Genomic DNA, 115,343 nt, shown 5'->3' on the forward strand with positions numbered 1-115,343 from the left:
TGGGGCAAGAGCGTTTTGCTTACTTTTGCGCTCTTCAAAAGTGAGCCGCTGTAAGAGCGGAACCATAGGCCGCCGTTACCTAAATAACGGATATACACACACAACCCAAAAAAAGCCCCCCATTGGCCAAACCAGTCAACCAAGTTGAAAGCTTTGACCATTGCCCACCCACCGCTCTAGAGCGACTATTTCACCGGTCTACGTACCCATCCTGAAAATAAAAAACACACAGGGATTTGAAGCGATGCGTGATTACTCGGCCACCACCACCCAGTTCAATTACCAACACACCGTTGACGCCGCCCTGTCGGGCACTCTGCAGGCCCTCAACGCCTGCGTCGAATGCTGCGACCGCCACGCCTTACCCGGCCGCATCGCGCTGTTCTGGGAGGGCAAGGACGGCCGCAGCGCCACGTCCACCTTCACCCAATTACAAGACCAGGCCGCCCGCTTCGCCAACTTCCTCCTGGCCCAGGGCGTAAAGCGCGGCGACAAGGTAGCAGGCCTCCTGCCACGCACCGCCGAGTTACTGATAGTAGTACTCGCCACCTGGCGCATCGGTGCGGTCTATCAGCCGCTGTTCACCGCCTTCGGCCCCAAGGCCATCGAACACCGCCTGAACAGCTCTGGCGCAGCATTGGTGGTCACTGACGCCGTGAACCGTCCCAAACTCAATGAAGTGGCCGACTGCCCAACCATCGTCACCGTCGCCGGCCCCAACGGCGAAGGCATCGTGCGCGGCGATTTCAGCTTCTGGGCCGAACTGCCCAACTACTCCAGCCTCTGCGAACCCGTATTGCTGGGCGCCGACGACCCGTTCCTGCTGATGTTCACCTCCGGTACCACCGGCCCGTCGAAATCCCTGGCAGTACCGCTCAAGGCAATCGTGGCATTCCAGAGCTACACCCGCGACGCCGTCGACCTGCGCCCCGAAGACGCATTCTGGAACGTCGCCGACCCGGGTTGGGCCTACGGCATCTATTTCGGCGTGACCGGCCCCTTGTCCATGGGCCATCCGATCACCTTCTACGACGGCCCGTTCACCCTCGAAAGCACCTGCCGCGTCATCAACAAATACGGGATCACCAACCTCACCGGATCGCCCACGGCCTATCGCCTGCTGATTGCCGGCGGCGAGCAGTTCGCCAAGTCGATCAAGGGCAAGCTACGCATTGTCAGCAGCGCCGGCGAGCCCTTGAACCCGGAAGTGATCCGCTGGTTCGCCGACAACCTCGGCGTGACCATCCACGACCATTATGGCCAGACTGAATTGGGCATGGTGCTGTGCAATCACCACGGCCTGGAACACCCGGTGCACGTGGGTTCCGCCGGTTTTGCCTCGCCAGGCCACCGCATCGTGGTACTGGACGACAACCACCAGGAACTGCCCGCCGGCCAGCCGGGCATCCTCGCCATCGACCGCGAACAATCGCCGATGTGCTGGTTCGCCGGCTACCACGGGGTCAAGACCAAAGCCTTCGTCGGCAAGTACTACCTCAGCGGCGATACGGTGGAGCTGAACCCCGACGGCAGCATCAGCTTTGTCGGGCGCAGCGACGATGTGATCACCACCTCCGGCTACCGAGTAGGGCCGTTCGATGTGGAAAGTGCATTGATCGAGCATCCGGCAGTGGTGGAGGCCGCGGTGGTGGGCAAGCCATGCCCGGAACGCACCGAGATCGTCAAAGCCTTTGTGGTGCTCAGCGAGCAATACCGCGCCGAGCCGGCCCTGGCCGAAGAGCTGCGCCAGCACGTGCGCAAGCGCCTGGCGGCGCACTCGTACCCACGGGAAATCGAATTTGTCAGCGAGCTGCCCAAGACCCCGAGCGGCAAGCTGCAACGCTTCATTTTGCGTAATCAGGAAATTGCCAAGGCCCAGGCGGCCACGGCGTGACCCATTCTTCAAGGAAACAGTGATGCAGATTGAGAACAAGGTTTTTCTGGTCAGCGGCGGCGCTTCAGGCCTCGGCGCGGCCACGGCCGAGATGCTCGTAGCGGCCGGTGCCAAGGTGATGCTGGTGGATTTGAACGCTGACGCAGTGGCGGCCCAGGCGCAAAAGCTCGGCGAGCAGGCCCGCAGCGTGGTCGCGGATATCAGTCAGGAAGCCGCTGCTGAAGCTGCGGTGCAGGCCACGGTGGCAGCCTTCGGTGGTCTGCACGGGTTGGTCAACTGCGCCGGTGTGGTTCGCGGCGAGAAGATCCTTGGCAAAAATGGCCCTCACGTTCTGGCCAACTTTGCCCAAGTGATCAACGTCAACCTGATCGGCAGTTTTAACCTGCTGCGCCTGGCCGCGGCGGCTATCGCCGAAACCGAAGCGAATGCCGATGGCGAGCGCGGTGTGATTATCAACACGGCGTCGGTGGCGGCGTTTGACGGCCAGATCGGCCAGGCGGCCTATGCCGCCTCCAAGGGTGCGATCGCCAGCCTGACCCTGCCTGCCGCCCGTGAGCTGGCGCGCTACGGGATTCGGGTGATGACCATTGCCCCCGGCATTTTCGAAACCCCGATGATGGCTGGCATGACCCCGGAAGTGCGTGAGTCCCTCGCCGCCGGTGTGCCATTCCCGCCACGCCTGGGCAAGCCAGGCGAGTACGCCGCGCTGGTGCGGCATATCATTGAAAACAGCATGCTCAACGGCGAGGTGATCCGTCTCGACGGTGCCTTGCGCATGGCGGCCAAATAAGGAGATTTTCATGACTGATCCCATCGTTATTGTCAGCGCAGTACGCACCCCAATGGGCGGGTTCCAGGGCGACCTCAAGGGCCTGACCGCCCCGCAACTGGGGGCTGCGGCGATTCGTGCAGCGGTCGAGCGTGCCGGTATTGCCACCGATGCCGTGGATGAAGTGCTGTTCGGTTGCGTGCTGCCCGCCGGCCTCGGCCAGGCACCTGCACGTCAGGCTGCTCTAGGCGCAGGTCTGGATAAATCGACCCGCTGCACTACCCTCAACAAGATGTGTGGTTCGGGTATGGAAGCCACGATCCTGGCCCATGACTCGTTACTGGCGGGCAGCGTGGAAGTGGTCATCGCCGGTGGCATGGAGAGCATGTCCAACGCGCCGTACCTGCTGGACCGCGCCCGCAGCGGCTACCGCATGGGCCACGGCCGGGTGCTCGACCATATGTTCCTCGACGGGCTTGAAGACGCCTACGACAAGGGTCGCCTGATGGGCACCTTTGCCGAAGACTGCGCCGAGCACAACGGCTTTTCCCGTGAGGCCCAGGACGCGTTTGCCATTGCTTCCCTGACCCGTGCGCAACAGGCGATCAGCGACGGTAACTTCATCGCCGAAATCGTCCCGGTGCAGGTCACCGTGGGCAAGGAACAGAAAACCATCACCCACGACGAACAGCCGCCAAAAGCCAAGCTGGACAAGATCGCCACCTTGAAACCAGCCTTCCGCGAAGGCGGTACGGTGACGGCGGCCAACTCCAGTTCGATTTCCGATGGTGCAGCGGCGTTGTTGCTGATGCGCGAGTCTGAAGCGCAGAAGCGCGGGCTCAAGCCGCTGGCGGTTATCCATGGCCATGCGGCATTTGCCGATGAGCCTGGCCTGTTCCCGGTCGCGCCGGTGGGGGCGATCCGGAAGCTGATGAGCAAGACTGGTTGGAACCTCGACGAAGTCGACCTGTTTGAAATCAACGAAGCCTTTGCCGTGGTCAGCCTGGTGACCATGAGCAAGCTGGAGATTCCCCACAGCAAGGTCAATATCCACGGCGGCGCCTGTGCCCTGGGCCATCCGATTGGCGCGTCCGGCGCGCGGATCCTGGTGACCCTGCTCTCGGCCCTGCGCCAGAAAGGCCTCAAGCGCGGCGTTGCGGCCATCTGCATCGGCGGCGGTGAGGCCACGGCCATGGCTGTTGAATGTCTGTACTAAGGAATTTCTATGCTCCCGAATGACGAACAACTGCAAATCAGCGAAGCCGCCCGGCAGTTCGCCCAGGAGCGGCTCAAACCGTTCGCCGCCGAATGGGACCGCGAGCATCGCTTTCCCAAGGAAGCCATTGGCGAAATGGCCGAGCTGGGCTTTTTCGGCATGCTGGTCCCGGAGCAATGGGGTGGTTGCGACACCGGCTACCTGGCCTACGCCATGGCCCTGGAAGAGATCGCCGCCGGCGACGGTGCCTGCTCGACCATCATGAGCGTGCACAACTCGGTGGGCTGTGTGCCGATCCTCAAGTTCGGCAACGACCCACAGCGAGAACAGTTCCTCAAGCCCCTGGCCAGCGGCGCGATGCTCGGCGCTTTTGCCTTGACCGAGCCCCAGGCGGGTTCCGACGCCAGCGGCCTGAAAACCCGCGCCCGGCTGGAGGGCGATCACTACGTGCTCAATGGCTGCAAGCAGTTCATCACCTCTGGGCAAAACGCCGGGATCGTGATTGTGTTTGCGGTCACTGATCCGGCTGCCGGCAAGCGCGGTATCAGCGCCTTTATCGTGCCTACCGACTCGCCGGGCTACAGCGTGGCGCGGGTCGAGGACAAGCTCGGCCAGCACGCCTCCGATACCTGCCAGATCCTGTTTGAGGACTTGAAGGTGCCGGTGGCCAACCGTTTGGGCGAGGAGGGTGAAGGCTATCGGATCGCCCTGGCCAACCTCGAAGGCGGGCGCGTCGGCATTGCGTCGCAAGCAGTGGGCATGGCCCGGGCGGCGTTTGAGGCGGCCCGGGACTACGCCCGCGAGCGGGAAAGCTTTGGCAAGGCGATCATCGAGCACCAGGCCGTGGCCTTCCGCCTGGCGGACATGGCGACGCAAATCGCCGTGGCGCGGCAGATGGTGCATTACGCCGCCGCCCTGCGTGACAGCGGCAAGCCGGCGCTGGTGGAGGCGTCCATGGCCAAGCTGTTTGCTTCGGAAATGGCCGAAAAGGTCTGTTCGGCAGCCTTGCAAACCCTCGGCGGTTACGGTTACCTGAGCGACTTTCCCCTGGAGCGGATCTACCGCGATGTGCGGGTCTGCCAGATTTACGAAGGCACCAGCGATATTCAACGCATGGTCATTTCACGCAATCTCTGAGGAGTATCTATGAGTTACGAAACCATTTTGCTGGACGTCCAGGGCCGTGTCGGGCTGATTACTCTCAATCGCCCGCAAGCGCTGAACGCTTTGAACGCACAGCTGGTCAGTGAGCTGAACCAAGCGTTGGACAGCCTGGAGGCCAATCCGGAAATCGGCTGTATCGTGCTCACCGGCTCGAAAAAGGCCTTTGCCGCCGGCGCCGACATCAAGGAAATGGCCGAGCTGACCTACCCGCAGATCTACCTCGACGACCTGTTCAGCGACAGCGACCGCGTGGCCAACCGCCGCAAGCCGATCATCGCCGCAGTCAACGGTTTCGCCCTGGGCGGCGGTTGTGAACTGGCCTTGATGTGCGACTTCATCCTGGCCGGTGACAACGCCAAGTTTGGCCAGCCGGAAATCAACCTCGGCGTACTGCCGGGCATGGGCGGCACCCAGCGCCTGACCCGCGCCGTAGGCAAGGCCAAGGCCATGGAAATGTGCCTGACCGGACGCTTTATCGATGCGGTGGAAGCGGAGCGCTGCGGGATTGTCGCGCGGATCGTGCCGGCGGATGAGCTGTTGGACGAAGCATTGAAAGTCGCGACCCTGATTGCCAGCAAATCGGTGCCCATCAGCATGATGGTCAAGGAAAGCGTCAACCGCGCGTTTGAAGTGAGTCTGTCGGAAGGTGTGCGCTTTGAGCGTCGGGTGTTCCATGCGGCGTTTGCCACACTGGATCAGAAGGAAGGCATGGCGGCGTTTGTGGCCAAGCGTGCGCCGGAGTTCAAGGACAAATAAACACCGTCCTGAAACGCTGAAGATCAAAAATGTGGGAGCGGGCTTGCTCGCGAAGACGGTATTACAGTCACCCGATGTATCGACTGATCCACCGCCTTCGCGAGCAAGCCCGCTCCCACATTGGTTCTGGGAATACCTGTTACAGCTGGTAGTTTTTCAACTCTCTGGCAATCACCATTCGCTGAATCTCGCTGGTGCCCTCGTAAATCTGGGTAATCCGCGCATCCCGGTAGTAACGCTCCACCGGGTAATCCTCCAGATACCCATAACCCCCATGGATCTGCATCGCCGACGAGCAGACCTTCTCGGCCATTTCCGATGCGAACAGTTTGGCCTGGGACGCTTCCGACAGGCACGGCTTGCCCGCACTGCGCAATCGGGCCGCGTGCAGGATCAGCAAGCGCGCCGCATTCAGGCGGGTTTGCATGTCGGCCAGCATATTCGCCACGCTCTGGTGTTCAATGATTGCCTTGTCGAACTGCACCCGGTCACGGGCGTAGGCCAGCGCTGCTTCAAAGGCGGCGCGGGCGATGCCCAGCGCCTGGGCGGCAATCCCGATGCGCCCACCTTCGAGGTTGGACAGGGCGATAGCCAGGCCTTTGCCGCGTTCGCCCAGCAGGTTGGCTTCCGGCACCGTGCATTGGTTGAGGGTGACGGCACAGGTGTCCGAGGCACGGATGCCCATTTTGTGTTCGGTACGGTCCACTACGAAGCCTGGGGTGCTGGTCGGTACGAGGAATGCCGAGATGCCTTTCTTGCCCAGGTCGGGGTCGGTCACCGCAAACACAATCGCCAGTTTGGCGCGCTTGCCGTTGCTGACAAACTGCTTGGCGCCGTTGATCACCCACTGACCGTCCCGCAGTTCGGCGCGGGTACGCAGGTTGTGAGCTTCGGAACCGGCCTGGGGTTCGGTCAGGCAGAAGCACCCGATGGCCTGGCCGCTGGCCAGTTCCGCCAGCCAGGTTTCCTTTTGTTCCTGTGAGCCGTAGTTGAGAATTGGCCCGCAACCGACTGAATTATGGATACTCATCAGCGCGCCGGTGGCGCCGTCGCCGGCGGAAATCTCTTCCACCGCCAGAGCGTAGGCCACGTAGTCGACGTAGGTGCCGCCCCATTCTTCGGGCACGACCATGCCCAGCAAGCCCAACTCGCCCATCTTGGCGACGAGGGCGTCGTCGATCCAGCCGGCCTTTTCCCAGGCTTGGGCGTGGGGCGCGATTTCGCCACGGGCAAAGTCCCTGGCCATGTCGCGGATCATTACCTGTTCTTCAGTAAATTCAATATCTTGCATGGCTTAGTTCCCGTTCTTGTCGAAGTCGCGGAAGAAGCTCTCGACATGATCAGCCTCCAACGCCTGGAGGGTGGGAGGGTTCCAGCGAGGGGTTTTGTCCTTGTCGATCAACAGCGCGCGCACGCCTTCGATCAAGTCGCCACGGGCGAACCATTGGCGATCCAGGTGCAACTCCAGGGCAAAGCACTGCTCCAGGGGCAGGTGGCGTCCGCGGCGCAGCATCTGCAGGGTCACAGCCATGGCCAGGGGCGAGCGGGTTTGCATCAGGCTGGCGGTGGTCAGAGCCCAGTCATGGCTGTCGGCGACGGTGACTTGCTGCAATTGCTCGACGATGCTCGGCACATCCGGCAAGGCAAAGAAGTGGTCGATGGCCGGGCGCAGCGCCGCCAGTGGCGCGTCGGGCAATTGTTGCACCGCCAGGCCGGCCAGCAGGCCTTGCAGGTCCTTGAGCGGTGAGTCGTGCCATTTCAGGCGGTCCAGGCGCTGGTCGAGGTCGGCAAGCCTGGCGCTGTCGAGGTACCAGTCTGCCAGCCCGCAATACAGGGCATCGGCGGCGCGAATCTGCACGCCGGTCACCCCGAGGTAGACCCCCAGTTCCCCGGGAATACGCGGCAGGAAATAGCTGCCGCCCACATCCGGGAAATAACCGATGGCGACTTCAGGCATTGCCAGGCGGCTGCGTTCGGTGACCACCCGCAGGTCGGCGCCTTGTACCAGGCCCATACCGCCGCCGAGGACGAAGCCGTCCATCAGCGCCAGGACCGGCTTGCGGTAGCGGTGAATAGCGAGGTCGAGGGCGTATTCCTCGACGAAGAAGTCTTCGTGCAGGGTGTTGCCGTTCTTGAAGCTGTCGTACAGCGAGCGAATGTCGCCCCCGGCGCAGAAGGCTTTTTCACCGGCACCGCGCAACACCACGGCGTACACCTCGGGGTCGTTGGCCCAGGCCTGCAGATGCCGGCTGAGGCTGCGGACCATGTCCAGGGTAATGGCGTTAAGACCGGCGGGGCGATTGAGGGTCAGGTGGCCTATGTGGTTGCGTACGTGCGCCAGGACCTCGTCGTGCACGACCCCGGCGCTGCTTGCTTCGGATGAAACCTGAGCAGTCATCTCTAACTCCCTGCTTTTATTGTTCTTTATCAAGATGTTCGTAAGCGAACCATCTCGCGATCGTACCAGTGCAAATTTGCCCAGTACAAGTCGGAATCATGCAGGTCGTTTTTGCATTTTTGCCCTAGGGAGGATGCCGGCCCTAGCGTTGGAAAACCGCGCCGATCGTCCGTCGCCGGGCATAGCGTTCGCTGGCCTGGATCAGTTCTTCCAGTTCCTGCGGTGTTACGTCCAGGAACTGCTCGCGCTCGGCCAGGGCCTGCTTGAGGTCTTCGGCGCTGATGCCTGGGTTTTCGATGGCCGTTGGCATGAAGTTCGGCGCAGCGGGCTCGCTGGCTCCCTTGGGATAACGCGTGCGGGTTGCGTTGTTATAGGCCAGTGCGCAGGCCAGCAAGGCAGCGGCGCCCAGCATCACTGCGCCCAGTTCGTGCCAGCCGATGGCAATGGACGCGGGATCAGCCAGCACCAGGCTCATCGCCAGCCCACCCGCCGGTGGGTGCAGGCAGCGCAGCCAGCAGATCAGGATGACGGTCATCCCGGCGGCCAGGCATGCGCTGCCCAATGTGCGTCCCAGCACCCGCGCCACCAGCAGCGCAACGACCCCGGCACACAGGTAGCTGCCAATGATCGACCAGGGCTGGGCCAACGCGCCGGAAGACACGGCAAACAGCAGCACCGCCGAGGCCCCCAGCGGACCTATAAGGTGCAAGGCGACCTCCATACCAAACACCTGGGCGCACACCCAGACACTGAACAGGGTGCCTAACGCCATGCCGATGGCGGCACGACTCCATTCGGCGGGGCGGGTATTGATGGCAGCGGGTAACCAGCGAGCGAGCATTGACGGGCGATCCATAAAAAACGGGCAAAAAAAAGGCTTGTCTGGTTTCCCGGAAAAGCCTTTCAAAACAGTTCCTGCATTTGGGGGAGGAACCTGCGCAGTGTGCCAATCGGACAAGGTTGCCGCCAATGCATATTAATGCAGGTCAAGTGCAGTATTTTTGCAGTAAAGCGTCTTAGCCAGCCGGTATCAGGCGGATTGGGGGCGGCAGGGGGCTGCCGATCTTGCCCAGTACCCGATCATTGGTTTCCTCATTGATCAGCAGGTTCTGTACGTTTTCCCGCAGTGAGGGATCGTTGGCCAGAGGCCCCTTGAGTACTACCAGTGCATCGCGCAGTTCCATGAGCCTATCCAGTTTTGGTTGGAGGATGTAACTCACATTTACCGTGTCGCGAGATAACGGCATAACAGTGTCAGAGAGGGAGGGGGCGGGCAATCGATGGTCGGACACAGAACATTCCTCTAAATGAAATAAACGGCAGCGCTAAGTGCTGTTTAAAACGTATTTATTGTTATCGCGGCTGTTTCTTTAATCGGGTACTTCACGATAGATGGCTTGCTATTACGGTCGCCGAATTTCGTACGACAGTAACAGGGCGGCCCTGCACCGCACCTTTGGCACTTCTGAGAATAGTTAGAAGGTATTAAATAAATAACTCACTTTGCAGACGAGTCTACAGTTGGTGACTTGGAGCGGGAAGGGGGCGTGCATCGGCGCATGCGGATAGATGCGTAGGATTTTTCCCGATAGTTACAAACCGAAAAGTTTCGAAGTTTTATGGGTAAAGAAGTTTCTTACATGCACTTGGATTTATAACTACGGATTGTACTGGCACGGGATAAGCAGCCTGTGCCGCTTATCCCGTTAGCAAGTATCAAGGTTGCGCGGGTTTGGTCAAATGCAGCAGCACATAGGGGTTCTTGTCGAACTGGCCGGTCAGCACCGGTTCCAGTGAGCGGATACGCGGATCGCTCAAGGCCTCGTAGTCCGCCTGGCTCATGATCAGCCAGGCAGGCGCCTGGATCGGCGCCAGTTCGGCGGGCAACTGGGTAAACAACGGCACCTGGTCGCAATCGAGGTTGACCATGAACTTGATGGCTTTCGCGTCCTTGCCCAGTGCGTGCAGCACCAGCGGTGCTCGTTCTTGCTGGATGAGCGTGTGGGCCTGGAGGGTAAAGGTGCGCGTGTCATACAGACGACGCTCCAGGGGTTCGACCATCACGATATAGGCGAGCCATACCGCGAGTACGGCAGAGAAAGCCGGCCCCAGGTAGCGAAGGCGTCGGTTGAACAGCAGTCCCAGCGCCAGAGTCTGGAGCGCGATCAGCAGCCCGAACACCGGATTGAGACTACCCATCTGCTCAGGGAAGCGATGACGCGCCACGAACAACCCTGCGATCAGCAGACCCGGAATGACCGCCCACAGCGCCAGCATCAGCCAGCGCAACCCGGCGAACAGTTTTCCGCGGGATACCTGGAATGGATACGCGGCAATGATCGCTGCCATGGGCAACATCGGCAGCACATAGCGGGCTTTTTTCGCCTGGGGCACCGAAAGGCCGATCATCACGATCAAGCCGGCGGCCAGGCAGTACAGCACCAGTTTCAGCGCCGGGCCCTTGTCTTCGCGGCCACCGGCAACAATCGCAATCAGCGCCAGTATGGCCAGTGGATAGGCAGGTGCGTAATTGCCCATCGAGCTGGTGAAGTAATACAGCACGCTACCGGAGCCTTCGGTACCGTCCATGCGGCCGAGGAACTGCATGCGGATCACGTCCTGCATGAAGGTTTCACCGCCACTGAGCTTGGCCAGCAACAACAACAGGCCGACACACGCCGCCAACAACGCCAGCGCCAACAGGCCAAAACTGAACAACTGCCGCCACTGACGATTGATCAGGTAATAGCTGCACAGCATGCCGGTGGGAATCACCAGGCCGATCGGCCCACGGATCGCAAACCCCAGGATCAGCAGCAGAAACAGCCAATGCAGACGCCGGCAGGCGCCGAAATGGTCGTGGGCATAACCCAGGTAAAACACCGCCAGGGCCACGGCGGCCAGCATCTGGTCGAGGGACACCGCGCGGGTTTCGCTGATGAAGGTACTGCTGAGCAGCATCACCGCGATGCTCAGGAGCGCCCAGCGCCGGGAGTAGGGTGCTGTCAGTCGGTACACCAGCACCACGATCAGCGCTGAAGCGATGGCCGTGGGCAACCAGGCCGTCAGGCTGGTGACCTGCCCCAGGGGCAAGGACAGCAGCCAGGTCAGCAGCGTCGAAGTGGCCAGGTAATCGGCGTAAGGCTGGCCATACGTCGTCGGGAAGAACCCCGGCCCATGGCGCAGCATCTCCTGGGCGAACAGCACGAAGCGCGAATCAAAACCGATGATGGCCTGGTTCCAGTTGCCTGCGATAAACAGGACCAGTGCCAGGAGCCCCAGCACCCAAGAGTGTCGGCGGATCGTCGGGCTGAGCAGGGGCGGATGGGCTTTGTCCACGTCTTAGGCTTCCTCGGCCTGAGGCACCCAGTTTTGCTGGGGGATCGGCAAGTTGCAGGAGTCGCCGCGGCCCATCGGGAAGTACTGGATGCCTTTACGCGCCAGGCGTTCACCGTCGTACAGGTTGCGACCGTCGAAGATCACCGGGGTTTTCAGGCGCTGCTGGATCAAGTCGAAGTCCGGTGCCTTGAACTGCTGCCATTCGGTGCAAATGATCAGGGCGTCGGAGCCGCTCAAGGTGGATTCCGGGGTGCCCATCAGCATCAGGCGCGGGTCATCGCCGTAGATGCGTTGGGTTTCCTGCATGGCTTCCGGGTCAAACGCGCGCACATTGGCGCCGGCGGCCCACAAGGCTTCCATCAGTACCCGGCTGGGGGCATCGCGCATGTCGTCGGTGTTGGGCTTGAACGCCAGGCCCCACAAGGCGAACGTTTTGCCCCGCAGGTCGCCCTTGAAGAACGCGTTGGCACGCTCGAACAGCTTGCTCTTCTGGCGCTGGTTGATGGCTTCCACGGCTTCCAGCAGGTCGCTGGAGCAGTTGGCAGCCTTGGCGCTGTGGATCAGGGCGCGCATGTCCTTGGGGAAGCACGAGCCGCCATAACCGCAGCCCGGGTAGATAAAGTGGTAGCCGATCCGCGAGTCGGCACCAATGCCCAGACGCACAGCTTCGATGTCGGCGCCCAAGTGTTCGGCCAGTTCGGCGATCTGGTTGATAAAGCTGATCTTGGTGGCCAGCATGCAGTTGGCGGCGTACTTGGTCAGTTCGGCGCTGCGCAGGTCCATGAAGATGATGCGGTCGTGGTTGCGGTTGAACGGTGCATACAGTTCGCGCATCACGTCGCGCACTTCTTCACGCTCGCAGCCGATGACGATGCGGTCCGGACGGCGGCAGTCGGCAACGGCCGAGCCTTCCTTGAGGAATTCCGGGTTGGAGACGATATCGAATTCCAGATGACGGCCGGCAAGGTGCAGGGCTTTTTCCATGTGCGCGCGCAAGGTGTCGCCGGTGCCGACGGGCACGGTGGATTTTTCCACCAGGATCACCGGGTCGATGCGGTGGCGCGCCACGGCATCGCCTACGGACAGCACGTATTTCAAGTCGGCCGAGCCGTCTTCGTCCGAAGGGGTGCCCACGGCGATAAACAGCACTTCACCGTGTTCAACGGCGAGTTTTTCGTCATAGGTAAACGTCAGGCGACCGCCTTCGAGGTTTTCCTTGACCATGGCCGCCAGGCCCGGCTCGAAGATGCTTACGTGGCCTTGTTGCAGCAACTTGACCTTTTTCTCGTCAACGTCCATGCAGATGACATCGTGGCCGACTTCGGCCAACACGGTGGCCTGTACCAGACCGACGTAACCGCTACCAAATACACTGATTTTCATGGGGCATTCCTGGGACTTGTGGTGCTAGCACGACGAGAGTTGATAGTCAGGACTCCGAGAATGACCAAGGCCACACCCGCAGTTTTTGAAACGGAAAAATGTTCGTTGAAGACCGGCAGGCTGGCAGCCAGCAGGTACACCAGCGCGTAGCTGATGCTGAGCAGCGAGTAGGCCCGCCCCAGCGGCAAATCTTTCAGTGCGCCGAGCCAGCAGAGCATCGACAGGGCATAGGCGATGATCGCCAGGATCACCACGCCCAGTGCGCCGAGGTCGATGGCGCCGGTGTTGAGTGCTGTCAGCCATTCAGTGGGCAGCGGCAGGCGCGTCATGCTCCAGCGCATGCCCAACTGGGCACCGCTGACCAGTGCAACGCTGCCCAGGGCCAGGGCAAAACCGCGAGCGCGACTCATACCTGGCGTCCCAGCAGCACTACACCGGCAATCACCAGCAGCACACCGAACCAGTGGCGGCCATCGATGTGTTCGTGGAACACAAAGCGCGCTACCAGGGTGACCAATACAAAGTTGAGGCTGAGCATCGGGTAGGCGATGCCGACTTCCAGGCGTTGCAGCACCAGCAGCCACACCAGCAAACCCAAACCCAGGCACACCAGCGCCGACCACAGCCACGGCGAACGCAGCTTCAAGGCCCAGCCATCCGGCTGGTCACGCCAGCCTTCAACTGCAAACTTCTGGGACACCTGGCCCATGCAGGTCAACAGGCAAGCGCCCAACAACAGCAGCAACGTGGTCATGGCGCACTCTGCGGGAAGATCAGGATCACGATATTGCCCTGCTCGTAGCGCTTGCCGTCTTTGGGCAGCAGGTCCACTTCCTGACGCTCGTCGTCACCCTTGACCCGCATCACCACGCCCACCGAACCTTGTTTGCGCGCATCGCTCATCCATTGCTGGACGCTGGCGGCATCGATCTTGCGGTAAGCGGTGTCCGGGAAGGCAATGCCGTATTTCACTTCGCCAACGGTGTTGTAAAGCATCACTTCAGGCCGCTGCAGACGCCACGACAAGGCCGATGCGGCACCGAGGTCGTTGCTCAGCAGGGCGGTGGTCGGCTGCAACTCCTGGAGGTGATCAATGATGAACTGGTCCGGGGTCTTGTTATAAACCACCGAATGCGGCAACGCGGCCGGCACCAGCGCCACCAGCAACCAACTGCCAATCACCGGTGCGGCCCACATCTGCAATGGGCGTGCGGCCTGCAGCAGGTTGGCGATGATCCAGCCGAACAGGAAGACGAACACCAGCACCAGGCTTAAGGTTTCCTGGCCGTGCTCATACACCGGCTTCTTCAATTGGAACCAGGTCAGGGCCAGTAGCCCCAGCACGCCAATAACCAGGTTCAGCCAGCCATTGATGCGCAGTACGCGGCCACGGGCCTGGGCCAGTTTGTCGGCCAGGGTGTGCCCCATCAGCAAAGCGAGAGGCAGCAGGCACGGCATGATGTAGGACGGCAGCTTGCCCTTGGCCAGGCTGAAGAACGCCAAAGGCATCAGCAACCACAGCAGCAGGAAGGCGATTTTGCCGCTGCGCTTTTCCAGCCAGGCCTGTTTGGCGGTGGAAGGCAGTAACGCCATCCATGGCAGGCTGAACGCCACCATCAGCGGCAGGTAGTACCAGAAGGGCTCGGAGTGCTGGGCGTCTTCGCCGGCAAAGCGCTGGATGTGCTCGTGCCAGAAGAAGAAGTTCCAGTAGTCCGGCTCCTGGGCATGCACCATCAGCGCCCAAGGCAGGCTTACGACAATCGCCACTGCCACGGCCACCAGGCCATAGGTGAGCAGTTCACGAAAGCGTTTTTGCCAGATCATGTAGGGCATGGCGATCAGTACTGGCAGCAGCCAGGCGAGGAAGCCCTTGGTCATGAAGCCCATGCCGCAGGCGAACCCGAGCAGGGCCCACGACCCCAAGCGGCCACGGGGGGTGCTGCTGTCGAAGCAGAACCACAGGGCAGCGCCGGTCAGGTTGACCCAGAAGGTGAACTGCGGGTCGAGGTTGGCGTAGCCCGCCAGGAAGGCGACGCTGACGAAACTCATGTACAGCACGGCGCTGACCAGGCTCTTGCCCGGGTCGTTCCACAACCGCCGGGCCACGCCGTACACCAGCAGGATGCTCAAGCCGGTGCTCAAGGCCGAGGCGAAACGCACGCCGAACAGGTTCTGCCCGAAAATCGCCTGGCCCAGCGCGATCATCCAGTAGCCGGCCGCCGGTTTTTCGAAGTAGCGAATCCCCATGAAGTGCGGCGAGGCCCATTTGCCGGTCAGCAGCATTTCCTGGCTGATCTGCGCATAACGGGTTTCGTCGGGGATCCACAGTCCATGGGTGGTCAACGGGATCAGGTAGAACACCCCGAAAGCCAGCAGGAGCAGGGGCAGGGCCCAGCGCCGGATCATGCCTTTTGCACTCCGAGCCAGCCTTCACGGCCGCTCAGCACGCCGCGCACCAGTTGTTGCCGGGGCAGGGTGGTCAGGTCGGCGGGCAACAGGTCGCCCAACGGTTTGAACTCGATGCCGCGCTGCCCTGCCTGGGCGAGCAACTGGCGAAAATCATTGGCCATCAGAATCCCTTCTACTTCTGCGTGGATCGTATAGACGTTGAGCTTCGACGGCTTGAAGCGGTCGAGGATGTAACTATTGAAATCCTTGGCGGCCACCACCGGGCCCACGACTTCGTCGAAGGTCGGCATGTCCACCGGAATTTGGGGCGTGCCGGCACTGCCATCCGCCAAAGTTGGCCGGAACAGGCTGGTACCACGGCAATCGCTGTTGTAGCGGAAGTTGAACTGTTGCTTGGCTTGCACCACGCGCTCATCGGCACGCCAACCGGCGGCGGCTGAGCAGTCGATGGGCTCACCGAGGATGTCGTTCAAGGTGTCGACGCCACGGCGAATCTGCTCGATCAGCTGTGCATCGCTCCAGCGCCCGGTGTTGGCTTGCCAACCATGGTGGTCCCAGGCGTGCAGCCCGACTTCATGCCCGGCAGCCTTGGCCTGGCGCATCAAGTGCCCCAGGTCGCGACCGATGGGTTTGCCCGGCCAGGCGGTGCCGGCCAGCAAAATGTCCCAGCCGTACAAGCCGGCAGCGTTGGAGCGCAGCATCTTCCACAGGAATTGCGGGCGGATCAGGCGCCACAAGTGGCGCCCCATGTTGTCCGGCCCGACGCTGAAGAAAAAGGTCGCCTTGACCCCGGCTTCATCCAGCGACTCCAATAACCGTGGCACCCCTTCACGGGTGCCTCGGTAGGTGTCGACGTCGATGCGTAGACCTGCCTGCATCAGCGCTTGTCCGCGATTTCGAGCATGGCTTCACGCAGGAAGAAATCCAGAGTGTTGCCGATGGTTTCGCTCATCTCGACGGTAGGCTCCCAGTTCAGCAGGCGCTTGGCGTTCTCGATGCTTGGCTTACGGTGAGCCACGTCCTGGTAACCGGTGCCGTAGAACGCCTTGCTCTCTACGTCGCGGAAACCGGCAAACGGAGGGAAGTTGCTGCGCAGTGGGTGAGCTTCGAACTGACGCAGCAGTTCTTCGCCCAACTGACGGATGCTGGCTTCGTTTTCCGGGTTGCCGATGTTGATGATCTGGCCGTTGCAGTTATCGTTGTCGTTATCGATGATGCGGGCCAGGGCTTCGATACCGTCAGCGATGTCAGTGAAGCAACGCTTCTGCTCGCCACCGTCGAACAGACGGATCGGCGTGCCTTCCACCAGGTTCAGGATCAGCTGGGTGATGGCGCGGGAGCTGCCGATGCGGGCCGAGTCCAGGCGGTCGAGGCGCGGGCCCATCCAGTTGAATGGACGGAACAGGGTGAACTTCAGGCCTTTGTCGCCGTAGGCCCAGATCACGCGGTCCAGCAGCTGCTTGGAGACCGAGTAGATCCAGCGTTGCTTATTGACCGGGCCCACCACCAGGTTGGAGGTGTCTTCGTCGAAGTACTGGTCCTGGCACATGCCATACACTTCGGATGTCGACGGGAAGATCACGCGCTTGTTGTACTTCACGCAGTAGCGAACCAGTTTCAGGTTCTCTTCGAAGTCCAGTTCAAAGACGCGCAGCGGGTTGCGGGTGTATTCGATCGGAGTGGCGATGGCCACCAGTGGCAGGACCACGTCGCACTTCTTGATGTGGTACTCGATCCACTCGGAGTGAATGCTGATGTCGCCTTCCACGTAGTGGAAGTTCGGGTGGCTGCGCAGGCGCTCGATGGCGTCGGAGCCGATGTCCAGGCCGTAGATTTCGTAGCGGTCGTCACGCAGCAGGCGCTCGGACAGGTGGTTACCGATGAAACCGTTCACACCCAGGATCAGTACGCGGGTACGGCGTGGCTTGCGGCCGGACTCGGCGCCGCGCAGTACGGAACCGTCCACCAGGCCCAGTTCATCAGCCAGGGACGGGCCGGCCAGGTACAGGCCGTTTTCGTTGCGCTGGCCGAACTTGACCACCAGGGAGTCTTCACCGCAGGCGATGCGCAGCGGGTTGACGCTGATCACGCGGCCTGGTGCCAGGCCTTCGTTGCCTTTGACGACTTCAGCGCTCCAGACGATCAGCTTGTGCTCGCCCACGGCGCAGAAGGCGCCCGGGTACGGTTGGGTAACGGCGCGAACCAGGTTGAACAGCTCTTCAGCCGGTTTTTTCCAGTCCAGCTTGCCGTCAGCTGCGGTGCGACGACCGAAGTAGGTGGCTTTGCTTTCGTCTTGTGCGGTTTCGGTCAGCTTGCCTTGAGCCAGCTGCGGCAGGGCGTCACGCAGCAGGCTGGTGGCCGCGTCACGCAGTTTGGCGTGCAGGGTCAGGCCGGTGTCGGTGCGGTCGATCACGACTTTCTGCTGGGCCAGGATCGCGCCGGCATCGGCACGCTTGACCATGCGGTGCAGGGTCACGCCGGTTTCGGTTTCGCCGTTGACCAGTACCCAGTTGGCCGGTGCGCGGCCACGGTATTGTGGCAGCAGGGAGCCGTGCAGGTTGAACGCGCCTTTCTTGGCGGTGGCCAGCAGGGCTTCGCTCAGCAGGTTGCGGTAGTAGAACGAGAAGATGTAGTCCGGGTTCAGCTTGGCGATGCGCTCGATCCACAGTGGGTGGTTGGCGTCTTCCGGGGCGTGCACCGGGATACCGTTGCGGGCGCACAGTTGGGCGACGGAACCGTAGAAATTGTTTTCCTTGGGATCATCGGCATGGGTGAACACGGCAGCAATTTCGTAACCCGCATTGAGCAGGGCTTCGATACCAGCACAGCCAATATCGTGGTAAGCGAAGACAACAGCTTTTGAATTCATGACGAAACCTGATCGGAAGGAGAAGTAGAAGTGTGGGAGGAGGTCAGGCCATCGACCGTAAAGGTCTCGGCCGGTGCTGCCGGTTGGTTGCGCAGCACTTTTTCAATAAAGAACCGTGGGCGGGCCCGGACGTCACTGTACATGCGGCCCAGGTATTCACCCAATAGGCCCATGCCGATGAACTGGCCGCCGGTAAATACAAACAGTACGGCGAACAGGACGAAGGTACCGTCGCCGGCCCAGCCTGCGCCAAAGGCCAGGCGCAGAATGATCAGCGCAAAGGCGAAGAGCATGCCCAGCGCCGCCATGCTGAAGCCGACGATGCTCAACAGGCGCAATGGCGTGGTGGTCATGCAGGTCAGCAGGTCGAACATCAGGCTGATCAGGCGCATCGGGCTGTATTTGGATTCGCCGTGTTCACGCTCGGCGTGATGCACCAGGATTTCCGTGGTGTGCCGCGCGAAGCTGTTGGCCAGGATCGGGATAAAAGTGCTGCGTTCGCGGCAGGCCAGCATCGCGTCGACGATGGTGCGACGGTAAGCGCGCAGCATGCAGCCGTAGTCGCTCATGGCCACGCCGGTGGAGCGCTGCACGGCGAGGTTGATCAGGCGCGACGGCCAGCGGCGGAAAGCCGAGTCCTGGCGATTGTTGCGCACGGTGGCAACTACGTCGTAGCCCAGGGCGGCTTGTTCGACTAGACGCGGGATTTCTTCCGGCGGGTTTTGCAGGTCGGCGTCCAGGGTGATCACGACGTCGCCCCGGCAATGCTCGAAGCCGGCCATGATCGCGGCGTGCTGGCCGTAGTTGCGGTTGAGGATCACCGCCACCACGTTGCTGCCTTCGAGGGCGGCGGCGTCTTCCAGCAATTGCGCAGAATTGTCGCGGCTGCCGTCATCCACCAGGATGATTTCGTATTCGTAAGCCAGCTGTTTGCAGGCGGCCATGGTGCGGCGCAGCAGCTCAGGCAGGCTTTCTTGTTCGTTGTAGACCGGGATAACGATCGACACGCAATGAATTGGATAGGGTTTCAAAGATTCATTACCTCGGGGGTTTAGAGCAACTTGGAGCGTAAAGACAGCAGTTATCGTCAGCCTTGGATGCCAGGCATCCGGTCAAAGATAGCGTTGATTTGTGGCATTCATTCGACAGTCCTGACAGGTCACAGTGGGTCTTCCATGGGTTATGTGAGTAAAGACCAAAACGCTCAAAGGTAAAGCGGAATCAACGAGTTAACCTGCAAAGTACGGTTCGTTCTCAAGTCGTGCCGCCAAGATTAAGCGCAAAAATGTTCAACGAATATGAAACGCAGATGAAAAAGTCGTTTTTTTGGCAGGTAGACAGCTAGGGTTCAGGTAAACAACAGAACCATGGACAACGCCGTCGTTGGCCCCTGCAGACTGGATAGTGGCCTTTTCCTGCGCGCGGGTTCATTCCTGAAGAATCTTCTCTGCAATGCCGTGCAAGTGCCGGTAAAGTAAGCCATCTCTTGCCAGGGCAGTCGGATGAATAGCGTGCAGCGTTTACGGCCAATGTTGATGGTGTTGTTGATGACGGTGGCCTGGGCCACGAGTGTGCGGGCCGATGACGGCGTGGCACTGACGGCCATCGACCAGGTGCCCGATGGCGTAGAAGTGCGGGGTAAACAGGTCGGCGCCTTCACCTGGAGCGATAAACAGGGCAAGAATCTGTTGGTGCTCGCTGAGCAAGTCAGCGAACGCGACGACGACGGCGCGCAGTCCGCCTTTGTCTATGCGGCCCAGTACCTGCTCGACGGTGACCGGCCCAAGCGCCTGTGGATGCTCTACGACGACGTGCAGCATTGCGAGTTCGACGCCGGGGCGCACTACAACACCGACGCCACCAAGGTCACCGACCTGCTGGGTGACGGCATCAGTCAGGTCACGGTGGGGTATAGCCGCACCTGCACCAGCGATGTCAGCCCCAATGATTTCAAGCTGATCATGCACATCGGCAAGTCGCAGAAGTACCGCCTGCGTGGCATCGACCGCTATGGTGCCAGCTGGTGGGATGAAGATGCCGGCGCCCTGCAAGGCATGCCGTTGCCCAAGGATTGCAGCATCGCCGCCCAGCAAGCGCTGGTCAGCCAGTACAAGGAGCAAGGCACCGAGCTGCCACTTCCGGGCTGTTATGGCGACGAGGAAGACTTTGCCAAGGCGCCCAAACCGTACCTGGAGTTCATGCGCCAGCACTGGTTTGCCTTGATGCAGAAGCAGGACACCGACTGGAGCCAGCAGCAGACACCCGCCCCGGCGGAAGACGATCAGGAATAGCCCCTGGGGATTGACCTGCGCTAGACTCGGTGCTCGCCAATTCACTAAATATGTCGATTAAACAAATGGTTAGTCGACATATTTAATCCAAAGGCTGATCTCCCTTGACTGAGTCTACCCGCAACCCGCTGACCCTTTACCTCACCCGCCTGGCACCCTCCAGCCAGCTGACCATGCGCTACGTGCTGCAAGACGCCGCCGACCGCCTGGGCTTTGAAGACATCAACCTCGAAGACATCGACTGGCACCTGCTGCAGCCTGAACACGTCATGGCCCTGGTGGCGGCGTTGCGGGAAGACGGTTATGCGCCGAACACCTCATCGCTGTACGTCAACGCCGTGCGTGGGGTGATGAACGAGGCCTGGCGCATGAGCCTGATCAGCCAGGATCACCTGTTGAAGATGCGTTCGGTCAAGGCCATGGCCGGCACGCGGCTGAGCCAGGGCCGCAACCTGCGGCGTACGCTGATTCGTGAGTTGATGGAGGTCTGCGCCGCCGACCCGCGTCCCCAGGGCCTGCGGGACGCAGCGGTGATCGGGATCCTGTATGGCTCGGGCATGCGCAAGTCGGAGTCGGTGAATATCGAGTTGGGCCAGGTCAATTTTGACGAGCGCAGCCTGCAGGTCACCGGCAAGGGCAACAAACAACTGATCAAGTACGCGCCGGCCTGGGCCTTCGCCAAGCTGGAGGCGTGGCTGGAGTTCCGTCGCAGCCAGTTGAAACCCGGTGAGCAGGACGACAGGTTCCTGTTCAACCGCATTCGCCGGGGCAGCCACATCACCCGCGAGCGCATCACCAAGCACGCGATTTACTACATCGCCCGTCAGCGCGGGGAACAAGTCGGCGTGAAAATCATGCCCCATGATTTCCGCCGTTCGTTCATCACCCGGGTGATCGAAGAGTACGACCTGTCCATCGCCCAGAAGCTGGCGCACCACACCAATATCCAGACCACCGCCAACTATGACGTGCGTGACGACAACGAACGCCGGCGGGCAGTGGATCGATTTGATTTGTAGCGTCCTCGCAAAAAAAGATTGAATATTCACACCTAATGTTATTTAAATAACAAAACAAGAGCGCCACGACCTGCCTGGCCGTGCCGTAACAAGGTGGAATAGCAATGGGCAAGATCGCAGTCATCGGCAGCAATATGGTGGATTTGATTACCTATATCGACCGCATGCCGGTCCAGGGCGAAACCCTGGAAGCGCCGGGCTTTGCCCTGGGTTGCGGCGGCAAAGGGGCCAACCAGGCGGTGGCGGCAGCCAAGCTTGGGGCGGATGTGTTGATGCTCAGCAAAGTCGGTGACGACATGTTTGCCGATAACACACTGGCCAACTTCCGGCGTTTTGGTATCGACACCCGTTACGTACAGCGGGTGCCCGGCGTGTCCAGCGGCGTGGCGCCGATTTTCGTGCGGGCCGACTCCCACAACAGCATTTTGATCGTCAAGGGCGCCAATGCGCATTTGCTACCGGCGGATATCGACGCGGCGGCCGCCGACCTGCGCGAGTGCACGCTGATCGTGCTGCAACTGGAGATCAATCTGCCGACGGTCTACTACGCCATCGAATTCGCTCACCGCCACGGCATCGCCGTGCTGCTCAACCCGGCGCCGGCGTTGGCCGGGTTGAGCGCTGAGCACTTGGCGCAGCTGGATTTCCTGGTCCCCAACGAATCCGAACTGGCGTTGATTACCGGCAAAACCGTGGACTCGCCGGACTCGGCCCGCGCTGCCGCACGAACCCTGGTGGCCAGCGGCATTCGCCACGTGATTGTCACCCTCGGCGAACACGGTGCGTTGTACGTGGGCGAGGAGGGTGAATTCGAGGTGCCGGGCCAGCGGGTCGACGCCCGTGACACCACCGGCGCTGGTGACGCTTTTATCGGTTGCTTCGTTCAGCACTGGAGCCGCGACGGCCAGATCCGTTATGCCATGGAGCAGGCGGTGGCGTATTCGGCGTGTTCGGTGACGGCGCTGGGTACCCAGACCTCTTATCCCGACAGCGAAGCATTCGCCCGCTTCCAGCATCAGCGCTAACACCCTCTACCCAGCCCGGAGAACAATAATGAACAAACCTGCGCTGCAACAGACGCCCGATGGTTTCTATCTGAACCGCACGCCCTGGTTCGCCTTTATCCTGCTGTGCAGCATCTTTGCCTTGTGGGCGGCTGCGGCGAGCATGAATGATGTGCTGATCGCCCACTTCAAGAAAGCGTTTTTGCTCAGTGATTTCCAGACTGCCTTTGTGCAGTCGGCGTTTTACCTGGGTTACTTCTTTGTTGCGATTCCGGCCGCAATGGTGGTTCGTCGGTTCAGCTACAAGACCACGATCCTGATTGGCCTGATGCTGTACATGTTCGGCTGCCTGCTGTTTTTCCCGGCGGCGTCCACGGCCAAGTACGGGATGTTTTTGCTGGCGCTGTTCGTGATTGCCGCCGGCCTGTCGTTCCTGGAGACGGCGTGCAACACCTACTCGACGCTGATGGGCCCACGGGAAACCGGGACCCGGCGCCTGAACATCTCCCAGACCTTTCACCCGTTCGGCGCGATGGCCGGTGTGTACGTGGGCAGCTTTGTGATGTTCAAGGACACCGACGCCACCACTCAACAACTGAAACAGATGAGCGTCTCCGAGGCGGCGGTGCAGCAGCTGCAGATGATTCAGTCCACCTTGTTGCCCTACAAGTGGATGATCGCTGTGTTGGTGCTGATGTTTATCCTGATCGCCATTACCAGGTTCCCGGCCTGCAAGGGCAATAAGCCGGCCGACAGCAAGCCCGGGAGCCTGCGTCAAAGCCTGGGACGGTTGTGGCGCAACCCGCGCTTTACCTTTGGCGTACTCGCGCAGTTTCTCTATGTGGGCGCGCAGGTAGGTGTGTGGAGCTTCACCATCCGCCTGGCCATGCAAATGGGTGGCATGAATGAACGCAGTGCTTCATGGTTTCTGCTGACCACTTTTGCCGCGTACTTTGTCGGCAAGATGATCGCCAACTTGCTGATGCGCCGACTACACCCGGCCAGGGTCCTGGCGATTTACGGCGTGCTGTGCATCGTGCTGCTGGCCTACACCATTCTGGTGCCGAATATTTCGGCAGTGTACGCAGCGGTGGGCGTGAGCATTTTCCTCGGCCCTTGCTGGCCGACCATTTACGGGCTGACCATCGATGGCCTGGGTGAAGACACCGGCGTCGGTGGTTCCTTGCTGGTGATGAGTATTGTCGGCGGCGGGGTGATTCCGATCTTCCAGGGCCTGTTGTCCGACGCCAGCGGGGGCAACATGCAGTTGGCCTACAGCGTGCCGTTGCTGTGCTTTATCGTGATCGTTATCTATGCGGTCAAATGCCTGCGCCAGTCAGACACAGCCCCGTTGGGCGCGGCAGCGGTGGTGGCCTCATGAACACGCATATCCCGCTGTATCGCGTGATATTTACCGAGCAGGAAAAGATCCTGTTGCAGTCCGGGGATTTCAAGGTCAGCGCCTGGACCTATCCGTCCGGCGTGCTGGCGGTGAGCCTGGAGAACAGCCGTGGGCGACTGGTGGTCCTGCCTTATCAGGGGCAGATGATCTGGTCGGCCGTGTTCGACGGCTGCGACCTGACCATGAGCAACCTGTTCGAACAGCCCCGTCCCAGCCCGACGATCATCGATACCTACGGCTGCTTCATGTTTCACAGTGGCCTGCTGCGTAATGGTTGCCCGGCGCCGGATGATACCCATGCCTTGCACGGCGAAATGCCTTGTGCGCCCATGGACACGGCCTGGCTGGAAATAGGCGAGGGTTTTGTGCGCCTGGGCGGCTCGTACCAATACGCCAAGGGGTTCGGTGATCGTTACCGGGCGTGCCCCAGCGTGACACTGCACGCCGATTCGGCCGTGTTCGATATCGACATGGACGTGACCAACCTGGCCGGCAAGCCCATGGACCTGATGTACATGGCCCACATGAACTACGCCTATGTGGCCGGAGGCCGGTTCGTCGAGCCGCTGGGGATGCAGCGCTTGCGCCTGCGTACCAGCGTGCCGGACCACGTCAAGCCGACGCCTGACTGGACTGCCTACATGGCGCAGCTGGCCGAACATCCAGCCCAGTTGGCCTGCCTCGATCAGCCAGCCCTGTACGACCCTGAGATTGTATTTTTCTTCGACGACGTGGGTACTGACGCCACGGGCCACGCGCACTTTCTGCTGGAGCATAGCGATGGTGCGGCGTTCTATACCCGTTACCGTCCCGAACAGTTCGAGCACGCGGCACGCTGGATTCTGCACACGCCGGATCAGCAAGTGGCGGCGTTCGTGCTCCCTTCAACCTGCGAGCCCGAAGGCTATAACGCCGAGAAAGCCAAAGGGCACGTGCGTCAGCTGGCAGCCGGGGCCAGCGCTTCGTTCAGCGTGACCACCGGCTACTTGAATGCGCAGGAGCGGCAGAGGTTGCTGGGTTAAACCAGCAATTGCGCGCCGCTGGCCTGAATGGCGTCCTTGTAGGCTCGGGGGATTTTCTTGTCGCTGACCACGTACTGAAAGTCCCCCAGGGTCGCGAAGTGCGCGGTGCGCACCGTGTCGAACTTGCTGAAGTCGGCGAGCAGTACCCGTTGCTGGGCCTGGCGCAGGACCTTTTGCTTGACCTCGACTTCATTGAAGTTGAAGCAGGTCACACCGAATTCCTGGCTGACGCCCGCGGCAGTCACGAAGGCCCACGTCAGGCGCACGCTGTCGAGAATGCTGCTTTCGGCACTGCTTTCGAACACCTGGTTCTTGCGGTGAAAGGTGCCGCCGCATAACACGATGTGGCAGTTGGGCTTGTTCTGCAGCCTGAGCAGCACGTTCAACGAGCTGCACACCGCGGTGAACTCCAGCTCATCCGGGATGAAATCAATGACAAAGGGCGAGGTGGTGCCGCAGTCGAAAAACACCGTGTCACCGGGTTGTATCAACCGGGCGGCGATTTTGCCGATGCGGCGCTTTTCCTCGACGTGGCGGGTGTCCTGATCGGCTACCCGGTACTCGCTGGCCTCACTGCTGACCCGGGTGATATGGCCACCGAGCAGGCGCAAGTGGTCGGTGAAATGGCTGAGATCGCGGCGCAGCGTCATCTCGGACACGTCCAGCAGCGCAGCCATTTCCCTCAGGTGAATGGCGTTCTGGTCCTGCAAGGCTTGTTGGATAAGCTTGAGTCGCTCGGCTTTTCTACTGTCCACGAGTATTCCAGGGCTTGATTGTTTGTGTTAAATAAGTAACATTAAGTGTGAGTATTGTAACGTATTTTATGTGAGCGCTGTGACAAGCGGTACACGAACATTGGCAACATACAGGCAAGGACTCGTTAAATGAACACTCTTCAACCTGCAGCATTGGCGAAGTACATCGATCACACCTTGCTGGCTCCCGATGCCTCCCGTGAGCAGATCCGTACCTTGTGCGAGGAAGCCCGGGAGCATGGCTTTTATTCGGTGTGCGTCAATTCAGGCCAGGTCCCTTACGCCGCGTCGTGCCTGACCGACGATAGCGTGGTGATTTGTGCGGTGGTGGGCTTCCCGCTGGGTGCCGGCCTGAGCGACACCAAGGCATTTGAAGCCCAACGAGCAATTGCCGCCGGGGCAGGGGAGATCGACATGGTGCTCAATATCGGTTGGTTGAAGGAAGGGTTGCTGGACGCGGTGCGCGATGACATTGCCCTGGTCCACAAGGCCTGCGGCGCCGTGCCGTTGAAAGTGATCCTGGAAACCTGCCTGCTCAACGACGAGCAGAAAGTCCAGGCGTGCGAAATCTGCCGGGACTTGGGCGTGGCATTCGTCAAGACGTCAACGGGGTTCAGTCGAAGCGGCGCAACGGTTGAGGACGTGGCACTGATGCGCAAGACCGTAGGTGCCGGGGTTGGGGTCAAGGCGTCAGGTGGCGTGCGCGATTACGAGACGGCGATCAAGATGATCAATGCCGGCGCAACACGTTTGGGCAGCAGTTCGGGGATTGCGATTGTGGGCGGCGTGATGACGGCCGCGAGCGGTTATTGAACCGGATCGGTTTGATCGGTAGGGCCGCCCGTAACCTGATCCGCCAACTGCCTTGAACTCTGCCCGGCACCCGCGCTCGCAATAAGTAGGGCGCGGGTTTTACCGCGTGCCGTGTTCATTCAGTCAAGGGAGCAGACCATGGATACCTACAACATCAACAAGACCGGCACCGGTTGGGCACTGACCAAGCAGGGTTCTGCGCGGCCGTCGAAAACGGCGGAGACCAAAGAGGCGATCGTTGAGTTGGCGAAGGAGTTTCTCAGCGACAAAACGGCGTCGCTGAGGATTCACAGCATGGACGGGCGGATTCAGGAGGAGCGCACGTACCCGCGCAAAGCTGATCCGACGCGATCTCCAGGTTAACCGAGAACCAAATGTGTGCGAGCTTGCTCGCGAAAGTGGTGGATCAGTCACACATGCATTGCCTGACACTCCGCTTTCGCGAGCAAGCCCGCTCCCACACTGGATTGACGTCCTGCCTTAGAGAATCGGCTTGCCGCCGGTCACCGCATACCGCGAGCCCGAGATGTAGCTCGCCTCATCCGACGCCAGCAGCACATAGATCGGCGCCACTTCCACCGGCTGCCCCGGGCGGCCCAGTGGCGTCTCGCTGCCAAAGCTGTTCACGTCCTCATCGGGCATGGTCGAGACAATCAACGGCGTCCAGATCGGCCCCGGTGCCACACTGTTCACTCGAATGCCCTTGCTCCCCAGCAGTTGCGCCAGGCCACCGGTAAAGTTGGCAATCGCGCCCTTGGTGGCGGCATACGCCAGCAACGTGGGCTTGGGCATATCGGAGTTCACCGAACTGGTATTGATGATCGACCCGCCAGCCTTCATGTGTGGCAGCGCTGCCTTGCAGATGCGAAACATCGCGGTGATGTTGATATCGAAGGTCTTGACCCATTCCTCGTCGGGAATCTCTTCCAGGGTCTCGTGGGTCATTTGAAACGCTGCGTTATTCACCAGCACATCGATACGCCCGAACTGCTCGACGGTCTGGTCGACAATGGCCTGGCAGTTGGCCTTTTGCGCGAGATCCCCAGGCAACAGCAGACACTGGCGACCGGCTTCTTCCACCCAGCGTGCGGTTTCCTTCGCGTCCTCGTGTTCATCCAGGTAGGCGATGGCCACGTCGGCACCTTCCCGGGCAAAGGCAATCGCCACGGCGCGGCCGATGCCGCTGTCGGCGCCGGTGATCAGGGCAATCTTGTTGGCCAGGCGGCCGGAGCCGGTGTAGCTCTTCTCGCCGCAGTCGGGGTACGGGTCCATCTTCTTCTGCGAACCGGGAACGGATTGGGCCTGGCTGGCGAAAGGTGGGCGTGGGTAGTCAGTCATCTCAATCTCCATAGATCACAACGGGTTCTATGGATTAGTGATTTTCAGCGGCGCGATAGTTGTAATCGATGCTGGCCGAGCCCGACGAATGGTTTGTGATCAACCGTGCTGGCAGGCATCGCCCAGGCGCATGTAGTCCAGCTCATGGCGCACGCCGTGGCTGTCGATGTAGACCATGTGGCCTTTCACCGGACCGCACTCGGTGGATGATTGGGTGCTGACGCGCACCACCTTGGCGATATCCAGGTCCTGGGAATAATCGTACGCCTCGCTGGCGGGTGCGCTGGCACTCACAGTGGGCGCCGGGGTTTCGCCTTGAGCGACGGCCAGTGTGCTGAACAGGCCCAGCACGGCGATAAGCAGATAACGCATGAGAACCTCCGACACCACGAAGGTGGTGGCTTGACTGTGGGGCTCATTTTACAAAGCGCTCGCCGCAGGGATGAACGCCTGCGGGCCAATAGCAGACATCAGCCAAATCGATGTGCGCAGGGGCTTATATTCATTTGAGAGCTACAGCTGATTTTTTATTACTTCCAAAGCTCGATACCTCTGCGGCACAGTCGCTCCCTTTATTCCAGGCCCCGACTCAGGGGGCGTTGGCGGATGATTGTTGAGACGGGCGATAGGTCTCGTAAGGGAGCAAGGCATGGGTGTCAGTCAGCCCCTCGGTTACCCATTGATTGGGCAGATGTTCCAAAAGGATTACCAGTGGTTGTGCAGTTCAGTCAGGCGAACCTTGGGATGTCATCACAGCGCGCAGGACATTGCCTCGGAAACCTTCCTGCGGGTGTTGTCGCTACCGGACCCCGCCGCTATTCGCGAACCTCGCGCGCTGTTGACCACCATCGCCCGGCGCCTGGTCTACGAAGGCTGGCGTCGGCAGGACCTGGAACGTGCCTACCTTGAAAGCCTGGCCCATGCGCCCGTGCCGGTGCACCCGTCACCCGAAGAGCGGGCGTTGGTAATCGAGGCTTTGCTGGCCGTGGATCGCCTGCTGGACGGGCTGTCTGCCAAAGCCAAGGCCGCGTTTCTTTACCATCAACTGGACGGTCTGACCTACAGCCAGATCGGCGAGCGCTTGCAGGTCTCCACCAGCCGTGTACAGCAATACATGGCCGATGCCTTCAAGCGCTGCTACTTGGTGATGGCCCAGCCATGAGCCTTTTGCGCCCGGAAGAGGCCGTGGTGGAGGAGGCCGCGCGGTGGATGGCCCTGCTGCAATCGGAGCACGCCAGCACTCAGGAACGGCAGGCATTCGAGACGTGGTGCGCGGCTGACATTCGTCACCGCCAGGTAATTGATCAAATGAGCGGTGGCATGGGGCTGTTGCGCAATCATGCATTGCGCGGAGTGCCCAGCGAGCACCTTTTGCATAGCCTGAAAGCACCGTCCAGCCGTCGACGCTTTGTCGCTGGCAGCCTGGGTGTCGTCGCGTTGGCAGCGCTGTTTCTCGGTCGTCGCCAGGGCTGGTTGGTGGATACCGGCGAGCTGTCCACTGGCACTGGGGAGCGTAAACACTTCACGTTGGACGACGGCAGCTTGCTGACGCTGAACGCACAGAGCCGGGCGATTGCGCGTTTCGACGCACACCAGCGTGTGCTGGAGTTACGGGAGGGGGAGTTGCTGGTGGACGTGGCCAAGGACCCGGCGCGGCCCTTCGTGGTGCAAACCCGGCATGGCCAGATTCGCGCGTTGGGTACCCGATTCCTGGTGCAGCGTGACGAAGCGTCCACCCGTCTGGTGATGCTGCATTCGCGAGTGGAAGTGGTCACTCAGGACGGCGCGCGCCAAATCGTGGAGGCGGGGCAGAGCATGCGGTTTGATGAGCAACACACCTTCGGCCTTGGCCCGCTCAAGGGGGATGAAGCCGGTTGGAGCCAAGGACGCCTTGAAGTCCACGACCGATCGTTAAGCGAAGTGATCGACAGCCTGCGCAGCTATCGCCACGGAATTCTGCGCCTGAATCCCAATGTGGCGCAGCTGCGCCTGAGCGGCATCTATCCCCTGGACGATACGGACCGCACCCTGCAGCTGCTGGAGAATTCATTACCGATTCGCGTGACGTATCACAGCGCCTATTGGGTAAGTATTGAGGCCCGTTAAACCGGTTATAAACTCATAGCATCTTCGCCTAAACACCGCCCTATAAAAACGCGTCTGCCGCTGCTCAACCCCTGTAGACACATTCAACAGGGAGATCCTCGATGTTCTTATTCAAACAACAATTACCTCGACTGACGCTGGCGGCGGCGTTGGCGATGGGTGTCTGCAGCAACTGCGTAATGGCCCAGGAAGCGGCCAGCCAGGTGTTCAGCTTTGATATCGCCGGCGGCCCGCTCGATTCGGTGCTGCTGGATATCTCCCGGCAGACCGGCGTGATGATTTCCTTCAATCAGCAGTTGGTTCAGGGCAAGCGCAGTGCCCCCATTCGTGGAGATTTGGGCAGCCTGCAAGCGGTGGACAAAGCGTTACAGGGCAGCGGCCTGCAAGTCAGCGATAGCGAGCAGGGGCTGACGGTGCACGCAGCGGCCGCGACCTCCACCAACGCTGTCCCGGCTGCGGGAAAAAGTACTGACTACCGTCTGGAAAAAGTCACCGTGACCGGCACGGCGATTCGTCGAGTGGACGCGGAAACGGCCGTGCCGGTGACCATCCTGCGGGTCGAGCAATTGCGCGAGCAGGGCGTGAGCACTACCGAGGAGTTGATCAACCGTATCTCGGCCAATCAGTCTTCCGTTGGCTCCGGGCGTTCGGTGGGTTCCAGCAGCGGCGGTGCAGCGTTTGCCGACTTGCGCGGGATTGGCGCGAACAAAACCCTGGTGCTGCTCAACGGCCGGCGGCTGAGCAACAACGCCGTCAACACCACTAACGGCTCCGGGGTGGACTTGAACACCATCCCGTTCGCCGCCATCGACCGTGTGGAAGTGCTGCGCGATGGCGCGTCGGCGCTGTACGGCACCGACGCGATCGGCGGGGTGATCAACTTCATCACCAAGACCAGCCTGACCGGCGGCCAGCTCTCCACCAATTACGATTCGCCGACGCGCTCAGGCGGTGGTGACAGCCATAACTTCAGCGGCAGTTATGGGTTTGGCGACCTGGAAGACGACCGCTTCAACGTATTTGGCGTGGTCAGCTACGACAAGCAGACGCGCCTGGCGGCCAAAGACCGCGACTACACCTACAACTACCAGCCCGGTCGCGGCCTGGATTTCACCTCGGGCACCGCCGCCCCGGCGAACTGGAGCCAGGGTAGCAACGCGACCAACCCGCTGGCTGGCTCCGGCTGCAATTCCCCCGGGTTGCTGTCGCGCAATGGCATCTGCCGCCAAAGCCTGTGGAGTTACCTGGACCTGGTGCCGGAAACCGAAAAAACCTCGGCCTTTGCCAAAGCCACCGGCAAGCTGGCCGATGACCACACCGTGAGCCTTGAGTACTTCTGGGCGCGCAACGAAAACCGCACGCAGATTGGCCCGGGCACCTTGATGGGCGCCCAGGTCAATCCGGGTACGGCGTTCTATCCGGGCAACGGCATCACGCCGGGTCCGACGGGTTTTGCCCTGGACCCGACACAACCGGTGGATGTGAACTGGCGCGAAACCGACGCCGGGGCGCGCAAGCACGAAGATGACAACACCAGTCAGCGCCTGCTGCTGAGCTTCGAAGGCACCGTGGCGAACTGGGACTACAACGTCGGTGCGTCCTACAACCAGAACAAAGTGGTGCAAACCATTCTGGACGGTTATGTGAACGACCAGACCATCAGCCAGGGTATCGCCAATGGCGTGATCAACCCGTTCGGGCCGCAGAGCGAAGCGGGCAGGGCGTTGCTCGCCTCCAGCCGCGTCGACGGCGATTACGCCACCGCCGTTGGCCGGGTCAAATCCATCGACGGTCGCGTCAGCCGTGAAATCGGCGACTGGTTTGGCGCAGGTCCCACAGGCCTGGCGCTGGGGGGTGAATACCGCAAGGAAGATTTTCATCAGGACTTCGCCCAATTCGCCGAGACCGTGCAGAGCCTCGGCGTAGACCCCAATGGTGCGGTACGCGGCAATCGCAGCGTCTCGGCCGAGTACGCCGAGGTCAATGTGCCGGTGCTCGACAGCCTGGAGCTGTCCGCAGCGGTGCGCCATGACAAATACAGCGACTTCGGCAGCACCACCAACCCGAAATACTCGTTCCGTTTTCAGCCATTCAAAGAACTGGTGGTTCGCGGCGCCTACAGCGAAGGGTTCCGTGCGCCGTCGCTGTATGAGTTGTACAACCCGACCTACACCAGCTACACCGTGGCCAACTACAACGACCCGCGCCTGTGCCCGGGTGGTACGCCGGCCAATGGCGGGATCGGTAACCGCGACTGCGCCCAGCAGTTTCGCCGGCAAACGGGCGGCAACGGCAGCTTGAGCCCGGAAACCGCACGTAACGTCACCTTTGGCTTCGTGTTTCAACCCATTGAGCGCCTCAGCGCCGGCCTGGATTTCTGGTGGATCACCATCGCCAACCAGATCGCCGAATTCCCAGAGTCCTCGGTATTCGACGACCCGGATGCCTACGGCGACCGCCTGATTCGCAAGGCTGACGGCTCCATCGATCACATCGTTACCGGCCTTGCCAACCTCGGGAAAACCAAGACCAACGGCGTGGATGTGAGTTTCGATTACCGCTTCCCGAGCACCGCCATCGGTGACTTCGGGATCGGCCTGCAAGGCACCTACGTCAACGAATACAAATACCAACAGGAGCTGAAGGGCGACTACATCGACAAACTCGGTGATTTTCGTGGCGGCGAATTCTCCACCGCTGGCGCCGTTGCACGCTGGCGCCACAGCCTGACCGGCACCTGGGCCCGCGGACCGCTGGGCGTCAGCCTGACCAACCGCTACACCAGTGGCTATCACGACTCGGACCCGGAAACCCATGATTCCGTAGGCTCCTACAATGTCTGGGACCTGGCGGGTACCTACAACTGGAGCAAGTCCCTGGCCGTCACATTGGGCGCGAAGAACCTGTTCGACCGCGCGCCGCCGTTCAGCAACCAGACCTACGCGTTCCAGAGCGGGTACGACCCCAAGTACGCCGACCCGTTTGGGCGGATCCTCTATACCCGAGTCAGTTACAACTTCTGATTTTTCATCAGGTCTGGACGCTGCTCTATAAATTAGGCTGGTCCGCTGCACCTACTTCCTAGGTGCAGCGTCATTCTCCTGTCCATAACCTTATTCCAAAACGGTATTTCCGCGCTTTTCATAAGACTCCTTATGATCACGTCATAACTCGTTATGACAAGTGGTCCTGATGAACGAATCAACCGTCGCCTTATCTCCTCTGTCCAGCGTTCCGCTGCATGCCCAACTGCGGGATTTGCTGCGCAGCCGCATCCTCGATGGTGAATACGCGCCGAATACCCAGATGCCTTCCGAAAGCGAGTTGGGAGCGCGCTTCAAAGTCAGCCGCATCACCGTGCGTCAGGCCCTGGGTGATCTGCAAAAGGAAGGCCTGATCTACAAGATCCACGGCAAAGGCACCTTCGTTTCCAAACCCAAGGCTTATCAGAACGTCAGCACCCTGCAAGGGTTGGGCGAGTCCATGACCGAGCGCGGCTATGAAGTGATCAACCGTCTGCGCAGCTACCGCTTTGTGCCCGCTGACAAGTTGGTGGCCGAGCGCCTGGGCGTGGAGGAGGGCACCACTGTCACGCAGATCAAGCGCGTACGGCTGATCAACCGCGAGCCGGTGTCGCTGGAAATCACCTACCTCAGCCAGGCCCTGGGCGAACGCCTGGAAAACGCCGACCTGGTGACCCGCGACATCTTTCTGATCCTGGAGAACGACTGCGGCCTGGAACTGGGTCACGCCGACGTGGCGATTGACGCGGTGCTCGCCGACAGCGAACTGACCCAGGCGCTGAACGTGGAGGCGGGTTCGCCGATCATGCGCATCGAGCGCCTGACCCACACCGCCGACGGACAGCCGGTGGACTTTGAACACCTGTATTACCGCGGCGATGCGTTTCAGTACCGCCTGCGCATCGACCGTCAGCGAGGTAGCCGCCCGTGAGCCGCAAAACCCTGGAACTGGAATACGACATCGTGGTGATCGGCGGTGGCACCGCTGGCCCCATGGCAGCGATCAAGGCCAAGGAGGCCAACCGCGATTTACGCGTTCTGTTGATCGACAAGGCCAACGTCAAGCGCAGCGGCGCCATCAGCATGGGCATGGATGGGCTGAACAACGCGATTATTCCAGGCCACTCCACGCCGGAGCAGTACACCAAGGAAATCACGATCGCCAACGACGGCATCGTCAACCAGGCGGCGGTGTATGCCTACGCGACCCACAGCTTTGAAACCATCGAGCAGTTGGACCGCTGGGGCGTGAAGTTCGAGAAAGACGAAACCGGCGATTATGCGGTGAAAAAAGTCCATCACATGGGCGCTTACGTGCTGCCGATGCCTGAAGGGCACGACATCAAGAAGGTGCTGTATCGCCAGCTCAAGCGGGCGCGGGTCAACATCACCAACCGGCTGGTCTGCACCCGTTTGCTGACCGACAGCGAAGGCGCAGTAAACGGCGTGATGGGGTTTGACTGCCGTACGGCCGACTTCCAGGTGATCAAGGCCAAGGCGGTCATCCTGTGCTGCGGCGCGGCCGGCCGCCTGGGCTTGCCGTCGTCGGGTTACCTGATGGGCACCTATGAAAACCCGACCAACGCCGGCGACGGCTACGCCATGGCCTACCACGCTGGCGCCGAGCTGGCGAACCTGGAGTGCTTCCAGATCAACCCACTGATCAAGGACTACAACGGTCCGGCCTGCGCTTATGTCACCGGGCCCTTGGGTGGCTACACCGCCAACAACAAGGGTGAACGCTTCATCGAATGTGACTACTGGAGCGGGCAGATGATGTGGGAGTTCCACCAGGAGCTCGAAAGCGGCAACGGCCCGGTGTTTCTCAAGCTCGATCACCTGGCCGAGGAAACCATTCAGAACATCGAACAGATCCTGCACAGCAACGAGCGTCCCAGCCGGGGTCAGTTTCACGCCAACCGGGGCACTGACTACCGCAGCCAGATGGTCGAGATGCATATCTCCGAAATCGGCTTTTGCAGCGGGCATTCGGCGTCGGGCGTGTGGGTCAACGAGCGCGCCGAGACGTCGGTCAAGGGCCTGTATTCGGCGGGCGACATGGCGGCCGTGCCACATAACTACATGCTCGGTGCGTTCACCTATGGCTGGTTCGCCGGCACCAACGCTGCAAGCTTTGTGGCCGGGCGCGAATTCAGCGCAGTGGATGCCCAGCAAGTAGCCACCGAGCAGGCGCGGGTCTACGCGCCGCTGGACCGCGAAACCGGCCTGCCGCCAGCCCAGGTCGAGTACAAGCTGCGGCGTTTCGTCAACGATTACCTGCAACCGCCCAAGGTCACCCGCAAGATGGAAATCGGCTTGCAACGCTTTGCCGATATCGAGCGCGACCTGGACCAGATGAAGGCACACAATCCCCATGAATTGATGCGCGCGATGGAAACCAGCGTGATTCGCGACTGCGCCGAAATGGCTGCCCGCGCCTCGCTGTACCGCGCCGAAAGCCGCTGGGGCCTGTACCACTACCGGGTCGACCACCCGCAACGCAACGACGCCGACTGGTTCTGCCATTGCCACCTGAAAAAGGGCGACGACGGGCAGATGGTCAGCTTCAAGAAACCCGTCGAGCCGTATGTAATTCCGTTGGATGCCGAAGAGCTGCAGGCCTACGACCGCCTGCGGGTCGGCGCCCACGCGGCTGCCTGAACCTGCGTTGCACCGCTACAGCCAGAGAGCGCAAAAGCGCCAAGGACACCGTGAAATGGCCTATCAGCCCCAGGAAATATTCTTCCGCTCCAACGCCCCGGTGACGGTGGATGAAGACAAGTGCATCGCCGAAAAAGGCTGCACGGTCTGCGTCGACGTGTGCCCGATGGACCTGTTGGCGATCAATCCGGCAACGCAGAAGGCGTATATGGCGTTCGATGAATGCTGGTACTGCATGCCCTGTGAAAAAGATTGCCCCACCGGCGCAGTCAAGGTCGAGATCCCGTACCTGCTGCGTTGAGATCTGCCGCAAACGCCATCCGCCAACCCCGGACGCCATCCGAGTGACACCCCCTCGTTTCCCACCACGCCAGACCGTGGCGGAGACGACTCTTTCAACCATGATTCGAGGGGAACTACCCAATGTTATTGCGCGCAACCTTGGCCGGCCTGGTGCTGGCTTCCTTGAGCCTGTCGGCTCAGGCCCAAACGATCCGGGTAGCCATCGGCACCCAGGACACCACCATCAACTGTGCGGCGGGCGGCTTGCTGATCCGCGAGCTGGGGCTGTTGGACAAGTACCTGCCACACGACGGCAAGTACAAGGACGCTACCTACGACGTGCAGTGGAAAAACTTCACCAGTGGCGCGCCGCTGACCAATGAAATGGTCGCCGGCAAACTGGACTTTGGCGCGATGGCCGACTTCCCCGGCGCCTTCAATGGCGTTGCGTTCGAAGCGGCGGGTAAGCACAGCCTGTTTATCAGCGTGTTGTCGGGCAACATCAAGGGCAGCGGCAACGGCATTGTGGTGCCGATCGCTTCCAGCGCCCAGTCCCTGGCCGACCTGAAAGGCAAGACCATCTCCGTGCCATTCGCCTCGACGGCCCATGGCATGTTGCTGCGCGCTGTTGCGGCCCAGGGGTGGGACCCGCTCAAGGACGTCAACATCATTGCCCAGGCGCCCGAAGTGGCGGGCTCGGCGTTGCAGGCCAACAAGATCGACGCCCATGCCGACTTTGTGCCGTTTGGCGAACTGTTCCCCAACCGGGGTTTCGCCCGCAAAATCTACGACGGCTCGCAATCCGACACCCCGACGTTCCACGGCGCGCTGGTGGACCAGAGTTATGCCAAGCAGTACCCGGAAGTGGTCATCGCCTACCTGCGCGCAAGTATCGAGGCCAATCAGTTGCTGGCCGCAGAACCGGAGAAGTACAGCGAGCTGATCGAAAAAGTCACCGGCGTCGAAGCCGAGGTCAACTATCTGTTCCATGGCCCGCTGGGCGTGCAGACGCGCGACCTGAGCTGGAAACCCGAATACCGCCAGGCGGTGGGTACCGCGATCGACACCCTCAAGCTGCTGAAAAAGGCCGACCGTGGCCTGGACCTCAATACCTTTATCGATGACCAGTACATCCGTGCCGCGTTCAAGGCATCTGGCCTGGACTATGAGGCGCAATTGGGCAATTACACCCAATCCCCGCTGAAGGCCAACGATGCCCTGACCGGCAAACCGATCAGCGACTGGAAGCATGTGGCGCAAATCTGGGTCAAGGGCGAGCCCAAGGTGCGCGATTACGCATCGGCCGAGGCGGCGTTCACCGCCCTGGACAGTCTGAACAAACAAGGCAAAGCGGTGCGCGCGGTCTATGCCCAGGCCCAGGACAGCGGCATCAAGCTGTTGGCCAGCCAGGCGTGGTTTGCGAGCAATCAGCAAGGCCAACTCAGCGCGTTCCTGCTCAAGGGGCAGGCGCAGCAGTTCGCCCAGGCTCAGGGCGGCAAGGTGTTCAACTTTACCGACGCCGGCGCGCAGGCCGTTGCCGGTCGCTGAGGGAGCGTGTTCATGACAAGCACCCCATGGCGCTGGCTGCCCAAGGCCGCTTCATTGCTGTTGTGCCTGCTGTTCTGGCAGTTGGCGGCCAGCCAGCACTGGAACCTGTGGCTGGTGACCTTTGCCAATGTGCCCACGCCGGGCTCCGTGGTGCAGGCCGCCCTTGGGCTGGCGGACTCGGGCAAGCTCGCCAGGCACCTGAGTGCGAGTTTGACCCGGGTGTTTGAAGGCTACCTGGCGGCAGCAGTGGTGGGCATCGGGCTGGGCATTGCGATTGGCCGCTCGAAGTGGGCGGAAGACCTGCTGTTGCCGCCATTGGAGGTGATCCGGCCGATCCCGGCGGTGGCCTGGATTCCGCTGGCGATCCTGATGTTCCCGTCGTCGGAGCTGTCGATGATCTTCATTACCTTCACCGGCGCGCTGTTTCCGGTGCTGCTCAACACCGTGCATGGCGTGGAGGGCGTCGACCCACGGCTGATCGCTTCGGCGCGCAGCCTGGGGGCAGGGCGCCGGGCGATCCTGCTGGAAGTGATCCTGCCAGGCGCCGCGCCGAGCATCATCACCGGCCTGGCCATCGGCATGGGCACTTCCTGGTTCTGCCTGGTGACGGCGGAAATGATCTCCGGCCAATACGGCATCGGCTATTACACCTGGGAGTCCTACACCATCCAGAACTATGCCGACATTGTCGTCGGCATGCTGTTGATCGGGGTGCTGGGCATGGGCAGCAGCCTGTTGGTCAAGCGCCTCGGTGCACTGTTCACCCCCTGGCATCGACCACGAGGTAAAGCCTGATGAGTCAACTTGAAGGGCGTGTCGAGATTCGCGGCTTGTCTATTGTATTGGGCGAAAAGCAGCAGGCATTCGAGGCGGTGAAAGCGTTGGATTGCAGGATCGAGCCGGGCCAGTTTGTGTGTATCCTTGGGCCGTCCGGGTGTGGCAAGTCGACCTTGCTCGGCGCGCTGGCCGGGCACCTCACGCCGAGCCAGGGCACCCTGGAAATGGACGGCGAGCCGGTTGCCGGGCCGTCCCAGCAGCGGGGCATGGTGTTTCAGCAACACACACTGTTCCCATGGCGCTCGGTGCGCGAAAACGTCGCCTTCGGCCTGAAGATGCGCGGCGTGGGCAAGGCCGAGCGTCTTGCTGCCGCCGATGACATTCTTCAACTGGTGGGCCTGGAAGGTTTTGCCGAGCGCTGGCCGAACCAGCTGTCTGGCGGCATGCAGCAGCGGGTGGAAATCGCCCGGGTGTTGATCAATCGCCCCGGCCTGCTGCTGATGGACGAACCCTTCGGCGCGCTGGATGCCTTGACCCGCATGAAGATGCAGGCGTTGCTGCTGGACATCTGGACGCGTATCCGCACCACCGTGGTGTTTGTCACCCATGACATCGACGAAGCGTTGTTCCTGGCCGACCGCATCCTGGTCATGAGCCCACGGCCCGGGCGCATCATCGAAGACTTCCTGCTGACCTTCCCAAGGCCGCGCAGCACCGAATTGATGACCTCGCCGGAATTTACCCACCTCAAGCGCCATTGCCTTGAGCTGTTGCACCACGAAGAAGGGCGCCAGTTGCCACGGCTGAACCCACTCGGGCTCCCCAACGATCACCCAAGACCGCGATTTGCCATATGACCTATGAAACCGAAAACCCCGACATTGAAGCCCTGCGCCCCCGGCTGCAAGCGCCGGATGCTGGCATGCGCCGGATCGCCCTGATTGATCTGGCAGACCTGGAAGACCCCGACGGACTGGTATGGCTGGTGGACAGCCTACGCCACGACCCGGCCACCGAAGTGCGCGCTCAGGCCGCCAGCCTGCTGGAAGCCTGGGAGGAAGACGAAGTGGTCGAGGCGCTGTGCCAGGCGCTGACCGACACCGAGGTATCGGTGCGTGACGCAGCCGCCCAGAGCTTGAGCGTGCTCAAGACAACACGGGCGGGTGGATTGTTATTGCCCTGGACCACCCACGCCGACGTCAGTGTGCGCACGGCGATATTTCGTGCCTTGCGCGAGTTGCGCCTTGAAGCTGCGGCGCCGTCGGCACTGTTGGCGCTGAAGGATGCCGATGCTGGCGTACGCCGCGAAGCGGTCGGCGTGCTCGGCTGGCTAAAGCACCTGCCAGCACTGGAGGCCTTGGCGATATTGGCCAGCAGCGACCCGGACACCGAAGTCCGGCGCGCCGCCACCGGCGCCCTGGGTCTTGCCAGTGATGAGCGGGTGCTACCCGCGCTGTTTGACGCGTTGCAGGACGCCACTTGGCAAGTGCGGGAGGAGGCGGCGACCACCCTGGGCAAAGTCGGTAGTGCCAGTGCAGGCGACGCCTTGATCAAGGCGCTGACCGATGACTACTGGCAAGTCCGCCTGCGCGCCACCCGCAGCCTGGGTCGCTTGCGCTATGCCCCGGCGTTGCACGGGCTGGTCCTGACCTTGGGCCATAGCATCAGCAATCTGCGCAAGGAGGCCGCTCTGGCTCTGGGCGAATTGGGCGATCGCCAAGCCCTGGCTCCGTTGCGTGATGCCGCCGACGATGGCGACCCGGAAGTGCGCAAGGCGGTCCGCATTGCCCTGGCGCAACTGCAATGAACAGCGCACCGAAAAGCATTGGACGCGATGATGAAGGACGCTTGAGGCTGGAATGGCATGAAGGCGTGCAATGGATCGACCATGCCCGTCTGCGCCGTGAATGCCCATGTTCACAGTGCAGGGCCTTTCGGTTGAGAGGCATGCTGCCATTGGTATCGGACCGTGTTCGGGTACTGGAAGTGCATCCCCAGGGGTATGGCGTGCAGTTGATCTTCAGCGATGGGCATCAGCGGGGGATTTACCCGTGGGCCTATTTGGCGGGCATGGGGCTTCAGGCTGAGGCCCCCATTTCCACTGGTCAGGTACGCGGCTGAGGTTGCAGGTGCGCCGGCAGGCGGCGCAGCGTCCACCACACGGTGAGCATCGCCGCCACAGCGCTGAGTGCGATGCCGATCAACATCGGTGCCGGTGTGTGGTCGGCGAACAGGCCGGCCAGGGACATGGCCACGGCCGCGGTGATCATCTGGATTGCGCCCAACAATGCCGATGCAGAACCCGCTACGGCGCCGTGATCTTCCAGGGACAACACCCCGGCCGCCGGCAATAGCAGGCCGAGGAAACCAAAGCCGATAAACAGCAGCGCCATCATCAACGGCAGGCTGTTACCCCACAGTGTGGTAAGGGCGAGCAAGGTCATGACGGTCGCCACGCCGGCCACCGACCAACGAATCAGAGGGGCCAAACCGAAGCGGGCACTCAAGCGCGCCGTCAGTTGGCTAAGGGCAAAAAACGACGCTGCGTTGAGGGCAAAGCACAGGCTGAATTGCGTCGGCGTGAGCCCGTAGTACTCGATGTACACGAACGGCGCGCTGCCGATGAACACGAAAAACGTCGCCAGGCCAAAGCCGCCCACCACCGACAACCCGGTAAACACCGGATCGCGCAGCAACGCGCCGTAGCTGCCGAACGCATTGCCCAGGGTCTTGCCCAGGCGGCGTTCGGCGGGGTGGGTTTCCGGCAACTGCACGGCGGTCATGATCAGGCACAACACTGCGGCCACACCCAGCACCAGAAACACTTCGCGCCAGCTCCACACCGCGATGATCAGGCTGCCCGCCAGTGGTGCGAGGATCGGTGAAATACTCACCACCAGCATCAACAACGCCATCAAGCGTGCAGCTTCATGGCCGGTGTACAAGTCACGGACAATTGCCCGGGGAATCACCATCCCGGCGCAGGCGCCAAAAGCCTGCAACGCCCGGAAGCCGATCAGCGCTTCGATGGAGGGGGCGAGGGCGCAGCCAATGCTGCCCACGATAAAAATCACCAGGCCGGCATAGATCGGCGGTTTGCGCCCGAACACATCGCTGATCGGGCCGTAGAACAGCTGGCACACACCGATGATCATGAAGAACACCGTCAGGCTCATCTGCACCGCAGCGGGAGAGGCTTGCAGGCTGGCGCCCAGCGTTGGCAAAGCCGGCAGGTAGATGTCGATGGCAAACGGGCCGACGGCGGTGATCAAGCCCAGCAGCAGGGCGAGGTGGGCGATACTTCGAGACATGGTGATTCCGGACGGCGGTAAAAAAGAGCGGCCAGCTTAGTGATCACCCTCGGTGCATACAAGCCGGTGTTTACAGACTCACTACATAGTTATGAGGGGCTGGGTGTCGCGGATGACCCTTGATCAGCACATAAGCGCGTAACCTATTGATTTAACTCAACTAAATATCCATTTAGTCGAGTTAAACATTTTGTGAGTTCAAGGCTGGGCGAGGGCGCCTGTTCGGCGTTCGCTGATGCGTTCAACCGCCAGCATATGCTCGGTGCCCCATTGGCAAAGAGGCCCCAAGGCCTTGGCCAGCGAACGCCCGAATGGGGTCAGGGAGTATTCGACCTTCGGCGGGATTTCCTTGAAGTCGATGCGATCGATGATTTCATCGCGTTCCAGCTCTTTCAACTGCTGGATCAGCACCTTATCCGTCACGCCGCCAACTGCACGCCGCAGTTCGCCATAACGGTGAACTTCATGGGCCAGGTGGAACAGGACCAAAGGTTTCCATTTCCCGCCAATCACCGCCAGGGCGGCGTCGAGCCCGCAATTAAAGGTGCTATTCGACATGTTTGTGCCCTCAGGCTGAGTACTTACCAAAAGGTGCATACTATTCAAAACAATAGCGCGGATCTACGCTTGAGCCTCAACATTTATGGGAAACACTCATGAACAGACTCAACGGAAAAATCGCAGTCGTCACCGGTGGCAACAGCGGGATTGGCTTGGCCAGTGCCATACGTTTTGCGGCCGAAGGTGCACAGGTCGTTATCGTCGGACGTCGCCAAGAGGAACTGGACAAAGCGTTGGTCCTGATCGGGCATGACGCCGTTGCAATCCAGGGCGACATTTCAAATCTGCAGGATCTGGAGCGGGTATTCGCGCAGATCAAAACAGACAAAGGCCACATTGATGTGTTGTTTGCCAATGCAGGCTTGGGGGATCTGGAACCCATCGGATCGATCACCGAGGAATCATTTGATCGCACATTTGGCGTGAACGTGAAAGGCACGCTGTTTACCGTTCAAAACGCGTTGCCATTGATGAGCGCCGGCGGCTCGATTGTGCTGACAGGTTCGACGACCGCTTCGATGGGCACCGCAGCGTTCAGCGTGTACAGCGCCTCGAAAGGTGCACTGCGAAACTTTGCCAGAAGCTGGGCGTTGGATCTGCAAGGCACGGGTATTCGGGTCAACGTGCTTTCACCTGGGCCAACGACGACGCCTGGTTTGGACCGAGCGCTTTCGGGAACCGGCCAGAAGGATGCGATTGTCGACTCGATGGTGACGCGCGTGCCGTTGGGTCGTATGGGGTTGCCAGATGAAGTGGCGAATGCGGCATTGTTCCTGGCGTCGGATGAAAGCAGCTTCATGACAGGCAGCGAGATGTTTGTGGATGGTGGTTTCGCTCAGGTGTGATTCAGGGTCATCGGCCAAATCGAGATGGGTTGGGTTTGGCCGATGAGGAGCGTGGTGCGCTGGGCACTGCCCCTGATAATGAATCATATGATTACGCATAATGTATATTATGTTAAATTATGTGCCATAACTGCACAGCGCACAAAACCTGGGCTAGATGCTCCCAGGTTTTTCTTCAACCTCCGTGTCCTTGCACTTCACCTTGCCGCTGCCTCAAGTACCACTTTTGACCTTACTCCAGATCCGCGTGCGCACCCGCTCCATCTTCAGTGGTAACGGCTCCAAAGGAAACAGCGTATCCAGCACCGCTTTCGAAGGATAGACACCGGGATTGTCCCTGACCTTTTCATCAACCAGGCTCCGGGCATCCTTGTTGGCGTTGGCGTAACTGAGATAATTGGAGGACTGCGCAATCACTTCCGGGCGCAGCATATAGTCGATAAATGCAAGCCCTTGCTGAGGGTTCGGCGCATCGCTGAGCAGCACCAGGCTTTCGACCCAGACCGGCGCGCCTTCCTTGGGGATGCTGTACTGAATGTTCCTACCATTGCCGGCGGCGTCGGCGGCTTTCTTGGCGTCCATTACGCCGCCGGCCCATCCCACTACGGCGCAGATATTGCCGTTGGCCAGGTCCGTAATAAACCGTGAAGAATCGAAGTAGCGAATATGCGGGCGCAGCTTCAGCAGCAACGCCTGGGCTTTTAAATAGTCATCAGGATTTTGGCTGTTATAGGGCAAGCCCAGGTAATGCAAGGCGATGGGGATGATCTCGCCTGGCGCATCCAGCATAGCCACACCGCATTCGCCCAATTTGGCGAGGTTTTCTTCCTTGAAAATCAAATCCCAGGAGTTGACCGGTGCATCGCTGCCCAGGATCGCCCGGATTTTATCGACGTCATAGCCAATTCCCGTGGTGCCCCACAGGTAAGGTACGGCGTAGCGATTACCCGGGTCGTTGGTTTGCACCTTCGCCAGAATATCCGGATCAAGGTGAGACAGATTGGTCAGTTGCGCGCGATCCAATTCCTTGAGCACACCGGCCTTGATGAGGTTCGGCAAGAGGTCGCCGGTGGCCACCACCACGTCATAACCACTGCGCCCGGCCATGAGTTTGCTCTGCATGACCTCGCTGTTATCGAACACGTCATACGCGGCCTGGGTGCCGGTCTGCGCCTGGAAGTTCTTCAACGTGTCCGGGGCAATAAAGTCGTACCAGTTGTAGATATTGACTTTCGGTTCTGCGGCTTGAGCGCAAAGCACCAGGCTGCTGAAGACCGCAGCCAGGCTCCATTGCATGCATCGAATGGCGATCATGAGAACTCCCGATTATTGTTATGAGGGGTAAAGCGAGATCAGCGAATCAGCCATTCACGGCGTCCGTCGGCGTGTTCCACGGTTTCACCGGGGAGCGTCAGGCGGCGGTCGTTGAGGTAGTGATAATCCGTGCGGGCGGCTTGGACTTGGGTCAAGTCAAGGCTGATCATTTGCCGTGTTTCTTCGCGCCCGGCCTCGAATAGCACACGCCCGAACGGGTCGACCACAGCGCTGCCTCCGGCAAACACCAGGCCGTCATCGCCCTGCCCCACGCGATTGACCATCACGCTGAACACTTGGTTTTCCTGGGCTCGGGCCATGATCGCGGTGCGATGCACCGTGCCGTAAGGGTCCATGTTGCCGTTGGTGATGATGATCAACTCGGCGCCCAGGTGGGCGAGTGCGCGTGCGGTTTCCGGCAGTTCGATGTCGTAGCAAATCAGAATGCCGATACGCACACCTTTGAAAAGCACCGTGCCGAAGCGGTCGCCGGGAGTGATGTCGCCCCGCTCCGAGGGCCACAGGTGTGTCTTGCGGTAGCCCAGTGAGAGCCCATCAGGCGTAACCAGTACCGAAGTGTTGTAGAACACGCCCGCATCGTTCTCGACCAGGCCGATGACCACCGAAACACCCCGTTCGCGTACTGCCTGTTGCACGGCTTGCAGCGTCGGGCCTTCGAGGGTTTCTGCAACCGTTGCCAGCCGATCACCGGCGACGAAGCCCATCAAATGGGTTTCAGGAAACACCAACAGGTCGGTATCCGCGTCGCAGTGGGCGATGGCTTCCAAGGCACGCCTGAGGTTATAGGCGGTATCGCCATCGCGACCGGCTAACTGCATGAGTTCAATGTTCATGGCTGATCCTTGCGTATAGTTGAGGCCGTACGGACACCGTGTGTACGCAGGCCTGGAACGAGTATGGGCTGTACCCACCTGGCAAAAAATCACTTCGATGGGGTACCCCCGAATGGGTAGTGAGATGAATCTGACGTTGCAGGACGTGGCTTGGCATGACTCGGTCGGCCGGTTGATCGAGACCCTGGACCGCCCGCACTTCTGGCGCTCAATGGCGCGCTTGCTCGGCAGATATGTGCCGCTGGACACCTGGGTGGTGCTGATCTTCAGCGACGGCAGGCCTCAGGTTCTCGCCGAATCCCAGAATGAAGATGGCAGCAGCGATTCGCTGTTCCAGGACTATCTCAAAGGGCTCTACCTGCTCGACCCCTTTTACCTGGCCAATCGGGAATCGCCGAAAAGTGGGCTGTTCCAACTGGATGATGTCGCCCCGGAATGTTTCGAGCAGACCGACTATTACCAACGCTACTTTCGCCTGAACGTGGTGGCTGACGAGATTCATATAAATGTGCAACTGGACCTTGAGCGGACCCTGAGCCTGTCACTGGGTAGCCACTGCCGCTTCAGCCAGGAGCAAATCGCATTATTGAGGCTGATCCAGCCGTGGGTGGCCGGTTTGATGCGCCAGCGTTGCGTGTTTGAACAGGAACTCAAGAGCCCTCCGGAACCGGCAGCGGACTGGCAGGAGCGCCTGCAGTCACCCGCGCTGCAAATCAGCTCCGCACTGTCGGTCCGCGAAGCCGAGGTTGCCCAATTGATGCTCAGTGGCTGCTCGAACAAAGAGATCGCGCGCAAGCTGGCGATCTCGGCCGAGACCGTGAAGGTGCACCGCCGGCACCTGTACAACAAGCTGGGGATCAAGTCCCAGTCTGAGCTATTCCTGTTGTTTCTCCAGGCTCAGGACTAGGCCTTCAAGGCTGAGGTGCCCAACCGACTTTCGCCATCGCCGCCAACAACTGGTCAGGCTTGAGTGCCAGGGCTTTTCTGCCGCGACCTTGCACGTCGTCGGCGGCCAACATCGCGTTGAGGATCGCCTCCTCCACAGCATCCGCTGCGGCCACGAACAAGGCCGTCATGTAGTCGTTGTTGACCATTTTCAATGGCGTCGTCGCGGGGCCCGGATGGCCCAGATTGGCAACCGGCAGGCCGCTGTTGCCTACTGAAAACGCGATGAAGATATCCCCACTGTCGTCTTCCGTACCGCCGCCGACCCGTGCCAACCCGATACTCGCGCGCTGGGCCAGGCGCGTGCACTGATGAGGCAGCAATGGCGCATCAGTAGCGATCGTGATCACGATGGAACCCATGCCGGGCACGCCAACATTCACCGGGCCGCTGTAGGGCGAAGGTATGTCCTTCAACACGCTGCCCACGGGGTAACCCGCGACACGCAATGCATCGCGCACACCATAGTTGGCCTGCACCAATGCACCGACGGTCCAACCGCCCTCCTCGCTGCTCAGAACCCGCGATGACGTGCCAATACCACCTTTGAACTCATGGCAGATCATGCCAGTGCCGCCGCCGACGCAACCTTCCTGCACCGGGCCGCTGCGGGCATCGGCCAGGGCGGCGTGAACATGTTCGGCGCTGACGTGTTGGTCCCAGATATCGCTGAGGATGCCGTCGTAGGTTTCCAGCACCACCGGCATGCACCAGTAGGTGTGTTGCTTACCCATGTCGCGCTCTGCGGCCACCAGCGCATCGCGTACCACGCCGACGCTGTGGGTGTTGGTGTAGGCAATCGGCGTGGTCAGCAAACCCGCTTCGCGAATCCATTCAAGGCCGGTGGCGTCACCGTTGCCGTTCAGTACGTGAACGCCGGCAAAACACGGAGCCAAATGGGCCGCAATCGGCCGCGGCTCGATGATGGTCACACCGGTGTGTATCGACCCATCGCGGCTTTCAGCATTGAGGGTGTGGTGACCTACCCGTACACCGGGCACATCAGTGATGCCGTTGAACACCCCAGGTGTGCCTGTACCGATTGCGATGCCAAGGTCTCGTAAGCGCATGTTTTAACTCTCAATAGTCGAGTGAAGAACGTGCTGCGAGTCTAGGTTGGGGACTGTCCGCTGGCGATAACCCCCAATTGTTACCCCGCGGGCGTTAGGCCGGCATCCACCATTTACGCGTGAAATCTGGATTATCTCTGTTATAAACTGCTGATTACTTTATTTTCCGTCCAGCCAGGTGATGTATGGATCCTCTGTCCGACGTGCTTTCATTGTTGAGGGTGCGTAATTACCACTCCGCCACACTCTCCTTGGGCGGTGATTGGGCATTCACCTTTCCTGAGCGCGAAGGCATCAAGTTCACGGCGGTGGTCAAGGGCAGTTGCTGGTTGCATGTGGAAGGTGAGCAGCAGCCGCAGCGCCTTCACCAGGGCGATTGTTTTCTCATGACCCGCGGCATGCCATTTTCGCTCTACAGCGATATGTCCCAAGCGGTAATGAACTCCGACGGACACTTTCGAACGCTCGCGGCGGACGAGTTGGCCCTGCATTACGGCGGTGACGACATCCAGCTGGTCGGTGGCCGCTTTGACTTCAGCGGTGTACCCGCCCAGTTGTTGCTCAGCAGCCTGCCTTCATTGGTCCACGTGCAGGCCAATGAACCGCAGGCATCGATCCTGCGCTGGGCGCTGGAGCGGTTCACCTCGGAACTGCAGCAGAAGCGCCCTGGCCGCTCACTGATGAACGAACACTTGGCGCACCTGATGCTGGTCGAGGTGCTGCGTACCCACCTGGCGAACCTGGACAGCAGTGGCGTCGGTTGGTTTTACGGCTTGGCCGACCGTCACCTCAGCGTCGCCCTGAGCGCGATCCATGCTGACCCGGCCCATCGTTGGAGTGTCTTGGAACTGGCGCAGCTGGCAACCATGTCGCGCTCGGCGTTCGCATTGCGCTTCAAGCAGGTGGTCGGTGCTGCACCGATGGAGTACGTGACGCGCTGGCGCATGTTGCTGGCCAGCGACCGGCTGAAGAGCTCCGATGACTCCATTTCCACCATCGCGTTTTCATTGGGCTATGAATCCGAGAGCGCCTTCAGCACGGCGTTCAAGCGCGTCATGTCGCAGTCGCCCCGTCACTATGTGCGCGAGCACACCGCCCAGGCTTAATGCAGGCCGCCGCCGACTATCAGGGTTTCACCGGTAATCCAGCTTGCATCCGACGACGCCAGGAACGCGACGGCGGGTGCAATATCTTCGGGCTGACCGATGCGGCCCAGCGGCGTAATGGCTTCGATCTTCTGGCGGAAAGCCTCTTCGAAAAAGCCGCTGGCATGCACGCCTTCGGTGACGACCAACCCTGGGTTGACCGAATTGACACGGATATTCCTGGGGCCTAACTCATTGGCCAAGGTACGGGTAATAGCATCGACCGCCGCTTTGGACGCGGTGTACACCGTCGAGTTGGCCGGTGTGAACGAGGTAACGCTGGAACTGATGTTGACGATGCTGCCACCCGCCGAATTGAATACCTCAACCGCTGCCTGAGTACATTGAATCAGCCCCAGGACGTTGAGGTTGAATTGGCGGTGGAACTCCTCCTGCGTAATGTCAGCCAACGGGTTGGTCGAATAGACGCCGGCATTGTTGACCAGGATGTCGAGGTGGCCATGCTCATGCACAATGGTTTTGAACAGGGCCTTAAGGTCAGTGCTGTTGGATACATCGGCCTGCACTGCGTAGGCCCTGGCGCCAGTCTGCAGAATCTGTTCGACCACGCGGTCGGCATCCTCACGACTGCTGGCGTAGTTAACGATCACGGTGGCGCCATCCTTGGCCAATTGCCTGGCAATCGCCGCGCCGATGCCTTTGGAGGCACCGGTCACCAGCGCGACTTTCTTGTGCAGCTTTTTCATGTTCACACCCTTCTGTTGCTGGCTGAAAATCAGTCAGTCCAGCTTAGGAGCAACGCCCAGGCGGGTTAATAGCCAGTCCTCCAAAAAAGCTTCGCGATCGTCTAGCCGTGATACGCGGTGACGCGGGCGTGATTTCCCTCAGTACGCTGTCCCAAGTCGTTCGTAAATACAGCTGAGTCGGTGCCGTCAGCGCTCCATTATCAGGTAATGCTGACGGGCCAATACTTATGCGTGGGTGAGGTACCAGCGCCAGTCCTGCTCCCCGACTTCGGCGTTGAATTTACGGAACTCGCGCCATTTGATCGCCAGATACACTTTAAGGAATTCGGCCCCCAACGCCTCGTGTGCCCAAGCTGAATCCTGCAGGGCCTGCAACGCTGTTAGCCAGTCGGTAGGCAGGAAATCAGTTGCCTGTTCATACCCATTTCCTTCAATCGCCGCGCCGGGATCGCTTTGACGAGTGATGCCGTAGTGAATGCCCGCCAGTAATGCGGCAGCGGCAAGATACGGGTTGGCATCGGCCCCGCAAATGCGGTGTTCGATGTGCCGACTTATTGCGGGGCCTCCAGGGACGCGGAACGACACCGTACGATTGTTTACTCCCCAACTTTTGGCCAGCGGCGCGTAACTACCGGTCTGGAACCGGCGATAGGAATTGGCATGGGGGCAAAATATTGCCAGCGAGTCAAACAGGGTCGCCATCATCCCGCCAATTGAGTGACGCAACAGTGGCGTACCCTGTGGGTCTTCGCTCGCATACAGGTTATTACCCTCCTCGTCGGCCAGGCTGACGTGCAGGTGCATACCGCTGCCGGCCTGGTCGCTGAACGGCTTGGCCATGAAGCACGCTTGTAGTCCATGTTTGTTGGCTACACCTTTGACCAGGCGTTTGTAACGTACGCCTTCATCGATAGCCTGAAGCGCATCGAAACGATGCTCCAGCGTCAATTCGACTTGGCCTGGAGCGTACTCGGAGATGGCCGTACGTACCGGCAGCCCCTGTAGCGCGCACGCAGCGTAGAGGTCATCAAGAAAAGGTTGAAGCTGCTCCAACTCGTAAATGCCATAAACCTGCGGTGCCTGAGGGCGGACGCCATTGGTCTGCAACGCTGGCTGCGGCCGACCATTGGCATCGCGTTGCTGGTCCAGCAGGTAAAACTCTAATTCAACGGCCATTACCGGGTGGAATCCATCGGCTTTCAGCCGGTCAATGGCATGCACCAGTACGTGTCGCGGGTCCGCCGGTGCGGCAGGAATGCCTTGGGTCGGGTGCATGCTTACCTGCACTTGGCCTGTGGGATGAGTGCGCCAAGGTTGCAAGGTCAGGCTTCCCGCTAACGGGTAGGTCCAGCAATCGGCGTCAGCGACATCCCAGACCAAGCCTGTGTCTTCTACGTCTTCACCCTGCACGGTCAAGGCGAGAATGGAACTTGGCAGCGGCCGACCATTTTCGTAGATCGCCAGTAGTTCGTTGCGATGCAACAGTTTGCCCCGTGGAACACCGTTTGCGTCGATAAGAAACAACTCGATGCTCAGTACTTCAGGGTGGGCGGCCAGATAATCTACGGCCTCTTTTTTATCAGAAAATTGCATGTCAAACCTCTTGGCGCTCATTCAAGCGACTGGACAGTATTTAAGAACAATGGCGTTTTCAGGCGTGCAGTTATGAAGGGATGACCCGCGCTCCAGGTAGGGCAAGCAGCGTGGAAAGCGCGTTATCCAACTCACCGATCAGCCTGTCGATATCCGCATCACTTGTTTGCGGACAGCACAGGGTCATGTTGTGAAAAGGCGTGATCAGAATTCCGCGATTGATCAGATAAAGATGCAGCGCCATTTGAAGGCTGTCATGAAAAGCCGCCTCGGCTTGCGCGCCTGTTCTTGGCGAGGTAGCACAGAATTGAAACTCACAACGCGCGCCCAACTCTGTGACAGACCAGTTCAGTTGGTGCCGCTTGAACAACCCTCGAAATCCCTGGGCCAGCCTTGAGGCCAGGGGCAACATGTGCTCGTACGCAGACTCCGTCATGACCTCTTCGAGACTGACGCGCATGCAACGCATCGCCAGTGCGTTGGCGGACAGCGTCGTTCCCATGCCACTGTGGCCATGCCCGCCGCTCTCCTCGCTGATGGTCTTCTGGACGTCGCGCATGGCCGAGGCGACTGGCTCGCTAACGCCAAACACCGCGCAAGGCACGCCACCGGCAATGGGTTTACCCACCACGAAAAAGTCGGGTTTCAAATCCCACTGGCGAGTGCATCCACCGAGGCCGGTGGAAATAGTGTGGGTCTCATCAATGACCAACAGGCTGCCATATTTAAGGGTCAGCTCCCGGCACTTTTGCATGAACCCCGGATCCGGCAGGACCATGCCAATGTTCGTCATTGCCGGCTCGCACATCAGCGCGCACACATCGCCCTGGGCTAACGCCGCCTCCAGTGCGGCGACATCGTTGAAGGGGATGGATCGACTGTATTGGCTCAAGTCGTAGGCTTGGCCCACAAGACCTGAACGGGGCACTGTTTTGCCATCGCGGTAGCGCACCATCACATCATCCACGGTGCCGTGGTAGCAGCCATCGAACACCAGCAAGACGTTGCGCTGGGTGATAGCGCGCGCCCAGCGCAGCACATACCGGTTGGCGTCAGTCGCATTGGCGGTCACTTGCCAGTAAGGCAGCTCGAATCGCTGAGCCAGCAACTCGCCGCAGATCACCGCGTCTTCGCCCGGCAGCATCGTGGTCAAGCCATTATTCGCCTGCTCGGTTATGGCGCGGACAATAGGATCAGGTGAATGGCCAAACATCGTGCCGGTGTCGCCCAGGCAAAAGTCTATGTATTCATGCCCGTCAACGTCGGTGAAGCGCGCCCCTTTTGCACGCTGGACAAAGAGCGGCGAAGGCATCGACCAGTCGCTCATCCAGTGCATGGGCACACCGTTGAACAGATTCGCCTTGGCGCGCTCGGCCAGCGCCAGTGAAGTTGGGTTGTTTTCTATAAACCGGGCACGCTCGGAGGCGGTAAAAGCAGCAATCGCTGATTCACTAATTCCACTTTTCGACATGATCAATACCCTATGTTAATTACCAAATTAATTAAAAGTTCGTTGCTGAATGACAGCCGGATACGGCTCAAAGAACTCAACTGTTCTTTGATACATCGCGCTTTTATAAATCTCGGTTATAGCCCCCCGCCCAATATCGTGGATTGAGCGCGCTGGAGCGTATTCAAACTTAATAATCGCCGTGAGAGGCTTTGCTCTCGATCAGACAGTTCCCGCCATCCACCACGAGGACTTCCCCCGTGATGTAACTGGCGTCAGGCGATGCCAGAAATGCAACCGCCGCCGCTTCGCGGGGGCCACGCTGTTGACGGTAATCCCCTGCCTGGCGACTTCAAGCGCGAGCCCCATGTTCATACCCACCCTCGCGCCCGCTGCACCCGGCCTGCGTGCGATCGCCATACCAATACCCGCTTCACTTCCGGCACCACTGACAAGTGCCACCTGCCCCCTCAAATCAGTATTTAACATGGTGTACCCCACGTACTTAATTTGTAATAGGGGTGGAAATTAGGCGAATAAATCTGATAAATAAAGACGATCATTATCAGAAAATTTGACAACTGCTATGGCCTTTACCAGTGAGTCACTCAAAGTTTTCCTTGCGGTTGTCGACAGCGGCTCCTTTTCTGCCGCCGCACGCAAATTGGGCCGGGTACCCTCGGCCATTAACATGGCGGTGTCGCAGCTTGAAGCAGAGCTGGATTTATTGCTGTTTGATCGGTCAACCCGCAAAGCGATTCCTACGGCCGCCGCCAAAGCACTGGAGCCCCAGGCACGCCAGGTTGCCAGCCAGTTAAACCTGCTGGACGCCCATGCGCTCCAGCTTCATCAGGGGTTGGAGGAGCGCTTGGTCCTTGCGATGGCGCCGGAGTTGCAAACAGGCGTATGGAATCGTCCGCTGTCCATTATCGCCAGCGAGTTCCCCACGCTTGAAATCGAGATTCGCTCCGCGTCGCATCCGGAGGCGATGCGCATGCTCCATGACGGGCGTGTGCAATTGGCACTGGGATTTGAACGACCAGGGCTTGACGAGCGGGAGACGTTTCTTGAAGCGGGGAGCCAATTGTTGGTAGCCGTTGCCTCTCCTGATCATCCTGCGGCCGCCGGCAAGAAGCGCCCTTTGAGTGAAGAGCAGTTGGTCAACGTTCGGCAGATCATCGTTGCTACTGGAGGCCCTACAGACTCTGATCCTCGTGTTGTGCTTTCACGGCGGATTTGGCACAGCGACAACTATCTGGCAACGCTGGACCTGGTGCAGCAAGGATTGGGCTGGGCTTATCTTCCACAACCGCTGGTACAACCCCTGATCACTTCGGGCGCATTGACGGAGGTGGTGTTTGACTACATGCCAAGTCAGATGCGGTTATGGGTCGATATCATCTGGGTAAAGAACCGCCCCTTGGGGCTGGCAGCAAGTCGCTACCTGAGCCTGATGCGCAAAATTGCCGAGGGCGAGCCTCGTCGTGTTTAAGGAGTAAAAAATACTGCCTGCGGTATGGCTCATTCATCAGATAGCCCGTGCGATTGAGAACGTCGCAGACCAGACTTGCGTGTTGGTCATGGGCTCCTTCTGAAAGAGGTCCCCCACTCCAACGGCCCCAACCCCAAATGCATCGCCACCGTCTGGCCAATATCAGCAAAGCTTTCACGCTCACCCAACCACCCCGCCGCCACGCCCGCACCATAAGCCAATACAGGCACATGCTCGCGGGTGTGATCGCTGCCCGGACGAGAAGGATCACAACCGTGGTCGGCGCTGATGACCAGCAACGTTTGCGGGTCCATCAACGCCAATAACTCCGGCAGCCTGCGGTCGAACGCTTCCAGCGCGGCCGCATACCCGGCCAGGTCCCGGCGGTGGCCGTAGAGCATGTCGAAGTCGACGAAATTGGCAAACACCAGGCTGTTGTCTGGCGCTTCCGTGTAAGCCTTGAGCGTGGCATCGAACAGCGCGTCGTTGCCGTCGGCCTTGTACAACCGACTGATGCCGCGGTGCGCGAAAATATCGCCGATCTTGCCCACCGCGTGCACGGTGCCGCCGGCGTCGCAGAGATGATCAAGCAATGTCGCCGAGGGCGGCGGCACGGTGTAGTCGCGGCGATTGCCGGTGCGGCGAAACTCACCCGCGTGTTCCCCGGTGAACGGACGGGCAATGACCCTGCCAACGGTGTATTCATCGCACAAGGTGCGCGCGATTTCACACACCCGGTACAACTCCTCGAGCCCGAAATGGCTTTCATGGGCAGCGATCTGCATCACGCTGTCGGCCGAGGTGTAGCAAATCGGCTGCTTGCTGCGGATGTGTGCCTCACCCAACTCGTCCAGCACCTCGGTACCCGAGGCATGGCAGTTGCCCAGGATGCCCGGCAAGCCTGCCCGTTCAATCAGGTCAGCCAGCAACTGTGGCGGAAAGGAGTTGACCGGCTTTTCGAAATAACCCCAGTCGAACAACACCGGCACGCCCATCATTTCCCAGTGCCCGGACGGTGTGTCTTTGCCAGACGATTGCTCCCGTGCGTGGCCGAAAGCACCGCTCGGTGCGGCGTCGCCCCAGTTGCCCGGCAACGGTCCGTCGCCACTGGCCGCCGCTGCAGCCCCCAATCCCAAGCGTCCCATATTCGGCAGGGACAACGGCCCCCGGCGCAACGGCCCATCGGCTTCGCCACGGGCGCACGCCTCGGCGATGTGGCGCAAGGTGTCGGCGCCTGAGTCACCAAAAAGGGCGGCGTCGGCACTGGCACCGATGCCCAACGAATCCAGCACCAACACGATGGCCTTGCTCATAGTATTTCCTGGATCAAATTGCGTTCGGCTAAACGCTCACCGCCTAATCGATAGGCTGCGCGCAAGGCGGATGCCCCCTGTTCGGCCTGCTCTGTATTGGGCGCGTGTACCCAGCCCAAGGGCCTTTGCGCGTTCACCTGTTCACCGACAAAGGCCAACTCGCTGAAGCCGACCGACAGGTCCAGCACATCGTCTGGATGGCTGCGCCCGCCGCCCAATGCCACCACCGCCAAGCCCACCGCCCGGGTGTCGATCTCGCTGACGCAGCCCTCCTCCTCGGCCCACACCGGTACCGACACGGCGGCCTTGGGTAAATGCGCATCGGGGTTGTGAGCAAAGCCCTGCGGGCCACCCAGGGCACTGACCATTTGCTCGAAGCGCTGCAAGGCTGCCCCGCTCTGCCAGGCCTGAAGCAATTGATCACGGGCTTGAGCCTCATCCCTCGCCAGGCCGGCCATCGTCAGTACCTCGGTAGCCAGGGCCAAGGTCACCGCCCACAGGCGTTCACTGCGCACCTCGCCCTTGAGCAGTGCTACGGCTTCGGCAACCTCCAGGGCATTGCCGGCACTGCGGGCCAGGGGCTGGTTCATATCGGTGATCAGGGCGCGGGTGTTGACCCCGGCACCGTTGGCCACGGCGACGATGCTGGCGGCCAGTTCGCGCGCCTGTTCGGGCTCGGCCATAAATGCACCGTTGCCGGTTTTTACATCCATGATCAATACGTCGAGGCCGGCGGCGAGTTTCTTGCCGAGGATCGATGCGGTGATCAGATCAATCGACTCGACCGACCCGGTCACATCGCGGATCACATATAAACGTTTGTCCGCGGGTGCAAGGTTGGCGGTCTGGCCGATGATGGCGCAACCGACTTCGGCCACCACCGTGCGCAAACGTTCAGGGCTGGGTTGGCAGTCGTAACCGGGGATGCTCTCGAGCTTGTCCAGCGTGCCGCCGGTGTGCCCCAGGCCACGCCCGGAAATCATCGGCACGTAACAGCCGCAGGCCGCCAGCAGAGGTGCCAGCAGCAAGCTGATCATGTCGCCGACGCCGCCGGTGGAATGCTTGTCCACGATCGGCCCCGGCAGATCCCAACTCAATACTTGGCCGGAGTCGCGCATCGCTTCGGTCAAGGCGATGCGCTCGGTCACATCCATACCCTTGATAAAAACCGCCATGGCGAACGCCGCGACCTGCCCATCGCTGAGGCTGCCGTCGGCAATGCCGGCGACAAACCGTTGAATGTCCATTGCGGCCAGGGCGTGCCCGTCGCGTTTACGGCGAATCACTTCTTGTGGCAACCACATACTGTGCTCCTTACAGCGAGATGAAAAAGCCGACAATCGCCGCACTCATCAGATTGGAAAGCGTGCCGCCGATCATGGCCCGCAGGCCCAGCCGCGCCAGTTCTTGGCGGCGTTGCGGGGCGATACCCGTCAGGCCGCCCAGCTGAATGGCAATCGAGGACAGATTGGCAAAGCCGCACAGGGCGAAAGTGACGATCACTTGGGTGTGGACCGACAACAGCGGCACGCCGGCTTCGGCGGCTTTGGACGGGGTCAGGTAGTTCGCCAGGTCGGCATAGGCGACGAACTCGTTGAGGACCAGTTTTTCACCGATAAAACCGCCGGCCATGACCGCCTCGTGCCACGGCACCCCGAGCAGAAAAGCGATGGGCGCCAGCACGTGCCCGAGCACCAGTTGCAGGGTCAACTGCGGGTAGCCAAACCAGTTGCCGGCCCAGCCCAGTAGCCCGTTGAACAGGGCGATCAGCGCGATAAACGCCAGCAGCATGGCACCGACGGACAGTGCCAGGCGCAAGCCAACTTGGGCTCCTTCGGCGGCGGCATCGATGATATTGGTGGGGCGATTCTCTGCCTGCCCCAGTTCCTCGATCACCTGTTCGGTGCGGGCTGATTCGGTTTCCGGCTCCATCAGCTTCGCCATCAACAGCGCACCGGGCGCCGACATGAAACACGCCGCGATCAGGTACTTGAGCTCCACCCCCAGCCCGGCGTAACCCAACAGCACCGAGCCGGCCACCGCCGCGAACCCGCCGACCATCACCGCGAATAACTCCGAGCGAGTCAGCTTGGCAATGAACGGCCGTACCACCAGCGGTACTTCCGACTGACCAATGAAAATCGCCGACGTCACCACCATCGACTCGATGCGGCTGGTGCCCAGCAACAGGCGCAGCGCACCGCCCACCAACCGGATGATCCAGCCCATAACGCCGATGTAATACAGCACCGAGATAAAGCTGCCGAAGAACACGATCATCGGCAATACCCGGATCGCGAATACAAACCCACCGCTGCCGAACACTTCAAACATGTGCGGCGAACTCAGGCCGCCAAACAGAAACTCGATGCCTTTGTTCGCGTAGAGCTGCAGCGAGGCCACCGCCCCCGATAGCGAGGCCAGCACCGTCTGGCCCCAAGGCACGTACAGCGCAAAAGCACCGATCAACACCTGGATCAGAAACGCTACCGAAACCGTGCGCCAGTTGATCGAGCGTCGCTGATGGGATAAAGCAATGGCAATGAGAATAAGGGTCGCTATTCCGACAAGACTGATCATGCAGGCGTCTCAACAATGGACCAAGCGGACGCAGGCCCGAAGGCCTGCCCAGGATTAGAAAGCGTCGAAGGCGCCCGGCAGCAATTGCGCCAGGGTCCAGATACGCGTGGCGGCAGGGTCACTGCCCTGGCAAATCACCACCGCATCCTTGGCCATCAACTCCAGCATCACCTGGCGGCAGGCACCGCAAGGGCTTATCAGTGAAACGTTGGGTGCATAAACAGCCATCGCCTTGAAACTGCCCGGCGCATGGCCCTGGCTGATGGCGCTGAACAACGCGCTACGCTCGGCACAATTGGTCAGCCCGTAAGAGATGTTCTCCACGTTGCAACCCTGTACCACCTCACCGTCGGCAGTCAGCAATGCTGCGCCGACCGGGAAATGGGAGTAAGGCGAGTACGTGCTCTCGGCGGCACGCTTTGCCTGTTCCATCAAATGTTCTTCACTTGTCATGCACAGGGTCATCCCATCTTGTTGCGAGCACGGCCAGGGAGGTCGTGACGCTCTTGTGGTGTTATTTAAATAACAATAGATGTGAATATTCAATCTTTTTCTGCGCGTATGCACAAAGGTCCCGCCGTTAACGGCTTGAACACGCCAGCGCACACGGGGCTGTGTACTTTCACAAGTAATTTCCCCAACCCCTAGGTATGCTCCGCGTTTATTGCCTATCACTGATACCGGGATGCCAGCCCAGGCGCAGCTTATGGAGCCGTATCCTCAAGGACGTTTGAACGATGAGTACCCCCGCGCTGGACATCAGCAGCCTGACGCCACTGCCTTACCACCAACAGGTGGTCGAGTACCTGAAAACCAGTGAACCTGCCGTGTGGAGCTGGGCCTCGTCCCTGGGTGTTCAGCAGGAACATGCCCAGGACGTACGCGCGCAATTGCTGCGAGACACCTATCGCCTGAGCCCCGAGACTCACCCGCAGGCCTATCAGGCTTGCGAGACGGCGTTGCAGTGCTTGCAGATCCAGGCACCCGCCACGCTCTACCAGGCCGGCGACGGCGTGATGAATGCGAGCCTGTATTACCTGGCCGGTGAGGTGCATGTGGTGTTCTACGGGCCGATTCTTGAACGGCTCGACGCCCAGGAGTTGCTGGCGTTGCTGGGGCATGAGCTGGCCCATTACCGTTTGTGGTCGGAGCACGATGGGGACTATCTCACCGCCGACCGCATTCTGAATCACGCGATGGCTGACGTGTATACGCCAGCCAGTCTGGAACAGACCGCACGTTTATATAGCCTGCACACCGAAATCTACGCCGACCGCGGTGCGGCCCTGGTGGCGAGTGGGCCGGAAGCGTCCATTACCTCGCTGGTGAAGATTCACACCGGGATTGTCAGCGTCGATGCGGCCAGCTATCTGCAGCAGGCCCGTGAACTGGATGGCAAGGATGCACAGCTGTCTCAGGGCGTATCGCATCCGGAGGCGTTTCTGCGTTCCCAGGCAGTAGACAGCTGGTGGCAGCAGCTCCCGGAGACGGACGCCTGGCTGCACCGCCGATTGCGCGGGCCGTTGTCGCTCAGTCGCCTGGATGTGACCGACCAGGTGGAGCTGACCGCCCTCACCCGCGGCTTTATCGCCAGCTTTATCAGTGCACCGGTGTTGCAGTCGGACGCTGTGCTCAATCAGGTGCGGGGGTTCTTTCCCGACTGGAAAGACAATGAAACGCCCCTGGACCTTGGCACGCTGAATGCCGAACGTATCGACGCGAGCATCCACGAATACCTGCACTTCATCATGCTCGACTTGAGCCTGGTGGACCGTGACCTGCGCGACGAAGCATTGCTGCATGCCGCGCGCACCGCGAAGAAACTCGGCAGCGCCGACGACTTTATCAGCGTGCTAAAACGCGATATCAAATTACCCAAACGTGAGCTCGACCCGATCGCTCGCGCGCTCAAAGCGGAGGTCGACACATGGACCCAATAACCCAACCCGTCACCTTCACTCAATTGCTGCAGAGCCACGATGGCGCTGCCGTGCCTATCGATGATGTGGTGTTCCTGGCGTTGCCGCTGCTGCGCCAGGTGGCGCAACTGCATGATCAGGGGCGTGTCGCCCAGCTCAGTTATCTCGACGTGCTGCAAGGGCCGGAGCGCACCCTGCAACTGCGTAACCCCGAAGGTGTACCGCCGCGTCTGGCGCTGGAAGCGATCAAGCAAGTGCAGCCCAATCCGGAGTCGGCGCTGAATATCGTCGGCACGGTACGCCTGACCCGGGATTCGGAAAGTGGCGTGGCCATTACCGACCTGCACGTGCAGGAAGACCCGCACCAGGCCATCGACCACCCGGTGTTCCTCACGGACTTGCACAGCTGGGAGCATCGTCTCGGGCATCACGACGAAATCACCGATATTTTCCAACTCGGGCAGTTGCTCGCGTGCCTGGCCTGCGGGTCGGACTTTGCCGATATCAACGACGTAAAGACCTTTGCCCGGCACCGGCGCAACCTGTTTCAGCTCAACGGCCGGCTTAACCCGGTGTTGGCCAACCTGATCGTTGAGATGACCGAACTCAACCGGCATGAGCGCGCCACCGATGTCAGTTCCCTGGCCCGGCGCCTGGAGTCCTGGCGCGAGCAGCCGGCCAGCCTGGATGTCGAGCGTGTGCTGGCCCAGGCCGAAGGCCCGGCGTCGCGGCGCACCGTGGTGCTGGAGCACCTGCGCAACCGGCTGTTCGACCTGTCGCGGCGCAATCGCCTGCTGCACTTCCGGCCGACCCAGGCCAACGTCAACCTGACCGTGGCCAGCGTGCCGCTGGTGATGCGGATCGAAAGCATCCGACCTGAATCGCTGTGCACCTGGCAGCCTACCTTCGGTGGTTTCTCCGAGCAGGTGTTGAGCGGCAAGCCGGTTGGCCTGCAGCAATGGCTGCGGTTTGAAGACCAGACCTGGCTGCAGGCGTCCCTGGAACGCATCATCCAGGAAACCCGCCGCGATCGTGCCGAGTTCGGCTTCAGCAACCTGCGCCTGGTGGTCGCGTTCATGCGCTGGCACAACCTCAAGGACACGCCGGAAGAACGCATCGTCACCCCGCTGCTGTGGCTGCCGGTGGAGCTGAGCCGCAAAAAAGGTGTGCGCGACCAGTTCATGTTGCAGTGCGATGAGACCGAGGCCGAATTCAACCCGGTACTGCGTCATCAGTTGCGCCAGCTCTACGATATCCAGTTGCCGGAAACCGTCGACCTGCAAAAAACCTCGCTTGAAGTAATCCACGCGGATATTGCGCGCCAGATCAAGCTGACCGAGCCCGGCGTGGAGTTGCGCCTGCAAAGCAAAGCGCAAATCGAACTGATCCACCAGAAGGCAGTGCAGCACCTGCAGCACTTCCAGCGGCGCCGCGCCCGTCAGCGCTCGGCCATGCCGTTGGTAAAGCCGGATTTCAGCTACGACCGCGAAGACTACCGCCCGTTGGGCCTGCAACTGTTCCAGCAAAAAGTCCTGCCCAGCGTGTTGCCGCTGCGCATGGCGGTCGGTGGCAAACCTTCGCTGCGCGACCAGCATCCACAAATGGTCGCCCGCAGCACTGAAAACAGTACCTACGCTTTGCCCGAGAATCAGGGGCATCGCTACGCCTGGGACATCGACCTGACCCAGGTGACCCTGGCCAACTTCAACTACCGCAAAATGTCGCTGGTGCGTGATTACGCGCAGTTGATCGACGAGCCGGCGCAGAACGAAGCGTTTGACCGGATGTTCTCCATTGAGCCCCGGGAGGTGGAAGTCCAGGCACCGGACCCGATCCCGCTGCCGGAACAATGGAACGTGGTGGCCGGCGATGCGACGCAGAATGCCGCCGTCAGCCTGGCCCGTACCGGGCGCAATTTCATCATTCAGGGGCCGCCGGGTACCGGCAAGTCCCAGACCATCACCAACCTGATCGCCGACTATGCCGGTCGCGGCCTGCGGGTGCTGTTCGTGTGCGAAAAGCGCGCGGCACTGGATGTGGTGTTCCATCGCCTGCAACAGAGTGAACTGGGTGAGTTGTGCTGCCTGATTCACGACTCCCAGACCGACAAAAAGGCCTTCGTGGGCAACTTGCGCGAATGCTATGAGCGCTGGATAGCCGGCGATGCCCAGTCGTCGCAGTTGCAAGCCCGACGCAGCGCCACACTGGCCACCCTGGGCCAACAGCTGGGTCTGATCGAGCGCTTTGAACAGGCCATGACCGAGGTGCCGGAAACGCTGGCCTGCTCGGTGCGCGAACTGGTGCGGCATCTGATCGACCTGCCGCCTGTGGCTGCCAAGCTGCCGCCCGAAGTCCTGGAACGCTTGCCCGAATGGCGTCATTGGCAGGCGCAAAGTGAACTGACTGGCCGCCTGTATCAGGCGATCAATGAGCGCTTCGGCCTCGACAGTTTTGCGCGTCACCCTTTCAGCCATCTGGCCTCAAGCCTCATTACCCACGAACATGCCTATGGCCAGCTTAAGGCGTTCCTGGATGAAGCCGGTGGGCTGATGGACAGCGTCGAGCCGTTTCTGGAGTCATCCTCCAGCCTGCTGTCCAGTAACACGCGTCTCGCGGATGCGCGGGTGCTGACCCAGGCAGCCGAGCAATTGACCGGCGCCAACCTGGCATCGCACCTCGACCTGCTGGAACCAGGCTCACCCGGTTCCCAGGCGTTGCAGGCCGAACAAGCCGCGCTGCAAACGCTGACCGTGCAACAACACAACGCCGCTGAAACCACCCGCCATTGGCGCGACAAACTCGCGCCCCAGGACACCCAGGCCGCACAGGATCTGGTGCAGCGCCTGGAAGGCTCGTTGCTGCGTTGGCTGCAACCGGCCTGGTGGCGGCTGCGCGGCGAGTTGCAACGGCGCTACGACTTCAGCCAGCACGCGGTGCGCCCCAGCTACCGCAGCGTGCTCGATAACCTGGCCGGCGAACACCGCGCCACCGCCGAGTTGCAGGCCGAGCAGCAGCGCCTGCAAAGTCACTACGGCATCCAGGACATCGACCAGTTCGTGCAAAACCTGCAAGCCCTGCTCCAGCAACTGAGCACATCACCGTTATTGCGCCAGTGGGTCGAAGGCCTGCGCGGTAACCCGAACCCCCTGCCGGGTGTACGCCAGGAAGCCAGCCTGCGCCAGCCGGTTGCACGCCTGGCCGAGCTGGTTGCCCAGCACTGCGTGTTTGAACCGGCACCGAGCCTGGGCGAGTTGGCCGAATACTTGCGCGACCTGCGTGAAGAACTCGACGAACTGCCCGACACCCTGCCCCTGCTCAATGAGCTGCACCAGGCCGACCCCGTCTGCCTGTTGGCCGTGCAACAGCACGCCTTGGCGCAAAAGGCGCTGGATGGGTTGATTGCCCAGGAAAACCTGACCCGCCTGTATCGTGCTAACCCGCAACTGGCACGCTTCGATGGCCCGGCCTTGAGCCTGGCGGCGCGGCAGGTCAGCCAGGCTGAAAGCAGCCTGCTCAAACACAACGCCCATGTGCTCAGCGCCACCCTGCACCAGCGTTTCCTGGAACACGTGAAGCAATCGGCGATGTCGGTGACCCAGCTGGACGCCCAGGCCCGTGAGTTCAAGAAAGCCTACGCCAAGGGCCGCCGTGAACTGGAACATGAGCTGGGCAAGACCATGCGTTATCGCTCCATCCGCGAAATGGCGAGTGGTGACAGTGGCCGCGTGATCAACGACCTCAAGCCTATCTGGCTGATGAGCCCGCTGTCGGTGTCCGACACGCTGCCGCTGACCCCGGACCTGTTCGACGTGGTGATTTTCGACGAAGCCAGCCAGATCCCCAGCGAAGAAGCCGTGCCGGCCTTGAGTCGTGCGCAGCAGGTGATCGTGGTGGGTGACGAGATGCAATTGCCACCCACCAACTTCTTCTCCAGCGCCGGCGAACAGGACGATAACGAACTGATTGCCATGGAGGACGGCGAGCAGATCGCAATCAACCTCGACGCCGACAGCCTGCTGAGCCAGGCCGCGCGTAATTTGCCGGCAACCCTGTTGGCCTGGCACTACCGCAGCCGCCATGAAGCGTTGATCAGCTTCTCCAACGCGGCGTTCTATGAAGGCCGGTTGATCACCATTCCCGACCGGCGTATCGAGCGCCCGGCCCCGGCCCAAGCGGCCCTGGACTCCATGGATGCCCAAGCGGTGATTCAGGGCGCCGATACGCTGCTCGACAGCCCGATCAGCTTTCTGAAGATGAGCGATGGCGTCTACCTGAGTCGCAGCAACCTGGCCGAAGCACGCTACATCGCCAACCTGGTGCGTGAACTGCTGCAGCGCGAGACCGGCCTGAGCCTGGGCATCGTGGCCTTCTCTGAAGCCCAGCAAGGAGCCATCGAGCAGGCCTTGGAGGACTTGGCCGCCAGTGACTCGGCCTTTGCCACGCGCCTTGAGCAAGAGTATGTGCGTGAAGACGCCGGGCAGTTCAACGGCCTGTTCGTCAAGAACCTGGAGAACGTCCAGGGGGATGAACGCGACGTGATCATCCTGAGCATCTGCTACGCACCAGGACCGAACGGCAAGATGCTGATGAACTTCGGCCCGATCAACCAGCGCGGCGGGGAAAAACGCCTGAACGTGATCTTCAGCCGTGCGCGCAAGCGCATGGCGATCGTCTCCAGCATCGAAGCGGATGCCATCACCAACACCCACAACGACGGTGCCGCAGCATTGCGCGGGTTCCTGCAATTCGCCCAGGCCAGCGCCAACGGCGACGCGCCGCGATCCCAGGGCATCCTTGCCAACCTCAATCCAGGCGCCAAGCAATCCTTTGCGGTCAGCCTGCCCAAGGACAGCCTGCGCAGCGCCCTCGCCGCCGCGTTACGCAAACGCGGGCATACGGTGCAGGAATACGTCGGTCGTTCGCAGTTCCGCTGCGACCTGGCGATCAGTGACGCCAGCGGTGAACACTTCAGCCTCGGCGTGTTGCTGGACGGCGATACGGCGGCCGCGACTGACGTGCGTGAGCGTTATATCTTCCGCCCGACCGTGCTGCGCAGTTTCGGCTGGAAGATTATCGACGTGCTCAGCCATGACTGGCTGCGGGCCCCGGAAGAGGTGCTGAGTCAGATTGAAGCGCTGCTACGGGGTGAAGAGGCGCCTGCGCTGCCAGAACCTGAACAGCCAGTGGAACCGGAAACCGTTGAGGTCGAGGCTCCGTCAACCCCGGAAGCACAGCCCCCGATGCGTGAGTTCACCTTTGGTGAAGGCAACTCCAACAAGTTCTGGCGTATCGGTGTCACGGAGGCGGACGTGGTGGTGAACTTCGGTCGCATCGGCACCAAGGGCCAGACCCTGATCAAGTCCCTCGACAGCCCCGAACGCGCCGTGCGCGAAGCGGAAAAGCTGATCGCGGAGAAACTGCGCAAAGGCTATCAAGAGCAGGCGGGGTCAATCACACAGGGATAATTCAAGGACGTTATAAATCTCGGAAATGACCTGCTGTGTCGCGCCGTCAATGGTTCCTTCATTACGGCACAACACCCAGCCGTGATCCGCAACCGCTCGCTCGAACGCCTGGGTACAGGCGATGTGTTCTTCCAGCCTGTGGATCACGGTGCTGCTCAGCCCGCGCCGGCGTGCAGCGGCCCTTGCCCATGAAATATCAGGGTCGGTGACCACCCCGACATGCAGGTCCGGCACTTGCACGTTTCGATCAACGTTCAATTGCAGGATGTCTACCAGCGGGACGCCACGGCGAAACGCGGCATCCGACGGGTACCAGCGGTCAATCAAGACAATGCTGCCAGCAGGCTGTTGAGTCAGCACGTGCCGGGAAATCCAGGCACGGCTATCGGCGAAGCGCTTACACACCTCCCACTCCAACTCGCGGCTGGGCGTTCTGGCGAGTTGGTTAACCAGGACCATTGTTTCACTTCGGTAGGGATCGCTTTTTCTCTCGCACAGCCGGATCACCTTTTTGTTGTCCGCCCTCAGTGCTTTGGTAACGGCTTCCAGCAGCGTGGTTTTACCAGTGCCTTTGGGCCCGTCCATGGAAACAAAGAGTGGACGGTCAGCCGCTTGGCTCAACACGGCTTTTCGATCCGGGTGCGCAGGGTTTCGGCGATCACTTTCGCCAATGCCGATTGATCAAATGGCTTGGGCAAGCGCGTCAGTGTGGTTTTGAGGTCCAGGGATATCTCTGCAAATCCAGACGAAAGAATGATGGGAAGCTTGGGGTACAGCGCCTCGATGTTGCCGGCCAGCTCAATCCCCGTCATATCCGGCATTGCCATGTCCGTAATGACCAAGTCAAAGCGCGTGCCTTGCGCCAGGAACGCCAACGCAGCGTGCCCGTCTGCCGCCGCCACAACATGATGGCCCAGATCTTCAAGCATGGCTCCCGTGCTGATCAGCACCAGCGGGTCGTCGTCTACCAGCAGAATCTCGAGGCTTTGCTGATGGGAGGCAGCTGGCGTGTTTGCAGTGGATGCCACCGCCGCAGACTGCGTGGTATCCATCACCGCCACCGGTAACCAAAGTTCTGCGGTTGTGCCCTCTCCTTCCTTGCTCTTCAGCACAAAGTGGCCCTGTGACTGTGCTGCCAGGCCATGAACCATCGAAAGGCCGAGCCCCGTGCCTTTTCCCGCGCCCTTGGTGGTAAAGAACGGCTCCATGGCTCGCTGCAAGGTCGCGTCATTCATTCCGGGGCCGGTGTCGATGACAGCGATGCAAATCAGCCTTTCCGAGTCATCCGGCCTGCCGGGAAACGAATCCTCCTTCGCCGAAATCAGAATCCTGCCCCGGCCTTCCATGGCGTCCCGGGCGTTGATCACCAGGTTCATGACGGCCATTTCCAGTTGGCTCATGTCGACCAGCACAGGCCGCAGGACCAGTGGGAACTGGGTGTCGACGCTGATGCCTGCGCCTAACATGCGGGACAGCAGGTCTGACATGTTTCTGATCAGATCCCCCACATCCACTGGCTGCGGATCAAGCTCCTGGCGACGGGCAAAGGCCAGCATCCGCTGAGTCAGCGTCGCACCGCGCTGGGCGCCGGCGATGGCATTATTCAGTAATGAGTAGGTTCTGGAGTCCTGAGGGACACGCTTCTTGGCGAGTTCGAGGCTCCCCAGAATCACCATGAGGAGGTTGTTGAAGTCATGGGCGATACCGCCGGTGAGCTGCCCCAGAGACTCCATTTTCTGGGCCTGGAATAACGCCTCCCGGGTTTCCTTGATCTCCTGTTGAGCCTGAACGCTCTCGGTAACGTCCCGGGTGATTTTCGCGAAACCCACGAGCTCGCCCTGCTCATTCTTTATCGGATCGATAACGACATGGGCCAGGAACCCGGTGCCGTCTTTGCGCAGGCGCCAACCCTGCCCTTCATACCGACCTTCCCGGATAACCGTTTCAAGGGCGCGCTGCGGGACCTTGTTGTCTGCATCCTCACGCTGGAAAAACAGGGAGTAGTGTTTACCGATGACTTCTGCCGGTTCATATCCCTTGATGCGCTGGGCACCGGCGTTCCAGGTGGTGATCACGCCGTTGGGGTCGAGCATATAGAGCGCGTAGTCGGTAACGCCTTGCACCAGCAGGCTGAATTGCTGCTCGCTCTGACGCAGGGCCTGCTCCGCAGCCTTGCGCTCGGTCAGGTCCCGTGTGACTTTGGCGAAGCCAATCAGCGTGCCATCGTCGGCGCGTATCGGGTCGATAATGACCAGCGCCCACAGACGCGTGCCATCTTTCCTGATGCGCCAGCCTTCGCCCTCGAAGCGGCCTGACTGTTCGGCGCTTTTGAGCGCTCGGGCGGGCAAGTCCGAGGCCAGATCTTCCGGGGTGTAAAACAGCGAAAAATGCCTGCCCAGCACGTCACTCTGTTCGTACTGCTTGATCTTCTTCGCCCCCGAGTTCCAGCTACGAATCAACCCGTTCGTATCCAGCATGTAGATGGCGTAGTCGACTACTGCGTCGACGAGCAGTCGATACCGGTCGTCCTGATTGAACGACCCTTGTGCGGGTTGGGATGGCATCAGGAAAGTCTCGGGACAAATGAGTGGCTTGAACCCTCAGTATGTCTAAAAAATTCCGCTGCCAACCAGTTTATTCATCTGAACGCCCTTTTTGAGTCAAACACCGCCGTTGCGAGCAAAGCGCGGAATCTGCAACCCCAGGCTTTCCCGCAGCGTCGTTCCTTCATACGCCGTGCGATACACGCCACGCGCCTGCAACAACGGGATGACCTCCTGGGTGAATCGGTTGAACTGCTCCGGATGGCCGATGTAGATGTTAAAACCATCCACCGCACGGGCTTCAAACCAGTCAGCCATTTTCCCCGCGACGGTCTCCGCCGACCCGACAAACGCCCCCGGGCGCAACTGGCGCCCAAACTCCACCGCCTGGCGCAACGTAAAGCCTTTGTCCCGGGCCTGGTCAGCAATCCGTTTGGCCGCCGTGAAAAAACTGCTGCGGGCAGCCTCCAGGCTTTCCTGCGGAAACGGAGCATCCAGGTCGTACTGGCTGAAATCATGCCAGCCGAAATTGCGCCCGAACTCCTTCAGCGCCAGCTCAAAACTGTGATCGGCCTGATGGTAGTGCTGTTCGATTTCACGGGCATGCTCATCAGTGTCGCCCACGTAAATCTCGGCGCCGGGCATCACCAGCAATTGCTCCGGATCACGGCCATGTTGCACCGCCCTGCCCTTGATATCCCGGTAGAACGCCTGGCCCTGCTCGATGCTGGCCGCGTGGGTGAAGATCACATCGGCGGTGGCGGCGCCGAGGTCGCGGCCTTGTTCCGAATCGCCGGCCTGGAAGATCACCGGTTGGCCTTGGGATGAGCGCTGGATATTCAGCGGCCCGACCACTGAAAAGTGCTCGCCTTTGTGGTTCAGGCTATGGAGTTTGCTCGGGTCGAGAAATTGGCCGGTGGCCCGGTCACGCACGAAAGCCTCTTCCTCATAGGAGTTCCACAGCCCCTGCACCACCTGGACGTGTTCGGCTGCCCGGCCATAGCGGGTGTCGTAGTCATAATGTTCGTCGCGACTGTAGTTGCCGGCGGTACCGGCGTCGCCACTGGTGACCACATTCCAGCCAGCGCGGCCTTTGCTGATCAGGTCGAGTGAGGCCAGGCGCCGCGCAACGTTATAGGGCGAGTTGTAAGAGGTGGTCAGCGTGCCGACCAAGCCCAGATGCCGGGTGCTCACGGCCAGTGCCGACAACAATGTCAGCGGCTCCAGCCGATTCAGGTAGTGGGATGGCGAGCCCGGGGTGATGAACTGGCTGTCGACGATAAATATCAAGTCGAACAACGCTGCCTCGGCCTGGCGTGCGATGTCGATGTACCAGTCGACGTTGACGCTGGCATCGGCCGGCAGTTGAGGGTCGAGCCATAGATTGTGGCGGCCGGGCCCGCCGCAGCCCATGGTCAGGGCGCCCAGTTTGAGCTGTCTTTTTTGGGTCATGTCTGACGTATTCCTTGAAGCGTTCAGGGCTGAATTTTGGCGACGGCAGGCTGCAAGGACGCCGCGAAGGAGTCGTCGAACAGCTTGGCTGCCGGGTAAGACTTGACCAGTCCCTGGCTTGCAAAAAAGTCCACGGTCTTTTGCGCCTCAACAGGCGATTGGGCCGTCACGGGTTCAACCGTCGTACGTGCCCGGGCAAACCAGGCGCGGGCAATGTCGGCATCTGCGCGGGTGCGCTTGGCCCAGGCATCGGCATAGGCGTCAGCGTTGGCCGGGCTTTGGCGAGTCCAGTCGCGGGCTTTTTTCAGGCGTTGGAGAAAATCACTGATTTGCGCACGTTTGCCGTCGACGGCCTGGGTGCTGGCAGCGATGAAGCTCTGGGCCGGGATCAGCCCTTCAGCGGTCGCCAGTACTCGCGCACCTTGGCGTTCCTGTTGGGTGACGTAGGGTTCCCAGGTGGCGATGACGTCAACGGAACCGCCTTCCAGCGCGTGGGAGGCATCCAGCGCGCTGAGGTAACGCAATTCCAGGGAGTCTTTTGGCACGCCCGCTTTATCCAGGGCGGTCAGCAGCAGTTGCTGGCTCCAGGAGCCTTTCCAGATGGCGGCGCGCTTGCCTTTCAGATCCGCAAGGCTGTGGATCGAGGAGTCCTTTTTCACCAGGATGGCTACGCCCTCGAGGTTTTGCTGGCTGATGGCAATCACCTTGATCGGCGCACCCAGCGCACCCATGAACAGCACGGGCGCATCACCGAGCAAGCCGATATCGAGGCTGTTGGAATTGAGGGCTTCCGCCACCGGAGACCCGGCGGTGAACTGCTTCCATTCAAGGGTATAGGGCAGATCCTCCAGCACCCCCGCTGCTTCCATCACGGCCTGGGCGTTGTAGCTTTGGTCTCCGACCACCAGCGTTTGCGCGTTCGCGGTCAGGCACAGCAGTGTGGCGGCCAACCCGGCCGCCAGTTTTTTCAGGTAACGCACGTTCGTCTCCAGATGCCTTCTCAAGCATTTAAAGTCGATCCGCGCGTGCGGTCTCGGCAGTGTTTATAGGTAATCCAGCTTGCCTATACGATGAAGCCCAGGATGCTGCGTGTAAAATACTGATTGCGCATAACCTAATTCGATAAAAATGCAAATAATGCATTTATCGGCGGCAGTCGGGAAATCAGTCAGGCCGCCAGTGTTCGCCTTTTACGTTGCCGATTCCCTTGTAGCCACCGTAGCCGTCAGGTACCCAGCCGCCACCGGCATTGTCGCCAGTGCCGATAAAACCGCCCTTGCCGTCGGATTCAAGCCCACGGCCACGGTTTTTCCCCGTGCCGATGTACCCGCCACGGCCATCGGATTCGTAGCCACGCTTGCGGTTTTCCCCCGTCCCCTCATAGCCACCCTTGCCATCGGACCTCCAGCTACCGCCCAAGGCGGTGTCTTCACCGCGGAAATAGCCCTTGCCGTCAGACTTGTAGTCTTCGCCATAGGCGGCGCCGTGCCCCTTGTAGCCACCCGCGCCATCCGGGCTAAACCTTTTGCCCAGGTTGTTGCCGGTGCCGGTGAGGCCGCCGTCATCGGCCGGGACAAAGCCTCTTCCAATATTGGTGCCAGTGCCCTTCAGCGACCCGTCTTTTTGCAGTTCGTAGTCGCCGCCCAGATTTCCCCCGGTGCCCCTTAGCCCGCCGTGGCCATCGGCTTCGTAACCGTTACCGGCGTTAGTACCGGTGCCAATGAAACCTTCAGCCGCCTGGGTTGAGGCGCCAAGACCCAACAAAAGAACGGTGAGCAGAATGCGAGAAGCTTTTTTCATGGTGAATCGACGTCCCTTTCGAGGTTAAAACGCGTTTATCAAGCGGGCACTTTAACTTCATACAGGTCATTCGCGGTAAGCCTCTATGCTTGATACCACCTGCGCAGATAGTCCCGAACCTCACCGAACCCCGCCCGATAAAGATTCCCTCTATTGGCGGTTACCGCAATCTTGAATTAACGTTCAATCCACCTGACCAACGCGACGTTACCCCAGTCAACCCGCGTCCTTCATGGGCCGGCCTGATGCACCGCCACTCATTGCTCAACCAAACAGTTAACCCGCTGATTAATCAGAGTAAATATGAAAGAGCAGCCTCGGCAGCTTGCATCGGCACCGCAACCAGTGGCGCATATACGCGCCCTTTTTCGACAACCACACCTTATGGCTCCCTTGAGTCTGCTGTGCATCGCCCTCGCGGGTTGTACGGTCGGGCCGGATTTCACGCGGCCCGATGTGCCGGCGAATGCCGATTACTCACGAGAGAAACTCTCTGCCACCGCCAAGGCCGATATCGACGCCGGCGGCGCCGCACAGCGGCTGATTGCCGGGATGGATATTCCCGGGCAATGGTGGACGCTGTTCCGCTCCCCGGCATTGAACGCGCTGGTGGAAGAAGCGTTACGTGCCAACCCGGATGTCACCGCGGCCCAGGCGGCGTTGCGCCAGGCTAATGAACTGGTCTATGCCGACCAGGCGTCGCTCTTCCCTTCCGTCAGCGGCAATGTGCAGAAGGCCCGCGAGAAAGTCTCAGGCGTCACCTCGGGCATCCCGGAGTCACCGATTCTCACGGTGAGTTCGGCGTCGCTGAGTGTGTCCTATGCGCCGGACGTGTTCGGCGGTACGCGCCGGCAAATCGAATCCACCTCGGCACAGGCCGAGTACGAGCGCTTCCAGCTGGAGGCGACGTATCTCACATTGACCTCCAACGTGGTCAATACGGCGGTCAGTCTGGCGTCGATACGCGATCAAGTCGCCGCCACCGAAGAAATCATCCGGATCCAGAGCGGCCAGCTCGACCTCCTGCAGGCGCAGCGCCGGCTGGGGGCCATCGGCGACACCGACGTGCTCACGCAGCAGACCGCACTGGCGCAAACCCGTGCCAGCCTGCCGCCCCTGCAAAAGCAATTGGCGCAGACCCGCAACCAGTTGATGGCCTACCTCGGCCGGTTTCCCAACCAGGACCGGGATGAGCGCTTCAACCTGGCCTCCCTGCACCTGCCGGAAGAACTGCCCCTGAGCCTGCCTTCGGCCATCGTCGGCCAGCGGCCGGATGTGCGTTCTGCCCAGGCGCAACTGCATCAGGCCAGTGCGAACATTGGTGTCGCCGTGGCCAATCAGTTGCCCCAGTTCAGCATTACCGGGTCGGTGGGCTCCACGGTGGCCAGCGGGACTAAATTGTTTTCGGCGGGCAGTGGCGTCTGGAGCCTGGCCGGGTCGATTACCCAACCGATCTTTGATGCCGGCGCACTGGAACATCGTAAACGCGCCGCTTTGGCCGCCTATGACGAGTCGGCAGCCCGCTACCGTGGCACGGTGATTGGTGCGTTCCAGGATGTGGCCAACGCGCTGCGGGCGCTGGAGGCCGACGCCGACGCACTCAACCAGCAGGTGGTGGCCGAGCGCTCTGCCCAAGCCAACCTGGACCTGGTGCAGGCGCAGTTCAAGCTCGGTGCCGTGGCCTACATCAACCTGCTTACGGCCCAGCAAACCTACCAGAACACCGTGCTGGCCCGCGTCAAGGCGCAGGCTTCCCGTTACAGCGATACCACGGCGCTCTTCCAGGCATTGGGTGGCGGGTGGTGGAACCGAACCGATGTGGACCCTGCCACCAAGGGCCGGCCTGATCGCTTCGGCCTGCCGTCGTGGAACGAGATCATGCCGGCCAAAAACAAGGCAGCGCCTGCCGATTCGGCACGGTTCGACTGAACTGAAATCTGAAACAGCGAGAACACCCATGGCTGACGTCATTACTGCCTCTCCCTTGCCACCCGAGCCCGGCACACCGCGCAAGCGTCGACTGTGGCGGCCGATGCTCATCATGATCGTGGTGGTGCTGGTGATTGTGGCGATTATTGCCGGGGTGAAGTTCGTGCAGATTTCGGCGCTGATCGCGCAGTCGAAAATGCCCAGGCCCGCCTCCGTGGTCACGGCCATGAAGGTGCCGTTCAGCGATTGGCAACCGAATGTCAGCGCCGTAGGATCGATGAAGGCGGTCAGAGGGGTGGATGTGACCACTGAAGTGGGCGGCATCGTGCGCACCATCGGCTTTACGCCGGGGCAAGAGGTGGCGGCGCAAGCGCTGCTGGTGCAGTTGAATGCCGACTCGGACATCGCGCAACTGCATTCCCTGGAGGCTACGGCTGATCTGGCGGTGATCGTCCTCAAGCGTGACAAGGCGCAACTGGCGGTCAACGCCATCTCCCAGGCACAAGTGGACACTGACACCGCCGACCTGAAAGCCAAGCTCGCTGCCGCCGAACAACAGCGCGCGCTGGTGGCGAAAAAGACCATTCGCGCACCGTTTGCCGGGCGCATCGGGATCACCAGCGTCAACCCGGGCCAATACCTCAACCCCGGCGACAAGATCGCCACCCTGCAGACCTTTGATCCGATCTACATCGACTTCACCGTGCCCCAGACCCAACTGGAGGCGATCGCCATCGGCCAGGGGGTTTCAGTGACGGCCGACGGCCTGTCCAATCAAACCTTCACCGGCAAGGTCAGCACCATCGACACCCAGTTCGACTCGACCACGCGCAACGTCACGGTGGAAGCGACCGTCGACAACCCCAAGCAAAGTCTCGTGCCCGGGATGTTTGCTCGCGCCGTGGTCAACTCCGGTGCGACGCAGCGCTACCTCACCGTTCCGCAGACATCGGTGACCTACAACCCCTACGGCACCACGGTGTTCATCGCCACATCGAGCAAGGACGACAAGGGTGAGGAAGTCCTGACGGCGCAACAAACCTTTATCAAGACCGGGCCAACCCGGGGCGATCAGGTGGCGATCCTGTCGGGCGTGAAGGAAGGCGACCTGCTGATCACCAGCGGCCAGATGAAGCTCAAGAATGGCTCGCCGGTGAAGGTCGATAACAGCGCCGCGCCGCTGAACGATCCTGCGCCGACTCCCCAAGAACACTAAAGGTGTCCCATGAAGCTTACCGATACCTTTATTCAGCGGCCGGTCTGGGCGATTGTGGTTTCGCTGTTCATCCTGATCCTGGGGCTGCGCTCGATCTTCGAATTGCCGGTGAACCAATGGCCGCGCACCGAAAATACGGTGGTCACCATCACCACCGCTTACTACGGCGCGGACGCGTCCACGGTGGCCGGCTTTATCACCCAGCCGCTTGAGTCGGCCATCGCCCAGGCCCAGGGCATCGACTACCTGTCTTCAACGAGCATCACCGGTGTCTCGACCATTACCGCCACACTGCGGTTGAACTACGACGCCAGCAAGGCACTTACCGAGATCAATACCCAGGTCAACTCGGTCAAGAACCAACTGCCGGCACAGTCCCAGGAGCCGGTGCTGACGGTGGCGGTCGGGCAGACCACTGACGCCATGTACCTGGGTTTCTACAGCGACACACTGGCCACCAATAACATCACCGATTACCTGGTGCGGGTGGTCAAGCCCAAGCTGGACTCGATCCAGGGCGTGCAAACCGCAGAAATCCTCGGCGGGCGCCAGTTCGCCCTGCGCGCCTGGATGGACCCGGACAAACTGGCCGCACATAACGTGACAGCCCAAGACGTGTCCACCGCCCTGGCTAACAACAACTACCTGTCTGCGGTGGGCTCCACCCGCGGGCAAACGGTGACGGTCGACCTGACGGCCGGCACCGATTTGCACACGGTGGATGAATTCAAGCGGCTGGTGATCAAACAGAAAGGCGATGCCCTGGTGTACCTGGAGGACGTGGCCACCGTCACCCTCGGCGCTGAAAGCTACGACAGCAGCGTGGCGTTTTCCGGCAAGCGTTCGGTGTTCATCGGCATCAAGACAGCGCCGACTGCAAACATCCTGACGGTGGCCGACAGCGTGCGTGAGGCCTTCCCCGAGCTGCAATCCCAGTTGCCCACCGGGGTACGCGGCGAGATCGTGTATGACTCCACGGCGTTCATCAACACCTCGATCTATGAGGTGGTGAAGACCCTGGTCGAGGCCATGATCATTGTGTCGGTGGTGATCTACCTCTTCCTCGGCTCGTTCCGCGCGGTGATCGTGCCGCTGGTGGCGATCCCGCTGTCCCTGGTCGGGACCTTCTTCATCATGTACCTGCTGGGGTACTCGATTAACCTGCTGACCCTGCTCGCCCTGGTATTGGCGATCGGTCTGGTGGTGGACGACGCGATTATCGTGGTGGAAAACGTCGACCGGCATATCAAGGAGGAAGGCAAAGGCGTGCTCGAGGCTGCGCTGGTCGCAGCGCGGGAACTGGGTGGTCCGATCGTTGCGATGACCGTGGTGCTGATCGCCGCGTACGTGCCCATCGGGCTGCGCAGCGGGCTTACCGGTGCGCTGTTCAAGGAGTTCTGCTTCTCGCTGGCGGGTGCCGTGACTGTATCGGCCGTGGTGGCGTTGACGCTTTCGCCGATGATGACGTCCCGGCTGTTCAAGACCGGGCAGGAAGAAGGTCGTTTCGCCCGCAAGCTCGATCAGTACTTTGACTGGTTGCGGGGGCGTTACCACCGCGTGCTCTCAGGGGGCCTGAACGTGTGGCCGGTGCTGGTGACGTTTGGCTTTGTGCTGTTCCTGCTGGTGGCCGCCAGCGGCATGACCGCCAAAAGCGAACTGTCGCCCACCGAGGACCAGGGGCTGGTGTTCATGCAGATCAAGGGTCCGCCCACCGCCTCGCCGCAGCAGATGGAGCGGATTGCCGACCAGGCTTTCCAGATTGCCAACAAAGAGCCGGAATACGCGCAGATGTTCCAGTTGACCGGGCTGCCGATCCTCAACCAGGGCCTGGGCGGTGTGCTGCTGAAAAACTGGGGCGACCGCTCGCGCTCCCAAGCTGAACTGATATTGGAACTCCAGCAAAAATGGAACCAGGTACCCGGCGCCACCATCGCGGCCTTCCCGCTGCCATCGCTGCCGGGCGCCCAGGGCTTGCCGGTGCAGTTCGTGATCACCACCACCGACTCGGTGGAAAACCTCAACGAAGTCGCACAGGCCGTGGTGGCCGAGGCACAGAAACAACAGCTGTTCTATTTCTCCGACATGGACCTGAAACTCGACAAGCCACAAGCCAAGCTGGTGGTGGACCGGGAAAAAATCGCCGCACTGGGCATGACCCAGGCCGACGTCGGTGCGGCGCTGTCCGCTGCACTCGGTGGCAACTACGTGAACTACTTCTCCACTGCCGGGCGCTCGTACAAAGTCATTCCCCAGGTGTTGCAGGTTGACCGGCTCAACCCGGACCAGATTCTCGATTACTACATCCGCACCCCATCCGGCAGCATGATCCAGGCGCGCACCGTGGCGCACATCGAAACCTCAACCCAGCCGGAATCCATCAACCACTTCCAGCAACTCAACTCGGCGACCCTGTCGGGTGTGAGTGGCGTGGCCCAAGGCGAACTGCTGGCGAAATTGAACACCATCCTCACCAACGTCGCACCCTCGGGCTACACCTCGGACTTTTCCGGCGAGTCGCGCCAGTTCATGCAGGAGTCCGGCGGGTTCTTCGGCTTGCTGATGTTCTCGATCCTGATCGTGTACCTGGCCCTGGCGTTTCAGTTCGAGAGCTTCCGCGACCCGGTGGTGATCCTGTTCTCGGTGCCCCCTGCACTCTTCGGCGCGCTGGCGTTTATCACCATGGGGTTTGCCTCGATCAACGTGTACACCCAGGTGGGGCTGGTGACGTTGCTGGGGTTGATCACCAAGCACGGGATCCTGATCGTGCAGTTCGCCAATGAGCTGCAGCGCGCCGGTCACAGCAAGCGTGAGGCCATAGAAGAAGCGGCCGGCGTGCGTCTGCGGCCGATCCTGATGACCACTGCGGCCATGGTGCTGGGCGTGGTGCCGCTGGTGTGGGCCTCCGGTGCCGGGGCTGCGGGGCGGCATGACATGGGCCTGGTGATCTTCGCCGGGTTGTCGATCGGTACCGTGCTGACGTTGTTCATGGTGCCGGCGATGTATATGTTTATTGGTTCAACGCACCATCAGGAGGTTGAACGGCCGGTCCCTGGCCAGGATGAGGAGCCAGGCGTGGTTACTGATAGATAATGGTGTAAGTCGCCACAGCGTTGGCTGAACCTGCTGTCACCGTGGCGGCCGTTTGCAAATAACGCGCGCTCAACGGGATGTTCAACGCCGTGGTGCCAGCGGCCAGCGGAAGGTTCAGCAACTGATTCTGGGACAGCGCCCAAGGCGCGCCTGAAGCATCAAGCACCTGTAGACCGACACCCGTCGCCGGGTCTGCACCCGCCGACAAGCTCAACACACCATGGGCGGCATCAATCGGTGTGTCGACCGGGTCCAACCGTAGGCTGAGGGTATTGGGCACGAGGGTGCCCGCACTGATGACCGCCGATTGCGAGCTTGTCGGGATCGAACTGGTGTTGCCGTAATAGCCTGGAAACCCCGGGCAACCCGTCAGGCTGATCATGAAGTTCACCGGCGTGCTGGCCGAACCTATCCCGCTGAACGACGCAATCTTGTTGGTGCCCATGGGTACGTTAACGTCCGAGGTCATGCAGGTCAGGGCGACGATGTTGATGCTGCCGGTCAGCCCCACTTTGTTGGCGACAGAGGTAGCGCTATTGGGAACAGAGAAATCCTGTTCCAGCGTACCCAGCGAACTGCCGCTGATTGTGCCCGTTCCCACTGGCCCAGTCTTTATCAGCACTATCCCGGTTGCTGGCGCAATCTTGAGGCCGGATATGAAACAGTCGGCGCTTCCCGACAATGCGCAGCCATTTGGAATCGCTGCCCTGACGGCAGCAGTTTGCACCGATGTTCCGTTAACCCAGGCGACACCAATGCCCGCTACGCCTGTTTGATAGACGAAGCTGGCGTAAGGTCCCGCGCTGTAACCGGTATTGGCCAACGTGCTCTTCAGCGTCAAAAGAGTGTTCAAGGTTGCCGCTCCACCGGTACTGAGACACTTGAAATCGGCGCCTGCACCGCTCTGATTGAAGTTCTGCTGATAGAGCACTGTGCCCACTGGCGCATCCCTCGGCACACTGAGGGAGCTGATCTGCAATGCGGTCGTGCCTACAAACCCCTTGTTGCCATTGATGTAGACACAATTGATCGCTTGGGCCGACTGCGCAAGACCACACAACAGCAGAGCGGCGATCAGGGAATAAAGCACCTTCATGGAATTACCTCTGCACGTATAGTTGACTGAAGACTGCACCGCTGCATCCGCCGCGTACCTCATGACCCAGCACTCAGGCACAGCGCGTTGCCCTTCAATATCTGACCCTGCTCTTTAAGGGCCGGCACTTTCAGCGTGCAGGTCTGACCACTCTCTTTACCCCAATTGACCAGCAGGCTTTGCGTGCCGTCCTTGATACGTGCATACAATTGCCCGCCCTGCCCTACAGTGCCTACCGGGTTACCTGCGTCATCCACCACGGTGGCACCGAACGGCAACGGACTCTGGTCCTTCAAGCGCACGTTCAACAACAAGGCCGTCCCGTGCACCGTGGCGAAGTCCACCGCTACCACGGCACCCGCCCGGGGGGCGATCTTCTGGCTGGTTTCGCTCAGCTCGACGTCCTGGGATATACCGTCCGGGTCGATAGCGACCTCGTTCAACTGATATGGCTGCAGATAGTTGATCACCGCCGAACCGTTGCCATCGAGCCGCAGGCCTGGATAACCCACCACCTTCGCGCCGGCCGCACCGGGGGCGCTGATTACCGCCATGGTTTCACCGGTGTAAGGCGTCAACGTCACACCTTTTGGATGGACCACAATCGTGCCGCCACCACCCAGGGACAGGCTGCTGTAGCCATCGCCTTCGCTGAGGGAACCGTTGACCCGGGCTTTGGAGCCCATGTATTGGCCGCTGACCGAAGTGTCGGCCGACTGGCTCGCGCCATCACGGTCTGCCGTCAGGCTGTAGCCGTATTGCTGATCTTCACCGGCACTGCCGCTCACGCTCGCCTGCTGGCTGTAGTTACCCTGGCTGTCGCGCGCCAAACGGCCCGAGAACTGCGGTGTATTGCTTGAGGACCCAAACCCGATCGGCATGCTCACGGTAAACAATTCAGTGGTTTGCATCTCGGCCAGGCCGGAGCGGCTGCGACTGAGGTTGAAGCCCAGGCTTACCCGCCCGATCTGTGTGGTGTAGCCCATCTGGTACTGGATATCCTGGCCCGGCTGGTTCCAGTAGTTCTCGGTAAACCCGCTCAACGACAAATGCCCCCAGTTGGCCAGGCTTTGGTCGAGGGACAGGGTCAGGCGACTGCGCGGTTGGCCAAACTGGCTGGTGTCGGTACCGTTCTGTTCCGCATCCCTGAACAGCACGGCGTTGTTGAAATCGAAGTAACCGCTGGTGGAAAAACGATAAGCCGCCAGGGAGAAGTTGCTGCCGGTGCTTTGGACATTCTCACTGAAAGACACGCGCAGGCTCTGCCCCTGCTGGTCACCGGAGCGCAGTTCGGTCTGGGCATGGGTCACGTCAACCCCGAAGGCGCCGATGGGTGTGCCAAATGCAATACCGCCCAGCACCGACAGGTAACCATCGCTGGCCTGGCCACCGGTATAACCGGTCAGCGAGTTGGCCAGGCCGTACTGGTAAGTGCCTTGCAGCAGCTCAACCTGTTTACTGATGTAGTTATTGCGGGTTTCACCGGCTGTCACGCTGAAACGTGAGGTGCCAGGACGCAGCAACTGGTTGACCGAGGCGTAAGGCACGATGAAGCTTTGCTGGGTGCCGTCGGCTTCCAGCACGTTCACTTGCAGGTCGCCGCCATAGCCGGTGGCATACAGGTCATCGATGACAAAGGCGCCGGGCGCCACCGTGGTCTGCAGCAAGACATTGCCGCCCTGGCTGATGGTGACCCGCGCGTTGGTGCGAGCGATACCGCGCACCACGGGCGCATAACCGCGCAGCGCATCCGGCAGCATGCGGTCATCGGTCGCCACCTCGACGCCACGGTAGGCCAGGGTGTCGAATATCTCGCCGCTGGTGTTAGCTTCGCCTACCGTCAGCTGGCTTTTCAAGCCTGTCAGGTCGCGTTGGGCAAAGGTGTTGATTTCCTGGTATTTGCTGCCAGTCAGGCTGTCCCAATTGAACGAACCATTGTGCCGCAACCGCCAGTCACCCACGTTCAGCCCCGCGTTCAAGCCGAGATATGCAGAATCGTCAGTGCCTGAAAGGGTTTTGTTGTGGTTGGCGTTGAAGTCATAGCTGAGCATCCCTGCGGTCACCCCGCGGTCCCATAATTCTGGGCTGACGTACCCTCGGGCGTTACGCCGCAAGGCCGCCTGCGGAATGCTGAAGTCCAGTTGCTGCGTGTCGGTGGAAAACAGCGCCGTGGCACCGTCAATCAGTTCATTGATGACCGGGCACGGGTCAGTCGCCAGCTTGGCAGTTGCCGTCGGCGACAGGGCTTCTACGTTTACGCCCATCAGCTCCAGCATCCGGGTGTCGACACAGACCCTGGGGGTCCTGCCCTTGGCGTCGGACACGATACGGATATCCTGACGCATGCTCAGGTTCGAGTTCACCAGAATGTCGGCACGGTACGTACCCGACATCACCGGGTTCCCGCTCTGGAACAGCGTCAGGTCAATTCCGCTCGAGCCTGCCGGGAGAAAAGAGTTATCGAACTGCACGTCTTCAGCCATGGCGTAAGGCATCAACAATGCACTGACAATCAGTAAAGTTCGGCGACCCCAAACCGGCAAATCGCTGGCGTGGGCGCAAGCGATTTCCGTCCGGCGCGCGCGCAGAAGAGACAGCGTAGTCATAAATTACCCGGACGACGGAGGGTGAAAAACGATTAAGGCCTGATAGGCCTAAGGCATGAGGGATTCGTGGGTAGGAACCAGAGCGCCGTAATCATTGATGGCGCTGTATTCAACTTTGGCGCCGGGTGCCGGCATCGACTTCAGGCCGGGCAAGGCAAAGATATGGGTTTCACCGGGCGCAATCATCCCCGCCTCACTCAGTATTCGCTGGCCGCCGTTAACCAGCACCAGGTCACTTTGTGAAACGTAAAACGCCGTTGGGTTATAGGCCTGCAGCCCATAGGTACCATTGGGTTGCGCAACAACCTTCCACTGCAGCGCCTCGATGGCCGCTGACGGTGTGCCAGGTAAATTCGCTGGCCGATAAAACACTTTGATTCGCGAGCGAAAGGCCATTTGCAGCATGTTTTGATCGCTGGTGGCCTTGACCGGAATTTCCAGCACATTGAGCCAGAACACAGACTCCTTGTCTGAAGCCAGCGCAGTACCGGTAAACATCAGGCGCAGGCTCTGCCCCTTGTCAGCATCAACCCGGGAGACCGGTGGCGAAATCACAAATGGCGCTGAAGAATTGCTTGGGGTGGACGCGGGATCACCGCTATCAATCCACGACTGAACCAGTACGGGCTTGGTGCCGTTGTTGTTAATCTTGACGGTGACTTCCTTTTTATCCGCCGGAAAAATCACACGGGTGCCGGTGATGACGACCGAAGACATCGCCTGGGAACAACCAAGCAAGGTCGCCATCATTACGAAGTAACGACACCAGGCTTTTTTACGCTGCATATCATTCTCTCCCGACATCGTCGGCGCATCTTCCAAGCCCTGGAAGATGCGCTGACCGCGCAGCTTTTACTGATAGTTGATCGAGTAGGTAACCGAACCCACGACAGTACCGGCGGTGGTTGCCGCGCTGGCAACGTACTGAACGGCGTACGGCAGCACGGCAGTGGCGCCGGTCACAGCGGTACGTGCAGTATTGGCGGTTTGGCTGGTATCACCGGCCTTGATCACAGCACCATTGGAGTCGAGCAACTGCAGTTGCACGCCAGTCGCATTACCGGTGTTGCGGATGTTCTGGGTGGTCGGGTCGACGCCCGCGCCGGCTTCAAATATCGCAGCGGCGGTCGCAATAGTGCCCTGGCAGCCGCTCAGGTTAATGGTGAAGTTGGTGGCACCAACAGTCGCCCCCGCGCTTGCCAGCGACGCAATCGAGAACGTCGGAAGCGTTACGGTGCCCACATTGCTCGTGCCATTGACCGACGTGGTGCAGGTTTGAGCCGTCAGTTGGCCACTGAAGTTGATAGTGCCATCGGAGGCTTGTGCAGCAGACATCACGAATGCGGAAGTCGCCGCTGCAAGAACGAGGTAAGTACGGTTCATAAGTTGCCTCAAAATCATTAGTTGGATAAATGCCTGGCAGGCCACTCGCAATTGCAATATGGCGGTGCGTTGTGCACAGAGTGAATGATGTTTCTTTTGGTGAAACCCTTCAAATTGAAAGGTCCTGCAACAGCCTCGGAAATTTCCTACCAGAGTTAAGACTCTTCCGAAGGCTTGAACTTTCAATTCGTATAAGTGCAGCCAAACGGCTCTTTGGTTGAAATGGATATATCAAAGACTTGATCAGCGGTATCGCTCTCAAGTCCTTGTGGGTTTTAGTTATAGGCGATGGAATAGGTAACCGAGCCCACGACGCTGCCCGGCGCAATAACATCGTTGGCGATGTACTGGACGCCGTAAGTCATCACGCCACCGTTGCTGGCGAGATTGGTAATGGCCGGGGTACGCGGTTGTCCCGGGTCACCGGCCTTGATCACATCGCCGCCGGAATCAAGCAACTGGAGCTGCACGCCGGTGGCACCACCGGTGTTAATAATGTTCCGGGTGGTGGGATCGACGCCTGGGCCGCTCTCAAAGTAAGTGGACGCCGTCTTGCCAATCACACTATTGCCCGTCAAGCCTTGTACAAAGTCCTGGATGGAATTACCGGTGCCGCATGCACTCAACCCAATGGTGAACTGGGTTCTGCCGGCGGTAGCGCCTACGGCGCCGAGGGCCGTGATGCCCAGTGTCGGCAGCGTGACGGTGCCCATGTTGCTGCCACCGTTCACACTGACGGTACACGTCTGCCCAATCAGTTGGCCTTTGAAGTTAACGGTGCCATCGCCTGCCTGTGCAGCCGGTATCACGAAGGTCGACGTCAGCGCTGCGAGCGCGAAGATGCGGTATGTGCGCGTCATAAGTTGCCTCGAAAGGTTAAAACATCGTTGATCGAAATGCTCGGCGAACCGTTCACTGCTTCGCTGTGACTGCGCACCTTGCATGCAGTGAATAATGTTTTTTCCGGCCAACCCCTTCAACGTTAAAGGTCCCTTTGCAATTAGGGAAAATTCCGACTGAAGCAATGACATTTCCAGTACCGTTAGTATTTTTCGTGATACACCTGTAACTAAACAGACACCCGCTGCTTGCCGTAAACCTCATGCAACTCGACCTTGTCGATAAAGCCCATTACTTGCTTGATGGCCTCTCGGTCCGGCGGGCAAGGCAACTCAAAGCGCATCGACGATGATGACGACTCGATAGTGGAAAGCACCTGCAGCGTATTGCCCTGGTAAACCAGTAAATGTTTGATTGCCGGCGAACTTCGTACTAGCTGCTCAAGCACTTCGCCTGCGTTTTCCAGCACAACCTGATGAATAATCAGCAGGTCAAACGGGCATAACGCGTTATCCAGTATCACCAATAAATCCCGGAATGATGTCAGCGGGGCAACACGACTGTAGCCAAGTCCCGACAGGTTCTTTTCTATGCTGACTAACCTGGATTGTTCTTCGTCAACTAACAAGACACGCAACTTTGGATTCACCATGAAACACCCTTCTTGGCCCACGAGAAAACTGAACACCCAGTAAGCATTCAGCCGCATTGATGGCCTGTATTCAGACGTTGTTGATCGACGCGCGCTGCGAGTCCAGCCACAACAGCAGCCGATTGGCGCTCATAGGCCGCGCACAGAGATAACCTTGAGCGTGCACACAGCCCAGCTTGATCAATGACTGGCGCTGCTTTTCGGTTTCGACACCCTCCACCACCACCGACATGTTCAGCGCCTCACCCAGCGCGAGGGTGCTGCTGACAATGGCGCGATTGGCGGCGTTAGTATCGAGGTCCTGAACGAAACCGCCGTCGAGCTTGATCTCGGTAAACGGCAGTTGGCACAGGCGCTCCAGGGAAGAGAAGCCCACACCGAAATCGTCGATGGACAATCCGGCGCCCATCATCCGCAAACGGATCAGGCTCTCCAGCACCGCCGGGGAAGTTTCGAGCAAACCGCTTTCGGTAATTTCAAAGGTCAGACAGGACGCCGGTACCTGATAGCGTTCAATCAACAGACTAATGCCGGTGACCAATTGCGGATTGCTGAACTGCTCTGCCTGCAGATTGAATGCAAGGTTCAATTGGCGACCGGTTGCCAGGACTTCCTGCCACACCATCAAGCCCTGTTCAAAGAGCGCGAAAAACAGATCGTCCATCAAATAGAAGCTGTTTAACAACGGCAAAAAGTCGCCAGGCGACAACAAGCCATAGCTTGGGTTGTCCCACCGAGCCAAGGCTTCCAGGCTGTCGACCGCACCAGTGACCAGATTGAATTTTGGTTGAAAAAACGCCTTGAACTCATTATCCAGAATCGCTCTTTTCAATTCGGACTGAGTAAACCACTTCAAATTGATCGAGTTGGAAACGTCGGTCCTGCGCACGGCAACCGACTCCAGGAAAGCACCGACCATCGGGCCCAACTCACTGGCGCGCACGGGCGTATCGACATACCCCAACACTTTCACGCCGTGCATCGACAGCATCCGGTCCAAGGCCCCGTGCAAGTTCGCCGGGTACACACTGCAAATGATCAGTGCCTTCAGGAAGCCCCCACGGCTGAGGTCCTCGATCACAGACAGGCCCTGGGTGCATTGCAGTTTCAAGCTGCACAACACGATATCCACCGGGCCAGTACGTGCCAGCATCTCCAGCGCGGCAGTCCCGTCAGCCACCGCCGCCACGTCTTCACAACCGAGATCCTGAAAAACGCGGGTGGCGATAAGTCGTTTGAAAGGCTGTTCTTCGATTACCAGAACGCGTATCGGTAGGAAAGACATGGCGGCTTTTACACAGGTGGTGGGGACAGGTAAATTATTGCGCCCCGCCCCCGCCGTGTATTTAGGATTGCTCCTAATGGCCTTTGGAAAAAACCTACACGCTCAATGGAAATTTCCTGCTCATTCGGAAATTTCCGAACCTCCATCCCATCGGGTGTGACCCCATTTCACACCAGGGCAATCAAGGCCGCTTTCAGTGAGATCATGGCTTGCTCCAAGGCCAGGGTGGCGGCAGTCAGTTGGGCAGGCGTTGCCTCTTCACAGGCCGCCTCCAACTGCGCACAACGAATCAGCACGTTCTGCGCACCGACAATCCGGCCGCCGCCCTTTATCCGGTGTGCCAGCGTTGCCAGCCCTTCGACGTCCTTGTTCGCATAGCATTGCATCAACACGCCCATGTCCTCTTCCAGGCTGAGCGCCAGGTTCTTGATGATGGTGTTCACCGACTCTTCGTCGCCCCGCGCCAATTGAATCAGCGAGGTCAGGTCAAGGTTGATCCCCTGCCCCACCATCGCTATTGGCGCTTCATTCGGATGTATCAGTGGCTCGATGACAGTCAATCGGGCACTCAGTTCTCCGAGCCGGATGGGCTTGAATAGGCAATCGTCCATTCCGGCGTTCAGGCACCGCTGTTTCTCCTCCGGCTGGGCATTGGCGGTCAAGCCTACGATCACGCAGGGTTTCGAGTTTTGACGCTGCTCTTCGTCACGGATGGCGCGGGCCAGGTCGTAGCCATTCATGATGGGCATATGGCTGTCGGTGATCACCACGTCATACGCACCCTGGCGCCACGCTCTCAGGCCATGTGCACCGTCCTCCGCATCACTGACGTCATGCCCCAGGTAAGTCAGCTGCTGGGAAAGCAGCAGGCGGTTCGCCGGATAGTCGTCGACCACCAATACGCTCAAGCGTTTCGCACGCACTACCGGTGCTATCGAATCCACGATCGGCGGACCAAGGCTCTCAAGGACTGGCAAGCGCAACGCAACATCAATACGGGTACCGCGGCCCAGCTCACTGGACAAGGTCAACTGCCCGCCCATCATCTCGCACAACTTGCGGGAAATGGCCAAGCCCAGCCCGGAGCCCGTACGCATGGCTTCCGCTGGTTGGCCGACTTGGGTGAAGGGGCTGAACAACAGGGCCTGATCCTCCGGCGAGATGCCAATGCCGGTGTCGATGACACTCATCGTCAGGTCCAGCTCGGAGCCGGCCACAACCGGTGTGCAGCGCAGGAAAAAACGCACCTGGCCTTTAACCGTGAATTTGATCGCGTTACTCAGCAGGTTCGACAACACCTGCTTGACCCGCATGGCGTCGACGAGCACGTCGCAGTCGGCCTGGGGGTCGAGTTCAATCTGCAGTTCGAGAAATTTTTGCTGTGCCACACCGTCGAAGATGCGCGCGACCTTGAGTACCTCGTCATGCAAATTCGCTCTTTTCGGGGCCAGCGTCAGTTGACCTGATTCGATGCGCACGATGTCGAGGATATCTCCCAGCAAATCCACCAGACTGTTGGCCGAGCTGGAAGCAATGTCCAGTGACACCCGATCGATAATGCCTTGCTCGGCGCGTTTGGTGGCCATTTCGAGCATGCCCAGCACCGCGTTCATGGGCGTACGGATTTCATGGCTCATGGTCGCCAGGAACAAGGTCTTGGCGTTGTTGGCGTCGTCCGCTTCTTTTTGCGAGGCCTTCAACTGAATCATCAACTGCTCGCGGTCGCTGACATCGACCCATCCCGCAATCACCCCGACCGCTCGCCCCCGCGAGTTGAAACACGGGAAAATCCAGTAGAAAAGCGCCAGCGTTTCACCGTAGGGCGCCACCAGGCTACCGCTGCCGATCATCGGGATGCCGTCGCGCACGACCCGCAGGTAATGCTCATGGTACTGCCGGGACTCGGACAGCGGCATCAACTGCAACTCGGTAATTGGCTTGCCAATCACCTGGTCCAGGTCCATGGAAAGGAAGTCCAGGTAACTGTCGTTACACGCGACCAGCCGGCCCTCATGATCGCGGATGAACACCGGCCGCGGGACGTTATCAAGCATCAGGCGCATGTTGGCGACAAAGGTTGCCAGGACCCGGCGCGGGTCATCGGCCCTGCGTCGCCACAGCATCACCGCAAGGTGCCAACAGATGATGGAACCCACCCCTGCCAGCACCATGCCCCAATAGAGCGTGGATTTACCCTGGGTACGGAACACCATGTCGAGTTCGAAGTCGGAAGTCCCTGCGATGTGCGGTTCGGCGTGTACCAGCATCGGCAACCCGACCATCAGCAGCGCAGCAACAATCGTTTTGGCGGACTTCATCAGATAATACTGTTGCGCTTGGCCACTTCCGAAAGTGACACGACGGATGTCACTTCAAAGCGCTCCAGCAGTCGCGTCTTGTACGTGCTGATGGTTTTATTGCTGAGCAGCATGGAGTCGCCGATTTCCTTGTTGCTGAGACCCAGGGCAAGGTGCTTGAGGATCACCAGTTCGCGATCCGACAGGTTTTCGATCACCCGCGCTTCATTCATTTCGACGTCACTGCGACGAACCGAGCCGATCGCCAGGTTGGGGAAATGCGTGTAGCCGGACATCAGCACTTTGACAGCGCGACGCAAGTCGTCCAGGTCGTCGATTTTCGAGAGGAAACCGGCAGCACCGGCACTCATACAACGCTTGAGATACAAACCTGCTTCCAGGGACGTCAGTACCAGGATTCGCGTGGCGATATTCAGATCGACGATGCGCCTGATGACTTCCAGCCCATCGAGCTTGGGCATCGAAATATCCAGCACCACCAGATCCGGCAACTCCTGACGTGCCTGTTGCACGGCGTCGGCACCGTCGCCCGCTTCTACCACCGTTTCGAAACCTTCCTGTTTCAAGACCATTTTGACCGTCGCCCGAACTATCGGGTGATCGTCCACTACCAGCGCCTTGCGCATATCTATCTCACTTATTCTGTTTATCTGGACACAGATCACGAAACGAGAAGGCGTAGAGGGAGGCAAGCGACTACACCGGCAAAGTCTAGTCCAACCGCACCTGAACAATGCAGGTTATTTTGCCCTTCGCGCGTTGTGATTTTCAGATTGACTGAGTCATTCCAGCCACTCTTTCAAGCGGCGTGCACTCATGGGTTTGGCCAAGTGAAAACCTTGTGCAAAGGTCCCGCCCATGGCGAAGGCCTGGTCACGTATTTCTTGGCTGCTGACACCCTCGATCACCAGGTTGATATCCAGCGCCCGGGCCAACGCAATCGTGCTGAGCATCATGGCCCTGCTGTGCAGGTCGGACAAATCCTGCACCACCGAACTGTCGAGTTTCAACTCCTGGAAAGGCAACTGGCACAGCAGCGTCAACGAGGAAAATCCTGTGCCAAAATCGTCGATGGACAAGCCACATCCCAGTAGCCGCAAACACAGCAAACTTTTCTGGGTGGCCACCGACATATCCAGCAGGCCGTTTTCGGCCAACTCAAACATCAGTGCGCAGCCGGGTAGATCGTGCTCGATCAACGCGTTTTCGATGTGCAGCGCCAAATCGAAACGGGCCAATTGCGAGGCGTGGAGGTTGAACGCAACCTGCAGCGTGATATTACGTCCACGTAGGGCAACCAGGAGCTCAAGGCCCTGGGCGAAAACCTGCTTGAACATCTCGTCGATCAGATCGTACGCCAGCACTGCCGGCAGGAACTCACCGGGCAGTAACAAACCACGGGTTGGGTGTTCCCAGCGCGCCAACGCTTCCACGCCGCACAGGGCTCCGGTGCGCAAGTCGAACTTGGGCTGGAACCACGCCTTGAACTCTCGCGCTTCCAGGCCCTTTCTAACCTCGGACTCGGTAGGCAACTTCAAGGAGTCCGGGGCCAGCAACGGTGCGAAGGTTTTGTGCTTGATGTAATCACGCAGAATCGAGCTCAAGTCATGCAGGGGCGCGTCAGGCCCCATCACGCCGATCAGCCTGAGCAGTGAAAACTGATTGATACACTCCACCGCGCGCAAAAACTGAGGCTCAAGCGTCGAGCCTAAAACCAGCGCATTGACCAGGTGTGCCCGTCCTGCGGCTAACAGGAAATCGAAATAGCCACGTTTCTCGTGGCTCAAGTCGCAGATGACAATGTCCACGCCTTCTGCACGGGTGATGAGGTCCAGGGCTTTGTCACATTCGGCTGCATGGAAAACCGCGCGCACACCCAGCTCCGCCAACATCTGAGTAATGGCTTTGCGGCGTGGCAGGCGATCCTCAAGTACGAGGATTCTTAAAGAAATCATGTCGGTACAGGCCTTGTTTTCGTTGCGGCCATGCTGCCGTCTTTATTGACGAATTACGAAAGCCGTTTTCCTGCATATCGCACGGAAATTTCCGAGGATATGGCAGAAGGCTTTTATTCGTCGGACTGGACACCATGGGTCCATGGCCCTGCCTGTAGAAGGCGCCTACTGATAAACGAACGTAACGCCGATAATGGACTGCACATTTCCTGCGACTACCTGCCCACTGGTCCTCGCGTAGGAGGCCGTCATCCCAAGTTCCACGGGACTGACCCCTACTGAACCCATTGAGATACTGTTGTTGGTAGCAATCACGCCATTGCGGTTAGATAGCTGCACACCAATTCCTGCTGCGGGGGAGATGGAAGCCGTATTGCTGAAGATTGTGTTGGCGCTGTCTGTCGTCGGGCCCGTCAGGTAATAGAACAGATTTTGGTTTTGCGCACAGTGCACGTTCAACGGGACTGCCGCTGTTCCCGGGTAATCAGGAAGGGTGACGATTACATCGTGCGATGAGACATCACAGCCTCCCGTGGGAACAACAACTGTGTTATTGGCATAAATATTCCAAGTATATATTTCATCTGCGATGGGAGGTGTGTTGAACTTCGTCATTCTGATGACGGCGAGCATCTGCCCGGCATTAACAGCGATTCCAGCGGCGTTGGCACCGATAACTTTTAAATAGAGCATGGTATTCCATGGCTCGGGCGTGCCCCACGTATGGTTGACTGTCTTGGTGGCTGAGTTAATAGGGAAATTATAGGGCGTTCCATAATAGCTTATGCTGCCTGTAAGATTATTGAGTGGCCCAGTGTACTGGCCGGAAGTAATAGCTACAGGGTCGAGAAAGCGGGTAGGGTCTAAGTTCATGCACGAGATGTTTTCGCCGAGGTTGACGACGAGATTCCCTCCTACTTGAACGGACGGGTCCAGATTTACATAGATGTTGGAGACGTTGGAAGAGTCGGGAACTGAAATAACTCCGTTCGCATAGCACAAAAAAGCATTGGCACTGGTTGAAAGCCCCAGGGTTAGTAACAGCACTAGCACGGCGCTGATTTTCATCTTCATTTGTCACACCTTTACTAGGAGTATGTATACGTAACGTTAATCATGGCTTGAATACTGCCTTGCTTTGCATTGCCATTAACGGATAACGCACGCACCTGTAGCGACAGGCTCGCTGACTGCTTCGACTCATCTACATGGACGGTAGTCGAGCTGCCATTATTCAAATTGTTGCCGTTGGTATCCTGCAACTCCAGCTGAAGATTGAGCGCGTCGCCCTGGTTCTGGTAATAGCCGGTGTCGTCAGCGACGCCTGTAAATGTCGCTGTTACGCTTGATGTTCCCACCGGGCAGTTAGTCAAACCCAGCGTCACCGGGTACCAGCCTGAACTTGATCCTGCCTGACTGAAATCAGCGGCAAACAGGTCTCCCAGAGCAACGGCTGCCGGTGGGGTTGAGACCGTACAAGGTTGCGCTACAACTCGCCCATTGACCGTAATGGTCACGTCTGCCGCATGGGCGTTGATGATTCCGGCAATCAGTAATAATCCTGCTAACAGGGTTGTCTTCATAGCGTTCATTCCCAGCCTCCTTTATTGGAACTCGAGCGTGAAATTGGCAGTCGCATTCACGACTCCCGCCGTCGCAGGGGAATGGGTCGCCATCAGGCGCGCATAAAAATTCAGGGTATTTGATTGGCCCGCGATCAGGTGCGTCCAGCTGAGGGACTGTTCAGCGGTGTTTAAAGGGATCGCCTGTTTGTCACTGTTCAGTATCTGTATGCCCATACCGCTGGCGGCATTAACGCCATCGTCAATTTTAAGCAGTGCGATATTGTCATTGTCTGATGTGCCACTGTAGCCAACCCTGACGCCAGTCGTTGAGCCACCGCATTTATCAAAGACTATCGTGAAGGGAACAGGAACAGTCGTCGTCCCCACATGATTGAGTTGTTTGGCCGCATTGCTCATCAAGTCCACAGTAAAGTCTTTGGAATCGACCGACACGGAACAGGAATTGTCTTTAAGGTAACCGGTGATAGAAATGCTAGTGTCCGCTGCATAAGATTGATTCGCGAGGCACGGCATCAGGCACAGGATACGAAGGTACTTTTTCATGGCTGGAGCATCCTGGTTTGATTACTGGCACGTCGCCGAGGCATAACTCAAGGCTTGCGCCAGGCTGTCGGCCGGCAGGCTGTACGTTGCGGTACAGCGATCGTTCGTACCGTCCCCCCACTTCACGTTTACTTGCCCTGTCGGCGACAGTCCGGTCAGATAGACTTGGCCACCTTCGGCAACAATGCTCCCCAGCAAGCCCTCGTCGTATGAGGCGATTGAGCCGAATGGCACCGGCTTGTCGTTGTGGGTCAGCGTCATCAGGACTTTCATCCCGACACGGGCTTTAAAATCAGCACGCACGACGGCCCCACGCGTCGGCACGACGCTTAATATCGGGTCTTCCAATTCAATGTTATTGGCCAGCGAGTTAGTGTTCAGGGCTATCCGGTTCTCACGATAATCCGTCGCATACGGGAGCACGGCATATCCCCTCCAGTCGGTGCGTATGCCGGTCTGGTTTTCGACGGCGACATGCTCTGCCCCCGGTACTTTTATCAGCACCATGGTGTCGTTCAGCGGCTGACTGAAGGTCACGCCATCCGCGTGCGCCAATACGCCACCGCTGACGCCGTAATACACCTGGCTGTAGTTGTCACTGGTGCTGTACCCGATATTGGAGTTGCCGTAGGGGCCGCGATAGTTCAGAGAAGTGTTGCCGGTTTTCGAAGCGCCTTCGACACCACCACTGGCGTATCCGGTTTGCACGCTGTAACTGAGGTTGTGATCATCAAGCAGCGTGCCATAGAGCCCCGCCGTACTGGTGTTCCGACCTTTTAAATCACTGGCTGTATTGAAGCTGGCATTGGTGTTTTTAAAGGATGAGTGACTGTCTGAACGCATCCAGTGGCTAAAAGGAATACTGATATTGATCGCCAGCAACTGATCTTTATTGTCCGCCCAGGCGCTCTTTGTCAGGCTGTAGCTCACCCCCCAACTGATGTCTCCGATTGTGCTGTTGTACCCGAGTTGGAGTTGTTCGTCCGACTGCCCCGTTCCCCAATAGCTCTGTTGGCTACCGGTTAAATACACCGTAGACGTCTTGCCCACCTGTTGCGTCAACGTGGCCTGGAAGCGACCCCGCTTGCTGTAGTTCAGATTGTAGGCATCCGTGATTTGCGGCGTTATTTGAACCGGTTGATTCTGGCTGACCACCGTGAAGCCACTCATCTGGCTCCATGCCGTGTCAGCCAGGGTGTAGAAATTTTTCGTCGAGTAGCGGTAGCCCAACAGTTGCAGGTTGGTCCCCCACTGGTTGATGGACTTGTTGTAAAGAAACCGCAGGGACTGCCCTTGGTGTTGAGTGTCGTCAGGCAATATCGCACGGGCCTCCGTCAGGTCGGCCGATATCGCACCGAGGTCGCCCAGGTTCTTGCCCAAGCCAATGGCCAGGGCGTGATAATTGTTCGAGACCTGCGTGCCTCCGAAGACTGTCCAGTCATGAGGCAAACCCCAGAATGCAGTGCCCTGAAGAAACTCCGGCGTGTGTTGCTGCGCATTGCCGCTGCGATACTGCCCCCCCGTCATCGAATACTTCAGTTGGCCTTCACGCTCCAGCATCGGCACAGATGAATAAGGCACCGTGAACGATTGCGTTGAACCGTTAGCCTCTACAACCGTGACCTGTAAATCGCCGCTGGTGCCTGGCGCATAGATGTCGTTGATGGTGAAAGCACCGGGGGGCACGGTGGCCTGATAGATTTCATACCCATTCTGTTTCACCGAAACCTTGGCTGTGCTGCGCGCGATGCCGCGCACAACGGGTGCAAAGCCTCGCTGACTGTCCGGGAGCATGTTGTCGTCCGACGCAATTTGAGCGCCGCGGTAGTTAATGCCATCGAAAATGTCGCTAGCGGTGAAACCGTCACCCAGGGTCAATCGGCTGTGCCACGAGGAAATGCCCCGCTCCACATAGGTGTTGGTGTGTTGCCACTGGTTCTGCGTCACGCCCGCGCCGTGGCTGTAGCTCCACGTAGTGGTGTCCCTTAATCGCCAGGCGCCCAGGTTGAGGCCGCTTTGCAGGCTGAGGTATGAATAGTTGGACACCCCGCCCTGCTCGCTGCGCACTTCGCTGCCGGTGTAGTTGTAATTGAGCAATCCCGCGGTAATGCCGTCATCCCATAGATCTGGCGAAATATACCCACGGGCCTGGCTACCCATGAATGCCTGGGGAACGCTGAGGTACAAGCGTTGCAGGCCAACGTCAAATCGGCTGGACGCATCATTGATAAACCGGGTGAATGGAACACAGGCGGTGCTCTTCATGGCAACGACATCGGGCAATGCGAGCGTATTGACGCCAAAGGAAGACAATTGAGAACGCGTCAGGCACGGTTCCAGTTTCTGCCCATCGGCGCTTTTATCAAAGGCAACATCCCGGGTCGCCATGTACCCATCGTTCATATAGATGTCGACGCGGTAAGTGCCGGGAGGCGCCTCCAGGCCTTTTTCAAAGCCGGACAGATCCGCGACTGATGCAGGATCATCGGACAGGAATCGAGGATTGAAATAGTTGTCTGCTCGCGCAGAAAAAGCGGGGCCTACCAGAAGCAATGCCAAGGGTGACAACAGTAATCGTTTAAGTGCTGATTCCCGGGTTCCATTTTTCATTTTGCGTTATCGCCAGTTCCATAACCCAGGTACGACATAGCCCCTCCCGCACAAAAAAACCGTGCAGGCTCTGGATTGATCCGCCTGATGCAAGATCCATAATCAAGGCTTGATGAGCACAACAGTGTTTACTGAAGAGTTCCCTTCATCACTGCAGTCAATGCGCCGTAATCGTTGATAGTTCGATAATTAAGCGCACTGGCTGTACTTCCAAGCAGGTCGACGGTCACAAAACCCATTGGCGGAACCATGGTATTTGCCAGCGCCTGTGTGCCGGCGTTCAGTTCTGTAATGGTCAGGAAGTAAGGGGTTGGATTAGTAATAAGCAGCGATTTTCCGCTGCGCTTGAACGTCAATTTTGCCGGTGCATCTTCCGGGGAGATGCTGAGGTCGCGTGGGCGATACAGGAGTTTTATCCGGCTGGTAATCGCCAGTTGCAGCGTATTGTCTTTTTGTTGCGCCTTATCTGCAGAAGGGATTGCCTTTACGTTAATCCAGAATAAACTTTCCCGATCTTTTACCAGGCTATTGTTGGTGGCATCGACAATGCGCAACGTATTGTCTTTTTTTCCCTGCATCACAAACAATGGCGGTGTAATGACAAACCTGCCATCTTTCTTGCCATCACTGTTCTCAACCCACGACTGGATAAGGTAGGTGTCTTTGTCATTGTTATTGCTCAAACCCAGCGCCGTCTGTTTCTGATCGGCCGGGTAAATAACGCGCGTCGCACCCAGGGCCACGCCCGCTTCCACGCGATTGGCGAGGAGCACCACCGCCAACGCGAGCAGGGTTCTAATTGTCTTTGCGGTCATCATCATTTTTTCACGTCAATCTTGTAGGCGAACAAAAACCTTGTGCGAAAAGTTGGCCTCCCTGGCCTGCGCACATCCTTGTCAGTTGCTTGTTACTGGTACTGCACTTTGAAGTTTGCGTTGGCGTTGGCAGTACCCGCAGTGGCTACGCCTGTCGCGATGTAACGCGCCTGGAACGGCAAGGTGTTAGTGCCATCATTCAGGGTCAACGGCTCGCTGAACGTAGCGCCGTCGAACGTCAGAGGAGTACCTACGCGGTCCAGTACCTGAACGCCGACGTTGGTGGCAGCGCCGGCAGCGGAGCTTTCCAGTGCCAGTGCTTCGGTGTTGGTAGGATCAGTTACACCGGTGAAGGCGACGGAGGCTTGACTTGAAACCTTGGTATCGCAGTCATTCAACTGGATATTAAAGCCAACAGGGCTGCTGGTCTGGCCGGCCGTGCTCAGTGCTGCGGTTCTTACCTGACCCAGTTGCACGGTCTGGTCAGTAGAACCGGTGTCTACGGCGCAAGCCGCGTTAACAACTTCACCCTGGAAATGGATGGTGCCGCCATTAACGGTTGCATCAATGGTTGCATCGGCGTGAGCCACGCCAACTGCAAGCAAAGAGGCAGCAATTACACTGTTAATCAGATTAATTTTCCGCATAAATCTAAACTCCATATCTTTGGGGATTCCAGTGCTTGGTATAAGACAACTCAAGCACACGAACTATAAATAGATCGTTCAGGAATAAGAATGGAGGGAAGTCCCGCCGGCTCTTGTGAAAGTTCCGGGGTTTAAAACGATAATTCGGCACGCAGGAGAAATTTCCGTACACGTGCCGGGAAGACGTTATTACAACTAGTCACGCACTGTCAGTAGTTCATTGGCGAACTACTCACTACCCGCAGCGCCAAGCCTTCATACGCATCCAGGGTGATGGTGAAATCGCCCTCGGGCGTCAGATCGCCTTCCACCCGCTCATTGATGATGTCCACCACCGGCCCTGGCGCGATATTGGGTAAGTGCAGGGTTTCAGTAATCGGCGTCGCGCCGAAGTTCAGCGCCGTGATCTGGGTGCCTTTACCTGCCGGCAGTTCGTGCACCATGATCAACAGCCCCGGGTGCTGCACATCCGGCACCAGGATCTGGCGGCTGGCGGCGATGTCATAGGCACGGCGCACCGCGAGGATTCTTTGCAACTGCGAGGCAAACGAATCCGGGTCGGCCAATTGGCTGATCAAGCTGCCATACAAGGTTTTCGGACGCGGCATCTGCCCGGCGGATTGCTCCGCATCCGGATTGAGGTCCACCAGGTCATAGGCGCCGCGATGGATCCAGCGTGTGTCGCCATCGAGCATCAAGTGGGCGACCTCCTCCGCGGGTAACGGCAGTGCACCCACCAGGTCCCAGCCCGACAGCGCAAACACCCCCGGTTGCATGGCGTTGTACATCACCAGCAGCAGGTGAATCTGGCGGATCTGTTGGATATCCGCCGGGGTAATCGCTTCAAGGTCACGAATGCCCAATGCCGCCGTGATGATGCTGGCGGTGGTGCAGGACACGCCATTGGTCACGAACTTCAGGTTATAGGGCGCGTGTTCGCCCGTCAGGCGTTCGTACATCTGCTCGCGGATATGCTCGCGCAGGATGCCGCCGGGAAAGGTCTGCCCCTGATAGAGGTAGGTGTCATGGGCGTGCAACGTCCAGAAGTGCACCAGTTCCAGGGTCAGCTCGTCATGGTTCTGCAAGGCATGGATCAGCGAGCCGGGGTCGATGCCCAGGGTGTGCATCTCCCGCAGCATCAGGCGCAGGAATTCGGTGTCGCCCATCAGTAAGGCGTGCTGATACGCCGGCCGGGTGATGAAGTCGTAGGACAGGTCGGCGCCGCCGTGGGACATGGCGGCGATGTCGTCCACCGTCAGGTTCAGCTCCTGGAAACTGAAACCGCCCGCCTTGCGAATCGCGCCCCCCAGGATCTGGTTGCCGGTGATGGACAGCGGATGGCTTTCAGACCAGGCGTTACCTTCCAGTTTACGTTCCACACCGAGGAAACCGTTGGCATCCAGGCGCAGGATTTTCGCGCCCATCACGTCGATGGCGTGCAAGGCGTCGCCAATGATCATCTGCTGCGCGGCGAAGGTCGGGTCCAGCCAGTTCAGCGATGGCTGCCCTTCCTTGAAGTAATGCAGGTACACCCAGCGCCGGGGCTTGCCATCTACGCCCATCACCACATCGGTGGCGCTCCAGTCGGTTTCCTTGACTCCGGGTTCGAAGAAGATAACCCGTTGCAACTGGCCGACGATGTAGTGCTTGTCCCTCAGTACGTCGACCTGCTGCGGGCTGAGGTTCTGCGCATCGCGGCCCTCGCTGATGTCGGGCAGCAGTGGCCAGTCTTCTTCGCGGATCTCCACCATGTGGTAGAGCCCGGGATAGTCTTCGTAGGCCATCTCGGCCAGGCGGAAGTCCGCGCCCTTGCCGGTGTGGGACGGGATCACGTCGTCGATGATTACCGCGTTGTGCGCGGCGGCCATGCGGGCCAGCGCCTGAAGCTGGGCTTCGGTGCCCAGTTGCGGGTCGATGTCGAAGCTGATGCGGTCGAAATTGCCATCAATGGTGGGGGTGTGCTCGGTGCCGGAAAGACCGCCCGAGCGTTTCAATGGGCCGTTGTGAATGCCCTGGATGCCGATTTTTGACAGCGCGTGCCACAAGGTTTCATCCCCCAGGGCCTCCAGTACGCTGCCGTTCTCGCGGGTGACGATGGACGCCGGGTAGGCCGTGAACCACACCGACGACAGGGCTGAAGCATCACGGGGCCGGGTATGGGCATACGGCTGTTGCCACAACCGGCCCTGCCCCGAGTAGAGCTTGGCGCGCTGCTTCGCAGCCTGCAGCATCGATTGTTCCACCAGCCAGGCCACATGTTTCTTATCGGCGTCCGTCATAAATCAATCACCTGAACCCATGAAGTAGTCGGTTGCGGTGGCTGCATGTGAACCACCGTTCGTTACTGTATGAGGCCCCGGGCGACGATTCGTTGCATCCGGGATGGCGACCCTTCCCCGGCCTAGACCCAGCCACCGTCCACAATGAAGTTCTGGGCGGTGCACATCGCCGACACATCAGACGCCAGGAACAGCGCCATATTGGCGATATGTTCCGGCTGCACACTGCCCGGCAGGCACTGGCTGCGGGCGATCAATTCCCGGGCCGCGTCATCCACCCACATCGCCAGTTGTTTCTCGGTCATCACCCAGCCCGGCACCAGCGTATTGACCCTGATCCGGCTCGGGCCCAGCTCCCGCGCCAGGGCCCGGGTCATGCCGTGGGCAGCGGCTTTGCTGGCGGCGTAGACCGGGTAGCCGCTGGAAGCCATCATCCAGCCAATGGAGCCCAGGTTGATGATCGACCCACCGCCGGCGGCCTTCATCATCGGCACCACGGCCCGGGCCGCAAAAAAAGCGTGTTTAAGGTTGACCGAAATCAGTTGGTCGAACCGCTCTGAATCGATTTCATCCAGGGTGTGCCGAACGTCGTTGGCGGCATTGTTCACCAGCACGTCGATCGGCCCCAGGCTTTGCGCCAGGCACGCTATCGCGGCCTTGTAAGCGATCTCGTCGGTGATATCGCAATGGGCGAATTCGACGGCATGCCCCTCGGCCGACAGGATGGCCGCCAAGCGGTCGCCCTGCCCTTGCGCCCGGTCCACGAACGCGACCTTGGCCCCCTGACGTGCGAAGGCACGCACCATCGACTCGCCGATCCCGGAAGCACCACCGGAGATCAACACGGTTTTATCCCGCAGGTCCGGGTACATCGCTTGGGCGCCGGGCTGTTTTGCAGTGTTCATGGGGCAGTCACTCCGCTGTATTTAGTCTTATTTTATATTGCATATTTCGCGATATTGGCTATAAATCAGCCTTGCAGCCGAATAAATAGTAGAACTATTTAATTAACAACAATAAAGGTAGCTCAGTCATGCGGCAATCCCGATTCCTGCTTACCGGCCTCGGCCTCTCCCTGGCGATGGCCAGCCTTGGCGCTCAGGCGGCTGGCCTGTCCAGCGAACACAAACCCTTCGGCAAAACCAATGACGGCACCGCCGTCGAGCAGTACGTGTTGCGCAACAGCCATGGCGTACAAGCCACGGTGATCACCTACGGCGCTGTGTTGCAGTCGCTTAAGGTACCGGACAAACACGGCCAGTTCGCCGACGTGGTACTGGGCTTCGATGACGTCCAGGGCTACCAGGCCGGCACCGCGTTCTTTGGTGCGACCATCGGCCGTTTTGGCAACCGCCTGGCCAAGGGCAGCTTTGAACTGGACGGCAAACGCTATCAAGTGCCCCTCAACGATGGGCCGAACTCGCTGCATGGCGGCCCGCAGGGTTTCGACAAGCACGTGTGGAAAGCCCAGCCGGTCAAGCAAGATGACTCTGTGGGCGTGACCCTGAGCTACCTGTCGAAAGATGGCGAGATGGGTTTTCCCGGCAACCTGAAAGTGGATGTTACCTATAGCCTCAACGACAAAAACGAACTGCACATCGACTACAAGGCCACCACCGACAAACCCACGGTGCTGAACCTCACCAACCACAGTTACTTCAACCTCGCCGGCGCCGGTAAAGGTGACGTGCTCAAGCAGCTGGCCACCTTGCACGCCAGCCATTACACACCGGTCAACAGCACCTTGATTCCCACCGGTGAACTGGCCCCGGTGGCCGGTACACCGATGGACTTTCTCAAGCCCACCGCCATCGGCCAGCACATCAAGGACGATCATCCCCAACTGAAATTCGCCGAGCCGAAACAAGGCGGCTTTGACTTCAACTGGGTGCTGGATGCCAAGGGTGATATCGGCAAACTGGCCGCCGACGTTCGTGACCCGCAGTCCGGTCGGCGCTTGCAGCTGTATACCAGCGAGCCTGGCGTGCAGTTCTATACCGGCAACTTCCTCGACGGGACAATCAAGGGCAAGGGTGGCAAGCCTTACGCCCACTGGAGCGCGTTCACCCTGGAAACCCAGCATTTTCCCGACGGCCCCAACCAGCCGAGCTTCCCCTCTACCCGTCTCGATCCGGGCCAGACCTACACCCAGAATACCGTGCTGAAATTCTCTGCTGACTAACCCTGTGGGAGCTGTCGAGCTTTAGCGAGGCTGCGATGACGTCGGCACTATCAATATCCAAGGTGACTGACCCACCGCTATCGCAGCCTCGCTGAAGCTCGACAGCTCCCACAATACCGGCGTTAACAGGGCTGCCGGGAAACGTCAGCGGCCATCAGTTCCACAAACCGATCTTTTCCAGCTCCTGCTTGAAGTTCTCGCGGGTGATCAGCGTCACCTCGTCCATCGCGGTGTACTTCGGCGGCTCCTTACCCGTAGTGACCCACTCGAACATCATGCTCGCGGTGTTGTAGCCCTCGATGTGCGGGCTGGGCAGCATGGAGCCGAAGAAGCCGCTGTTTGCTTTCTTCAATTCGCCGATGGCGTCGGTGCCGTTGATGCCGATACCGATGACATTCGCAGCGGCAAAGCCGGCGCTTTCGGTGGCGCGCACGCCGCCGAGCACCGTGTTGTCATTCATGCCGCCGATGATCAGGTTTTTCGCGCCGCTGGGCAGTTTCACCAGTGCCGAGTTAGTGGCGTCCATGCTGCCGGGGACGTCGAGGGTCTTGAGGGCTGCATACAGGATGTGGTCGTCCGGAATACCCGCGGCCTTCAGGGATTTGACTGAGCCGTCGGTGCGCTTTTTGCCGGTGTCGAGTTCGTTGTAGGTGTTGATCACGGCATAGGTGTCTTTCCAGTCCCAGCCGCGTTTTTTCGCTTCCGTGGCCATGGCACTGCCCTGCTTCTCACCCACTTCAAAGGCGGCCATGCCCAGATACGGCACGTCTTCCATGAAGTTGCCCTTGGCGTCCACAAACCGGTCATCCACGGCGATCACTTTCAAGCCATTGGCTTTGGCCTTGGCCATGATGGCCGGGCCGAGGGACACGTCCGGCGGGCAAATCACAAAACCCTTGGCGCCGTTGGCCGCCAGGCTGTCGATGGCCGAGAGGGTTTTCTCGCCGTCGGGTACAGCAATCTTGATCACTTCAAAGCCCTTGTCCTTGCCGGCCTTTTCGGCGAAGGCCCATTCGGTCTGGAACCAGGGCTCTTCGGCCTGCTTGACCAGAAAGCCGATCTTCACCGGCTCGGCCGCCAGCAACAGGCTGCTCAGGCTGACGGCGGATACCGCCACAGCGGCGCAGCACAGGGAACGGATACCACGACGACGATTCATAGGGTGACTCCTTGTTGTTGTATTTGAATGCGTTAAACAGCCTGTTGGTTATCCTGCAAAGCGGTGACAGATTTTCCCCGGCACATCGACCTCGATCGCCAGCACCGCGCCGTCCAGCGGGTGATTCAGCGGGCTGGCGGCACTGGTGATGTACAAGGTCTTGAGGTCCGGGCCTGCGAACACGCAACTGGTGGGACGACTGACCGGCAGCTCGATCACTCGGTCGACTTCACCGCCCGGCGTCAAGCGCAGCAGGCAACTGCCGTCCCAGCGGGCGTTCCAGATATAGCCTTCGGCGTCCATGGCCGAACCGTCCGGGCCACCCCGGGAGTGAGGCCCGAACCAGACCTGCGCGGGTTCAAGCTGACCATCGTCGGTGATCGCGTGCCGATACAACGTGCCGTCCAGGCTGTCGCCGAAATGCACATGGGTAGCGGCGTCGTTCCACAGCAAGGTGTTGGGAATCCCCAGGCCTTGCAGCAACGGCGTGACCTGCCCGTCGGCATCGACCCGGAACAGGCCGCCGGAACGCTGCAGCACCGGCAAATCTTCACCGTGCGCGCCGATGTTGTTCTGCATGGTGCCCAGCCACAGCCGGCCCTGGGCATCGCAACGGGCTTCGTTGGCACGGTTGCCCGGTTGCGGATCGGCGACGCAGAGCAAGGTCAGGCGTGGATCCCTCGGCGCCGAATCGAGGTCGAGGCGATACACGCCACTGCTCAGGGTCACCAGCGCATCACCACTGGCACACGGGATAAACGCCGACACAGGCTCAGGCAGTTGCCAGGTGTGCAGTTGCCCGTCTTTCAGGCGTAACGCCTGCTGGCCGATGATATCCACCCAATACAGCGCCTGGCCCTGCTCGTCCCAGAACGGGCCTTCGCCCAGCCGAGCGCGGTGCGGTGTGACGGCATTCCACGACATGAAACCTCCTGCTTTCTTGTTGTTTTCAGGTGGCACGGTTACAGCGCGTCGCGCGACGGCTGCCCATCTACCAGACGCTGAATGCGCAACGGGTTGGCATTCTTCAGCGCGTCGGGGAGCAGGCTATCAGGGTAATTCTGGAAGCACACCGGTCGCAGGAAACGCTCGATCGCCAGGGTGCCCACCGAGGTGCCACGGGCATCGGATGTCGCCGGATACGGTCCACCGTGGACCATCGCGTCACACACCTCGACGCCGGTGGGATAACCGTTGAGCAGGATGCGGCCGACCTTTTGTTCCAGCAGCGGCGTCAACTCGCCGAACTGGGTGAAATCTGCCGGCTCGCCAATGATCGTCGCCGTCAATTGGCCGTGCAGGCCGTGCAACGCGGCACTCAATTGCGCCTGATCGGCGACTTCCACGAACACGGTGGTGGGGCCGAACACTTCTTCCTGCAGCGCTTCATCGCCGTTGATCAACAGGCTGGCATCCGCTTTGAACAGCTGTGGCTGCGCCTGATTGCCGGCTTGCGCCTGGCCCGCCAGGTGCTCGATGCCAGCGTGGGCGAGCAGCGTGTGCAGGCCTTTGCCGTAGCTGCTCAAGGTGCCGGCATTGAGCATGGTTTGCGCCGGCTGGTCGCCGATCAGTTGGGCGACCTGTTGGGTGAAGGCAGTGAACGCTGGCGACGCAATCCCGATCACCAGACCCGGGTTCGTGCAGAACTGGCCGCACCCTTGCACCACCGACGCCACCAGATCGCGGGCGATGGTATCTGCCCGGGTTTGCAGAGCCAGGGGCAAGACGATCACCGGGTTGATGCTGGACATCTCGGCGAACACCGGGATCGGTTGCGGACGTGCGGCCGCCATATCACACAGGGCCCGGCCACCCTTGAGCGAGCCGGTGAAACCCACGGCGCGGATTGCCGGGTGCTTGACCAGTGCTTCACCCACCCCGCCGCCGAAGATCATATTGAACACGCCGTCGGGCATGCCGGTGCTCTGCGCCGCCCGCATGATCGCATCGGCCACCCGCTCGGCAGTGGCCATGTGGCCGCTGTGGGCCTTGAACACCACCGGGCAGCCGGCCGCCAGCGCGGCGGCGGTGTCGCCACCGGCAGTGGAAAAGGCCAAGGGAAAATTACTCGCCCCAAACACGGCGACCGGGCCGAGACCGATGCGGTACTGGCGCAAATCCGGGCGTGGCAAAGGCTGGCGATCCGGCAGCGCCAGATCGATCCGCGCCCCGTAGAAATCACCGCGCCGCAGCACCTTGGCGAACAGCCGCATCTGGCCGCTGGTACGGCCGCGTTCGCCCTGGATACGCCCGGCGGGCAACGCCGTTTCGCGGCAGACCAAGGCGATAAAGTCATCGCCAAGGACGTCCAGCTCATCGGCTATCGCCTCCAGGAACGACGCACGATGCTGCGCGCTCAGGCTGCGATAAACCGGGTAAGCCGCTGCTGCGGCGTTGGCTGCCGCGTCGACTTCCTGCGCCGTCGCCTGGTAGAAGTCATAGGGCAACGCTTCGCCGGTAGTGGCGTCGACGCTGTGCAGCGTGACGCTACCGGAGGCGCTGCGCTGGCCGCCGATGTAGTTGTGGCCGTAAATCCGGGTCATGCCTGTCTCCTTCAAAGGGTGCCTATGCCGCCAGGTGCGACGCCGCCATTGGCCACGGCAATGCCGTTGATCAAGGGCGCGCCGAATTCGGCCTGGCTGATTTCAAACACATCGCCTGGCTGGGTACGAATGCCGTCGGCAAACGACAAGGTTGCGGTGCCGAAAAAGTGGATATGCACGTCACCTGGGCGCAGGAACTGGGTGTATTTGAAATGGTGATATTCAAGGTTCTCGAGGCTGTGGCACATGTTGGCTTCGCCACTGAGGAATTCGTGCTGCCACAGCACCTCGCCGTCGCGCAGGATGCGGCTGGTGCCCGCCAGGTGCTGGGGCAGTTCACCCAGGCGCAACTCGGGACCAAAGCTGCAACTGCGCAGTTTGGAGTGGGCCAGGTACAGGTAATTCTTGCGCTCCATCACGTGGTCGGAAAACTCGTTGCCCACCGCGTAGCCCAGGCGATACGGCTTGCTGTCGTGACCAATTACGTACAGCCCGGCAATCTCCGGCTCTTCACCGGCGTCTTCGGCAAACGCCGGCCACGGGAATGGCTGGCCCGGGCGCACCACGATGCTGCCGTCGCCTTTGTAGAACCACTCCGGTTGTACACCGGTCTGGCCAGAAGCCGGTTTGCCGCCCTCCACGCCCCATTTGAAGATGCGCATGCTGTCGGTCATCGCGCTTTCGTCACTGGCGTTCTGGTGCATCTTGTCCCGCGCCGCCGCACTGCCCAAGTGAGTCAAGCCGGTACCGCTGACCAGCGTGTGCGCCGGGTCCGGGTGATCCAGCGGTGGCAGGATCTTGTGCCCGGCCAGCAGTTCGGCGTAGTCGTGGCTCTCGCCCAGGCCGAGGTGATCTATTTGCTGTTGCAAGGTGACGCCGGCCTCGATGGCGGCAAGTGCCAGGTCACGTACCGTGCGTGCGGCGCGCACCTCGCGTACCTGATCACCCTCGACCACGCCCACCCGGCGTTCGCCGTTGCTCAATTCAAACTGCACTAAACCCATGAGTCTTCTCCTGATTGCCAATTAAGTACGCGTGGCGCCACGGGCGCTGGCGGCGAACTGGTCCGGCGGCAGTACGTGCTTGCGCTCCAACAGCCGATAGACCACAGCCGTCAGCACCACCCCGAACAGCATCACGCACGCCAGGAAGTACAAGCCCGATGCGAGGTTGCCGGTGTACTCCTTGAGGGCGCCGATCACGAACGGCCCGATGTAGCCGCCGAGGTTGCCCACCGAGTTGATCAAGGCGATGCCCGCCGCCGCACTCGCGCCGGCAAAGAAACGTCCCGGCAAGGTCCAGAACACCGCCGTGCAGGAGAACAGCGCGAACGCCACCAGGCACAGCGCTGCCAGTTGCCACAGCGGCGCTGTCAGCCAGGCGCTGAGGAACAGGCCGATGGCGCCCAACACGTAGAGCACGGCGAGGTGGCCGTAGCGATCATTCAGGCGATCGGAACTGCGCGGGACGATCAGTAAACCGATGATCCCGAAGATGTAGGGCACCGCCGACACGAACCCGGTGGTCAGGTCGCTGCCGCCGAACTGCTTGATCAACGTCGGCAGCCACAGGCCCAGGCCATAAATGCTCAAGGTCATCGGCAGGTAGAACAGCGCCAGCAGCAACACACGTTTGTCCTTCAGCGCATGCAGCGGGTTGCCGTGCCGGGTCTGGCCGTAGGCCTGCAGGTCTTTGGCCAGCTCGCCGGTGAGCCAGTCCTTCTCGGCCTGGTCCATCCATTTGACCTGTTGCGGGCCGTCCGGCAGATAACGCAGCACCGGCCAGGTCAGCAGGATCGCCGGGGTGCCGATGACGATGAACAACCACTGCCAGCCGTGCAGGCCGAGAATCCCGTCCATGCCGAGCAAACCGCCCGCCACCGGGCCGGTGATCATCATGGCGATGGGCTGGGACAGGATGAACAACCCGAGGATCTTGCCGCGGTGGCGCACCGGGAACCATTGGGTGATGTAGTAGAGGACACCCGGGAAGAACCCGGCTTCGGCGGCGCCCAGCAGAAAGCGCATCACATAGAAACTGTGGGGACCCTGGACGAACGCCATGCCGATGGTGATGGCGCCCCAGGTGACCATGATCCGCGCGAACCAGCGCCGCGCGCCGAAACGGTCGAGCATCAGGTTGCTGGGGATTTCCAGAAGGAAGTAGCCAATGAAGAACAGCCCTGCCCCCAGTCCATAAGCCGCATCGCCGATGCCGACATCCGCGCCCATGTGCAACTTGGCGAAGCCCACGGCCGAGCGGTCCACGTAGGCAATCAGGTACAGCAAGATCAGGAAGGGAATCAGTTTCAGCGTGATGCGACGTATCAGCCGCTGTTCCTGGCTCATGTGAGCAGTCTCCGATTGTTATTTTTATAGAGCATTGCGGGTCGCCTCTCGCGGAAATCCGCCAGGGCCAAGCCTCGTTGAATCGGACTATATAGTATTACTATTTAATCAACAACACTTCCAAAGCGTCGAATTTACGCCTATGTTAAGCCAGGATTAGATCAATATAGTCTTACAATAAGAGAGTCGACCATGTCCGAGAAAAAGCCCGTCCTGCGCTCCGCCAGCTGGTTTGGTACCGCCGATAAAAACGGCTTCATGTACCGCAGCTGGATGAAAAATCAGGGGATTGCCGATCATCAGTTCCATGGCAAACCGATCATCGGGATCTGCAACACCTGGTCGGAACTGACGCCCTGCAACGCGCACTTCCGCCAGATTGCCGAGCATGTGAAGCGTGGGGTGATTGAAGCGGGTGGCTTTCCCGTGGAGTTTCCGGTGTTCTCCAACGGCGAATCGAACCTGCGCCCCACCGCCATGCTCACCCGCAACCTGGCCAGCATGGACGTGGAGGAAGCCATTCGCGGTAACCCCATCGACGGCGTGGTGCTGCTGACCGGCTGTGACAAAACCACCCCGGCGCTATTGATGGGTGCCGCCAGTTGCGACGTGCCGGCAATCGTTGTCACCGGCGGGCCGATGCTCAACGGCAAGCACAAGGGCCAGGACATAGGCTCGGGCACCGTGGTGTGGCAGCTCAGCGAACAGGTCAAGGCGGGCACCATCACCCTCGACGATTTCCTCGCGGCCGAAGGCGGCATGTCCCGCTCGGCAGGCACCTGCAACACCATGGGCACCGCCTCGACCATGGCGTGCATGGCCGAAGCACTCGGCACTTCCCTGCCCCACAATGCGGCGATTCCGGCGGTGGATGCGCGGCGTTATGTACTGGCGCACATGTCCGGCATGCGTGCGGTGGAGATGGTGCGTGAAGACTTGAAACTGTCGAAGATCCTGACCAAGGAGGCGTTCGAAAACGCGATCCGCGTCAACGCAGCCATTGGCGGCTCAACCAACGCGGTGATTCACCTGAAAGCCATCGCCGGGCGTATCGGCGTCGAGCTCGACCTGGACGACTGGACCCGCATGGGCCGTGGCATGCCGACCATCGTCGACCTGCAACCGTCCGGGCGCTTCCTGATGGAAGAGTTCTACTACGCCGGCGGCCTGCCGGCGGTGCTGCGCCGCCTCGGTGAAGCCAACCTGATCCCGCATCCGAACGCGTTGACCGTCAACGGTAAGTCCCTGGGCGAAAACACCCGGGAAGCGCCGATCTACGGCCAGGACGAAGTGATCCGTACCCTCGACAACCCGATCCGCGCCGACGGTGGCATTTGTGTGCTGCGGGGCAACCTCGCGCCACTGGGTGCGGTACTCAAGCCTTCGGCCGCCAGCCCCGAGCTGATGCAGCACCGCGGGCGCGCCGTGGTGTTCGAGAACTTCGACATGTACAAGGAACGCATCAATGACCCGGAACTGGACGTGGATGCCAACTCGATCCTGGTGATGAAAAACTGCGGGCCCAAGGGTTATCCGGGCATGGCGGAAGTCGGCAATATGGGCTTGCCCGCCAAACTGCTGGCCCAGGGTGTGACCGACATGGTGCGGATTTCCGATGCACGCATGAGCGGCACGGCCTACGGCACCGTGGTGCTGCATGTGGCACCGGAAGCGGCGGCCGGCGGCCCATTGGCCACGGTCAAGGAAGGCGACTGGATCGAGCTCGATTGCGCCAATGGCCGCCTGCACCTGGACATCCCGGACGCCGAACTGGCAGCGCGCATGGCCGACCTTGCTCCGCCCCAACAGCTGATTGTCGGGGGCTACCGCCAGTTGTACATCGACCACGTACTGCAGGCAGACCAGGGCTGCGACTTCGACTTCCTGGTGGGCTGCCGTGGTGCGGAAGTGCCGCGTCATTCCCACTAATTGGGACGGGAGCAATGCTATGATGCCGCCTATTTCGCCAGAGTAGCCTCCCTGTTATGGATCAGCAGCCGACCAAGCCGCGCAAGAGCATGCACGCCCAAATCGTTCAGGACTTGGGCATGCACATCGTTTCCGGACGCTTCAAGCCGGAAGAACGATTGCCCATGGAGGCCACCTTGTGTGAGGAGTACAAGGTCAGCCGCTCGGTATTGCGTGAGGCGACTCGGGTGCTGAGCGCCAAGGGTCTGGTGATTTCCAAGCCCAAGGTCGGCGCCGTGGTGCGCCCTCGGGTGCAGTGGCACTTGCTGGACCCGGACGTGCTGTCCTGGCTGATGCAGTCGACGCCTCACAGCGAGTTTTTCAACACCCTGGCCGGTGTACGTCGGATCCTCGAGCCGGAAATCGCCGCTATGGCCGCGACCACCGCCACCGACGCCGACATCGCCATCATCGAAAAAGCCTACCTCGGCATGGAAACCGCGAATACCCACGACGCGCTGTTGCAGGCCGACCTGGACTTCCACCGCGCGATTGCCGATGCGACCCGCAACGACTTGCTGGCCTACATGTGCAACATGCTGTCGCTGCCACTTCGCGAGTCCATCAACATCACCAACCGCCGCCCCGACATCCAGGGCCTCAGCCTGCCCCGGCACAAGGCGATTCTCACGGCGATCAAGAACCGTGACGCCCTCGGCGCGCGGCATGCCTCCCTGGTGCAACTGGACGATACCCGGGTGGCGCTGGACACCGTGATGAATGTGCTGACGCCGTTGTAGGCCAGGCAACCCACCGTCAAGATCGAGGCCGCCCTTGGATTACTTCGCTGCGTTAACCGCCTTTGTCGAAGCCGCCGAGGGCAATAACTTCTCCCGCGCCGCCGACCGGCTTGGCATCAAGGCCTCCACGGTTTCCCGTTACGTGAAGGACCTTGAACAGGACCTCGGCATCGCCCTGTTCAACCGCTCTACCCGCACGCTGCACCTGACTGAGGGTGGCCAGACGTTTCTGATGCACGCACGCCGGGTACTGGATGAACTCGAACAAGCCAAGGCCGCCACCTCCGCGCTGAACGAACAGCCACGGGGCGTACTCAAGCTCAACCTGCCGCCCGCCTTTGCCCGTCACCATATCCTCCCCACGTTGAATGCCTTCCTGGCCCGCTACCCGCAGATCAAGCTGGAACTGGTGCTGGACGACAGCCACGTCAATCTGATTCATGCCGGTGCGGACTTGGCGATCCGTATTGGAACCCTGGCGGATTCCACCTTGAAGGCACGCAAGATCTGCGATGAGCGCTACCGGCTGGTGGCCAGCCCGGGGTTTTGCCGGGAATATCCGGCGCCCTCCGTTCCTTCGGGACTGGCGGCGCTACCGGTGATTCTGGGGAGAGATATCGCGGCGGATATCGCGTTTGCCAACAGGCATGAGGTGTCGCCGCTGTTGCATAAAGACGCTATCCGCATCAACGACCTCGACGCACAGCTGATCGCCGCACAACAAGGCCTGGGGTTTGCCTTGCTGCCTGACTGGCTGGTGGCCAAGGCTGTTGAAGCCGGCGAGTTGGTGGTGTGGTTGCCGGAGTGGACTGTCCGGATCGCCGGCCGCGAACCGGCGGTGTGGTTCGTCTATCCACCCAAGCGGATCGTGTCTTCCAAAGTGCGGTGCTTCATCGACTTTATCGTCGAGCAGCTGGGCGAAACACCGCACTGGAAACGTCTCAACTGAAGCGGATATCCAGCGACCGCAGATAGGTTTGCAGCCCGGCGTCCTGGATCGGAATCAGGAAGGCTTCCGTATCGGACTCGTTGAAGTGAGCATGCCAGTAGCCTGGCGGGGTGACGAACGCCAGGCCCGGCGACCAGTCGACCCGCACCGGGTTGCGGATCTGCCCATCGGCGTCCAGTTCGGTGCCCACCAGCGAGTAGCAACCTTGTGGGCAATCGATGATGAAATCCAACGCAATCGACTGGTGCCGATGAGGCTTTTGAATCGACCCGGCCGGCAGGATGCCGTACATCGCCCACAGCACATGGGTCACGGTTCGGGTCTGCGGGAAGTTGCGATTGCCCAGCAGGATGCTGATACGGCTGCGGTCCTGGGCGCGGGGATCATCGGCCGCTTCACGCAGCTTTGCGTTGGCCAGTTCTGCGGGATACAGCGTCGGTACGAAGCGATCGGTACTGCGGGTCACACCCAGGTAACGCAACAGCGGCTCATCGTGGACGTAGTACAGGCGCGCATCCTCAGAGGCACTGAACTGCGCTTGCTGCAGGCCTGGCAGCGCGATGAAGCAGCCTTTGGTCCAGTCGATGCGGTGCTCGCCCTGGACCACACTGCCCTCCCCGGCGATGACATAAAACACCTGTGAGGTGGCGTTGGGTTGCAGCTCCAGCGTGTCGCCTGCGTTCAGGCGCATGAAGTTCGCACACAGCCCCGGCCCGGTCGCCGGGCCTTCGCAGCCCAGTGCCTCGCTGAGGTCCAGCGGGACCACCCGGGACGGTCCGCTGTCATACAGCGAGGCCGGAAAGCTGTGGTAGGGAATGCGAGTGATCAGGTTGGCGCTGATGGGGTTGGCGGCCTTGCTGTATTCGAAGTACTCGGCGTCGAGCAGGTGCAGGGGTTGGGTATCGGTCACATCAGGCTTGAATTCGCTATTCATTATGATCACCTCAATCTACGGCTGGATTTCGCAACGCTCCGTGGGGCGCTGCGGCGGTGAGAGGACTATAGGCACTGTACGGCAGTGGATTAACCCCCCAAGTCGCACAGCAGTTGTGCGACCAGGGGCAGGTAGATTGTTAAAAGTAGTACTTGGCGACCAACTCATACTCATCCTGCCCCGTATAGTCGCCTTGCTTGTTCCTGGCCATATCGAACTTCCTCTCCAGGCCGATCGCCAAAGTGTCATGCAAGGTGATCAGGGCAAAACCGGCCACCGAGTAGCCGCTGCGCCCTGAGCTGTTCTTGTCCGAGAACAGGTTGATCCCGCCATACGCGTTGAAGAATCCCAGCTCGCCCATTTCCGGAAACGAATAGCTGCTGTAGGACTCCAGTGCCTTAGCCTCGCGATAACCACTGGCGGTGGGTGCTGATGCATTCAGGTTGCGGTACTCGCCGTAAACCACCGCGTGATACCAGGGCGCATTGGTGTAGGTCACCCCCGACAACCAGCCTTCGACATTCGGGTGCCGGGTGTTGAGTTGAGCGTGGCCGTCCAGTGAACGCTCGCTCATTTCGGTGTAGCCGTAGGCCAGGCGCAATGACCAATTATCTGCCGGGCGCCAGACAGTACCCACCTGGTACAGCGCATCGCGGGAGCTGTCGACGAATTTTCCGGCGCCCACGCTGCTGGGGTTGACGGAGTTGTGTACCGGGCCGGTGCCCAGGCCATACATCACGCCAAATTCGAAATCGTCGCTTCTTACCCGGTAATACAGGGTTTTGTTCGGCCGGGAGAAGCCCAGCAACTGGTTGCCGCCATAACCATTGAACGTGCCCTGCCCTTTTGTGCCGTAGCCCAAATACCAGTCGGTGATCGAACCCACCATGTCGAAGGTCAGGGACTTTTGCTGCCCGTAGCTCAGTTGCCCCCAGCGCGCATTGCGTACGAACACATACTGGAAACGCTTGGTCTGGGCGGCGGTGCCGTCGTAGTAGAACGGGTCGTAGGCCCATTCCTGACGCATGCCCACGGCCCACTGCGAGTCGAGCTGGTGGGTGTAGATCATGTTGATGCGGTGGCCGATGCTGCCGGTGTGACGGCCCTGGATGTAGACCTTGTCGTTTGACGCGAAAATGCCCTGGGCGTGCAGCTCCAACCGGTCACTGTCGGTCTTGATCAGGTCGATGGCCATGGCTGGCTGCACGCTGCACAGCGCCAGGAAGCACGCCAGGATAAAACGATGACGCACGCAAAAGCCTTGTCCAGTTGGACGAACAGAGAAATTCATCGGTGAAAGCTCCCGCTGCGCCACCAGGCAATGGCGCAGACGTTCAAGAGGTAGGTGACGCTAAAGCCTGGATATTTTTATTTTTATGGGGTGTAACGGTCAGAACGAGACGGCGTGGCTGGCCTTCACGTTGTCCGACGCACTGGCGAGTTTCAAGGTGCGCTTGCCTCGCGGCAGCTCCCAGGATTGGGTCTTCACCGCCCAGTACTGGAGCTTGCGCAGCGGCACGGTGATGGACACCTCCCGAGTCTCCCCGGCCTTGAGGCTGACCCGATCAAACCCGACCAGGGTCTGCGGCGCGAACTCGGCACCTTCGACCTTGTGTTGCGGTGCACTCAGGTACAGCTGCGGTACTTCATCTCCCGCAACGCCACCACTGTTGGTCAGTTTGAAATCAACCTTGAGGTCGCCATTGCCCAGGCGATAGGTTTGCAGCGCGCTGTAATCAAAGCGGCTATAGGACAACCCATAACCGAATGGGAACAGCGGTGCCTTATGCTGCGACTCAAACCAGCGGTAGCCGATATTGACGCCCTCGGTGTAACGGACCACGCCATCCAGTTGCTGGCCACGCTCGGGGTACTTGGGATCGGTGGCGGGATAGTCCTGCAGGCTGCGGGCCCAGGTAAACGGCAGGCGGCCTGCGGGGTTGCTGCGGCCGGTGAGGATGTTCGCAGTCGCAGGGCCGCCTTCATCACCTGTCCACCACATCTGCACCAGGCCCTTGACCTTGTCCAGCCATGGCAACGCGACCGGGCTGCTGGTGTTGAGCACCACTACGAGATTGGGATTGATCGCGGCGATTTCTTCGATCAGTTTGTCCTGGTCGCCCGGCAGGCCAAACTGTGGGTCGGTACGCGCCCAGGCAAAAAATACGACCTTCTTCGCGCTGCGGGCAGCAGCCAGCGCCTGCGCCCGGTTGGCTTCACGCATGGCCGGCGTGACCCACGCCAGGCGTACTTGAACCGGTGCACCAGACGTGTCGTTATAGGTGCTGACTTCAATCAGATGTTCGCCACGGCTGAGCTTGGCCATGCGCCGCACGTTGTTGAGCCCATCGGTGGTTGGCATCAGGGCATCCTGCCCCGGATGCACCACATCACCGTGCAGGGCGTTTTTCAACGAGCTGCTTTCACCGATGATTTTCCCGTCGACCTTCAGCACGGCACCGGCGCCAAGCATGTGCAGGTTGAGGTTGTAGTCGCCTTCCTGGTCGATGGTCAGGTGGGTTTTCCAGCTTGGCAAGGTGTTTGCCGCCAGGGCATTCGCGCCAGTGAACTGCAGTTGATTGTCACGCTGGTTCTGCCCCTCCTCGACTCTAACCCAACCTGGCTTGCCATCGAACGAAACCCGGTCTGCCGGAATCACGACGCCGGTCATGTCATTGGCCACCGTCACGCTGATCGCGGCATTCGGTTCGATTGCCTTTAGTGCATTGGCCGGCCCGACTTGTAGCTGCGGCATACCGATCGCGTGCTCGGCTGAGACGCCTAGCGCAACCGGCTGGACAGCGCCCGGGCCGATCATCGCCACGCCCGTGAGGTCGTCCTTCGATAGCGGCAGTACGTTGTCCTGGTTTTTCAGCAGCACCGCCGAATGCTCACTGGTGCGGCGCACGATGGCGGACAACCCGGGAACCATCGGGGTCGACTGTGGCTGGTGGCTGCCCTTGTCCAACAGGCCGAAACGCTCCATCTGCCCGAGCACGCGCCTGGCGGCCTTGTCGATGTCCTGTTCCCTGACGGTTTTATCCCGCAGGGCTTCAAACAGGTTGCTCGGCTTCTCGTCGTTGGGGAATTGCCCCAGCAGCACGTTTGGCCTCTGGCCGACCATCCACTCCTCCGGCATGGGCCGAGCGAAGACCTTTTTCATGCTACCCATGGACGTGTGCAGCGCAGGCTGTTGCTGCTCGGTGTTGTCGTAGTAGGAACGCATGATGTCCCAGAATGGGTGCTGTTCATCGATGCGCCCGGGCATCTCCATGTCCATGCCCCGCTTGATGTATTGCGCACTGTGCACGCCGCCCCAGTCAGAGGTGACAAAGCCCTTGAAGCCCATCTGCTTGCGCAGCACCTGTTCCAGCAATTGTTCGTTGCCGCAGGCGAATTCGCCGTTGAGCTTGTTGTAGGAGCACATGATTGACGCTACGCCGGCGTCAACGGCATCCTGGAACGGAGCAAGGTACACCTCGTGCAAGGCTTGCTCGGGGATGCTCACGTCAAAGCCGGTCATGTCGTAGCCGACCAGGTGCTTGGCTTGCGCCATCACGCCCTGGCCCTGGATGCCCTTGATCAATCCAGCGCCCATGCTGCCGGTCAGTAGCGGGTCTTCGCCATAGGTGTTCCAGCCGCGCCGAAAGCCCGAGTCGCGGAACATGTTGATGAAGGGCTCCAGCGCCACGTCGATGCCCAAGCGCTTTGCTTCCTCGCCAATCACCGTGCCGTTATCAAAGGCATCCTGTTTGCTGAAGGTGGCGGCCAGGCCCATGGTCGAGGTGGGAATGATCGAGGCCTTGCGGGTCAGGATACCGGGTGGCCCGTCTGCCATGCGCAGGGCTGGCACGCCGAGGCGCGGTACGCCCGGCAGGTAGCCGGCCTGGCCCTGGTTGGTAGCATCCGCTTCGGTCATGCCGCGGATCAGGTTGAACTTGTCGTCCAGGGTCATCTTTTTCAGCAGGGCATCCACCCGGGCCTCATCGGTTTCCCTGGCCATGGACGGCCCCGCCAGGGTTGAACACAACACCGCCGCTGCCAGCGTCGACAGTCGGAAAAAACCAGGGCGTACGCGCCCGTACCGCGTTATTGAGGTAGTCATGAAAAGCTCCGTTACTTCTGGGTTAACGTTGAGTGGGTTCTTTGACAAGCGCCAGGCCCAGCAGGGAAACCAGCCCGCACACAATCAGGTAGAACGCCGGGGCGCTGGGGTTGCCGGTAAGTGAGATCAGCAGCGTGCAGAAGAACTGCGCAAAGCCGCCGAAAATGATGCTGGCCAGGGCATAGGTCACCGAGAGGCCTGTCGCCCGGACCTGGGCGGGGAAAATTTCGGCAAGCAACACCAGCGACGGCACGGTATTGCACACCAGCAACGCCGCCAGGGTACTCGCCACAATCACCAGCGCGGGCAAAGTGGGCGAGTGCTGCAACAGCACGAACGCAGGGTAGATCAACAGCAACAAGGCCAGCCGCGACCAGAAAATCATGCGCTTGCGCCCCCAGCGATCACAGGCTCGGCCGGAAGCCACCGCCAGCGCCACTTGCACGGCACCCGCTGCGCAGCCGGTCCAGATCCCGGCAGACAGCGGCAGGTGTAACTGGGCCACGGCAAAATTCGAGAGGTAATGCAGGATTACATAGGAGGCCGAAGTGCCGCCGATGGCGATCAGGATTCCGGCGACCAACGCACGTTTATGCTCGCCCCAGCTCAAGCGATGGCTGACGTCGTGCTTCACCTGGTCACTTTCCTGCAGGTGCCGGCGCATATACGAGCCCACCGGGATCACCAGCAGCCCGATCACAAATGGCAGACGCCAGCCCCAGGCCATGACCTGTTCCTCGGTCAGGGCGTAGTTCACGCTCAGGCCCACCACTGCACCGAGCAACACGCTCAGGCCTTGGCTGAAGAATTGCCAACTGGTGAAGTAACCTCGTTCGTGGCTGTCAGCTTTTTCCATCAGGTAAGTCGTCGACGCGCCGACCTCGCCGCCAATCGCGAAGCCTTGCAGCAGTCGGGCAAACACGATCAGCAATGGCGCGGCGATACCTATCTGGCCGTAGGTGGGCGTC

General features: G+C 60.1%; 95 protein-coding genes and 1 pseudogene (1 of these 96 running past the window's edge). 36 read left to right on the forward strand and 60 right to left on the reverse strand.

Features of this window, described 5'->3' with window-relative positions:
* Window positions 1–244 precede the first annotated feature (244 nt).
* From K0H47_RS10180 to K0H47_RS10200, 5 genes are read left to right on the forward strand one after another with little or no spacing between them, the layout of a single operon-like run.
* Window positions 245–1,894, forward strand: a complete 1,650-nt coding sequence (locus K0H47_RS10180) for an AMP-binding protein (RefSeq protein ID WP_219272498.1) — start codon at window positions 245–247, stop codon at window positions 1,892–1,894.
* A gap of 22 nt (window positions 1,895–1,916) precedes the next feature.
* Window positions 1,917–2,684, forward strand: coding sequence for an SDR family NAD(P)-dependent oxidoreductase (locus tag K0H47_RS10185; RefSeq protein WP_063030093.1), 768 nt, complete (start codon window positions 1,917–1,919; stop codon window positions 2,682–2,684).
* Between the two features lie 10 nt (window positions 2,685–2,694).
* Window positions 2,695–3,879, forward strand: coding sequence for an acetyl-CoA C-acyltransferase (locus K0H47_RS10190; RefSeq protein WP_219272499.1), 1,185 nt, complete (start codon window positions 2,695–2,697; stop codon window positions 3,877–3,879).
* Between the two features lie 9 nt (window positions 3,880–3,888).
* A complete protein-coding gene (locus K0H47_RS10195) occupies window positions 3,889–5,016 on the forward strand; it encodes an acyl-CoA dehydrogenase (protein ID WP_219272501.1) in 1,128 nt (375 codons plus the stop codon).
* A 9-nt stretch (window positions 5,017–5,025) separates the two neighbouring features.
* Window positions 5,026–5,799, forward strand: coding sequence for an enoyl-CoA hydratase (locus tag K0H47_RS10200; protein WP_010171088.1), 774 nt, complete (start codon window positions 5,026–5,028; stop codon window positions 5,797–5,799).
* A 139-nt stretch (window positions 5,800–5,938) separates the two neighbouring features.
* Here K0H47_RS10200 and K0H47_RS10205 read toward each other — a convergent pair whose 3' ends face one another.
* From K0H47_RS10205 to arnC, 12 genes are all read right to left on the reverse strand, one after another.
* Complete coding sequence (locus K0H47_RS10205) at window positions 5,939–7,090, reverse strand: acyl-CoA dehydrogenase family protein (RefSeq protein ID WP_063030096.1); 1,152 nt, start codon at window positions 7,088–7,090, stop codon at window positions 5,939–5,941.
* 3 nt (window positions 7,091–7,093) lie between these two features.
* A complete protein-coding gene (locus K0H47_RS10210; RefSeq protein ID WP_093197031.1) occupies window positions 7,094–8,197 on the reverse strand; it encodes an enoyl-CoA hydratase/isomerase family protein in 1,104 nt (367 codons plus the stop codon).
* Between the two features lie 142 nt (window positions 8,198–8,339).
* On the reverse strand, window positions 8,340–9,038 hold the full coding sequence (locus tag K0H47_RS10215; protein WP_093197026.1) for an HPP family protein: 699 nt from the start codon (window positions 9,036–9,038) through the stop codon (window positions 8,340–8,342).
* 175 nt (window positions 9,039–9,213) lie between these two features.
* Window positions 9,214–9,444 carry a type VI secretion system contractile sheath small subunit gene (locus K0H47_RS10220; RefSeq protein WP_093197022.1) on the reverse strand — a complete coding sequence of 77 codons (231 nt, stop codon included), beginning with the start codon at window positions 9,442–9,444 and terminating at the stop codon, window positions 9,214–9,216.
* A 469-nt stretch (window positions 9,445–9,913) separates the two neighbouring features.
* On the reverse strand, window positions 9,914–11,536 hold the full coding sequence (locus tag K0H47_RS10225) for a phospholipid carrier-dependent glycosyltransferase (protein ID WP_219272503.1): 1,623 nt from the start codon (window positions 11,534–11,536) through the stop codon (window positions 9,914–9,916).
* Window positions 11,537–11,539: 3 nt separating this feature from the next.
* Window positions 11,540–12,919, reverse strand: coding sequence for a UDP-glucose/GDP-mannose dehydrogenase family protein (locus tag K0H47_RS10230; RefSeq protein WP_177069783.1), 1,380 nt, complete (start codon window positions 12,917–12,919; stop codon window positions 11,540–11,542).
* Window positions 12,916–13,329 (reverse strand): 4-amino-4-deoxy-L-arabinose-phosphoundecaprenol flippase subunit ArnF, encoded by a 414-nt coding sequence (gene arnF, locus K0H47_RS10235; RefSeq protein ID WP_063030106.1) that lies wholly within the window; start codon window positions 13,327–13,329, stop codon window positions 12,916–12,918. Before arnF ends, K0H47_RS10230 begins: the two co-directional genes overlap by 4 nt.
* On the reverse strand, window positions 13,326–13,673 hold the full coding sequence (gene arnE / locus K0H47_RS10240) for a 4-amino-4-deoxy-L-arabinose-phosphoundecaprenol flippase subunit ArnE (protein WP_003217625.1): 348 nt from the start codon (window positions 13,671–13,673) through the stop codon (window positions 13,326–13,328). Before arnE ends, arnF begins: the two co-directional genes overlap by 4 nt.
* Window positions 13,670–15,325 carry a lipid IV(A) 4-amino-4-deoxy-L-arabinosyltransferase gene (arnT, locus tag K0H47_RS10245; protein ID WP_219272505.1) on the reverse strand — a complete coding sequence of 552 codons (1,656 nt, stop codon included), beginning with the start codon at window positions 15,323–15,325 and terminating at the stop codon, window positions 13,670–13,672. The genes arnE and arnT overlap by 4 nt, the downstream gene beginning before the upstream one ends.
* Window positions 15,322–16,206 carry a 4-deoxy-4-formamido-L-arabinose-phosphoundecaprenol deformylase gene (arnD, locus tag K0H47_RS10250; protein WP_093197009.1) on the reverse strand — a complete coding sequence of 295 codons (885 nt, stop codon included), beginning with the start codon at window positions 16,204–16,206 and terminating at the stop codon, window positions 15,322–15,324. The genes arnT and arnD overlap by 4 nt, the downstream gene beginning before the upstream one ends.
* Window positions 16,206–18,197, reverse strand: a complete 1,992-nt coding sequence (arnA, locus tag K0H47_RS10255; protein WP_063030112.1) for a bifunctional UDP-4-amino-4-deoxy-L-arabinose formyltransferase/UDP-glucuronic acid oxidase ArnA — start codon at window positions 18,195–18,197, stop codon at window positions 16,206–16,208. Before arnA ends, arnD begins: the two co-directional genes overlap by 1 nt.
* The gene (gene arnC / locus K0H47_RS10260) at window positions 18,194–19,228 is read right to left on the reverse strand and encodes an undecaprenyl-phosphate 4-deoxy-4-formamido-L-arabinose transferase (protein ID WP_032869197.1); all 1,035 of its coding nucleotides are present in this window, start codon (window positions 19,226–19,228) and stop codon (window positions 18,194–18,196) included. The genes arnA and arnC overlap by 4 nt, the downstream gene beginning before the upstream one ends.
* A 471-nt stretch (window positions 19,229–19,699) precedes the next feature.
* Here arnC and K0H47_RS10265 point away from each other — a divergent pair, with 471 nt between their 5' ends.
* The 5 genes from K0H47_RS10265 (at window position 19,700) to K0H47_RS10285 (ending at window position 24,935) form a co-directional block, all read left to right on the forward strand.
* Complete coding sequence (locus K0H47_RS10265; RefSeq protein WP_063030115.1) at window positions 19,700–20,488, forward strand: M949_RS01915 family surface polysaccharide biosynthesis protein; 789 nt, start codon at window positions 19,700–19,702, stop codon at window positions 20,486–20,488.
* Between the two features lie 104 nt (window positions 20,489–20,592).
* Window positions 20,593–21,507 carry a tyrosine recombinase XerC gene (gene xerC, locus K0H47_RS10270; protein ID WP_017480337.1) on the forward strand — a complete coding sequence of 305 codons (915 nt, stop codon included), beginning with the start codon at window positions 20,593–20,595 and terminating at the stop codon, window positions 21,505–21,507.
* A 104-nt stretch (window positions 21,508–21,611) separates the two neighbouring features.
* Window positions 21,612–22,532, forward strand: a complete 921-nt coding sequence (gene rbsK, locus K0H47_RS10275) for a ribokinase (protein WP_219272507.1) — start codon at window positions 21,612–21,614, stop codon at window positions 22,530–22,532.
* 28 nt (window positions 22,533–22,560) lie between these two features.
* Complete coding sequence (fucP, locus tag K0H47_RS10280) at window positions 22,561–23,892, forward strand: L-fucose:H+ symporter permease (RefSeq protein ID WP_063030119.1); 1,332 nt, start codon at window positions 22,561–22,563, stop codon at window positions 23,890–23,892.
* Entirely contained in the window at window positions 23,889–24,935 is a 1,047-nt protein-coding gene (locus K0H47_RS10285; protein ID WP_219272509.1) for an aldose 1-epimerase family protein, read from the forward strand. Before fucP ends, K0H47_RS10285 begins: the two co-directional genes overlap by 4 nt.
* Here K0H47_RS10285 and deoR read toward each other — a convergent pair.
* Window positions 24,932–25,690, reverse strand: a complete 759-nt coding sequence (deoR, locus tag K0H47_RS10290; RefSeq protein ID WP_219272510.1) for a DNA-binding transcriptional repressor DeoR — start codon at window positions 25,688–25,690, stop codon at window positions 24,932–24,934. The genes K0H47_RS10285 and deoR overlap by 4 nt on opposite strands.
* Before the next feature lie 129 nt (window positions 25,691–25,819).
* Here deoR and deoC point away from each other — a divergent pair, with 129 nt between their 5' ends.
* Together deoC and K0H47_RS10300 are read left to right on the forward strand one after the other, a co-directional pair.
* A complete protein-coding gene (deoC, locus tag K0H47_RS10295) occupies window positions 25,820–26,503 on the forward strand; it encodes a deoxyribose-phosphate aldolase (protein ID WP_093196978.1) in 684 nt (227 codons plus the stop codon).
* Window positions 26,504–26,641: 138 nt separating this feature from the next.
* Window positions 26,642–26,866 (forward strand): DUF2188 domain-containing protein, encoded by a 225-nt coding sequence (locus tag K0H47_RS10300; protein ID WP_003217639.1) that lies wholly within the window; start codon window positions 26,642–26,644, stop codon window positions 26,864–26,866.
* 117 nt (window positions 26,867–26,983) lie between these two features.
* On the opposite strand, the gene K0H47_RS10305 is transcribed toward K0H47_RS10300, so the two are convergent.
* Together K0H47_RS10305 and K0H47_RS10310 are read right to left on the reverse strand one after the other, a co-directional pair.
* Window positions 26,984–27,841: an SDR family oxidoreductase gene (locus K0H47_RS10305; protein ID WP_003217640.1), complete on the reverse strand. Its 858-nt coding sequence runs from the start codon at window positions 27,839–27,841 to the stop codon at window positions 26,984–26,986.
* Between the two features lie 99 nt (window positions 27,842–27,940).
* Window positions 27,941–28,213 carry a DUF2790 domain-containing protein gene (locus K0H47_RS10310; protein WP_063030126.1) on the reverse strand — a complete coding sequence of 91 codons (273 nt, stop codon included), beginning with the start codon at window positions 28,211–28,213 and terminating at the stop codon, window positions 27,941–27,943.
* Between the two features lie 277 nt (window positions 28,214–28,490).
* On the opposite strand from K0H47_RS10310, the gene K0H47_RS10315 reads away from it, so the two are divergent.
* From K0H47_RS10315 to K0H47_RS10365, 11 genes are all read left to right on the forward strand, one after another.
* Complete coding sequence (locus tag K0H47_RS10315; protein WP_063030127.1) at window positions 28,491–29,003, forward strand: sigma-70 family RNA polymerase sigma factor; 513 nt, start codon at window positions 28,491–28,493, stop codon at window positions 29,001–29,003.
* Entirely contained in the window at window positions 29,000–29,947 is a 948-nt protein-coding gene (locus K0H47_RS10320; protein WP_219272512.1) for a FecR domain-containing protein, read from the forward strand. Before K0H47_RS10315 ends, K0H47_RS10320 begins: the two co-directional genes overlap by 4 nt.
* Window positions 29,948–30,048: 101 nt before the next feature.
* Window positions 30,049–32,970 (forward strand): TonB-dependent receptor, encoded by a 2,922-nt coding sequence (locus K0H47_RS10325; RefSeq protein WP_219272513.1) that lies wholly within the window; start codon window positions 30,049–30,051, stop codon window positions 32,968–32,970.
* A 169-nt stretch (window positions 32,971–33,139) separates the two neighbouring features.
* A complete protein-coding gene (locus tag K0H47_RS10330) occupies window positions 33,140–33,901 on the forward strand; it encodes a GntR family transcriptional regulator (protein WP_219272515.1) in 762 nt (253 codons plus the stop codon).
* A complete protein-coding gene (locus K0H47_RS10335; protein ID WP_177025390.1) occupies window positions 33,898–35,631 on the forward strand; it encodes a fumarate reductase/succinate dehydrogenase flavoprotein subunit in 1,734 nt (577 codons plus the stop codon). Before K0H47_RS10330 ends, K0H47_RS10335 begins: the two co-directional genes overlap by 4 nt.
* Before the next feature lie 55 nt (window positions 35,632–35,686).
* Complete coding sequence (locus K0H47_RS10340; RefSeq protein ID WP_003217650.1) at window positions 35,687–35,932, forward strand: ferredoxin family protein; 246 nt, start codon at window positions 35,687–35,689, stop codon at window positions 35,930–35,932.
* A gap of 122 nt (window positions 35,933–36,054) precedes the next feature.
* The gene (locus K0H47_RS10345) at window positions 36,055–37,461 is read left to right on the forward strand and encodes an ABC transporter substrate-binding protein (RefSeq protein ID WP_219272517.1); all 1,407 of its coding nucleotides are present in this window, start codon (window positions 36,055–36,057) and stop codon (window positions 37,459–37,461) included.
* A gap of 12 nt (window positions 37,462–37,473) precedes the next feature.
* Window positions 37,474–38,256 (forward strand): ABC transporter permease, encoded by a 783-nt coding sequence (locus K0H47_RS10350; protein ID WP_063030135.1) that lies wholly within the window; start codon window positions 37,474–37,476, stop codon window positions 38,254–38,256.
* Window positions 38,256–39,095, forward strand: coding sequence for an ABC transporter ATP-binding protein (locus tag K0H47_RS10355; RefSeq protein ID WP_177025388.1), 840 nt, complete (start codon window positions 38,256–38,258; stop codon window positions 39,093–39,095). Before K0H47_RS10350 ends, K0H47_RS10355 begins: the two co-directional genes overlap by 1 nt.
* Window positions 39,092–40,045: a HEAT repeat domain-containing protein gene (locus K0H47_RS10360; RefSeq protein WP_219272519.1), complete on the forward strand. Its 954-nt coding sequence runs from the start codon at window positions 39,092–39,094 to the stop codon at window positions 40,043–40,045. Before K0H47_RS10355 ends, K0H47_RS10360 begins: the two co-directional genes overlap by 4 nt.
* Entirely contained in the window at window positions 40,042–40,359 is a 318-nt protein-coding gene (locus K0H47_RS10365) for a DUF971 domain-containing protein (protein ID WP_093196943.1), read from the forward strand. Before K0H47_RS10360 ends, K0H47_RS10365 begins: the two co-directional genes overlap by 4 nt.
* Here the strand turns inward: K0H47_RS10365 and K0H47_RS10370 are convergent.
* The gene (locus tag K0H47_RS10370) at window positions 40,344–41,549 is read right to left on the reverse strand and encodes a multidrug effflux MFS transporter (RefSeq protein ID WP_093196938.1); all 1,206 of its coding nucleotides are present in this window, start codon (window positions 41,547–41,549) and stop codon (window positions 40,344–40,346) included. The two genes, K0H47_RS10365 and K0H47_RS10370, sit on opposite strands and share 16 nt — an antisense overlap.
* Window positions 41,550–41,747: 198 nt before the next feature.
* Entirely contained in the window at window positions 41,748–42,107 is a 360-nt protein-coding gene (locus K0H47_RS10375; protein WP_093196935.1) for a helix-turn-helix domain-containing protein, read from the reverse strand.
* Between the two features lie 98 nt (window positions 42,108–42,205).
* On the opposite strand from K0H47_RS10375, the gene K0H47_RS10380 reads away from it, so the two are divergent.
* The gene (locus tag K0H47_RS10380) at window positions 42,206–42,955 is read left to right on the forward strand and encodes an SDR family NAD(P)-dependent oxidoreductase (RefSeq protein WP_177025387.1); all 750 of its coding nucleotides are present in this window, start codon (window positions 42,206–42,208) and stop codon (window positions 42,953–42,955) included.
* A 213-nt stretch (window positions 42,956–43,168) separates the two neighbouring features.
* Here K0H47_RS10380 and K0H47_RS10385 read toward each other — a convergent pair whose 3' ends face one another.
* Window positions 43,169–44,269 carry a polyamine ABC transporter substrate-binding protein gene (locus tag K0H47_RS10385; RefSeq protein ID WP_093210013.1) on the reverse strand — a complete coding sequence of 367 codons (1,101 nt, stop codon included), beginning with the start codon at window positions 44,267–44,269 and terminating at the stop codon, window positions 43,169–43,171.
* A gap of 38 nt (window positions 44,270–44,307) precedes the next feature.
* Window positions 44,308–45,123 (reverse strand): carbon-nitrogen hydrolase family protein, encoded by an 816-nt coding sequence (locus tag K0H47_RS10390; protein WP_219272521.1) that lies wholly within the window; start codon window positions 45,121–45,123, stop codon window positions 44,308–44,310.
* A 124-nt stretch (window positions 45,124–45,247) separates the two neighbouring features.
* On the opposite strand from K0H47_RS10390, the gene K0H47_RS10395 reads away from it, so the two are divergent.
* Window positions 45,248–46,030 (forward strand): helix-turn-helix transcriptional regulator, encoded by a 783-nt coding sequence (locus K0H47_RS10395; protein ID WP_063030153.1) that lies wholly within the window; start codon window positions 45,248–45,250, stop codon window positions 46,028–46,030.
* A gap of 4 nt (window positions 46,031–46,034) precedes the next feature.
* On the opposite strand, the gene K0H47_RS10400 is transcribed toward K0H47_RS10395, so the two are convergent.
* Window positions 46,035–47,138 carry a P1 family peptidase gene (locus K0H47_RS10400; protein WP_218262865.1) on the reverse strand — a complete coding sequence of 368 codons (1,104 nt, stop codon included), beginning with the start codon at window positions 47,136–47,138 and terminating at the stop codon, window positions 46,035–46,037.
* Window positions 47,139–47,323: 185 nt separating this feature from the next.
* On the opposite strand from K0H47_RS10400, the gene K0H47_RS10405 reads away from it, so the two are divergent.
* On the forward strand, window positions 47,324–48,244 hold the full coding sequence (locus K0H47_RS10405; protein ID WP_177025383.1) for an AraC family transcriptional regulator: 921 nt from the start codon (window positions 47,324–47,326) through the stop codon (window positions 48,242–48,244).
* Here the strand turns inward: K0H47_RS10405 and K0H47_RS10410 are convergent.
* The 4 genes and pseudogenes from K0H47_RS10410 to K0H47_RS10425 form a co-directional block, all read right to left on the reverse strand.
* Window positions 48,241–48,990 (reverse strand): SDR family NAD(P)-dependent oxidoreductase, encoded by a 750-nt coding sequence (locus K0H47_RS10410; RefSeq protein ID WP_218262863.1) that lies wholly within the window; start codon window positions 48,988–48,990, stop codon window positions 48,241–48,243. The genes K0H47_RS10405 and K0H47_RS10410 overlap by 4 nt on opposite strands.
* A 225-nt stretch (window positions 48,991–49,215) precedes the next feature.
* Window positions 49,216–50,583: a glutamine synthetase family protein gene (locus K0H47_RS10415; RefSeq protein WP_177069758.1), complete on the reverse strand. Its 1,368-nt coding sequence runs from the start codon at window positions 50,581–50,583 to the stop codon at window positions 49,216–49,218.
* 70 nt (window positions 50,584–50,653) lie between these two features.
* On the reverse strand, window positions 50,654–52,054 hold the full coding sequence (locus K0H47_RS10420) for an aspartate aminotransferase family protein (protein ID WP_093209969.1): 1,401 nt from the start codon (window positions 52,052–52,054) through the stop codon (window positions 50,654–50,656).
* A 169-nt stretch (window positions 52,055–52,223) separates the two neighbouring features.
* Window positions 52,224–52,501 (reverse strand): annotated as a pseudogene (locus K0H47_RS10425) (SDR family oxidoreductase); the annotation flags it as partial.
* A gap of 118 nt (window positions 52,502–52,619) precedes the next feature.
* Here K0H47_RS10425 and K0H47_RS10430 point away from each other — a divergent pair.
* Window positions 52,620–53,525: a LysR family transcriptional regulator gene (locus K0H47_RS10430; RefSeq protein WP_063030165.1), complete on the forward strand. Its 906-nt coding sequence runs from the start codon at window positions 52,620–52,622 to the stop codon at window positions 53,523–53,525.
* Between the two features lie 86 nt (window positions 53,526–53,611).
* On the opposite strand, the gene K0H47_RS10435 is transcribed toward K0H47_RS10430, so the two are convergent.
* Genes K0H47_RS10435 through K0H47_RS10450 form a run of 4 tightly spaced genes read right to left on the reverse strand, consistent with a single transcriptional unit; the run spans window position 53,612 to window position 57,883 of the window.
* A complete protein-coding gene (locus tag K0H47_RS10435) occupies window positions 53,612–54,838 on the reverse strand; it encodes a phosphopentomutase (RefSeq protein ID WP_219272522.1) in 1,227 nt (408 codons plus the stop codon).
* Entirely contained in the window at window positions 54,835–56,142 is a 1,308-nt protein-coding gene (deoA, locus tag K0H47_RS10440) for a thymidine phosphorylase (RefSeq protein WP_219272524.1), read from the reverse strand. Before deoA ends, K0H47_RS10435 begins: the two co-directional genes overlap by 4 nt.
* Window positions 56,143–56,152: 10 nt before the next feature.
* A complete protein-coding gene (locus K0H47_RS10445) occupies window positions 56,153–57,418 on the reverse strand; it encodes a NupC/NupG family nucleoside CNT transporter (protein ID WP_219272526.1) in 1,266 nt (421 codons plus the stop codon).
* A gap of 54 nt (window positions 57,419–57,472) precedes the next feature.
* Window positions 57,473–57,883, reverse strand: coding sequence for a cytidine deaminase (locus tag K0H47_RS10450; RefSeq protein WP_177069751.1), 411 nt, complete (start codon window positions 57,881–57,883; stop codon window positions 57,473–57,475).
* A 272-nt stretch (window positions 57,884–58,155) separates the two neighbouring features.
* Here K0H47_RS10450 and K0H47_RS10455 point away from each other — a divergent pair, with 272 nt between their 5' ends.
* Both K0H47_RS10455 and K0H47_RS10460 read left to right on the forward strand, forming a co-directional pair.
* Entirely contained in the window at window positions 58,156–59,358 is a 1,203-nt protein-coding gene (locus K0H47_RS10455; RefSeq protein ID WP_093209963.1) for a M48 family metalloprotease, read from the forward strand.
* Window positions 59,346–64,802 carry a WGR domain-containing protein gene (locus K0H47_RS10460; protein ID WP_219272528.1) on the forward strand — a complete coding sequence of 1,819 codons (5,457 nt, stop codon included), beginning with the start codon at window positions 59,346–59,348 and terminating at the stop codon, window positions 64,800–64,802. The genes K0H47_RS10455 and K0H47_RS10460 overlap by 13 nt, the downstream gene beginning before the upstream one ends.
* On the opposite strand, the gene K0H47_RS10465 is transcribed toward K0H47_RS10460, so the two are convergent.
* From K0H47_RS10465 to K0H47_RS10485, 5 genes are all read right to left on the reverse strand, one after another.
* Entirely contained in the window at window positions 64,785–65,387 is a 603-nt protein-coding gene (locus K0H47_RS10465) for a dTMP kinase (protein ID WP_063033965.1), read from the reverse strand. The two genes, K0H47_RS10460 and K0H47_RS10465, sit on opposite strands and share 18 nt — an antisense overlap.
* 32 nt (window positions 65,388–65,419) lie before the next feature.
* Entirely contained in the window at window positions 65,420–67,366 is a 1,947-nt protein-coding gene (locus tag K0H47_RS10470; RefSeq protein WP_219272530.1) for a PAS domain-containing sensor histidine kinase, read from the reverse strand.
* A 96-nt stretch (window positions 67,367–67,462) separates the two neighbouring features.
* Window positions 67,463–68,797: an LLM class flavin-dependent oxidoreductase gene (locus K0H47_RS10475; RefSeq protein ID WP_219272532.1), complete on the reverse strand. Its 1,335-nt coding sequence runs from the start codon at window positions 68,795–68,797 to the stop codon at window positions 67,463–67,465.
* Window positions 68,798–68,820: 23 nt separating this feature from the next.
* Window positions 68,821–69,777 (reverse strand): ABC transporter substrate-binding protein, encoded by a 957-nt coding sequence (locus K0H47_RS10480; protein WP_063030181.1) that lies wholly within the window; start codon window positions 69,775–69,777, stop codon window positions 68,821–68,823.
* A gap of 184 nt (window positions 69,778–69,961) precedes the next feature.
* Entirely contained in the window at window positions 69,962–70,597 is a 636-nt protein-coding gene (locus tag K0H47_RS10485) for a hypothetical protein (RefSeq protein ID WP_063030183.1), read from the reverse strand.
* Between the two features lie 384 nt (window positions 70,598–70,981).
* Here K0H47_RS10485 and K0H47_RS10490 point away from each other — a divergent pair, with 384 nt between their 5' ends.
* From K0H47_RS10490 to K0H47_RS10500, 3 genes are read left to right on the forward strand one after another with little or no spacing between them, the layout of a single operon-like run.
* Entirely contained in the window at window positions 70,982–72,526 is a 1,545-nt protein-coding gene (locus K0H47_RS10490; protein ID WP_219272534.1) for an efflux transporter outer membrane subunit, read from the forward strand.
* 28 nt (window positions 72,527–72,554) lie between these two features.
* Window positions 72,555–73,742: an efflux RND transporter periplasmic adaptor subunit gene (locus tag K0H47_RS10495; protein ID WP_093209950.1), complete on the forward strand. Its 1,188-nt coding sequence runs from the start codon at window positions 72,555–72,557 to the stop codon at window positions 73,740–73,742.
* A 9-nt stretch (window positions 73,743–73,751) separates the two neighbouring features.
* Window positions 73,752–76,832: an efflux RND transporter permease subunit gene (locus K0H47_RS10500; protein WP_093209948.1), complete on the forward strand. Its 3,081-nt coding sequence runs from the start codon at window positions 73,752–73,754 to the stop codon at window positions 76,830–76,832.
* Here K0H47_RS10500 and K0H47_RS10505 read toward each other — a convergent pair.
* The 18 genes from K0H47_RS10505 to K0H47_RS10590 all read right to left on the reverse strand — a co-directional run bounded on the left by K0H47_RS10505 (window position 76,819) and on the right by K0H47_RS10590 (window position 98,352).
* Complete coding sequence (locus K0H47_RS10505; protein WP_219272536.1) at window positions 76,819–77,928, reverse strand: fimbrial protein; 1,110 nt, start codon at window positions 77,926–77,928, stop codon at window positions 76,819–76,821. The genes K0H47_RS10500 and K0H47_RS10505 overlap by 14 nt on opposite strands.
* 59 nt (window positions 77,929–77,987) lie before the next feature.
* A complete protein-coding gene (locus K0H47_RS10510) occupies window positions 77,988–80,423 on the reverse strand; it encodes a fimbria/pilus outer membrane usher protein (RefSeq protein WP_219272648.1) in 2,436 nt (811 codons plus the stop codon).
* Between the two features lie 159 nt (window positions 80,424–80,582).
* On the reverse strand, window positions 80,583–81,320 hold the full coding sequence (locus K0H47_RS10515; RefSeq protein WP_063030190.1) for a molecular chaperone: 738 nt from the start codon (window positions 81,318–81,320) through the stop codon (window positions 80,583–80,585).
* Window positions 81,321–81,386: 66 nt separating this feature from the next.
* Complete coding sequence (locus tag K0H47_RS10520) at window positions 81,387–81,917, reverse strand: fimbrial protein (RefSeq protein WP_063030192.1); 531 nt, start codon at window positions 81,915–81,917, stop codon at window positions 81,387–81,389.
* Between the two features lie 275 nt (window positions 81,918–82,192).
* Window positions 82,193–82,777 (reverse strand): fimbrial protein, encoded by a 585-nt coding sequence (locus K0H47_RS10525; protein WP_093209944.1) that lies wholly within the window; start codon window positions 82,775–82,777, stop codon window positions 82,193–82,195.
* Between the two features lie 209 nt (window positions 82,778–82,986).
* Complete coding sequence (locus tag K0H47_RS10530) at window positions 82,987–83,466, reverse strand: histidine kinase (protein WP_257626646.1); 480 nt, start codon at window positions 83,464–83,466, stop codon at window positions 82,987–82,989.
* 13 nt (window positions 83,467–83,479) lie between these two features.
* A complete protein-coding gene (locus K0H47_RS10535) occupies window positions 83,480–84,694 on the reverse strand; it encodes an EAL domain-containing protein (protein WP_219272537.1) in 1,215 nt (404 codons plus the stop codon).
* Between the two features lie 167 nt (window positions 84,695–84,861).
* Complete coding sequence (locus K0H47_RS10540; protein WP_063030200.1) at window positions 84,862–87,012, reverse strand: ATP-binding protein; 2,151 nt, start codon at window positions 87,010–87,012, stop codon at window positions 84,862–84,864.
* A complete protein-coding gene (locus K0H47_RS10545) occupies window positions 87,012–87,638 on the reverse strand; it encodes a response regulator transcription factor (RefSeq protein WP_063030202.1) in 627 nt (208 codons plus the stop codon). Before K0H47_RS10545 ends, K0H47_RS10540 begins: the two co-directional genes overlap by 1 nt.
* A gap of 156 nt (window positions 87,639–87,794) precedes the next feature.
* Window positions 87,795–88,967, reverse strand: a complete 1,173-nt coding sequence (locus K0H47_RS10550; RefSeq protein WP_063030204.1) for an EAL domain-containing protein — start codon at window positions 88,965–88,967, stop codon at window positions 87,795–87,797.
* Between the two features lie 165 nt (window positions 88,968–89,132).
* The gene (locus K0H47_RS10555; RefSeq protein WP_063030206.1) at window positions 89,133–90,041 is read right to left on the reverse strand and encodes a fimbrial protein; all 909 of its coding nucleotides are present in this window, start codon (window positions 90,039–90,041) and stop codon (window positions 89,133–89,135) included.
* A 14-nt stretch (window positions 90,042–90,055) separates the two neighbouring features.
* Window positions 90,056–90,559: a fimbrial protein gene (locus K0H47_RS10560; RefSeq protein WP_093209935.1), complete on the reverse strand. Its 504-nt coding sequence runs from the start codon at window positions 90,557–90,559 to the stop codon at window positions 90,056–90,058.
* A gap of 12 nt (window positions 90,560–90,571) precedes the next feature.
* Window positions 90,572–91,096 (reverse strand): fimbrial protein, encoded by a 525-nt coding sequence (locus K0H47_RS10565; RefSeq protein ID WP_219272539.1) that lies wholly within the window; start codon window positions 91,094–91,096, stop codon window positions 90,572–90,574.
* 21 nt (window positions 91,097–91,117) lie between these two features.
* The gene (locus K0H47_RS10570) at window positions 91,118–93,706 is read right to left on the reverse strand and encodes a fimbrial biogenesis usher protein (RefSeq protein WP_219272541.1); all 2,589 of its coding nucleotides are present in this window, start codon (window positions 93,704–93,706) and stop codon (window positions 91,118–91,120) included.
* A gap of 128 nt (window positions 93,707–93,834) precedes the next feature.
* On the reverse strand, window positions 93,835–94,527 hold the full coding sequence (locus K0H47_RS10575) for a fimbria/pilus periplasmic chaperone (RefSeq protein WP_063030211.1): 693 nt from the start codon (window positions 94,525–94,527) through the stop codon (window positions 93,835–93,837).
* A gap of 86 nt (window positions 94,528–94,613) precedes the next feature.
* A complete protein-coding gene (gene fimA / locus K0H47_RS10580; RefSeq protein ID WP_063030212.1) occupies window positions 94,614–95,168 on the reverse strand; it encodes a type 1 fimbrial major subunit FimA in 555 nt (184 codons plus the stop codon).
* 209 nt (window positions 95,169–95,377) lie between these two features.
* Window positions 95,378–97,447 carry a maltose alpha-D-glucosyltransferase gene (gene treS / locus K0H47_RS10585; protein WP_219272542.1) on the reverse strand — a complete coding sequence of 690 codons (2,070 nt, stop codon included), beginning with the start codon at window positions 97,445–97,447 and terminating at the stop codon, window positions 95,378–95,380.
* Between the two features lie 122 nt (window positions 97,448–97,569).
* Window positions 97,570–98,352, reverse strand: coding sequence for an SDR family NAD(P)-dependent oxidoreductase (locus K0H47_RS10590; protein WP_219272544.1), 783 nt, complete (start codon window positions 98,350–98,352; stop codon window positions 97,570–97,572).
* Window positions 98,353–98,480: 128 nt separating this feature from the next.
* Between K0H47_RS10590 and K0H47_RS10595 the strand changes: the two genes are divergently transcribed.
* The gene (locus K0H47_RS10595) at window positions 98,481–99,629 is read left to right on the forward strand and encodes an aldose epimerase family protein (protein ID WP_218262852.1); all 1,149 of its coding nucleotides are present in this window, start codon (window positions 98,481–98,483) and stop codon (window positions 99,627–99,629) included.
* Window positions 99,630–99,783: 154 nt separating this feature from the next.
* On the opposite strand, the gene K0H47_RS10600 is transcribed toward K0H47_RS10595, so the two are convergent.
* Genes K0H47_RS10600 through K0H47_RS10620 form a run of 5 tightly spaced genes read right to left on the reverse strand, consistent with a single transcriptional unit; the run spans window position 99,784 to window position 105,679 of the window.
* On the reverse strand, window positions 99,784–100,788 hold the full coding sequence (locus K0H47_RS10600) for a substrate-binding domain-containing protein (protein ID WP_063030218.1): 1,005 nt from the start codon (window positions 100,786–100,788) through the stop codon (window positions 99,784–99,786).
* A 48-nt stretch (window positions 100,789–100,836) separates the two neighbouring features.
* A complete protein-coding gene (locus K0H47_RS10605; RefSeq protein WP_063030220.1) occupies window positions 100,837–101,712 on the reverse strand; it encodes an SMP-30/gluconolactonase/LRE family protein in 876 nt (291 codons plus the stop codon).
* A 38-nt stretch (window positions 101,713–101,750) separates the two neighbouring features.
* A complete protein-coding gene (locus tag K0H47_RS10610; RefSeq protein WP_219272545.1) occupies window positions 101,751–103,331 on the reverse strand; it encodes an aldehyde dehydrogenase (NADP(+)) in 1,581 nt (526 codons plus the stop codon).
* Between the two features lie 11 nt (window positions 103,332–103,342).
* Complete coding sequence (araD1, locus tag K0H47_RS10615) at window positions 103,343–104,335, reverse strand: AraD1 family protein (protein WP_219272547.1); 993 nt, start codon at window positions 104,333–104,335, stop codon at window positions 103,343–103,345.
* 21 nt (window positions 104,336–104,356) lie between these two features.
* Window positions 104,357–105,679, reverse strand: coding sequence for an MFS transporter (locus tag K0H47_RS10620; RefSeq protein ID WP_219272548.1), 1,323 nt, complete (start codon window positions 105,677–105,679; stop codon window positions 104,357–104,359).
* A 192-nt stretch (window positions 105,680–105,871) separates the two neighbouring features.
* On the opposite strand from K0H47_RS10620, the gene K0H47_RS10625 reads away from it, so the two are divergent.
* The 3 genes from K0H47_RS10625 to K0H47_RS10635 are packed head-to-tail and all read left to right on the forward strand — an operon-like array spanning window position 105,872 to window position 109,336.
* On the forward strand, window positions 105,872–107,608 hold the full coding sequence (locus tag K0H47_RS10625) for an IlvD/Edd family dehydratase (protein ID WP_017480274.1): 1,737 nt from the start codon (window positions 105,872–105,874) through the stop codon (window positions 107,606–107,608).
* Window positions 107,609–107,664: 56 nt separating this feature from the next.
* On the forward strand, window positions 107,665–108,387 hold the full coding sequence (locus K0H47_RS10630) for a FadR/GntR family transcriptional regulator (protein ID WP_218262848.1): 723 nt from the start codon (window positions 107,665–107,667) through the stop codon (window positions 108,385–108,387).
* Window positions 108,388–108,421: 34 nt separating this feature from the next.
* Window positions 108,422–109,336, forward strand: coding sequence for a LysR family transcriptional regulator (locus K0H47_RS10635; protein ID WP_177071876.1), 915 nt, complete (start codon window positions 108,422–108,424; stop codon window positions 109,334–109,336).
* On the opposite strand, the gene K0H47_RS10640 is transcribed toward K0H47_RS10635, so the two are convergent.
* The 4 genes from K0H47_RS10640 to K0H47_RS10655 all read right to left on the reverse strand — a co-directional run.
* Window positions 109,329–110,270 carry a cupin gene (locus K0H47_RS10640; protein ID WP_177025363.1) on the reverse strand — a complete coding sequence of 314 codons (942 nt, stop codon included), beginning with the start codon at window positions 110,268–110,270 and terminating at the stop codon, window positions 109,329–109,331. The genes K0H47_RS10635 and K0H47_RS10640 overlap by 8 nt on opposite strands.
* A gap of 139 nt (window positions 110,271–110,409) precedes the next feature.
* Complete coding sequence (locus tag K0H47_RS10645; protein WP_219272550.1) at window positions 110,410–111,522, reverse strand: porin; 1,113 nt, start codon at window positions 111,520–111,522, stop codon at window positions 110,410–110,412.
* 138 nt (window positions 111,523–111,660) lie between these two features.
* Window positions 111,661–114,375: a glycoside hydrolase family 3 C-terminal domain-containing protein gene (locus K0H47_RS10650; RefSeq protein ID WP_256349212.1), complete on the reverse strand. Its 2,715-nt coding sequence runs from the start codon at window positions 114,373–114,375 to the stop codon at window positions 111,661–111,663.
* 22 nt (window positions 114,376–114,397) lie between these two features.
* Window positions 114,398–115,343 carry the 3' portion of an MFS transporter gene (locus K0H47_RS10655; protein WP_063030236.1) on the reverse strand. The gene runs 341 nt beyond the window's last position, so the window shows 946 of its 1,287 coding nt (coding positions 342–1,287); its start codon lies beyond the right edge, outside the window; its stop codon occupies window positions 114,398–114,400.

The organism is Pseudomonas sp. Xaverov 83 (genome assembly GCF_019352905.1).
GTDB classification, from domain to species: domain Bacteria; phylum Pseudomonadota; class Gammaproteobacteria; order Pseudomonadales; family Pseudomonadaceae; genus Aquipseudomonas; species Aquipseudomonas yamanorum.

Coding starts and splice junctions, on each gene's coding strand:
- K0H47_RS10330 (WP_219272515.1), top strand. CDS start 33,140: ATGAACGAATCAACCGTCGCCTTATCTCCTCTGTCCAGCGTTCCGCTG.
- K0H47_RS10215 (WP_093197026.1), bottom strand. CDS start 9,038: ATGCTCGCTCGCTGGTTACCCGCTGCCATCAATACCCGCCCCGCCGAA.
- K0H47_RS10385 (WP_093210013.1), bottom strand. CDS start 44,269: ATGATCGCCATTCGATGCATGCAATGGAGCCTGGCTGCGGTCTTCAGC.
- K0H47_RS10200 (WP_010171088.1), top strand. CDS start 5,026: ATGAGTTACGAAACCATTTTGCTGGACGTCCAGGGCCGTGTCGGGCTG.
- K0H47_RS10505 (WP_219272536.1), bottom strand. CDS start 77,928: ATGAAGGTGCTTTATTCCCTGATCGCCGCTCTGCTGTTGTGTGGTCTT.
- K0H47_RS10530 (WP_257626646.1), bottom strand. CDS start 83,466: ATGCGGCTGAATGCTTACTGGGTGTTCAGTTTTCTCGTGGGCCAAGAA.
- arnT (WP_219272505.1), bottom strand. CDS start 15,325: ATGATCCGGCGCTGGGCCCTGCCCCTGCTCCTGCTGGCTTTCGGGGTG.
- K0H47_RS10415 (WP_177069758.1), bottom strand. CDS start 50,583: ATGCAATTTTCTGATAAAAAAGAGGCCGTAGATTATCTGGCCGCCCAC.
- K0H47_RS10430 (WP_063030165.1), top strand. CDS start 52,620: ATGGCCTTTACCAGTGAGTCACTCAAAGTTTTCCTTGCGGTTGTCGAC.
- K0H47_RS10470 (WP_219272530.1), bottom strand. CDS start 67,366: ATGCCATCCCAACCCGCACAAGGGTCGTTCAATCAGGACGACCGGTAT.
- K0H47_RS10205 (WP_063030096.1), bottom strand. CDS start 7,090: ATGCAAGATATTGAATTTACTGAAGAACAGGTAATGATCCGCGACATG.
- K0H47_RS10265 (WP_063030115.1), top strand. CDS start 19,700: ATGAATAGCGTGCAGCGTTTACGGCCAATGTTGATGGTGTTGTTGATG.
- K0H47_RS10375 (WP_093196935.1), bottom strand. CDS start 42,107: ATGTCGAATAGCACCTTTAATTGCGGGCTCGACGCCGCCCTGGCGGTG.
- K0H47_RS10420 (WP_093209969.1), bottom strand. CDS start 52,054: ATGTCGAAAAGTGGAATTAGTGAATCAGCGATTGCTGCTTTTACCGCC.
- K0H47_RS10455 (WP_093209963.1), top strand. CDS start 58,156: ATGAGTACCCCCGCGCTGGACATCAGCAGCCTGACGCCACTGCCTTAC.
- K0H47_RS10520 (WP_063030192.1), bottom strand. CDS start 81,917: ATGAACCGTACTTACCTCGTTCTTGCAGCGGCGACTTCCGCATTCGTG.
- K0H47_RS10600 (WP_063030218.1), bottom strand. CDS start 100,788: ATGAATCGTCGTCGTGGTATCCGTTCCCTGTGCTGCGCCGCTGTGGCG.
- K0H47_RS10445 (WP_219272526.1), bottom strand. CDS start 57,418: ATGATCAGTCTTGTCGGAATAGCGACCCTTATTCTCATTGCCATTGCT.
- K0H47_RS10595 (WP_218262852.1), top strand. CDS start 98,481: ATGCGGCAATCCCGATTCCTGCTTACCGGCCTCGGCCTCTCCCTGGCG.
- K0H47_RS10315 (WP_063030127.1), top strand. CDS start 28,491: ATGGGTGTCAGTCAGCCCCTCGGTTACCCATTGATTGGGCAGATGTTC.
- K0H47_RS10625 (WP_017480274.1), top strand. CDS start 105,872: ATGTCCGAGAAAAAGCCCGTCCTGCGCTCCGCCAGCTGGTTTGGTACC.
- K0H47_RS10565 (WP_219272539.1), bottom strand. CDS start 91,096: ATGAAAAAGTACCTTCGTATCCTGTGCCTGATGCCGTGCCTCGCGAAT.
- K0H47_RS10485 (WP_063030183.1), bottom strand. CDS start 70,597: ATGAAAAAAGCTTCTCGCATTCTGCTCACCGTTCTTTTGTTGGGTCTT.
- arnD (WP_093197009.1), bottom strand. CDS start 16,206: ATGCAGGCAGGTCTACGCATCGACGTCGACACCTACCGAGGCACCCGT.
- K0H47_RS10190 (WP_219272499.1), top strand. CDS start 2,695: ATGACTGATCCCATCGTTATTGTCAGCGCAGTACGCACCCCAATGGGC.
- K0H47_RS10220 (WP_093197022.1), bottom strand. CDS start 9,444: ATGCCGTTATCTCGCGACACGGTAAATGTGAGTTACATCCTCCAACCA.
- deoC (WP_093196978.1), top strand. CDS start 25,820: ATGAACACTCTTCAACCTGCAGCATTGGCGAAGTACATCGATCACACC.
- K0H47_RS10510 (WP_219272648.1), bottom strand. CDS start 80,423: ATGCCTTACGCCATGGCTGAAGACGTGCAGTTCGATAACTCTTTTCTC.
- K0H47_RS10345 (WP_219272517.1), top strand. CDS start 36,055: ATGTTATTGCGCGCAACCTTGGCCGGCCTGGTGCTGGCTTCCTTGAGC.
- K0H47_RS10370 (WP_093196938.1), bottom strand. CDS start 41,549: ATGTCTCGAAGTATCGCCCACCTCGCCCTGCTGCTGGGCTTGATCACC.
- K0H47_RS10390 (WP_219272521.1), bottom strand. CDS start 45,123: ATGAACATTGAACTCATGCAGTTAGCCGGTCGCGATGGCGATACCGCC.
- K0H47_RS10630 (WP_218262848.1), top strand. CDS start 107,665: ATGGATCAGCAGCCGACCAAGCCGCGCAAGAGCATGCACGCCCAAATC.
- araD1 (WP_219272547.1), bottom strand. CDS start 104,335: ATGGGTTTAGTGCAGTTTGAATTGAGCAACGGCGAACGCCGGGTGGGC.
- K0H47_RS10340 (WP_003217650.1), top strand. CDS start 35,687: ATGGCCTATCAGCCCCAGGAAATATTCTTCCGCTCCAACGCCCCGGTG.
- K0H47_RS10575 (WP_063030211.1), bottom strand. CDS start 94,527: ATGATGATGACCGCAAAGACAATTAGAACCCTGCTCGCGTTGGCGGTG.
- K0H47_RS10460 (WP_219272528.1), top strand. CDS start 59,346: ATGGACCCAATAACCCAACCCGTCACCTTCACTCAATTGCTGCAGAGC.
- K0H47_RS10380 (WP_177025387.1), top strand. CDS start 42,206: ATGAACAGACTCAACGGAAAAATCGCAGTCGTCACCGGTGGCAACAGC.
- K0H47_RS10180 (WP_219272498.1), top strand. CDS start 245: ATGCGTGATTACTCGGCCACCACCACCCAGTTCAATTACCAACACACC.
- K0H47_RS10195 (WP_219272501.1), top strand. CDS start 3,889: ATGCTCCCGAATGACGAACAACTGCAAATCAGCGAAGCCGCCCGGCAG.
- K0H47_RS10360 (WP_219272519.1), top strand. CDS start 39,092: ATGACCTATGAAACCGAAAACCCCGACATTGAAGCCCTGCGCCCCCGG.
- K0H47_RS10325 (WP_219272513.1), top strand. CDS start 30,049: ATGTTCTTATTCAAACAACAATTACCTCGACTGACGCTGGCGGCGGCG.
- fucP (WP_063030119.1), top strand. CDS start 22,561: ATGAACAAACCTGCGCTGCAACAGACGCCCGATGGTTTCTATCTGAAC.
- K0H47_RS10300 (WP_003217639.1), top strand. CDS start 26,642: ATGGATACCTACAACATCAACAAGACCGGCACCGGTTGGGCACTGACC.
- K0H47_RS10210 (WP_093197031.1), bottom strand. CDS start 8,197: ATGACTGCTCAGGTTTCATCCGAAGCAAGCAGCGCCGGGGTCGTGCAC.
- treS (WP_219272542.1), bottom strand. CDS start 97,447: ATGACGGACGCCGATAAGAAACATGTGGCCTGGCTGGTGGAACAATCG.
- K0H47_RS10400 (WP_218262865.1), bottom strand. CDS start 47,138: ATGCGCTTACGAGACCTTGGCATCGCAATCGGTACAGGCACACCTGGG.
- K0H47_RS10435 (WP_219272522.1), bottom strand. CDS start 54,838: ATGAGCAAGGCCATCGTGTTGGTGCTGGATTCGTTGGGCATCGGTGCC.
- deoA (WP_219272524.1), bottom strand. CDS start 56,142: ATGTGGTTGCCACAAGAAGTGATTCGCCGTAAACGCGACGGGCACGCC.
- K0H47_RS10355 (WP_177025388.1), top strand. CDS start 38,256: ATGAGTCAACTTGAAGGGCGTGTCGAGATTCGCGGCTTGTCTATTGTA.
- K0H47_RS10570 (WP_219272541.1), bottom strand. CDS start 93,706: ATGAAAAATGGAACCCGGGAATCAGCACTTAAACGATTACTGTTGTCA.
- K0H47_RS10620 (WP_219272548.1), bottom strand. CDS start 105,679: ATGAGCCAGGAACAGCGGCTGATACGTCGCATCACGCTGAAACTGATT.
- arnF (WP_063030106.1), bottom strand. CDS start 13,329: ATGAGTCGCGCTCGCGGTTTTGCCCTGGCCCTGGGCAGCGTTGCACTG.
- K0H47_RS10405 (WP_177025383.1), top strand. CDS start 47,324: ATGGATCCTCTGTCCGACGTGCTTTCATTGTTGAGGGTGCGTAATTAC.
- K0H47_RS10555 (WP_063030206.1), bottom strand. CDS start 90,041: ATGAAGATGAAAATCAGCGCCGTGCTAGTGCTGTTACTAACCCTGGGG.
- K0H47_RS10310 (WP_063030126.1), bottom strand. CDS start 28,213: ATGCGTTATCTGCTTATCGCCGTGCTGGGCCTGTTCAGCACACTGGCC.
- arnE (WP_003217625.1), bottom strand. CDS start 13,673: ATGACCACGTTGCTGCTGTTGTTGGGCGCTTGCCTGTTGACCTGCATG.
- K0H47_RS10450 (WP_177069751.1), bottom strand. CDS start 57,883: ATGACCCTGTGCATGACAAGTGAAGAACATTTGATGGAACAGGCAAAG.
- K0H47_RS10605 (WP_063030220.1), bottom strand. CDS start 101,712: ATGTCGTGGAATGCCGTCACACCGCACCGCGCTCGGCTGGGCGAAGGC.
- K0H47_RS10395 (WP_063030153.1), top strand. CDS start 45,248: ATGAATCTGACGTTGCAGGACGTGGCTTGGCATGACTCGGTCGGCCGG.
- K0H47_RS10500 (WP_093209948.1), top strand. CDS start 73,752: ATGAAGCTTACCGATACCTTTATTCAGCGGCCGGTCTGGGCGATTGTG.
- K0H47_RS10475 (WP_219272532.1), bottom strand. CDS start 68,797: ATGACCCAAAAAAGACAGCTCAAACTGGGCGCCCTGACCATGGGCTGC.
- K0H47_RS10185 (WP_063030093.1), top strand. CDS start 1,917: ATGCAGATTGAGAACAAGGTTTTTCTGGTCAGCGGCGGCGCTTCAGGC.
- K0H47_RS10320 (WP_219272512.1), top strand. CDS start 29,000: ATGAGCCTTTTGCGCCCGGAAGAGGCCGTGGTGGAGGAGGCCGCGCGG.
- K0H47_RS10365 (WP_093196943.1), top strand. CDS start 40,042: ATGAACAGCGCACCGAAAAGCATTGGACGCGATGATGAAGGACGCTTG.
- K0H47_RS10465 (WP_063033965.1), bottom strand. CDS start 65,387: ATGGACGGGCCCAAAGGCACTGGTAAAACCACGCTGCTGGAAGCCGTT.
- K0H47_RS10560 (WP_093209935.1), bottom strand. CDS start 90,559: ATGAACGCTATGAAGACAACCCTGTTAGCAGGATTATTACTGATTGCC.
- rbsK (WP_219272507.1), top strand. CDS start 21,612: ATGGGCAAGATCGCAGTCATCGGCAGCAATATGGTGGATTTGATTACC.
- K0H47_RS10550 (WP_063030204.1), bottom strand. CDS start 88,967: ATGATTTCTTTAAGAATCCTCGTACTTGAGGATCGCCTGCCACGCCGC.
- K0H47_RS10350 (WP_063030135.1), top strand. CDS start 37,474: ATGACAAGCACCCCATGGCGCTGGCTGCCCAAGGCCGCTTCATTGCTG.
- K0H47_RS10515 (WP_063030190.1), bottom strand. CDS start 81,320: ATGCAGCGTAAAAAAGCCTGGTGTCGTTACTTCGTAATGATGGCGACC.
- K0H47_RS10305 (WP_003217640.1), bottom strand. CDS start 27,841: ATGACTGACTACCCACGCCCACCTTTCGCCAGCCAGGCCCAATCCGTT.
- K0H47_RS10285 (WP_219272509.1), top strand. CDS start 23,889: ATGAACACGCATATCCCGCTGTATCGCGTGATATTTACCGAGCAGGAA.
- K0H47_RS10230 (WP_177069783.1), bottom strand. CDS start 12,919: ATGAAAATCAGTGTATTTGGTAGCGGTTACGTCGGTCTGGTACAGGCC.
- K0H47_RS10650 (WP_256349212.1), bottom strand. CDS start 114,375: ATGACTACCTCAATAACGCGGTACGGGCGCGTACGCCCTGGTTTTTTC.
- K0H47_RS10640 (WP_177025363.1), bottom strand. CDS start 110,270: ATGAATAGCGAATTCAAGCCTGATGTGACCGATACCCAACCCCTGCAC.
- fimA (WP_063030212.1), bottom strand. CDS start 95,168: ATGCGGAAAATTAATCTGATTAACAGTGTAATTGCTGCCTCTTTGCTT.
- K0H47_RS10590 (WP_219272544.1), bottom strand. CDS start 98,352: ATGAACACTGCAAAACAGCCCGGCGCCCAAGCGATGTACCCGGACCTG.
- arnA (WP_063030112.1), bottom strand. CDS start 18,197: ATGAATTCAAAAGCTGTTGTCTTCGCTTACCACGATATTGGCTGTGCT.
- K0H47_RS10490 (WP_219272534.1), top strand. CDS start 70,982: ATGGCTCCCTTGAGTCTGCTGTGCATCGCCCTCGCGGGTTGTACGGTC.
- K0H47_RS10545 (WP_063030202.1), bottom strand. CDS start 87,638: ATGCGCAAGGCGCTGGTAGTGGACGATCACCCGATAGTTCGGGCGACG.
- K0H47_RS10610 (WP_219272545.1), bottom strand. CDS start 103,331: ATGACCCGGATTTACGGCCACAACTACATCGGCGGCCAGCGCAGCGCC.
- K0H47_RS10495 (WP_093209950.1), top strand. CDS start 72,555: ATGGCTGACGTCATTACTGCCTCTCCCTTGCCACCCGAGCCCGGCACA.
- K0H47_RS10410 (WP_218262863.1), bottom strand. CDS start 48,990: ATGAAAAAGCTGCACAAGAAAGTCGCGCTGGTGACCGGTGCCTCCAAA.
- K0H47_RS10535 (WP_219272537.1), bottom strand. CDS start 84,694: ATGTCTTTCCTACCGATACGCGTTCTGGTAATCGAAGAACAGCCTTTC.
- K0H47_RS10525 (WP_093209944.1), bottom strand. CDS start 82,777: ATGACGCGCACATACCGCATCTTCGCGCTCGCAGCGCTGACGTCGACC.
- K0H47_RS10540 (WP_063030200.1), bottom strand. CDS start 87,012: ATGAAGTCCGCCAAAACGATTGTTGCTGCGCTGCTGATGGTCGGGTTG.